Here is a 112,807-nt window from a genome sequence, read left to right as displayed (position 1 = left end):
GAGCACGCGGACCCGGGCCTCCACCCCGGCGGCGGCCAGCGCCGCCACGACCTCGCGGCTGCGTCGGGGCAGGACGTCGGTCATGGCGGCGAGTCTAGGGGTGGGCGGTGCGGTGGACGACGCCCTACGGTGGGGCGATGAGCTCCAACGCAGAGGACGGGGACGCGGCGGCCGGTGCGACGGCGGACGGGCCGCAGGGCGAGGGCGTCCGCAGCGAGGCGGAGATGGAGGAGCTGGTCCGGCTGGCCTCCCGCTGCCTGGACATGGCCCGGAGCGGCGACACCGCGACGCTGGCCGCCTACGTCGACGCCGGTGTGCCGGTCGACCTCACCGACGGCGACGGCAGCAGCCTGCTGCTGCTCGCCGGCGCCGCCGGGCACGCCGACACCGTGGTGGCCCTGGCCGAGCGCGGTGCCGACGTGGACCGCCTGGACGACCGCGGGCTCTCTCCGCTGGCCGCGGCGGTGCTGCAGGGCCGGCAGGAGGTGGTGGCCGTGCTGCTGCTGCGCGGGGCCGATCCCGACCGGGGCACCCCGACCGCGCGCGAGGCGGCCGAGGTCTCCGGCCACCAGGACCTGCTGCAGGGGGTGCGTCGTGACGGCTGAACCGCCGGTCGTGCCGGTCGCGGGGGAGGGCATCAGGCTCGGGCAGTTCCTCAAGCTCGCCGACCTCATCGACTCCGGCTCCGAGGCCAAGGCCGTGGTCGCCGAGGGGTTCGTGCTGGTCAACGGCGAGATCGAGACCCGTCGCGGCCGCCAGCTGGTGGCCGGGGACCTGGTCGAGCTGACCGGGGTCGGTCCGCAGCGCCGGGCGGCCCGCGTCGGCTGAGCCCAGCTGTGCCAGAGTGCGGGCCATGGAACCCAAGGGATACGTGCTGGTCCGCCGCAAGGTGGTCGACCCCGAGCTGGCGGCGGAGTACCTCCAGCTGTCCGCCGCCGCGCTGGCCGAGGCGGGAGGCCGCTTCCTCGTCCGCGGCGCGGTCGCGGAGGTGAAGGAGGGCGACCCCGACCCGGAGGGTGCGGCCTGGGTGGTCATCGAGTTCGACACCGTGCAGGCCGCCCGCGACTACTACGACTCCGCGGCCTACGCCCGTCCCCGCGAGCTGGCCGCCGAGGCCTTCGAGCGCAGCTACCTGGTGGTGGAGGGCGTTCCCGTATCCTGACCCCCGGGCCGGGCGGCCGACCGCCCGGGCCGAGCCCTCGTAGCTCAGTGGATCAGAGCAGGAGCCTTCTAATCTCTTGGTCGCAGGTTCGAATCCTGCCGGGGGCGCCAGCCGCATCGGTTCCGGATCCCGACGTGTTCTGCCCGGATCTCCGGCAGAACCGCGAGCCCCCCTTCACCGTTATGTCATCGTTATGTAACGTGTCGAGTCGGCCGTTGCCGCTTCGGGGTGACGCTGCGTGGGTCCTGCCCCCGATCGGGGGATGGGGGGCAGGACCCTCCCCGCGACCCGGTTAGACCCGCCTCTCCTCAACCGCTACCTTGTGCCGCGGGCGCTCCACTCCTATCCCCCGAGGGAGTGGGGCGCCCCCTGCTTCCCGCCGCCCCGGCGTCCCCCGGGCCCGCCTCCGGCTGCTTGTACGCTGGCGCACATGTCGGTGGAGGCCCAGGAACGTCGTGAGCGTCGCCGCTCGGGGATCCCCGTCGTCCGCACCGGCGACCCGGCGAGGCGCGTGCTCACCAACCCGATGGTGTGGCTGACCGTGGCCATGCTGATCCTCTCGCTGCTGTGCGCCGTGGCGCTGTGGTTCCAGGTCGTGCCGGACCAGGAGGTGCCGGGCGGCACGCTGATCGGGCTGGGCACCGACGCCATCCCGAAGGTGTCGCTCTACGCGGCCTACAGCCTGGTGCCGATCTCGCTGCTGTACTTCTGGGCCGACCGGTGGCGTCCGGTGCACCTGTGGACCCGGGTGGCGCTGTGGCTGGCCGCGCTGTGCTGGGGCGGGTTCGTCAGCACGTTCATCTCCGCCCAGGTCAACACCTGGGCCGCCGGCCACCTCGCCATCCAGGGCGACGGCGACCCCGCGTCGGGGGCCCGGGCCGCGGTCTTCGTGGCGCCGTTCGTCGAGGAGTCGACGAAGGCCACGATCCTGTTCTTCATCGCGATCCTGATGCGCTACGGCTGGGTGAACCGGCTCTCCGGCATCGTGCTGGCCGGCCTGTCGGGGGCCGGCTTCGCCTTCACCGAGAACATCCTCTACTACGGCCGCGCCTACCGGTACGCCGCGCAGACCTTCGGCCAGGCGGACCCCGACGAGGTCCTGCAGCAGATCTTCCTGCTCCGGGGCGTGATGACCCCCTTCGCCCACCCGCTGTTCACCATGTGCGCCGGCGTCGGCCTGGCGGTGGCGCTGCGCGCCAAGTCCAAGCTGTTCCGCGTGCTGGCGCCGCTGGTCGGGTTCCTGGCCGCCGCGCTGCTGCACATGATGTTCAACGCCTCCTCCACCCTGGTCCAGGGCACCCCGCTGCTGCTGCTGTGGGGGGTGGCGCTGCTGCTGGTCGGCACCGCGATCGGGTTCATCATCCGCCAGCTGCTGCGCGAGGGCCGCAGCGTCCGGGCCCGGCTGGAGGACTACGTCCGCGCCGGCTGGCTGGAGCCCGACGACGCCCTGGCCGCGAGCCGGCTACGGACCCGGGCCCGTGCCCTGTGGCACGCGCTGTGGCGCGGGCCTCGCACCCTGTGGTCCACGATGGTGTACCAGGTGGCGCTCACCGAGCTCGCCTACCTGCGCGACAGCCTGACCCGCGGGCTGGTCGACGCGGTGGGCACCCGCCGCGAGAACGAGCTGCTGCGCACGGTCGCCGAGCGGCGCCCGCTGGCCGTCGTGCTGCCGCAGGGACGCGCCCCCTACCCGAGCCTGCGTCGTCGCCGTGCCGTGGAGCAGTGGGCACCGCCGGCCTACCCCGGCCCGGCCGGGCTGGGCGGCAGCTGGCCCGCGGTGCCGGCCGGCCGCGGCTCGCAGCCGCTGGGGCAGACCGCGACCCAGTACTCGGAGGTGGACCCGAGCTGGGCCCCGCCCCGCAGCTGAGCGGGACGCCCCTGGCAGGATCGTCGTCACGCACCGGGGTACGCCGGCGCGGGAGCGAGGAGACGTGATGACGGGCACCCTGCCGGCCGCGCTGGTGCAGCTGCGGGACGCCCTGGCCCCCGTGCGGCTGCCGCTGCCGCTGCCCGGCGCGGAGGGGCACCGCCGCACCGCCCGCGAGCTGGCCACGCAGCTGGACGACTACGTGCTGCCCCGGCTGGCCGCCCTGGACGCGCCGCTGCTGGCGGTGGTCGGCGGATCCACCGGCGCCGGCAAGTCGACCCTGGTCAACTCCCTCGTCGGGCGGGTGGTCAGCGCCCCCGGCGTCATCCGCCCCACCACCCGGGCGCCGGTCCTGGTGCACCACCCCGAGGACGCCGGCTGGTTCACCTCCGACCGGATCCTGCCCGGGCTGGCCCGCACCACCGGGACCAGCAGCGGTCCGAGCAGCCTGCGGCTGGTCGCCGAGCCGTCGCTGCCCCGTGGGCTGGCGCTGCTGGACGCCCCCGACATCGACTCCGTGGTGGAGGCGAACCGGCTGCTGGCCGCCCAGCTGCTGGCCGCGGCGGACCTGTGGCTGTTCGCGACCTCCGCCGCCCGCTACGCCGACGCCGTCCCGTGGGACTTCCTGCACTCCGCCGCCCGGCGTGGCGCCGCGGTGGCCGTGGTGCTGGGACGGGTGCCGCCGGCCGCCATGCGTCACGTCCCCGCCCACCTCGGGCAGCTGATGAGCCAGCGCGGGCTGGGCGGCTCCCCGCTGTTCGCCGTGCCCGAGACGACCACCGACGCCGACGGGCTGCTGCCGGACTCCGCCGTGTCGCCGGTGCGGCGCTGGCTGGCCGAGCTGGCCGCCGACGGGCAGCGGCGGGCCGCGGTGGTGCGGCAGACGCTGGCCGGGGCGATCGGGGAGCTGGTGGCCTCGGCGCCGGCGGTGGCCGGGGCGGTCGAGGAGCAGGTGGACACCGTGCTGCAGCTGCGGGCCGAGGCCGACCACGCCTGGTCGGAGGCGGTGCGGTCGGTGTCGGTGCAGTCCGCCGACGGCACGCTGCTGCGCGGGGAGGTGCTGGCCCGCTGGCAGGACTTCGTGGGCACCGGGGAGTTCTTCCGGGCGATGGACCGCCGGATCGGCTGGTTGCGGGACAAGGTGACCGCCGCGCTGACCGGCCGCCCGCAGGCCGCCGACACCGTCAAGGTGGCCGTCGAGTCCGGGCTGGAGGCGCTGCTGCGGGAGGAGGGCGAGGCGGCCGCGGAGCGCGCCGAGGCGTCCTGGCGGGCGCACAGCGTGGGCCGGGTGCTGCTGGAGCGCTCCGGCGCCGACCTGCGCCACCCGTCCCCGGACTTCCCGGCCGCGGTGGCGCGCGCCATCCGCGACTGGCAGGGCGACGTGCTGGAGCTGGTGGCCGACGAGGGCATGCACAAGCGGTCCCGGGCCCGGTTCCTGGCCTTCGGCGTCAACGGCGTGGGGGTGGCGCTGATGATCGTGGTCTTCTCCCAGACCGGCGGTCTGGTGGGTGCGGAGCTGGGGGTGGCCGGCGGCACGGCGCTGCTCGCGCAGCGGGTGCTGGAGGGGGTCTTCGGCGACGACGCCATCCGGCGGCTCTCCCGGCAGGCCAAGACGCTGCTGGACGACCGGGTCGAGGTGGTGATGTCGGCCGAGCTGTCCCGCTACCACCGGGTGCTGGCCGAGCAGCAGGTCGAGCCCGAGCAGGCCCAGCGGATCCGGGCCGCGGTCGAGGCCGTCCACGCGCAGGCTCCCGACGTGCTGGAGCGGCGGGGCCTGGAGTCCGCCCCGCGCAGCGCGCTCGTCGTGCCCCCCGCACCGCGGGACCGGGAGGCGCTGGAGGCCGCACCGGCGCAGCCGGCGGGCGAGGCCGGCGAGGCCGCCGAGGGGCGGTCGTGATGGCGCGCGCCGGAACCGGGGCCCGCACCGCCAAGGGGCTGGCCGGCCGGCTCAGCCAGCTGGCCGAGGGTGCCGAGCTCAGCGAGGGGCGCGTCAGGTCCGAGGTGGTGGGACGGGCCCGGTCGGTGGTCGAGAAGGCCGAGCGCCGGCTCGCCGTCTCGGGTGACTGGACCGTGGTGGCCCTGGCCGGCTCCACCGGTTCGGGCAAGTCGAGCCTGTTCAACGCGCTGGCCGGCCGCGAGCTCGCCACCCCGGGCGTCCGTCGCCCCACCACCTCCGAGGCGATGGCGCTCAGCTGGGGAGACGCCCCCGACGACCTGCTGGACTTCCTGCAGGTCCGCCGCCGCTACACCCTGGCGGCCGAGCCCAGCCGGCAGAACCTGGTGCTGCTCGACCTGCCCGACCACGACTCCACCGAGGTGGCCCACCGGCTGGAGGTCGACCGGCTGGTGCAGCTGGTCGACCTGCTGGTGTGGGTGGTGGACCCGCAGAAGTACGCCGACGCGGTGCTGCACGAGCAGTACCTGCAGCCCATGGCCGAGCACTCCGGGGTCACCGTGGTGGTGCTCAACCAGATCGACCGGCTGCCCCGCGCGGAGGCCGACGCCTGCGTCCGCGACCTCGAGCGGCTGCTGGCCTCCGAGGGGCTCGGCGACGTCCCGGTGCTGGCCGTCTCTGCCGTCACCGGGCTGGGCCTGCCGCACCTGCAGAAGCTGCTGGCCGAGCGGGTGAGGGACAAGACGACCGCCGCGCAGCGGCTGGCGGTGGACGTCCGCGCCGCCGCGCAGGCGCTGCTCGCCGAGACCGGTCCGGGCGGCTCCGGGGTCGGCCCGGCCGACCGGCAGCGGCTGGTGACGGCGCTGTCGGCCGCCGCCGGCGTGCCCGAGGTCGCCTCGGCGGTGGACCGGGCCTGGCGGCAGCGCGGGGCCCTGGCCACCGGGTGGCCGGTGCTCTCCTGGCTGGGCCGCTTCCGCCCGGACCCGCTGCGTCGGCTGCACCTGGACCGGTCCCTCGCCGCGGGCCGGGGCGGCACCGCCGAGGTCGAGCCGGCCCGGGTCGGCCGCACCTCGCTGGCGCCCGTCGCCGGCGCCGGACGGGCCCGCGTCGACGGCGCCCTGCGACAGGTGGCCGAGGCGGCCTCGGCGGGGATGCCGCCGGGCTGGTCGGACCGGGTGCGGGCCGCCAGCCTGGAACGTCGTGCCGACCTGCCCGACCACCTGGACCGCGCCGTGTCCACCACCGACCTGCAGATGGAGCGCCGGCGCCGGTGGTGGTCGGTCGTCCGCGTGCTGCAGTGGCTGCTGCTCGCCGCCGCGCTGGCCGGCGTGCTCTGGCTCGGGCTGGACCTGCTGCTGCTCTACCTGCAGCTGCCGCCGCTGCCGGACGTCCGCTGGTGGCGGCTGCCGGCCCCGACGGTGCTGCTCGGCGGCGGTGTGCTGGCCGGGCTGCTGGTGGCCGGGGCGAGCCGGGTCGGGGTGGTGCTCGGCGCCGGACGGGCCGCCGCGCGGGCCCGCCGCGCCCTGGAGCGGGCGGTCGAGCAGGTGGCCCAGCAGGACGTGCTGGAGCCGCTGGGCCAGGAGCTGGACCGTCACGCCGGGGCCCGCCGGGCGCTGGAGCAGGCGGCCGGCTGACTCCGGGCACGACGCCTCAGGGCCCGTTCAGGCGGGCGCCGGAGCGCTCGCCTGGTCGGCCTCGACCGACAGGATCAGGTCCCGCAAGGTCTCGTCGGGCTCCTCCTCGGCCACCGTCCGCTCGGTGCGGGAGAAGACCGCGGTACCGCGGGTCAGGTCGTGGCCGACCGCGGTCGCCTCCAGCACCTGCCGGTCCTGGCGCTGGCCGTCGGCGTCCACCCACGCCTGCGTCCGCAGCCGGCCCACGACCACCACCGGATCGCCCTTGGCCACCGAGGCGCGGACGTTGTCGGCCAGCGAGCGGTAGCAGGTGACGGTGAGCCAGCTGGTCTCCAGGTCGCCCCACTCGCCGCCGGCACGCCGCGCCCTGGGGGTGCAGGCCAGCCGGAAGCTGGCGGTCGTCTGCCCGGCCCTGGTGACGCGCGTCTCGACCTCGGTGCCGACCCAGCCGGTCATGTTCAGGTGTGCCTCCATGGCAGCGTCCTCCCTCGTGACCGCGGCACCCCGCCGCGGTGGTTGCCCCCACCGTGTGGAGCGGGAGGAGGAGCGCACCCCGGGCAGGGGCGGGCTGTGGACGGCGGACCGGCGGCCCCCGGGGCTGTGGACGACGTCGTGCGGCTGTGTCGTGCCGGCGGTCGCTGGCATACTCGTACGCGGCCCGCGCCCACCCGAGAGCGCACATCCACTCGCAAAGGTTGAAGCACCTCGATGGCTGAGTTCATCTACACCCTGCACAACGTCCGCAAGAAGCTGGGCGAGAAGGTCGTCCTCGACAACGTCACCCAGGCGTTCCTGCCGGGGGCGAAGATCGGCGTCGTCGGCCCCAACGGCGCCGGCAAGTCGACCCTGCTGAAGCTGATGGCCGGGCTGGTGCAGCCCGACAACGGCGACGGCATGCTGGCCAAGGACGCCAGCGTCGGGATCCTGCTGCAGGAGCCGCCGCTGACCGAGGGCAGGACCGTGCTCGAGAACGTCGAGGAGGCGGTCGCCGACATCAAGGACCTGCAGCGGCGGATGGACGAGCTCGGTGTCGCCATGGGCGAGCCCGACGCCGACTTCGACGCCCTGATGGCCGAGATGGGCGACGTCCAGTCCGAGCTCGACCGCCGCAACGCCTGGGACATCGACGCCCAGCTCGAGCAGGCGATGGACGCGCTGCGCTGCCCGCCGCCGGACGCCGTCGTCGACGTCCTCTCCGGAGGTGAGCGCCGCCGGGTCGCGCTGTGCAAGCTGCTGCTGCAGCAGCCCGACCTGCTGCTCCTCGACGAGCCCACCAACCACCTCGACGCCGAGTCGGTGAACTGGCTCGAGGGCCACCTGAAGACCTACCCGGGCGCCGTGCTGGCCGTCACCCACGACCGGTACTTCCTCGACAACGTGGCCGAGTGGATCTGCGAGGTCGACCGCGGCCGGCTGCACGGCTACGAGGGCAACTACTCCAAGTACCTGACCACCAAGCGCGAGCGGCTGCAGGTCGAGGGCAAGAAGGACGCCAAGCGGGCCAAGATCCTGGAGAAGGAGCTGGAGTGGGTCCGCTCCAGCCCCAAGGCCCGCCAGGCCAAGAACCGCGCCCGCCTCGCCCGCTACGAGGAGATGGCCGCGGCCGCCGAGCGCGACCGCAAGATCGACACCTCCGAGATCAACATCCCGCCGGGCCCGCGGCTGGGTACCGACGTGCTGCAGGTCACCGACCTGGTCAAGGGCTTCGGCGACCGGGTGCTGATCGACGGCCTGACCTTCGACCTGCCGCGCTCGGGCATCGTCGGCATCATCGGGCCCAACGGCGTCGGCAAGTCGACGCTGTTCAAGATGATCGTCGGCCAGGAGCAGCCGGACTCGGGCTCGCTCCAGCTCGGCAAGACGGTCTCGATCTCCTACGTCGACCAGGGCCGTGGCGGCCTGGACCCGAAGAAGAACGTCTGGGAGGTCGTCTCCGACGGCCTGGACTACCTCAAGGTCGGCACCTTCGAGATGCCCTCGCGGGCCTACGTGGCCTCCTTCGGCTTCAAGGGCCCCGACCAGCAGAAGCCCACCGGCGTGCTCTCCGGCGGTGAGCGCAACCGGCTGAACCTCGCCCTGACCCTGAAGATGGGCGGGAACCTGCTGCTGCTCGACGAGCCGACCAACGACCTGGACGTCGAGACCCTGCAGGGCCTGGAGGACGCGCTGCTGGAGTTCCCCGGCTGCGCCGTGGTGATCTCCCACGACCGCTGGTTCCTCGACCGGGTGGCCACCCACATCATGGCCTGGGAGGGCGACGAGGAGAACCAGGCCAAGTGGTTCTGGTTCGAGGGCAACTTCGCCGACTACGAGGCCAACAAGGTCGAGCGGCTCGGGCCCGACGCGGCCCGTCCGCACCGGGCCACGCACCGGCGCCTGACCCGCAGCTGAGCATGGCGCAGGTGGTCGTCACCGGTCTCGCCGGCACCCTGGAACCCAGGGTGCCGGCGTTGTCGGAGGCGATCCACGCCGCGGCCCAGGAGGCCTTCGGACTGCCGGCGGAGAAGCGGTTCCACCGCTTCGTCCCGCTGCCCCGGGAGCTGTTCCTGCACCCGCGCGGCGAGGACTACACGATCATCGAGGTGTCGATGTTCACCGGCCGCACCACGCAGGCCAAGAAGGCCTTCGTGGCCGCGGTCTACCGGCGCACCGCCGCGCTCGGGCTGGCCGCCGAGGACGTCGAGATCACCATCACCGAGACGCCCCGGGAGAACTGGGGCATCCGCGGCGTGCCCGGCGACGAGCTGGAACTGGGCTACCGCGTCGACGTGTGACCTAGTCCGGGCGCACCCTCCCGCGCAGGGCCTTGGTGCGACCGCGATGCACCTTCGCCTCGACGCGGCGGCGTCGCGACGCCTTGGACGGCTTGGTCGGCACCCGTCGCGGCGGCGGGGGAGCGCAGGCCTCGCGGATGCGCTCGGCCAGCCGCTCCCGCGCCGCGGCCCGGTTCCGCAGCTGGCTGCGCTGCTCGGAGGCGACGATCCGCACCACGCCCAGCCGGGCGGCCGCACGGGCGGGCAGCACGGCGCTGGCCGGGGCGTCGAAGACCAGCTCGACCCGGGTGTCGGTGGTGTTCACCGACTGCCCGCCCGGTCCAGACGAGCGGCTGAACCGCTCCACCAGCTCACCCTCCGGGACCACCAGGCCGTCCGGGAGGCCGGGGCCGGGGGGCACGAAGAGGTCAGCCACGGCGCCCGGCCCCGTCTGCTGCCTCCCTGGTGCCTGCCTCCCTGCTGCGCACCGGACCACCCTACGAGGCGGGCGGCACCGCCGAGCCGCGACCGTGGTGGCTCACCGACGTCCGCGACGGGTGAGCGCGGTGCCGACCTCGCGGGGCCGGGACGCCGGCGCCTGCACCGTCGGGTCCGGACGCCGCCGGGCCCGGGTCGGAGGCTGCTGCCGGGCGGGCTGCGGCGCCCCGCCCGAGGTCGGGGTTTTCCCCGCCGCGGACAGCGCGGCGGCCGCGGCGTGGGGTCCGGCCTGCAGGGCGGTCAGCGCCAGGCTGAGCTCGTCGGCGAGCCGTGGGTCGTCGGCCAGGGCGGCGAACAGGTCCGGGGCGCCCTGCAGCACCGGCCGGGGGTCGCAGCCGCCGGCCAGCACCAGCTCCCGCAGCTCCTCGGCCCGGACGTCGGACACCTCGTAGCGGGAGCCGCTGTGGTCGACGCCGTGCAGGTAGCGCAGCCAGGCGGCCACGGCCAGCACGACGTGGGCCCGGGGCCGGTCCTGCTCCAGCGCCTGCTGCAGGGTCGGGAACACGTAGGACGGCAGCTTGGTGGAGCCACGACGGCACAGCCTGCTCAGCTGGTCGCCGACCCGCGGGTTGGCGAAGCGCCGCAGCAGGGTCTGGCAGTAGGCGTCGAGGTCGATGCCGGGCACCGTCATCGGCAGCACCGCCGACGCCTCCCGCAGGTAGCCGGCGACGAACTGCCGCACCACCGGGTCGGCCATCGCCTCGTGGCTGGTGGTGTAGCCGGCCAGCGCGCCCAGGCAGCCGAGCGCGGAGTGGGCGCCGTTGAGCAGCCGCGCCTTCATGACCTCGTAGGGCAGCACGTCGTCGACGAAGCGGGCGCCCACCGCGTCCAGCGGCGGCCGCCCGGCGCTGAAGGAGTCCTCGATGATCCACTGCGAGAAGGGCTCGGTCACCACCGGCCAGCGGTCCTCGACGTGGTACTCCTCGGCCAGCAGCTCGCGGGTGGTGGCGGTCGTCTCGGGGGTGATCCGGTCGACCATGCTGCTGGGGAAGGCGGCGTGCCGTTCGATCCAGTCCGCCAGTTCGGGGTCGCGCAGCCGCGCCGTCGACACCACCGCCGCCCGCGTGACCGCCCCGTTGCCCTGGATGTTGTCGCAGGAGAGCACCGTGAACGCCGGCAGCCCGGCCCGGCGGCGCAGGTCCAGGGCCTGCACCAGGTAGCCGAAGGCGGTCCCGGGCGTGTCCGGGGTCTCCACGTCGGCCCGCACCGCCGGGTCGGCCGGATCGACCTCCTGGGAGGGGTACGCGGAGCCGGTGATGGTGAGGGTCACCAGCCGGGTGCGCTCGTCGGCCAGGGTCCGCAGCACCTCCGCCGGGTCCTCGGGTGCGAAGAGGTAGCGGGTGAGTGCGCCCACGACCCTCACCCGGTCCTCGGTCTCGTCGCGCACCAGCACGGTGTAGAGGTTGTCCTGCTGGGTGAGCACCTCACCCATCTCGGGGCTGTGCAGACCGACCCCGGTCACGCCCCAGGCGGTCTCCCCGCGGCGGGCGAGGTCGTCGAAGTAGAGCTCCTGGTGGGCGCGGTGGAAGCAGCCCACCCCGATGTGGACCACGGCGGGGACCAGGGCGGCGCGGTCGTAGCAGGGCACCGACACCCTGCCGTCGTCCAGGCCGGCCAGCCGGTCCGCGCAGACCGGCACGGTCGGGACGGGCACGGTCCGGGCGGGCAGCCCCGGGTGGTCGTCGCCGCCGGCGACGCCGGAGGTGGGGATCGTGGTGGTCACGAGGGTCTCCTCGGAGGTCAGGCGGCCGGCCCGGCGGGAGGCGCCGGTCGGCGCGCACGGCCGGGTCGAAGCCGCTGTTTGACCTCGAGGTGCTGTGTCCCTACCCGGTCCGGCAGGGGCCAACCGGACCCCGGTCGCCGGTTTGGGCGGCGCCGTCCGGGCTAAGTCGGCGCTGTGACCCTGACGAGCGACCCCGCGCGTGCCGGCCGGACCCCGGCGCCGCTGGTCGCGCCCGGAGGCGTCGACCGGCCGTCCCCGGCGGCCCGGGACGTCCCCGCCGCCGGCCGGGCCGCCCCGCCCGCGGGTGGGCGGACGATGGCCGGCTACCTGCTGGTGCCGCGGCCCGGGGACGCCTTCAAGGCGCTGCTCATCCCCTGCGCCTTCCTGCTCGGGGTGCTGGGTGCCGGCGGTACCGACCCCCGGACGGTGCTGCGCGCCGCCGTCGTGCTGCTCGCGGTGGAGCTGCTGATCTACCCGGCCCGCTACCAGTGGAACGACGTGCGCGGCTTCGCAGCCGACCAGCGTCACCCCTCGGCGAAGGACCGCGGCCGGCTGCCGGGGCCCCTCGAGCGCGGCCGGGAGCACATCCTGGCCAGCTGCGCCGTCGCCGCCGCACGGCTGGCGCTGGTGGCAGGCCTGGTCCTCGCGCTGCCGCAGCTGCACCTGGGCCCGCTGCTGGCCCTCGCCGCCGTGGCGGTGTTCGGCGTGGCGGCGGTCTACGAGTGGCTCCGCTCGGCGGGCACCGGGCGCAGCGAGCAGGTGCCCGCGCCGCTGCGTCCCGCCGTCGTGGCGATCTGGCTGGCCGTGGGAGCGGGGTACGCCGTGCGCGGGCTGATCGGCCTGGGTCTGGCCCTCGGCCTCGCGGACCGCCCCGTCCTGGCCGTCGCCGCGACCGTCGCGCTGTGGGCGTACGGGATCGGCTTCGTCACCAGCCGCTGGGCGGTCGAGGCCACCGCCTTCTGCGTCCTGCGCGGTGGTGAGCCGGTGTGGACGGTGCAGGCCCAGCACGCCCGCGAGCACCTGACGGCGCTCGTCCGCTGGCTGCCCGCCCGCGCCGAGCACGTGGCCGACGGCACGCCGGGTGCGGACTGGGCGCCGTTGCGCGGCCGGACCTCGCCGCTGGCGCCGTGGAACCTGGCCTTCGTCGTGGCCGGCGGAGCGGCCGCCCTGACCGGGTGGGAGTTCTCACCGCCCGGTGCCGCGTGGCCGCCGGCCGCGGCCGTGGCCGTGGGCGGCGCCCTGCTCACCCTCGCGGTGGTGGTGGCGCCCCCGCGCGCACGCCGGGTCGTCACGGGTGCCGGCGCCCTGCTCCTGCTGGTCGGAGTGGTGCTGCTGGGATCGGCGACGCCGTCGGCCGCGTCGGTGGTCGCCGTGCTCCCGTGGCTGGTCGTGATGCTCGCCTACGTCACCGCCACCCGGAACTCGCTCAGCACCATGGGCTCCTGGGCACGGCCGCTCACCCGCCCGGTCGGTGCCGCGCTGGGCGCGCTCGCGCGCTGGGTCGTCGGCTCCTCGGCCTGGGAGCTGGTGCACCCGCCGGCGCCCGTGGCCGGCGACGCCCCCGACGCGGGACCTCGTGGACCCCGCTGAGCTGTCGGCGGTGGCGGTGGCCGCCGCCCGGGCGGGCGCGGCCGTCGCCATGGACTGGCGGCGCCGGGCCGGCTCGCTGCAGGTGCGGCACAAGGCGGGTCCGTCCGACCTGGTCAGCCAGGCCGACACCGACACCGAGGAGACCATCCGCTCGGTGATCCTCGGGCGCCGCCCCCACGACGGGATCCTCGGCGAGGAGGGCGGCAGCGTGGCCGGGACGGGCGAGGTGACGTGGGTCGTCGACCCCGTCGACGGCACCACCAACTACGTCTACGGCCGACCCGACTGGGCGGTGAGCGTCGCCGCCGTGAGGGCCGACGACCAGGCCCTGCTGGCCGGCGCGGTGGCCGAACCGGCGGTCGGACGGCTCAGCTGGGCCCACCTCGGCGGCGGCGCCTGGGCCGACGGCGAGCGGCTCCACGTCCCCGACCGGACGGACCTGGCGCACACCCTGGTGGAGGTCAACTGGGGCCGCGGTCGGCAGAAGGACGACGCGGCCCAGATGGTCGCCGCGCTGCTGCCCCGGGTCCGCGACGTGCGTCGTGGCGGCAGCGCGGCCGCGGCCCTGGCCCAGCTGGCCACCGGCCGCGCGGACGCGGTGTGGACCCCCGGGCTCTCGCCGTGGGACTGCGCCGCCGGGGCGCTGCTGGTGCACGAGGCCGGCGGCACGGTGGGCGACCTGGACGGTCCGTGCCCGGGCCGCTTCCCCGCCAGCGGGGACGTCCTCGCGGCGCCGCCGGCCCTGTGGGGACCGCTGCGCGAGCTGCTCCTCCCCGTCTACACCGCCCGCCGGGCGGAGGCGACCGGGTCGCGCCCGCCTGCCTAGAGTGGCCACCATGTCCACCCTCGCGATCACCGACGCCCACGTCGTCCCCGTCACCGCCGAGCCCTTCCGGGGCACCGTGCTGGTGACGGACGGCACCATCACCGCGCTCGGCCCCGACGTCGAGGTGCCCGCGGGGGCGGAGGTGGTCGACGCCGGCGGCGGCTGGCTGCTGCCCGGCTTCGTCGACGCCCACACCCACCTGGGGGTGCACGAGGAGGGCGAGGGCTGGTCGGGCGACGACACCAACGAGATGACCGACCCGGTGACGGCCCACGTCCGCGCCCTCGACGCCATCTACCCCGGCGACCTCGGCTTCACCGACGCCCTCGGCGGCGGCGTCACCACGGTGTGCGTCAACCCGGGCTCGGGCAACGTCGTCGGCGGCCTCTGCGTCGCGCTGCACACCTCCGGGCGCACCGTCGAGGAGATGGTGCTGCGCTCGCCGGCCGGCCTCAAGGCGGCGCTGGGGGAGAACCCCAAGCGGATCTACGGGGAGCAGAAGCGGACGCCGTCGACCCGGCTCGGGGTCGCCGCGGTGATGCGCAGCGCGTTCGTCGAGGCCGAGAACTACCGGGCGAGGCGGGACCGGGCCGCCGCGGAGGGCAAGCCGTTCGACGGCCGCGACCTCAAGCTGGAGGCGCTGCTGTCGGTGCTCGACCGCGAGATCCCCTGGCGCCAGCACTCCCACCGGGCCGACGACATCGCCACCGCGGTGCGGATCGCCGACGAGTTCGGCTACCAGCTGGTGCTCGACCACGGCACCGAGGCGCACCTGGTGGCCGACCTGCTGGCCGAGCGGGGCATCCCCGTGCTGATCGGCCCGCTGCTGACCAGCCGGTCCAAGGTCGAGCTGCGCAACCGCTCCACCGCCAACCCGGGCCGGCTGGCGCGCGCCGGGGTCGAGATCTCGATCATCACCGACCACCCGGTGATCCCGATCCACTTCCTGGTCCACCAGGCCACCTTCGCCGTCAAGGCGGGGCTCGACCGCGAGACGGCGCTGCGCTCGATCACCATCAACCCCGCCCGGGCCCTCGGCCTGGAGGACCAGATCGGCTCGCTCGAGGTGGGCAAGCTCGGCGACGTGGTGCTGTGGAGCGGGGACCCGCTCGACGTCATGCAGCGGGCGCTGCGGGTGTTCGTCGCCGGCCGCGAGGTCCACACCTGGCAGCCCGAGGACTGAGCCCCGGCCCGGGACGGGCCGGGCCGCGCCTCAGGACGAGCGCGGCCCGCCCCGCAGCAGCAGCTCGGGCAGCGTGATGGCCTGGCGGTCGGCCAGCTCGGCCAGCTGGGTCCGGCAGGAGAACCCGTCGGCCAGCACCACCGCGTCGTCCCCGGCCTCGCGCACGGCAGGCAGCAGGTCGTGCTCGGCCACCTGCACCGACACCTCGTAGTGGCCCTTCTCGACGCCGAAGTTCCCGGCCAGCCCGCAGCAGCCGCCGACCGTGGTGACGTCGGCGCCGGTGGAGGCCAGCAGGGCCGCGTCGGCCTTCCAGCCCAGCACCGAGGCGTGGTGGCAGTGCGGCTGGGCCACCACCGTGGTGCCCGACAGGTCCGGCGGCGTCCAGCCCGGGGTGCGCGCCAGCAGCTCGGCCAGGGTCAGCACGCCGGCCGACACCTCGGGCACCCGCGGGTCGTCGGGCAGCAGCTCGCCCGCGTCGCTGCGCCACACCGCCAGGCAGGACGGCTCGATGCCCACGACCGGGGTGCCGGCGCTGACCACGGGGTGCAGCACGTCGAGGGCGGCACGCAGCTGGCGCCGGGCGCCGTCGAGCTGGCCGGTGCTGATCCAGGTCAGCCCGCAGCAGGCGTCGCGCTCCAGGAAGCGGGGCTCGTAGCCGGCCTGCTCCAGCAGCTCCACCATCGGACCCGCGCCGCTGCCGGCGAACTTGTCGGAGAAGGAGTCCACCCACAGCACCACCGGCCCGTGGGGCGCGCTGCCGCCCGTCCGGGCGACCCGGGCCCGGCCGGCCCGGGTGGCCGAGGTGCGCGCGAAGCGGGGCAGCTGGCGCCGCTGGTCGACGCCCGCGCCCCACTTCAGCAGCGAGCGCAGCCCGGGGGTGGCCATCACGGCGTTGGTGAGCACGGCCAGCCCGGGCACGGTGGTGATCAGCCGTCCCCAGCGGGGCAGCCAGCCCAGCGCGTAGTGGATCCGCGGCCGCAGCCCGCCGCGGTAGGTCTCGTCCAGCACCCTCGCCTTGTAGGCCGCCATGTCGATGCCGGTGGGGCAGTCGCGCCGGCAGCCCTTGCAGGACAGGCACAGGTCGAGGGCCTCGTGGACCTCGGGCGAGCGGAAGCCGCGCTTCACGGTGCTGCCGTTGATCATCTCCTGCAGCACCCGGGCACGGCCGCGGGTCGAGTCCTTCTCCTGCCGCGTGGCCTGGAAGGAGGGGCACATCACCCCGCCGGCCCCGGTGGTGTCGGCGATGCACTTGCCCACGCCGGAGCAGCGGTGCACCTCCGCCGACAGGTGCAGCTCGCGCCCGCGCATCGGCGCGGTCCGCACCAGCGCTGCCCGGACGTCGGCCTCCACCGGGCGGGGGTCGACCAGCACGCCGGGGTTGAGCAGGCCGTCGGGGTCGAAGACCGCCTTGACCTTCCCGAACAGGGCGATCGCCTCGGCGGAGTACATGCTCGGCAGCAGCGCCGAGCGGGCCCGGCCGTCGCCGTGCTCGCCCGACATCGAGCCGCCGAAGGAGGCCACCAGCTCCGCCGCCTCGGTGACGAAGCCGTGGTAGTGCTCGGCCCCGCCCTCGTCGGTCAGCGGGAAGTCGATGCGGACGTGCACGCAGCCGTCGCCGAAGTGGCCGTACGGCATGCCGCGCAGGCCGTGGCGGGTGAGCAGCGCGTCGAAGGCGCGCAGGTAGTCGCCCAGGTGCTCGGGCGGCACGGCGGCGTCCTCCCAGCCGGGGTAGGCGGGACGGCCGAGGCTCACCCCGGCCAGCCCGGCGCCGTCCTCACGGATCTTCCACAGCGCGCCGGCCCGCACCGGGTCGTCGACGACGAGCCCGTCGGTGCAGTGGCTGGCGTCGAGCAGCAGCGCGGCGCGCACGGCCAGGGCCTCGGGGTCGGAGTCGGACAGCTCCACCAGCATCCAGCCCTCGCCCGCCGGCATCGGCGGGACGGCGCTGTCGCCCAGCCGTTGGCGGACGACGTCGACGATGCGGGCGTCCAGCCCCTCGCAGGCGGTCGGGCGGTGCTGCAGGACGGTGGGGGCGTCGTCGGCGGCGTCGGCCATCGAGGGGTAGCCCAGGGCCACCATGGTGCGGTACGGCGGGTCGGCGACCAGGCGGACCGTGGCCTGGGTGATGGTGACCAGCGTGCCCTCGGTGCCGGTGAGGAAGCGGGCCACGTCGAAGCCGTTCTCCGGCAGCAGGTGCTCCAGGCTGTAGCCGGACACCTGGCGGGCGAAGCGGCCGAACTCGGTGCGGATCAGGGCCAGGTTCTGCGCCACCAGGTCGCGCAGCGCGGTGAGGGTGGGGGACTGCTCCACCGGGGTCGCGTCGGGGCCGCCGAGGACCAGCCGCTCGCCGCCGCCGGTGACCACCTCGAGCCCGAGCACGTTGTCGGCGGTCTTGCCGTAGCCCAGCGCACGGGGGCCGCAGGCGTTGTTGCCGATCATCCCGCCCAGGGTGCAGCGGTTGTGGGTGGAGGGGTCGGGTCCGAAGCGCAGCCCGTGGGGGGCCGCGGCCTTCTGCAGCTCCGACTGCACCACCCCGGGCTGCACCACGGCGGTGCGCTGCTCGGGGTCGATGCTCAGCACCTGGTTGAGGTGGCGGGCCACGTCGACGACCAGACCCGGACCCACCGCGTTGCCGGCGCACGAGGTGCCGGCACCGCGCAGGGTGACCGCGACCTTCTTGTCCCGGGCGGCGTCCAGGACCGAGCGCAGCTCGGCCACGGTGCGCGGCCAGGCCACGCCCTGGGGCACCACGCGGTACAGCGAGGCGTCGCTGGAGTAGAGGGAGCGGGACAGCGTGGAGGTGTCGACCACGCCGGTGACGCCCTCCCGGTCCAGCTGCCAGGCGAGACCGCCCAGCTCCCGGTTGACCAGGGCCGAATTCGTCATGGGCTCAGTCTGCCGACTCCCGGCCGACGGACAGGACACGGCCAAAAGCGCGGCCGAGGGCCGCGAAGTCGTCGGGGTCGACCGCCTCGACGAACACCTCCCGCACCGACTCCACGTGGCTGGGTGCGGCAGAGCGGAGCAGCTCGAAACCGGCGTCGGTCAGCTGGGCCCAGACCCCGCGCCGGTCCTCGGGGCAGGACACCCGGGCCACCAGGCCGCGGCGCTCCATCCGCGACACCGTGTGGGTGAGCCGCGAGCGGGACTGGTGCACCGCCTCGGCCAGCTCCGACATCCGCAGCCGCCGGCCCTCGCTCTCCTCGAGGCAGACGAGGATCTCGTACTCGGCCAGGTCGAGCCCGTGCCGGCGCAGGTCCGCGTCCAGGTGCTCCTGGATCCGCGCGACCCCGAGCAGGAAGGTGCGCCAGATCTGCTGCTGCTCGGTGGTCAGCCACCGGGCCTGGACTCGTTCGGACACGCTGATCAGCCTACCCCGAGAAGTTGACAGTTCAACTTCATTGGGTACAGTGGGGTTTGTTGAAACTTCAACCACTCTTCCGAGGAGCTCGACATGACCACCACCCCTGACACCACCAGCCTCGCCACCGGCACCTGGCAGATCGACCCGGCGCACTCCGAGGTCGCCTTCACGGTCCGCCACCTGATGAGCAAGGTCCGCGGCACCTTCGACGAGTTCTCCGGCACCGTCACCACCCAGGGCGAGGACCCCACCGCCGCCAGCGTCACCGCCACGGTGCAGATGGCCTCGGTCAACACCCGCAACGCCCAGCGTGACGGGCACCTGCGCTCGGCCGACCTGTTCGACGCCGACACCAACGCCACCATGACCTTCACCTCGACCTCGATCACCGGCTCCGGCGACCGCTACCAGATCGCCGGCGACCTGACGATCCACGGGGTGACCAAGAGCGTCGTGCTGGACGCGGAGTTCCTCGGGGTCGACGTCGACGCCTACGGCGCCACCCGGCTCGGTGCGGAGGCCACCACGAGCATCTCCCGCAAGGAGTTCGGCATCGACTTCAACGTCCCGCTGGAGGGCGAGAAGCTCCTCATCGGCGACAAGGTCGACATCACCCTGACCATCCAGGCCGTCCGGGCCTGAGTCCGCCCGTCCGACGCCACCCCGCCGGCCCGCGGCCGGCGGGGTAGCGTCGGGGCATGCCCGAAGCCGTCGTCGTCGCCGCCGCCCGCACCCCCATCGGCCGGGCCTTCCGGGGCTCGCTGGCCTCCGTGCGGCCCGACGACCTGGCCGCCGGGGTGGTCCGGGACGCGCTGGCCCAGGTGCCGGCGCTCGACCCCGCCACCCTCGACGACCTCTACCTGGGGTGCGCCGACCCGCGCGACGAGCAGGGCGGCAACATGGCCCGCCGGGTGGCGGTGCTGCTCGGGCTGGACGGCGTGCCGGCCAGCACGGTCAACCGGTTCTGCGCCTCCAGCGTGCAGACCGCGCGGATGGCCTTCCACGCCATCAAGGCCGGTGAGGGGCACGCCTTCGTCTCAGCCGGTGTCGAGAGCGTCTCGCGCTACCGGAACTTCGACGGGGCCGGGATGGACCCCGCTGAGAGCCAGCACCCCGGCTTCGCCGACGCCCAGCGCCGCACCGCGGCCGCCGCGGCCGAGAACCGTCCCTGGACCGACCCCCGGCTGCGCGGGGAGCTGCCCGACGTCTACATCTCGATGGGGCAGACGGCGGAGAACGTCGCCGCCACCTGGGGGGTCAGCCGCGCCGACCAGGACGCCTTCGCCGTCGCCTCCCAGAACCGCGCCGAGGCGGCGGTCGCGAGCGGCTTCTTCGCCCGCGAGATCGCCCCGGTCACCCTCGCCGACGGCACCGTGGTCAGCACCGACGACGGCCCGCGCGCCGGGGTCACGCTGAAGCGGGTCGCCGCCCTGCGTCCCGTCTTCCGCGAGGACGGGACGGTGACGGCCGCCAACTGCTGCCCGCTAAACGACGGGGCGGCGGCCTGCGTGATCATGAGCGACGTCCGCGCCCGCGAGCTCGGGCTCACCCCGCTGGCCCGCATCCTGGCCACCGGGGTGAGCGCCCTGAGCCCGGAGGTGATGGGCATGGGGCCGGTCGAGGCCACCCGGCAGGTGCTGCGGCGGGCGGGGATGACGATCGACGACGTCGACCTGGTCGAGATCAACGAGGCCTTCGCCGCCCAGGTGGTGGCCTCGGCCCGCGAGCTGGGCATCGACCCCGACCGGCTCAACGTGCACGGCGGGGCGATCGCGCTGGGCCACCCCTTCGGCTCCACCGGCGCCCGCATCATGACCACCCTGATCAACGGGCTGCGCGAGCGCGACGCCGAGATCGGGCTGGAGACGATGTGCGTCGGTGGCGGGCAGGGGATGGCCGTCCTGCTGCAGCGGCTCTGAGCGCGCCGGGAGCGGGCGTCCGTGCGGCTCCACCCGCGCGTCCGCGGCCATCACCAGCGCCGACGGGCGCAGCCTGCGTAGAATCTGCTCACACCGCGACGGGGCCGTGGGTCCCGGCGCCACGCAGCCGGCGTGCCGCGCACGGCCCGCGCCCGAGGACAGGACGGACGATGAGCACTCCCCAGAAGGTCGACCTGGAGAACGCGAAGCCCTCGGTGGGGGCGATGTTCCTGGCCCAGGTGGCCCGCAGCGGACCGCGGGAGGCCTTCCGGTTCCGCGACGCCCAGCTCGGCTGGGAGTCGATGACCTGGGCCGAGACCAAGGTGGTCGTCGACGAGCTGGCCGCCGGTCTGCTCGCCCTCGGGCTGCAGCCCGAGGACCGCGTGGCCATCGCCAGCGACACCCGGATCGAGTGGATCCTGGCCGACCTGGCGGTGATGTGCGCCGGCGGCGCCACCACGACCATCTACCCGACCGGCACCGCGCCGGTGGTGGACTACATCATCAACGACTCCGGCTCGCGGATCGTCGTGGTCGAGAACGCCGAGCAGCTGGCCAAGGTGTCCGGGCACGCCGACGACTCGGTCCGGATCGTGCTGATCGAGGGGGAGAGCGACGTCGAGGGCGTCATCACCTGGGAGTCCCTGCGTGAGCGGGGCCGCGCCCTGCTCGCCGAGCGTCCCGAGGCCGTCGAGCAGGCTGTCGCGGCCACCCGCCCGGACTCGCTGGCCACCCTGATCTACACCTCGGGCACCACCGGCCAGCCCAAGGGCGTGCGGCTCAACCACTCGTCCTGGTCCTACATCGGCCGCGGGGTGGTGGCGATCGACCTGCTCCGCGAGGACGACCTGCAGTTCCTCTGGCTGCCGCTGTCCCACGTCTTCGGCAAGTGCCTCATCGCGCTGCAGCTCGAGATCGGCTTCGCCACCGCGGTCGACGGGGTCATCGAGCGGATCGTCGAGGGCCTGGGTGAGGTCAGGCCGACCTTCATGGCCGGCGCCCCGCGCATCTTCGAGAAGGTCCGCGCGCGTGTCCGGCTGGGGGCCTCGCACGGGCTCAAGGCCAAGATCGCCGACTGGGCCTTCGCGGTGGGGGAGCGCTCCATCGAGCCGCGGCTGCGCGGCGAGTCGCTGCGCGGACCGCTCAAGGTGCAGTACGCGCTGGCCGACCGGCTGGTGTTCAGCAAGCTCAAGGAGCGCCTCGGCGGGCGGATGCGCTTCATGGTGTCGGGCTCCAACAAGCTCAACGCCCAGGTGCAGCGCTGGTTCTACGCCGCCGGCCTGGTGGTGATCGAGGGCTACGGCCTCACCGAGACCAGCGCGGTCGCCGCGGTCAACGACCCGCGCACCCCGCGGCTGGGCACGGTCGGCCCGGCGCTGCCCGGCACCACCATCCGCATCGCCGAGGACGGCGAGGTGCTGATCCAGGGCCCAGGCGTGGCCGAGGGCTACCACAACGACCCCGAGCGCAACCGCGAGGCCTTCGTCGACGGCTGGTTCCACACCGGTGACATCGGCGAGCTCGACGCGGACGGCTACCTCAAGATCACCGACCGCAAGAAGGACCTGATCAAGACCTCCGGCGGCAAGTACGTGGCCCCGCAGAAGGTCGAGGGCGCCGTCGTCGCCGCCTGCCCCTACGCCAGCCAGGTCGTGGTCAGCGGCGAGGGCCGCAAGTACATCACCGCGCTGATCGCCCTCGACCCCGACTCGATCACCGGCTGGGCCAGGAGCAACGGCGTCCCCGCCGACGACTACGCGCAGCTGGTCACCTCCGAGCAGGTGCACGCGATGATCCAGACCCACGTCGACCAGGCCAACGCCCAGCTGGAGCGCCACGAGACCATCAAGCGGTTCGCGGTGCTGCCCTCGGAGCTGAGCATCGACGAGGGCGAGGTGACGCCGAGCATGAAGATCCGCCGCCGCGCGATCGCCGAGAAGTACGACGACCTGGTCGCCCGCCTGTACGACGACGAGGACTGAGCCGGCCGCCTGCGGCCGACCGGAGAAGACGTCTTGACCCACCTGTTCCGCTGCCCCCTGCGCTGGGGCGACATGGACGCCCAGGCCCACCTCAACAACGGCGTCTACGTCGACTACCTGCAGGAGGCCCGGGTCGACTTCCTGACCCGCTCCGAGGTCGGTGAGATGCTCGGCGGCGCCGGGCCGGCCGGCCCCGCCGGACGCGGGGTGCTGGTGGTCGGGCACCAGGTCGAGTACCTGCGACCGCTGGCCTGGAGCGCGGAGCCGCTCCAGGTGCGCCTCGACGTGCACGAGGTCGGCGGCGCCCGGTTCAGCATCGGCTACCTGGTCGGGGACCCCGACGAGCCGGCGGTGCGGGCCCGGACCGTCCTCGCCCCCTTCGACCTGCGGGCCGGGCGGGTGCTGCGGCTGACCCCGGAGCAGCGGGCCTTCTTCGCCGCCCGCTGCGTCCCCGCCGAGCCGCTGCGGGCCCTTCCCCGGGTGCGCTTCGCCGACGAGGAGGGGATGGCGGTGCCGCTGCGGGTGCGCTGGTCCGACCTCGACTCCTACGGCCACGTCAACAACGTCCGCTTCTACGACTACGTGCAGGAGGGCCGGCTGCGGCTGCTGTCCGGGCTGGGGGAGCAGGCGGCCGTCCGCGGGCGGACCTGGCTGGTCGTCCGCCAGGACGTCGACTACCGCGCCCAGCTCGGCTACCGGACCGAGCCCTACGAGGTGCGCACCGCCGTGGCCGAGCTCGGCCGCTCGTCGATGACGCTGGCCGCGCGGGTGCAGGACCCGCTGGACGGCACCGTGTTCGCCGAGTCCCGCACCGTGGCGGTGTGCGCGGACGCGCAGGGGCGTCCGGTGCCCGTCCCCGACAGCCTGCGGGCGGCCCTGGAGCCCTGGCGGGTGCACCAGCCGCAGGAGGCGGGACGGTGAGCAGCTGGCAGCAGCGGGTGGACGAGCTGTGGCGCACCGCCGACCTCGCCGACGCCGGGAGCAGCGTGGCGGCGATGCGGAGCCTGGTCGACGAGCTCGACGCCGACGACGCCCGGGGCCCCTTCGAGCTGGGCGGCATGCACGACTCGGTGGGTCAGGAGGCCGAGGCGGCCGTGCAGTACGAGCGGGCGCTCGCCCTCGGGCTCGACGAGGAGCGGACCGCGCAGCTGACCATCCAGTACGCCTCCACGCTGCGCAACCTCGGCCGCGCGGAGGAGGCGGTCGCCCTGCTGCAGCAGATGGCGCCGCACCCGTCGGTCGGTCCGGCCCGGGAGGCGTTCCTGGCCCTCGCGCTGCTGAGCGCCGACCGCGGCGCCGAGGCCGTGCGGGTCGCCCTCGAGGCCCTGGTGCCCCACCTGCCGCGCTACCAGCGCTCCGTCGCCGGCTACGTCGCCGAGCTGGGCTGAGCCGGCGGCGTCAGACCTGCAGCCAGACCGCGGTGTCGGCGGCCAGGGCACCGCTGCTGACGTCGGCGGAGGCGACCAGCACCTGCGCACCGGCGGGCAGCTCGACCGGGGCAGGACCGAAGTTGACCCAGCACTCGAAGCCCTCGCCGCGGCTGAACCGCAGCACCTGGGCGTCGCTGTCCAGCCAGCGCAGCTCGCCGTCGCCGAGTGCCGGGTGGCTGCGGCGGACCGCCAGCGCGGTGCGGTACAGCTCGAGGTGGCTGCCCTCGCTGCCGTCCTGGGCCTCGGCGGTCAGCGGGCCCCAGCCCTCGGGCTGCGGCAGCCACGGACGACCCGTGCCGAACCCGTAGGGCGGGGTGTCGCCACGCCAGGGCATCGGCACCCGGCAGCCGTCGCGGCCGCGGACGGTGTGGCCGGAGCGCAGCCAGGTGGGGTCCTGCAGGGCCTCCTCGGGCAGGTCCTCCACCTCCTCCAGGCCCAGCTCGTCGCCCTGGTAGACGTAGGCACCGCCGGGCAGCGCCAGCTCGAGCAGGGCGGCGGCCCGGGCGCGGCGACGGCCGAGCTCCAGGTCGACGGGCAGGCCCACGTAGTCGTTCCAGGTGATGCCCACGTCGTCGGGGTGGACGCCGTCGCGGGTGAAGCGCATCCCGGTGCGCGGCTTGCCGTAGCGGGTGGCCACCCGGGGCACGTCGTGGTTGGCCAGCACCCAGGTGGGCGGGGCACCCACCTCGGCGTGCGCGGCGATGGTGAGGTCGATGACGTTGCGCTGCGACTCCGCGCTCCACTCGCACAGCAGCGCGTCGAAGTTGAAGGTGGTCTGCAGGTTGCCCGGCCGCACGTACTGCACCAGCCGGGTCGCCGGGGTCAGGTAGGCCTCGGAGACGAAGATCCGGGTGCCCTGCCCGCGGGCGGCGTACTCGTCGGCGACCGCCCGCCAGGCGGCGTGGATCTCACCGATGTCGGGCCGGTCGAAGATCGGCGAGCCGACGTACTTCTGCCTGGTCACCTCGCCGGTGCGCGGGTCGATCGGCATGTCGGGGAAGGACTGGTCGACCTTCATGGAGTCGGCCACGTCGACGCGGAAGCCGTCCACCCCGCGGTCGAACCAGAACCGGATGACGCCCTCGAAGAAGTCGAGCACGGCCCGGTTGTCCCAGTTCCAGTCCGGCTGCTCGGGGGCGAACAGGTGCAGGTACCACTGCCCGGGCGTGCCGTCCGGCTCGGTCACGCGCTCCCAGGCGCTGCCGCCGAACATGGCCACCCAGTTGGTCGGCGGCTCCGAGCCGTCGGGGCCGCGGCCGTCGCGGAAGACGAACAGGTCGCGCTCCGGCGAGCCGGGACCGGCGGCCAGCGCGGCCTGGAACATCGGGTGCTGGTCGGAGCAGTGGTTGGGCACCAGGTCGATCAGCACCCGCATGCCGCGGCGGTGCGCCTCGGCGAGGAAGGCGTCGGCCTCGGCCAGCGTGCCGAAGTCGGGGTGGATGTCGGTGTAGTCGGCGACGTCGTAGCCGCCGTCGGCCAGCGGCGAGGGGTACCAGGGGGAGACCCAGATCGCGTCCACGCCCAGCCGCTGCAGGTAGGGCAGCCGCTCGATCATGCCGGCCACGTCACCGGTGCCGTCGGAGTTCGCGTCGGCGAAGGAGCGGGGGTACACCTGGTACACCACGGCGCTGCGCCACCACGTGGGGTCGTCGACGAGGGCGTCGGAGGTGGCGGTGGTCGGCTGGTCGGTCGTCACGGGAGACCAGTCTGCGTCGCCGCTTCTGAATCGGTCAAGAAAGCAGGTTGGGGCGGTGCGGGGCGTCCTCGTCGAAGGTGTTCACCATGAAGCTCGCCGCCCGCTCCAGGTACTCCCACAGCGGCTGCTCCAGCTCGGGGGAGAGCTGCAGCGAGTCCACCGCCACCCGCATGTGGGCCACCCAGTGGTCGCGCATCCGGGGGGTGACGGCGAAGGGCGCGTGCCGCATCCGCAGCCTCGGGTGCCCGCGCTGCTCGTGGTAGGTGGTGGGCCCGCCCCAGTACTGCTCGAGGAACATCCGCAGCCGCTCCTCGGCCGGGCCGAGGTCGGCCTCGGGGTACATCGGGCGCATCAGCTCGTCCTGGGCCACCTGCTGGTAGAAGACCCGGGCCAGCTGCGCGAACGCCTCGTGCCCGCCGATGGCCTCGTAGTAGCTCGTCTCGTCACTCATCGCCGTCCATTGTGCCCCGCACCCGGTAGCGCACGTGGTCGGAGACGACTCCGGCGGAGGCCTGCGCAGGCCGTCCCGTCGTCGTCTCCGACCACTCTCCCTGCGGGGCCACCCTCAGGCGAAGGCGGCCCAGTCGATCTCGGGGCCGTCGCCGTGGTCGGGGACGGGGAGCCGGGTGCCGCCCTGGCGCGCCGACTCCATCGCCACGATCCCCGGCAGGTTGAACCGGGCGGCCAGCCAGGCGTTCACCGGCGGCTGGGTGCGGCGGGTGACGGCGCGGACGAAGTCGTCGGCCAGGAAGTGGTGGGCGCCCTCGTGGCCGTTGTGGGCGCCGTCGAACTCCCGCGGCAGCCGGCTGCGGTCCTGCACCTTGGCGGTGCCGGAGGAGAAGCTGTGCAGCAGGTCGGGGTCGATGCCCTCCCGCAGCTCCTCCGGGACGTGCTCGGTGCGGGTGTGGAACAGGTCGGAGATGTCGAGCAGCTCCTTGCGGTTGCTCCACGTGGCCGAGGCCGAGTGCTGCTCGAGCACGCCGTCGGTGCCGTAGAAGCGGAAGCGGGACTCGTGGACGTGGGAGGGGTGGCCCACCCGGCGGAACTCGTTGATGCGCATCACGCCGCCGTCGGCCAGCTGCATGTGTGCGCTCATGTTGGACCACTCGTTGTCGAACATCGACACCTCACGGTCGAAGACGCCGTCGCCGCGGTCGTCGACCACGCCGATGCAGCTGACGCTGGTGGCGTGGGTCGGCCAGGCGCCCAGCACGCCGCCCACGGAGTGGGTCGGGTACTGCATCGGCGGGTAGCTGGCGGTCGGCTTCCAGTTCTCGCCGCCGCTGAACTGGTAGGCGGCGTAGAAGCCGTTGTCCATGTCGTGCACGTAGTCGCCCTCGGCGTAGAAGAGCCGGCCGAAGTCGCCCTCGGCCAGCCGCTGCCGGGCGTGCACCACGGCCGGGTTGTAGTAGGACGTCTCGCCGAGCATGTACACCTGCCCGCTGCGCTCCACCTGGGCGACGACCGCCGCGACCTCTTCGGCGGTGTAGGCCATCGGCACCGCGGAGTAGACGTGCTTGCCGGCGGCCAGCGCCTGCAGCACCAGCGGGGCGTGCAGCCAGCGCTGGGTGAACACGGCGATGGCGTCGACGTCGGAGGCCAGCGCGGCGTCGGCGTCGGGCAGCGTGCCGGCCAGCCCGTACCGCTCGGCCATGGCCTCCGCCCGCTCGGGCAGCAGGTCGGTGATGTGGACCGAGGTGACGTCGGGGTGGAGCTGCCAGAGGCCGGCGAAGCTGCCGGCGAACTGACCAGCACCGATGATGGCGATCTTCACGGGGGATCCGTCCTGGGAAGGGGTCTAGGGGCGCCACCACGCTAGTGGAGGTGCCCCGGAGCGACCAGCGCCCGGGTGCTTGGATGGGCAGTGGCCGGTCGAGGGTCGACCGGAGGAACGAGGATCAGCATGGCAACCACACGCACCGCGCAGACCGTCTGGCAGGGCTCGTTGATGGAGGGCTCGGGCACCGTCGAGCTGCAGTCGTCCGGGGTCGGCACCTTCGACGTGAGCTGGCCGTCGCGGGCCGAGCAGCCCGGCGGCAAGACCAGCCCCGAGGAGCTCATCGCCGCCGCCCACTCCTCCTGCTTCTCGATGGCGCTGTCCAACGGGCTGGCCAAGGCCGGCAACCCGCCCACCACGCTGAACACCACCGCCGAGGTCACCTTCAAGCCCGGCACCGGCATCACCCAGATCGCGATCACCGTCGTCGGCACCGTCGACGGCCTGAGCGAGGAGCAGTTCGTCGCCGCGGCCGAGGACGCCAAGGCCAACTGCCCTGTGTCCCAGGCGCTGCAGGCCGTGCCGATCTCGCTCGAGGCCCGGCTGGGCTGACGCCCCGCAGCACCCCGGAGGTGCCCGGTCGGCCGCGTGCGCGCGCCGACCGGGCGGGCCCAGACGGCCGGGAGGTCAGCGTGCCGGGCTGGCGGTCAGCGCCGCGGTCTCGGTCCACTCGCCCTCCGGCAGCCAGCTCGGCTCCCGGCCGGGGAGGTGGAGCCGGGCCCGCGACCCGGGCGGGACGGTCACCGTCACGGTGAGCACGTCGTCGCTGCGCCGCCACGCCGCTCCGAGCCGGCCGTGCGGGCCCTGGTAGTGGAAGGCGGCGGAGTCCACGGGCACCTGACCCGGCTCGACCGCGAACTCGCGCCAGCCGGGGGCGAGCAGCCGCACCCCGGCGACGGAGTCGTAGAGCCAGGCCGCCATGGCGCCCATGAAGTAGTGGTCCAGCGAGCGCGACTCGTCGCCCCACATCTCCAGCATGGTGGTGTGGCCGGCGAGCATCCAGGCTCCCCAGCCCGGTGCGGTCCGCTGCGTCGCCACCTCCAGCGCCAGGTCGGCGTGGCCGTGGGCGGTCAGCACGCCGAACAGCTCCGACAGCCCCAGGCAGCCGGCGTCGTGGTGGGCGCCCCGCTCACGCAGGTCGGCGGCCAGCCGGTCGACCACGCGCTGCACCTGGTCGGTCGGGGTGATCCCCATGGCCACCGGCAGCACGTTGGTGGTCTGCCGGTAGGCCGGTTCCCGCTCGCTGGTGTAGCAGCCCCGCTCGCGGTCCAGGAAGACCTCGTCGACCGCACGGGCCAGCGACGCCGCGGCGCGCCGGAGCCGGGTCACCTGGTCCGACCCGTCGGGGTCGCTCCAGCCGACGCGCTCGATCAGGTCGGCGGTCAGCGTCAGGGCCCGGTACAGGTAGCAGCTCGCGGCCATCCGTAGGTCGTCGCGGCTCGGTGTGCCCCGTTCGCCGGGGGCCAGGTAGTCGCCGAGGACGCCGCTGCTCAGCCCCTCGGAGGAGAGCCGGCCGAGCTCGTGGTCGAGGTAGCGCAGCACGTGCGGCAGGTGCCGGCCGGCCAGCTCGGGCAGGTCGTACCAGTGGACCAGGCGCTCGAGCAGGTACGGGTAGAGGGTCGTCCACTCCGGTGCGGGGCCAGCTCCTGGTAGCCCCAGCCGGGGCTGGGCACGACCACGGGGATGAGGCCGTCGGCGCGCTGGCTGTCGGCCATGTCGTCCAGCCACTTGGCGAGCAGCCGTGACAGGTCGAACTGGCTCATCATCGCCCTGGCGGCCACGTGGGCGTCGCCGGTCCAGCCGTTCTTCTCGTAGACGGGGGTGTCGGTGGGGACGTGGTGCAGGTTGTTGCGGACCGTGAGCCGCATGGCGGAGTCGATCCAGCTCAGCACCGGGTCGCTGCAGGAGAAGGTGCTGGCCACCGCGACGTCGTTGTGGGCGTGGCGGGCGCGCAACGACACCGTGGTGGGGTCGTCGACCCCGTCCAGCTGCAGGTAGCGGAACCCCTTGTAGGAGAACCGCGGCTCCCAGCTGAGCGGCTCGCCGCTGGTGATCAGCTGGTCGACGTTGAACCGCTCGGAGTGGACCAGGTCGCTCTCGGCCACCACCGTGCCGTCGCCGGCGAGCTTCTCCCCGAAGCGCAACGAGACGGTCGTCCCGGCGGGCAGCCCGGCGCCGACGCCGAGCTCGGCCCAGCCGGCCAGCATGGTGTCGAACTCCGCGACCAGCGGACGTCCCGAGCCACGCCCGCCGTGCCACCGCGCGACGTCGTGGCTGGCGACCACCCGCACCGGTTCGTGACGCTGCGGCACCAGCCGTCCGGCCGGGGGTGCCACCAGCTGCACGGCCGCCCAGTCCGCGTCGTCGAAGCCCGGTTCGTCCCAACCGGCCGGGACGGCGCGCGCGTCGAAGGTCTCGCCCTCGTAGTAGGAGTCGAAGAGCGTCGGGCCGGCCCGCCAGCGCCACTGCGGTCCGGAGGACACCACGTCGACCAGCTCACCGGCGGAGTCCAGCAGCTCCAGCTGCAGCAGCAGCTTGCGGGGCCCGCGCCAGGGCGCCTGCTCCCAGCGCCACACGTTCGGCGTGGTCATGGCGTAGAAGCCACGGCCCAGCTCCACGCCCAGGGCGTGCCGCCCGGCCGTCAGCTCCAGCTGGTAGGTGGAGTAGAGGACCCGTCTGTCGTAGGCGGTCAGCCCGGACTCCAGCCGGGCGTCGGTGACGGGACGGCCGTCGAGGCTGGTGCGGTGCAGGCCGAGTCCGGCGACGTGCAGCCGCGCCGAGCGGACCCGCTCGTCGCACGTGAGCTCGCAGCGCAGCAGCGGGGCCGCGGGGTCGTCGGTGCCGTCGCTGATCCAGTCGCCCTGCCACCCGACCTCGGCGACCGGCGGCGGCGCGGCGGTCTCGGGCGGGCGGGTCGGTCCGGGGTGCATGGCTGTTCCTCCTGGGGCGGTGGGGCAGGGGGTCTGCGGGTCGGCGGGCGGCCCGGCTCAGCCCTTGACCCCGGTGAGGGTGATGCCCTCGATGAAGGTGCGCTGGGCGAAGAAGAACAGCACGACGACCGGGACGACGGTCAGCGTGCTGACCGCCATCAGGGGCCCGAACTCGCTGCTGTACTCGCCCTTGAAGAAGTTGAGGCCGAGGGAGATGGTGTAGAGCCGGGAGTCGGAGAGGTAGATGAGCGGGCCCAGGAAGTCGTTCCAGGAGGCGAGGAACTGGAACAGGCCCACGGCGACCAGCGCCGGCTTCACCAGCGGCAGGATGACCCGGACGAAGATCTGCCACTCGTTGGCGCCGTCGATCCGCGCGCTCTCCGACAGCTCCTTGGGCAGCGACATCAGGAACTGGCGGAGCAGGAAGATGTAGATCGGCACGCCGAGGAACTGCGGCAGCACCAGCGGCACCCAGGTGTTGGTGAGCCCGAGCGTCCGGTAGATCTCGAAGACCGGCAGCATGGTCACGTAGAAGGGGATCATGGTGGTGGCCAGGATGATGACGAACAGCACCGTCCGCCCCCGCCACTCGATCCGGGCCAGGCCGTAGCCCACCATCGCCGAGGAGGCGACCGCACCGACCACGGACAGCAGGCAGATGACGGCGGTGTTGAGGAAGTAGCGGGCCAGCGGGAACAGCTGCGCCGCCTGGGTGAAGTTGTCGAAGGTGATCTGGTCCGGCCACCACACCGTGGGCGTCGCGTTGAGGTCCGCGGCGGTCTTGAACGCACCGGTGACCATCCACGCCAGCGGGATGAGGAAGACGACCGAGAGCCCGATCAGCACGGCGTGCTTGGCCAGCGCGGTGAGCAGCCAGGTCCAGGGCCGGGGCCGGCGCACCGACGCCGGCGGGTCGGTGGCGAGGGTGCGCTCGTCGCGCGGGGGCTCGACGGTGGCGCCCGCCAGCGCCGTCTCGGTGCCGGCCATCAGCTGCCTCCGTAGTAGACGCGCCGGCCGACGGTGCGGAAGAGGACCAGCGCCACCGCCGCGGCCACCAGGAACAGCACCCACGCCATCGCGCTGGCGTAGCCGGTCTTGAAGAAGTAGAAGATGTTCTGGTACAGGTACAGGCCCGCCACCATGGTCGAGCCGGCGGGACCACCGGTGCCGTCGGTCAGCACGAACACCTCGGTGAAGTACTGGAACCCCGCGATGACCCCCGTGACCAGCGCGAAGAGCAGGTGCGGGGACATGAACGGCAGCGTCACGTTGCGGAAGCGGGAGAAGGCGTCGGCGCCGTCGATCCGGGCCTGCTCGTACAGCTGGGCGGGGACGTCCTGCACCCCCGCGAGCAGGATCACCATCAGGCTGCCGACCCCCCACACCGCCACGACGACGAGCGCCGGCTTGGCCCAGTCCGGGTCGGAGAGCCAGGAGGGACCGGTGATGCCGACGGTCCCCAGCAGGGAGTTGAGCACCCCGTGCTGGGGGTTGAAGACGTAGGACCACACCACCGCGCTGGCCACCAGGGGCACGATGGAGGGCAGGAAGAAGAGCACCCGGTAGACCGAGCGGCCGCGCACCCGCATGTTGAGCAGCAGGGCCAGCACGAGGGCGAAGGCGATGCTCAGCGGCAGCGACCAGCCGAGGATGAACACGGTGTTGCCGAGGGCCTGCCAGAACGCCCCGTCGGTGAGGAGGTCGCGGTAGTTCTGCAGCCCGACGAAGCGCCCGTCGGTCATCATCGTCGACGTCGTCAGGCTCTGCTGGAAGGAGCGGGCGACCGGGTAGACGGTCAGCAGCAGGATGCCCAGGATGGCCGGGGAGCAGAAGAGCAGCCCCCACCGCTGGTTGGAGCGCTGCAGCCGGCTGCGTCCGGGGCGCGGGCGGGGCCTCGCGGCGGCCGGAGGGCTGCTCGGTGCGGTCTTCTCCACGCTGCTCACCTGTCGTCTCACCCCACCCGCTCGAACCGGTCGGCCTCACGGTTCGTGAGGTCCTTCACCTGCCTCATCGCCGCCTCCGGGCTGGCCCGGCCGTAGACGGCGAGCTCGACCTTCTCCTCCAGCCGCTGGTTGTAGAAGTTGTTCACCGTGATCAGCGGCCGGGTGTGGACCATCGACGTCAGGCTCTGGTGGTAGATGCCGGCGACGGGGTCGTCGGCGATGGTCTGGTTGACCGCGGCGGCGGCGTAGCCCACCGGGAAGCCGATGTTCTCCCACTGCGCCCTGGTGCCCTCGTCGCTGACGGCCAGCCACCGCAGGAACTGCCACGCCGCCTCGGGGTGGGCGGCCGACTGCGGGATGAACCCGGACCAGCCACCCAGCCACGCCCCCTCGCCGGGCTGGGAGGCACCGGGTCCCTGGTAGGGCAGCAGCGTCGCGCCGACCTCCATGTCCGGGTTGAGCTGCAGGATCTCCAGCAGGTTGGGCGTCACCAGGCAGGACATCCCGATGTTGCCGGTGGAGAAGGGGTGGGCAGACAGCGACGGCGGGGCGACCGAGACCGCGTCCGGGCCGCCGACCCGCTCCGCCGAGCGGGTCATCCAGGACAGCGCGGCCACGACGTGCTCGTCGTCGGGGGTGACCTGGTTCGTGCCCGGCTGCCAGAACGAGCCGCCGAAGGAGTAGCCCCAGGTGAGCAGGGAGTTCGCCCCGCCGTACTGCTCCCAGGGCAGGATCCCGACCCGGGTGGCCCGCCCGCCCTCGATCCGGTCGATCTCGCCGGCGCAGGCGTCCACCTCCTCGATGGTGCGGGGCGGCCTCTCGGGATCGAGCCCGCACTCCTCGAACAGCGTCTTGTTCCAGAAGAAGGGGAAGTTCGCGTCCGCGTCCCAGGTCATCGACCACACCCGGTCCTGGTACACCATGCTCGCCGCGCACGCGGGGAAGAAGTCCTCCAGCGACAGCCCGTCCGCCTCGAAGTACGGCGTCAGGTCGGTCATCATCCCCAGCCGGGTCCAGGCCGGCGCCACCGACGCGTCGCAGAAGGCCACGTCGGGGGCCTGGCCCCCGGCGAGGGCCGTCAGCAGCTTCTGGGGCACGCCGGTGCCCTCGCCCGAGGAGGGCGCGAAGGTCACCCGGACGGCGATCTCGTCCTGCTGCTCCTCGAAGGCCGTCGCGCACTGCACGATGCCGGCCCCGACGTCGGCACCGAAGTTGTTGTAGATCTCGATCTCGGTCCGGCGCCCGGTGGCCGGCTCCTTGTTCGGACGCAGCTCCACCGCGTCGCGGCCCGACGGCACCACCGCGCAGCCACCTGCCAGGCCCGCCAGTCCCAGCCCGCCGGTGAGCGCGAGCAGCGTGCGGCGTGGCAGCGGACGGGTCGTCAGCGGGCTGCGCGGAACCGGCGTCATCGGATCCTTCCTGCCCGTCGTCGTCGACGGGCGGACGCGTCGCACGCTCCCGACCCGTGGGGGGAGAGCGTCGCGCCGGGGGTGGGCGGTGCTCCCAACCTGCCGCAGCCCGGGTCGGCTGCGCGAGGGGAGATCCTGTGGGAAAAGTCGAGGATCCTGCTGCCGGGCTAGGCGTCCGCGCCGCCGCGCGCCGGGTCCAGCCGGTCCTGGCGGTAGCGGACGGGGGTCGTCCCGACCAGCTGGCGGAAGCGGGTGGAGAAGTAGGGCGGCTCGCTGAAGCCCACCGCGCGGGCTATCTCGGCGACCGGTCGGCGGGTGTGCTCCAGCAGCATCCGGCCGCGGGCGATCCGCTGCTGCTCCAGGTAGCGGGCCGGTGAGGTCCCCACCTGGGCGGCGAACAGGTGCGCGAAGCGCGAGGGGGAGAGGTGGGCGACCTCGGCCAGGGCCGGTACCGACAGCGGCTCGGCGAGGTGCTGGTCCAGGTGCTCCAGCACCCGCAGGATCCGCGGGTCCAGGGGGGCGGAGCGGCTGTTGGCGGTGTCGCACAGCAGCAGCACGAGCTCCAGGGCGTTCATCGCGAAGAGGTCGGCCCGCGGCTGGGAGGAGCGGTACCAGAAGGCGGCCGCCGACCAGCTGGGCAGCATCCGCTGCTCGACCTCCTCGTCGAGCACCAGCCGGCCCACCCCGGGCGCCGCCTCCGGCCAGTCCAGCAGCACCGCCCACTCCGGCCGCGGGTGGAAGTGGGAGAACTCGATCTGCCAGTGCTGCAGCTGCTCCTCCACGCCGTAGTCGTGCGGGGTGCCGGGGCTGATCAGGGTGGCCGTGCCGGGCTCTGCGAACAGCTCCACCCCGCCGGGCAGCCGGAGCCGGCCGCGGCCGGCCCGGGTGTGCAGCAGCAGCCAGTCGGAGGTGCCCCGCGGGCGGAGCACCCGGTAGCCCGTCGACTCCGTCAGGCTGCCCACGGTGAGCCGGTGGACCTGCGGGGTCATGGTCAACGGTGCACGCACAGCAGGATCTTGAACGAGGTGAGGGCTCCTGTCCATGGTGGTCGGGGTCGACGCCGCCCAGCATGGAGACATGACCACCCCCATCGAGACCACCACCATCGAGACCACCACCATCGAGGCCACCACCATCGAGGCCAGCACCATCGAGACCAGCGCAACCACGGCCCCCGACCGCTACGAGGAGCTCGGCGTCGTCCACGTGCGGGGCCTGCTCCCCGCCGAGGAGGTCGCCGCCATCCGCACCGCCTTCATGCGCCAGGTCGAGGCCGACCGCTCACTCGCCCACGACGACCACGTGGCTGCCGACGACGTCCTCAGCCGCTACCCGCGCTTCGTCCACCCCCACCGGCTCACCGGCACCGAGATCGGCCGGATCTCGCGCCGGCTGATGCTCGACCGTCGCATCTGGGACGTGGTCGAGTCGCTGATCGGCCCGGCCCTGGCCGCGCAGTCCATGTTCTACTTCAAGCCGCCGACCGCCCGGGGTCAGGCGCTGCACCAGGACAACGCCTTCCTGCAGGCCCACCCCGAGACCTGCCTGGCGGCCTGGATCGCGGTGGACGACTGCGACGCCGGCAACGGTGCGCTGCGGGTCGTGCCGGGTTCGCACCGGATCCAGCTGCTGTGCCTGGAGCCGGCAGACGAGACGCTGTCCTTCACCAGCGCCCAGGTCCCCGTCCCCGGGGACGTGGAGATCCTGCAGACCGAGATGCGCGCCGGAGACGTGCTGTTCTTCCACGGCAGCCTGGTCCACGGCTCGCACCCCAACACCAGCACCGACCGGTTCCGCCGCTCGCTCATCTTCCACTACGTCCCCCGGGCCTCCCAGGAGATCGCGGCCTTCTACGACCCGCTGCTCACCGCCGACGGCCAGGAGGTCAGCATCGCCGCCGCCGCCGACGGCGGGGCCTGCGGGGACGGCTGGGTGGGCGGGCCCCACTGAGCCGTCAGCGGCGGAAGGTGGGCCGCCCCTGCCAGAAGGTGGCCTCGACCGGGTCGGGGAGCTCGCGACCGGCGTAGGGGTTGTTGCGGGACAGCGAGAACGAGTCCGCCGGGTCGACGATCGTCCGCCGGGTCGGGTCGACCAGCACCAGGTTCGCGGGCTCGCCCACGGCCAGCGGACGTCCCTGCTCGGCCAGCCCCGCGATCCGCGCCGGCGTGGCCGACATCCGCTCCACCAGGTCCGACCAGGACAGCAGCCCCGGCTCCACCATGGTCTCCACCAGCACCCCGAGGGCCGTCTCCAGCCCGAGCATGCCGAAGGCGGCGTCGGCGAAGGCGTGCTCCTTGTCGTGGCGGGCGTGCGGGGCGTGGTCGGTGCCCACCGCGTCGATCGTGCCGTCGGCCAGCCCCTGACGCAGCGCCTGCACGTGCTCGTCGGGACGCAGCGGCGGGTTCACCTTGAACACCGGGTCGTAGCCGAGGACGGCATCGGTGGTCAGCAGCAGGTGGTGCGGGGTGACCTCCGCGGTGACGGCGATGCCCTGGGCCTTGGCCCACCGCAGCACCTCCACCGTCTCGGCGGTGGAGACGTGGCAGACGTGCAGCCGGGACCGGGTCAGCCGGGCCAGCTGGACGTCGCGGGCCACGACCGTCGACTCGGCCACCGCCGGCCAGCCGCCGAGCCCCAGCCGACCCGACACCTCGCCCTCGTGGCAGCAGGCGTCCGGTCCGGCGAGCCGGGGGTCCTGGGCGTGCTGGGCGACGACGCCGTCGAAGGCGCGGACGTACTCCAGCGCCCGGCGCATCAGCCGCGAGTCGTGGACGCAGCTGCCGTCGTCGGAGAACACCCGGACGGCCGCCGACGAGCGCGCCATCAGCCCCAGCTCGGCCAGCTGCTCCCCGGCCAGGCCCTTGGTGACCGCACCCACCGGGACGACCTGCGCGGCACCGTCGCGTCGGCCCAGCGCGGCGACGTGCTCGGCGGCCTCCGCGGTGTCGGTGACCGGGTTGGTGTTGGCCATCGCCAGCACCGCGGTGTAGCCGCCGCGGGCCGCGGCCAGGGTGCCGGTGCGGACGGTCTCGGCGTCCTCGCGGCCCGGCTCGCGCAGGTGGGTGTGCAGGTCGACCAGACCGGGCAGCGCCAGCAGCCCGTCGGCGTCCAGGGTCTCCACCCCGGCCGGCGCCGAGGCCGGGTCGGCCAGCCGTCCGCCGGCCAGCAGCAGGTCCGTGCGGCGACCGTCGGCCAGCCGGGCCCCGGTGATCAGCAGGGTCGGGTGGGTCACGCGGTCGTTCCCTTCGACGGGCCCGCGGCAGCGTCCTCGTCGCTGCCGCCGAGCAGGTGGTACAGCACGCTCATCCGCACCGCCACCCCGGAGGCCACCTGGTCCAGCACCAGCGAGGCCGCGCTGTCGGCGGCGTCGGCGGAGATCTCCAGACCCCGGTTCATCGGCCCCGGGTGGGCGATGGCAGCCCCCGGCTTCATCCGGGCCAGCCGGTCGCGGGTCAGGCCGTAGCCGACGGTGTACTCGCGCGGGGTGGGGAAGTAGCCGCCCGACATCCGCTCGCGCTGCACCCGCAGCATCATCAGCACGTCGGCGGACTCCACCACCGGGTCCAGGTCGGTGCAGACCTCGGCCGGCCAGCTGTCCACCCCCGAGGGCAGCAGCGTCGGCGGCGCCACCAGCACCACCCGGGCGCCCAGGGTGCGCAGCAGCAGCACGTTGCTGCGCGCCACCCGGGAGTGGGTGAGGTCGCCGACGACGGCGACGGTCTTGTCGGCCCAGCTGAACCCGGGGTCGGCGGCGCGGAAGTGGCGGCGCATCGCGTAGGCGTCCAGCAGCGCCTGGGTGGGGTGCTCGTGGGTGCCGTCGCCGGCGTTGACGACGTGGGCGTCGACCCACTGGGAGGCCTGCAGCGGCGCACCGGAGGCCATGTGGCGGATGACCAGGGCGTCCACGCCCATCGCGGCCACGGTCAGCACCGTGTCGCGCAGCGACTCGCCCTTGGACACCGAGGAGCCTTTGGCGGAGATGTTGATGACGTCGGCCGAGAGCCACTTGCCGGCCAGCTCGAAGGAGGAGCGGGTGCGGGTGGAGTCCTCGAAGAAGAGGTTGACCACCGTCCGCCCGCGCAGCGCCGGCAGCTTCTTGACCGGCCGGCTCTGCACCGCCGACATCTCCTCGGCCAGGTCCAGGATGCTGGCGACCTCGTCCACCGAGAGGTCGGCGGCCGACAGCAGGTGCCGCTTCACCGCGAGCCCTCCGCCTGCGAGTCCTCCGCCCGCGAGCCCTCCAGGACCCGCGAGATGGTGACGTCGTCCACGCCGTCGATCTCCTCCAGTCGCACCTGCACCCTCTCGTGGCTCGCCGTCGGCAGGTTCTTGCCCACGTGGTCGGCCCGCACCGGCACCTGCCGGTGCCCCCGGTCGACCAGCACCGCCAGCCGGACGGCGGCCGGGCGGCCCAGGTCCGACAGCGCGTCCAGGGCGGCCACCACCGTCCGCCCGGAGTACAGCACGTCGTCGACCAGCACCACCACGGCGCCGTCGATCTCGGCCGGCAGCACCGTGCGGCCGACCGGCCGGGTGGGCTGGGTGCGCAGGTCGTCGCGGTACATCGTCACGTCCAGCTGCCCGACCGGCACCGGGTGCCCCTCGACGTCGGCCATCAGGCCCGCCAGCCGCCGGGCCAGCGGGACGCCGCGGGTCGGGATGCCCAGCACCACCAGGTCGCGGGCGCCGTGGTTGGCCTCCAGCACCTGGTGGGCCATGCGGGTCAGCGTCCGGCTCATCTCGGCGGCGTCGATCACCACCCGGCCCGTCGCCGGGTCTGGGGTTCGCGGCACTGTGCTCCCTGGCTCGTCGTGGTCGGTCGGTGTCTGGGGCGTGCCGCGGAGGTGCACTAGTCTGAGCGCCGTGAGCGGACTGACCAGCATGCTAGTACCCCTGCGGACCCTGCCGGGCTTCCCGACGGTGGAGAACCCGTCGCTGCTGTCGGAGCTGGTGCTCTTCCTCGGCCTGCCGCTGGTCGTGGTGGCGGTCATCTACCTGCTCGGCTACCTGAGCCGGCTGATCCGCCGCGGGCGCGGCGAGACCGGCCCGGAGATCCAGCACCCGCTCAGCATCTACGGCCTGGAGACCCCCGAGCAGTACGAGCAGCTGGTCACCGGCCGCAGCGGCGCCCGGGCGCTGGAGCGCTGAGGCGGCCTGCGCCCGCGTCCCGGCCGGCAGCCGGGACCGCTCAGCCCCGCCCGGCCACGGCCGTCCACGGGTCCGTCCGCACCCGTGAGACGACGACCTCCGGGCCGTCGGCGCCCAGCTCGTCGCGCAGCACCCCGGCGAGCACCGGCAGCCAGGTGGCCTCGGCCGCGGAGTGCGCCACGTCGACCAGCACCGGCGCGCCCTCGTGCTGCAGCAGCTCGCTCGTGGGGTGGTGGCGCAGGTCGGAGGTGAGGTAGGCGTCCACGCCGGCCGCCCGGGCGGCGTCGAGGTAGGAGTCGCCCGCCCCGCCGACGAGCGCCACCCGCCGCACCGCCCGCTGCGGGTCCCCGGCCAGCCGCACCCCGGCCACGGTGGGCGGCAGCGCGGCCGCCACCTGCTCCAGCCACTCCCCGGCGGGGACGGCCACCGGCAGCCGTCCCACCCGTCCCACCCCGGTGGTGGGGGAGCCCGGCGCGGGCACCAGTGGCTCGCAGTCCAGCAGGCCCAGCGCGTCGGCCAGGGCCTGGGAGACGCCGTCGACCGCGACGTCGGCGTTGGTGTGGGCGGTGAAGACCGCCACCTGCGCCCGGACCGCCTCGACCACCAGCCGTCCCTTCGGGTGCTCGACGACCACCGACTGCAGGCCCCGCAGCAGCAGCGGGTGGTGGGCCACCACCAGCTCCGCGCCCAGCGACCGCGCCTCGGCCAGCACCTCGTCGACCACGTCGACGGTGAGCAGCACCCGGCGGACCGGCGCGGACCGGTCGCCGACCACCAGCCCGACCGCGTCCCAGGACTCCGCGGTGGCCGGCGGGTAGCGCCGCTCCAGCACCGCCACGACGTCGGCCACCGTGCAGCTCACGCCGCCGGCTCCCGGTCGCGCTGCTGGCAGCGCAGCGCCCGGCGGGCGTCGTCCAGGCGCTCGCTGAGGATGCGCCGCACCGGCTCGCTCAGCTGGCGCTCCGACATCCAGGCGGTGATCCGCTGCACCAGCTGCTCGTCGGCCAGCGGGGTGGGGAAGAGGTGCTCGACGACGTTGTTCTGCAGCGACAGCCCCTTGGTCGCCCACACCCCGCGGGCGGCGGAGATGTCGGCGCAGGCGTCGAGGTAGCGGTCGACCCAGGGGGCGGTCAGCTCCTCCTGGCCGAACTGCCAGAAGCGGATGCAGATCTGGTACTGGGTCTCGTTGGGCACCTCGGGGTCGTCGACGGCGTGCGCCCAGGCGGCGGCCTTCGCCTCGGCCGAGGGACGGGCCGCCCGGGCACCCGCCGCCCGCTCGGCCCCGGCGATGGTGTTGTCGCGCTGCAGCTCGGCGCTGATCTCCGCCTCGTCCGCCCGTCCCAGCCGGGCCAGGTGGGTGGTCAGCAGCCAGCGCAGCTCGGTGTCCACGGCCAGTCCGGCAGGCACCTCCTCGCCGTCCAGCCAGCCCCGCAGCAGGTCGGCGCCGGCGTCGGTGGTGACCGAGCGGGCCAGCGCCTGGGCCAGCGCCAGCTGGTGGTCCGAGGCCGGCTCGGCCGAGGCCAGCAGCGCGGCCAGACCCGAGGTGAAGCGGCGCGCCAGCGTGTCGCGGTGCTCCGGCGCGGTGTAGAGGTTCACCGCGGTCTGTGCCTGGCCGAGGGTGCGCTGCACCGCGGACAGGTCCGACTCCACGCCGACCCCGCGCAGCACCAGCTCGACGTAGTCGGCGGCCGGCAGCTCGGCGTCGCGGCACATGTCCCAGGCCGCACCCCAGCAGATGGCGCGGGCCAGCGGGCTGTCGAGGTGGTGGACGTGCTCCACCAGGGTCTGCTGGGACCGCTCGTCCAGACGCACCTTGGCGTAGGTGAGGTCGTCGTCGTTGAGGAGCACCAGGTCGGGGCGCACCCGCCCGACCAGCTCGGCGACCTCGGTGCGGGGGCCGCTGACGTCGACCTCCACCCGGTCGGTGCGGGTCAGCACGTCGCCCTGCAGCCGGTACAGGCCGACCGCCAGCCGGTGGTCGCGCAGCGTCGGGAACTGCTCGGTCGCCTCCTGCACCACGGTGAAGGAGGTGAAGCGTCCCTCCTCGTCGGTGTCGAACTCCGCCCGCAGCGTGTTGACCCCCGAGGTCTCCAGCCACTGCCGCGACCAGTCGCCGAGGTCGCGCCCCGAGGCCTCGGTCAGCTCCGAGAGCAGGTCGCCCAACTGGGTGCTGCCGAAGGCGTGCTCGGCGAAGTAGGCCCGCACCCCGGTCAGGAACTGCTCCAGGCCGACGAAGGCCACCAGCTGCCGCAGCGCGGAGGCACCCTTGGCGTAGGTGATGCCGTCGAAGTTCAGCTCGACCGCCTCGAGGTCGACCATGTCGGCGGCGACCGGGTGGGTGGAGGGCAGCTGGTCCTGGCGGTAGGCCCAGATCTTGCGGCTGTTGCAGAAGGTGGCCCACGGCGTCACCGGGTCGCGGATCTCGGCCAGCGCGAAGTGGCTGGCCCACTCGGCGAAGGACTCGTTGAGCCACAGGTCGTCCCACCACCGCATGGTCACCAGGTCGCCGAACCACATGTGGGCCAGCTCGTGCAGGATCGTGTTGTCGCGGGAGTCGTGGGCGGCCTGGGTGACCCGGGAGCGGAACAGGTACTCGTCGCGCAGGGTCACGCAGCCCGCGTTCTCCATCGCGCCCATGTTGTACTCGGGGACGAAGGCCTGGTCGTAGGTGCCGAAGGGGTAGGGGGTGCCGAAGTTCTCCTCGAACACCGCGAACCCGGCCCGGGTGATCTCCAGGATCCGCTCGGTGTCCAGGTGGGGGACCACCGAGCGGCGGCACAGCAGCGACAGCGGGACGTCCCCGTGCGGACCGGTGTAGCGGTCGGTGACGCGGTGGTAGTGCCCGGCCACCAGGGCGGTGATGTAGGTCGAGATCCGCAGCGTCGGCGTGAAGTCCCAGCGGGCGAGCCCGTCGGGCAGCGGCTCGGGCTCCGCGGCCGGCGCGTTGGAGACCACGGTCCAGTCGCCGGGGGCGATCACCGACAGCTCGAAGGTGGCCTTGAGGTCGGGCTGCTCGAAGCAGGCGTACATCCGCCGCGCCTCGGCCACCTCGAACTGGGTGTAGAGGTAGACCGCCTGGTCGGCCGGGTCGACGAAGCGGTGCAGGCCCAGCCCCGAGCGGCTGTAGCGGTGCAGGGCCACCACGGTCAGCTCGTGGTCGCCCTCGGTGAGCTCCAGGGGCAGCCGCGAGGCGGCGAACGTGCTGGTGTCCAGTCTCGCGCCGTCGAGCGTGGCCGAGTACAGGTGGTCGGCGATGGCGTCGACGTGGGTGCTGCCCGCGCCGGAGGTGAACCGCACCGTGGACGTCGTCACGAACCCCTGCTCGGGTGCGGCGAGCGGGTTGCCCGCGGGGTCCCGCCCCGACAGGTCGACCAGGACCTGGTAGGCGTCGGTGCTGAGCAGCGCCGAGCGCTGGGCCGCCTCGTCGCGGGTGAGGTTGTCGGGAAACACGCAGCGTCCACCTTCGGCCGGATTCACGGGCGCGGCGGTACCGGCCGCCGCGTCCGCGTGACGTTACACGAAGGTCACCGCGCCGCCCCCGCCGAAGCCCGTGGGCGCCCGGGGCCCGGCTGGAGCCGGCCGGGGCCGACACTAGGCTGCGGCCATGGCTGACACCGACGTGAAGACGGTCGACCTCTGGTTCGACCCGCAGTGCCCCTGGGCGTGGATGACCTCGCGCTGGATGCTCGAGGTCGAGAAGGTGCGCGACGTGCGCACCGTCTTCCACGTGATGAGCCTCGCCGTGCTCAACGAGGACAAGGACGTCCCGGAGGGCTACCGCACGATGCTGGCCGGCGCCTGGGCCGCGGTCCGGGTCTGCATCGGGGTGGAGGAGCAGTACGGCTCGGAGAAGCTGCGCGACTTCTACACCGCCATCGGGACGCTGATCCACCCCGGCGGGCGCCCCAACGACCGCGAGACCATCGAGCAGGCGCTGCGCGACGTCGACCTGCCCGTCGAGCTGGCCGACCTGGGCGACACCGACGCCAACGACGACAAGCTGCGGGCCTCCCACCACGAGGGCATGGACCCGGTCGGCTCGGAGGTGGGCACCCCGGTGGTGCGGATCAACGGCAGGTCGCTGTTCGGCCCGGTGATCTCGCCGGCGCCCAAGGGCGAGGAGGCCGGTCTGCTGTTCGACGGCGTCGAGAAGGTGACGGCCTACCCGGGCTTCTTCGAGCTCAAGCGGACCCGCGACGTGGGGCCGATCTTCGACTGACATCCCCGGGCCGGGCAGCGGACCGGACGCACGGACGGGCGGGTCAGCCGGCCCGCCCGACCGAGGCGGTGACGAACGCCTGCCAGGTCGGCTCGTCGCCGACCAGGTCGCCGTCGCCGCCGAGCCGGGCCAGCGTCGGCGCCACCTCGTCGAGGGCCAGCACCTGCTCGACGCTCGCGCGGGTGGCGCCGTCCCACCGGCCGCTGAGTGCGGTCGGGACACCCCACACCTCGGCGCACACCGCCTGGACCGTGCGGGTCTGCACCGGTGAGCGCCCGGTGAAGCGGGCCTGCGCCGACCCCGAGCGGCCGTTGTCGACGTGGACGTGGTTGCGGTGGGCGTCGTCGAAGAGCGCGGTCAGCACGTCGGCGAAGTGCAGGCTGAGCCCGGCCGCCAGCTGCCAGTAGCGGCGCCGGGCGGGCGGCTGCTGCTCCGGCGGCAGCCGGTCGATCCGGTCCATCCGGGCGTGCACCTGGACGGCGCCGTCGCGGCGCAGCGCGGTGACGTCGAAGGCGCGGCCGGCGTGGTGCCAGGAGCTGCAGTCCCCGGAGCCGTCGATCCAGGTGCCGAAGGTGACGAGCTCGTCGGGAGCGGGCAGCCCGCTGTGCTCGACCCACCACGCCAGCCAGGTGTCCAGCCGCGCGGCGAAGCCCGGCTCGAGCCAGAACGCCTGCCGGCGCCCGTTCTCCTCGTAGGCCAGCGGGACGCCGCCGACCTCGTCGCGGCGTGACAGCTGGCTGCGGGCCACGCAGGTGGGGCGCTCCCGCGACGTGGTCCCCGGAGCAGCCACCCCGCACCCGGCCACGACCGGGCCGGCGGCCAGCGAGCCGAGGGTGATCGCCGTGGTGGTGAGCAGGGTCCGCCGGGTGGGCACGGTCCGCCACGCTACCGAGTCGATCCGAACCGCAGCGGCCTGCCAGACTGCAGCCATGCGCGTCCACATCGCCACCGACCACGCCGCCTTCGACGTCAAGCAGGACCTGCTCGCCCGGCTCGCCGGAGCCGGCTACGAGGTCGTCGACCACGGGGCCGCCGAGCTGGACCCGGCCGACGACTACCCGGAGTTCATCATCCCCTGCGCCGAGGCCGTGGTGGCCGACGCCGGCTCGCTGGGCATCGTGCTGGGCGGCTCCGGGAACGGCGAGCAGATCGCGGCCAACAAGGTGACCGGGGTGCGGGCCGCGCTGGCCTGGAACCCCGAGCTGGCCCGGCTGGCCCGCCAGCACAACAACGCCAACGTGGTCTCGGTCGGCGGTCGGATGCACACGCCGGAGGAGACCTGGGAGATCGTGCGCACCTTCCTCGACACCGCCTTCCCGGGCGAGGAGCGCCACGCCCGCCGGATCGCGATGATCGACGCCTACGAGGCCAGCGGCAAGATCGCGCCGTCGGCCTGAACCGGCGGCCCTGACGGGAGGCCGCAGCGTGAGCGCCCCGACGACCTGGGGACGGTTCGCCGTCGTCGTCGACGACGGCGCCGTGGTGCTGCTCGACGGCGGCCGCGAGCTGCTGCGCTGCACCCTGCGGCCGCAGCTGGACGGCGTGCTGCTGCCGGTGCAGGACGTCAGCACGGCGCCGGACGAGGTCGAGCTGGGCGGGGCCGGGCAGGGGCTGCGCTGGCGGGTCCGGCACGCCTTCTCCGACGCCTGGCACACCCGGGTGCTGCTGCAGGGCGAGCGGCCGGGGGTGGCGGTGGAGTCGCTGGTGTGGCGGCTGGGGACCGACCGGGCGGCCTGGTGCTGGGGCTCGGGGGTGCACGGGCTGCTGGCGGTGCTCGGCCCGGAGCCGGAGCTGCTGGTGACCCGCCCGCTGCGTGCCACCCTGCGGACCGGCGGCGAGCTCGGCCCGCTGCAGCCCGGCCCCGACGGCACCACCGTCACCCTGCGGACGCGGTGGGAGACCCGGGCGGAGGTGGCCGGCGCCCTGCCGGCGTGGCTGCCCGTGCTGGAGCGCCGGCTCGAGGACCCGCTGGAGCTGGAGCACCCCGACGCCGGCATCGTGCACCCCGAGGAGCTGGAGGTCTCCTCGACGGGACCGCTGACCCAGCTGGTGGCCAGCCGTCCCGGCTGCTGGCCGGTGAGCCTGCACGGCCCCGAGGGGGAGACCGTGCTCGAGCCGTGCTGGGCCTCCGACGTGGAGGAGGTGGTGGCCGCCCGCGCGGCCGAGCTGGTCCGCGAGGCGCCCCGGCGGCAGGGCGTGCCGGTGCTGACCGATCCCGCCTCGGTGCTGGTGCTGGCCCGCGGTGGGGTGGGGGCCGAGCGGGACGAGGCGGTCGCCCGCGCGCTGGCCGAGCCGGCCGGCGCCGGCTCGCCGTGGTCGGTGCTGCTGGCGGTCGAGGAGCACCAGCGCTCGGGCGCCGCGGAGCACCTGGCCCGGGCGGTGCAGCTGCTGCCGGAGCTCACCCGAGGGGCGGGCGCACCCACGGCCGCGATGGCGGTGCTGGTCGCCCTGGCCACCTCCGGCGCGGACCCGTCGCCGGCCGCGGCCGCGCTGGCCCGGACGGCCGGGTCGGCGGACACGGAGCTGCTGCTGGAGCTGGAGCTGCTGGGTGGCCGGCTCGGGCCGGCGTCGACCCGGACGGCCGCCGCGCTGGTCGACCGCCTCGGGGCGGGGCTGCCCGGCGGCCCGCTCGCGGTCGACCCGCGCACGACGGCCCGCGAGGTCACGCTGCTGCGCTGGCTGCCCGACGAGGCGGCGCGCGCCCTGGATGGGCGGCTGCTGGGCGGGTCCTCGCTGTCGGAGCTGGTGCAGCGCACCGAGCGCCGGCTGCTGGCCGGCGACCCCTCGACGGAGGCGCTGGCCTGGCTGGGCACCACCGTGCTGGACCGGTGACCCGCCGCTCGTCGTCGCGGGGGTGCGATGCTGGGGCGGTGCCGCCCACCTCCACGTCCCCCGTCCTCGCGGGCCACGCCGTGCACCTGCTCGAGTCGCCCGGCGAGGGGCCGCTGGTGCTGTTCACCGGCGGTGCCGGGATCGTCGCCGACTACTGGACGGCCGTCACCGAGCTGCTGCCCGGCGTGCACTGGGCCGCGCTGGACCGGCCGGGCCTGGGCGGCACCCCCTGGCCGGGGACGCTGCCCACGCTGGCCGAGAGCGTGACGCTGCTGGCGGAGGTCGTCCGCACCCTGGGAGCGCCGGCGGTGCTGGTCGCCCAGTCGATGGCGGGCTACCACGTCGAGGCCCTGGCCCGCCGGCACCCCGAGCTGGTCGCCGGGCTGGTGCTGGTCGACTCCAGCGTCAGCTTCTACACCTCGCCGCCGCGGGAGCTCCCGGTGGCGCTGCCGAGGACGGTGCACCGGCTCGCCCGGCGGCGGGCGCTGCGGGCGCTCGGCGGGCTGCTGCACCAGGTGGGGGCCTCGACCCTGGTCCGCGACCCCGCGCAGGTGCTGCGGACCCCCGCCCTGCGCCACCCCTACACCGACGCGGACGCGCTGGCGGCGGTGGTGGCCGAGTACTGCAGCTGGAGCGGTCAGGGCTGGGACCTGCTCGGCGTCCGCTCCGCCCACCCGTTCCCCGACGTGCCCGTCGTGGTGCTCAGCGCCAGCTCGACCGGCGGGCGGGACTGGCTGGCCAAGCAGCACCGGCTGGCCCGGATGCTGCATGCCCGCCAGGTGGTCACCGACGAGGGCAAGCACCTGCTGATGATCGACCAGCCCGAGATGGTCGCCGAGGCGGTCGAGTCGGTGCGCCGGCAGGTGGCACGGGGCTGAGTCCCGCCCGGGGGCAGCAGCGCCACCGCCGGGGGAGCAGCGGGGCCAGGGGGAGCTGCGCGGGCGGGTTGTGGCCGGCGCGCGACGGCGTGCCAGAGTGTCCTCGAACCACGTCCACCGAGGAGGACCATGCCCCAGGCAGCTGCCTACGCCACCCCGTCCGCCGGCGCCCCCTTCGCCGCCACCACCATCACCCGCCGCGAGCCCGGTCCCACCGAGGTGCTGGTCGACATCGCCTGGGCCGGCATCTGCCACTCCGACATCCACACCGCGCGCGAGGAGTGGGGGAAGGCGCACTTCCCGCTGGTGCCCGGGCACGAGATCGCCGGCACCGTCGCCCAGGTGGGCCCGGAGGTGACCAAGTTCGCCGTGGGAGACCGCATCGGCGTGGGCGTCTTCGTGGACTCCTGCCGCGAGTGCCCCGAGTGCCGCAGCGGGAACGAGCAGTACTGCAGCGGCGGCGGCATGGTCGGCACCTACAACGCGAAGGGCCGCGACGGTCGCTGGAACGACGGCGGCTACTCCACCGCCATCACCGTCGAGCAGGACTACGCCCTGCGGATCCCCGAGGGCATCGACCTGGCCGAGGCCGCGCCGCTGCTGTGCGCCGGGATCACCCTGTACTCCCCGCTGCGGCACTGGGGCGCCGGCCCGGGCAAGAAGGTCGCGATCGTCGGCATGGGCGGCCTGGGCCACATGGGCGTCAAGCTCGCCGCCGCCATGGGGGCCGAGGTCACCGTGCTGAGCCAGACGCTGTCCAAGAAGGAGGACGGCGAGCGCTTCGGGGCCACCCACTACCACGCCACCAGCGACCCCGAGACGTTCCGCGCCCTGGCCCGGTCCTTCGACCTCATCATCAGCACCGTCTCCGCCGACCTCGACATGAACGCCTTCCTGGGACTGCTCAAGGTCGACGGCACCCTGGTCAACGTCGGGCTGCCGGAGAACCCGCTCAGCGTCCGGGCCGGCGCGCTGGCCGGGGCCCGGCGCAGCCTCGCGGGATCCAACATCGGCGGGATCGCCGAGACCCAGGAGATGCTCGACTTCTGCGCCGAGCACGGCCTGGGCGCCACGGTCGAGAAGATCAGCGGCGACGAGATCACCGCGGCCTACGACCGGGTCGTGGCCAGCGACGTCCGCTACCGGTTCGTGATCGACACCAGCACCTTCCCCGCGGTGTCCTGAGACCGGCGCACACCCACGTCCTGGTGCTGCCCGGCGGCGGCTGGGCGCACCTGGCCCCGCACGAGACCGAGCCCGTGGCCGCCCTGGCTGCACGGGCTCGGTCTGGGCGCGGGCGTGCTCCGCTACCCGGTCAGGACCCGGCACCCCGGGCGGGACGACAGACCACCCTCCTCCGCACCCGGGTACGCCGCCAGCCACCGCGACCACCGCTCCGAGCTCACCGGCTCCGCACAGACGTCGCAGGCTCTTCGCCGTGTGACGGAACCTCCTCACCCGAGCCAGGCGCCAGCCCGGCACGCGGGACGACCAGCGTCAGCCGACCCGGTCCACGTCGCCGCCCTGCGCCCGTCCCGCCGCCAGCTGGTGCAGCAGCGCCGCCGCACCCGGGTGCCGCTCGGCGATCTCCGCGGCGATCTGCACCCACTCCTCGGCCGGTGCCACGCTGAGCAGCTGCTGCTGCAGGGCCGCGGGCTCGGTCGTCGGCGCGGTGGTCGCCCAGGAGTCCTGCGAGGCGGCGATCCGCGCGACCTCCTCCGCGGCCTGCGCGGGCGACGTCCGGCCCGCGGCGACGTCGGCGGCGAGCCGGCGCAGCTGGACCAGGCGGGCGTGGGCGAGCGGGCTGCCGATCTTGACCCGTCGTCCGGCGACCAGGTGGGACAGCATCGGGGTGGACAGACCGAGCACCCGGGCGACCGCCGTCTGGTTGATCCCCAGCGTGTCGCAGATCCCGGCGACCAGGCTGGCCAGCGGCTCGCCGTACAGCTCCTCCTGGCGTCGGCGGTTGGCCGCCTGCTCCGACATGCTGTCCCCGTCCCCGACCAGTATTGACAATCGGAAACAATGGCTGTTTCCTATCGGACAGTAGCCCATTCGACCCGAGGATGACCACCGTGCGACGTCCCGCTGCTGCCGCCCTCTCGCTGATCGTCACCACCGCCGTGCTGCTGCTCCCGGCGGCACCCGCGCACGCCGACGAGCCCGGCCGGCTGCTGCTGGTGATGGACTCCTCGGGCTCCATGGCCGAGCCCGCCGGCGACGGCCGCACCAAGATCGAAGCCGCCAAGACCGCCCTCGGCGAGGTGATCGACACCCTCCCCGACGACGCCGAGGTGGGGATGCGGGTGTACGGCTCGGAGGTCTTCGACCGCTCCGACCCCGGGGCCTGCGAGGACAGCCGGCTGGCGGTGGAGATCGGCACCGACAACCGCGAGGAGCTGCGGGCGGAGGTCGAGCGCTACCAGCCCTACGGCGAGACGCCGATCGCCTACGCCCTGGAGCGGGCGGCCGAGGACGTCGGCGACAGCGGTCAGCGCTCCATCCTGCTGGTCTCCGACGGCGAGGAGACCTGCGTCCCCGACCCCTGCCCGGTGGCCGAGCGGATCGCCGCCGCGGGGATCGACCTGCGGATCGACGTGGTCGGCCTGCGGGTCGGCGGCAAGGCCCGTGAACAGCTGACCTGCATCGCCGACCGCGGCCGCGGCACCTACTACGACGCCGAGGACACCGACGAGCTCACCCAGACCCTCCGCCAGGTGCAGGAACGGGCGGTGGACGAGCTGGAGGTCAACGGCCGGCCGGTGCAGGGCACGGTGCAGGCGGCCGACGCCCCGGCGATCGGGCCGGGCAGCTGGGTGGACGAGGCGGGCGAGGGTGAGGAGCCGCGGCACTACCGGATCGAGCGGCGGATCCCCGGTTCGACGCTGTGGGCGGGGGTGTTCATGCGCCCGGAGACGGGGACGACCCAGCTCGACGTCGACCTGCTGACCACCGCCGGTGAGCGCTGCGGGTCGGGCACCGCCCAGGTGCTCACCAGGTACGGCGGCGAGCGGGGGTGGCTGCTTGCCGACGCCCTGGCGTCCGAGGACGACGAGGAGTGCGCCGAGGGGGACCTGCTGCTGCGCGTGGCCCACTCCGGGTTCGGTGACCCGGTGTCCGGCCAGCCCTACCAGCTGGTCGTGGTCGAGGAGCCGCCGGCGGAGCAGACCGGCGCCCGGGCCGACGACCGGCCGGCCTGGCGGGACCTCGGCGAGGGCCCGCGGCAGCAGGTGCAGGGCGGCAGCTCGATGGACGACGCCCCCGAGGTGGGCGAGGGCACCGTCACCGCGGACATCGTCCCCGGGGAGATCCAGTTCTTCCGGGTGCCGTTGGACTTCGGCCAGCGCCTGCAGGCCCGGGCCGTGCTGCCCGAGGCGACCGACTACGCCCCTGGGCACCGCTTCCTCCACGTCCAGGTGCTCAGCCCGGTGGCCGGGGACGCCGACGAGGGCGGTCCCACCGACCCGCCGGACGGCCAGACCGGCGCGGTGAGCGGCGGCGGAGCAGCTCAGGCGTCGGCCGGCACGCCGACCGTGCTCTGGGCCAACCGCAGCAGCGTCCTCACCGAGAACGCCGCGCTCGCGGGGGACTACCTGGTGGCGGTGTCCTACACCGACGACGACAACCGGCCCACCAGGGAGCAACGACCCCTCGAGCTGCAGCTGGGGGTGTTCGGCGAGGCCGGGGACGGCGCGCCGACCTACCGCTCCAGCGACCCGACGCCCACGCCCTCGGCCTCGGCCACACCGTCCACCCCGTCGGCGCCCGCACCGTCCGAGCCGGCGCCGAGCAGCACCACGGCGGCCGACCAGGACCAGCCCGACGAGCCGGACCAGGACGGACCGGGGCGTGGCTGGCTGCTCGGCGGCGCCGCTGCGGGAGTCGTGCTCTTCGGCGGTCTCGGGGTGCTGACCTGGCGGTTGCTCCGGCGCGGCTGACCGTGCCGTCCGGCGCACCGGGCGGTCAGCGCAGCAGGGCGAGGAGCAGCAGCACCGCGGACAGCCCGGCCAGCACGAAGCTCACCACCATCACCCCGCGCAGCAGCTGCCGCCGGACCGCCGGTCGGCCCTGGTCGGGTGGGGTCGGCCCGGCCGGTCGCTGGTCGACCACGCCCGGCTGCGTCGCGTCGGGGTGCTGGGTCGGGCCCGGGTCGTCGGGCTCCTCCAGCTCGGCGACCTGGTCGAACACCTCGGGTGGATCGGGCCACTGCTGCCAGACCGGGCCGGCCGGCAGCAGACGTCGCCGCCGCAGCTCCTCCCGGGCGTCCGCGGCCGAGGACGGCCGCCGGGCCGGGTCGTCGCTGCTGAGCCACTGCAGGAAGGGCCAGAGCCCACCGGCACCCGGTGCCGCTCCGGGCTGGTCGCCCGGCAGCTGGCCGGGCGGCAGCCCGGTGAGCAGGCAGCGCCCCAGGACGCCGACGGCGAACAGGTCCTGCCGCGGGTCGGGCTCGGCACCGCGCGCCTGCTCGGGTGCCATGAACCCCAAGGTGCCCAGCGACTGCCCGACGACGGTGCACCGAGGTTCTCCCACCACGGCGGCGATGCCGAAGTCGCCGATCCGCACGCAGGGCCAACCGGTGCCGGTCGGCTCGAGCAGCACGTTGGCCGGCTTGAGGTCGCGGTGCACCACCCCGTGCCGGTGGATCTCGGCCAGGCCGTCGAGCAGCTGGTCCACCAGCACCGCCACGTACGGCTCCGGCAGCGGCCCGTGGTCGCGGGACAGCGTCTGCAGCGAGCCACCCCGGACCAGCGGCATCGACATCACCACGTGGTCGTCGTCGGCGGACCATCCCTGCGGGCTGACGACGTGGCGGTGGTGCACCCGCAGGCCCTGCTCGCGGACGAACCGCAGCACCGCCGACGCCTCGGACCCGCGCAGGACCTTCGCGGCCACGTCCACCCCGAGCTTGTGGTCGCGGGCCAGCCACACCGTGCCCATCCCGCCCTCGGCGATCACCCGCCGCAGCTCGTAGCGCGACGGTACGGCCTCGACCATGGCAGCAGACTAGTGTCCCCGTCCCGGCACCGGCCGTCGTCGCGCGCCGGTCACGTCCTGGCCGCAAGGCTGCCCGGCGTCGTCGTCATGCACGTCGCGCAGCGGCAGGCACTCGAGGAGCCAGCGACGTCCGTCACCCGCCCCGTCATCGACACCAGCACCTTCCGCGTGGTCTCCTCATCCGGTGGAGACCCATGTCCTGGTGCTGCCCGGCGGCGGCTACGCCCACCTGGCCCCGCACGAGGCCGAGCCCGTCGCCGGGTGGCTGCACACGCTCGGGCTGGCCGCCAGCGTGCTGCGCTACCCGGTCAGGACCCGGCACCCCGGGCCGTTGCAGGCGGTCCGCCGGGCCGTCGCCGACGCCCGTCGGGCGGGCGCGACCCGGGTGGGGGTGCTGGGGTTCTCCGCCGGCGGGCACGCCGCCGGCATGGCGGCCTACGCGCCGGGAGCAGCGGCCGGGGAGCGTCCCGACTTCGCGCTGCTCTGCTACCCGGTGGTCTCGATGGTCACCGACACCCACGCCGGCTCGCGGCAGGAGCTGCTCGGCGCCGACGCCGACGAGGAGCTGCGGGCGGCGACCAGCCTGGAGCGGCTGGTCACCGCCGACGCCCCGCCGACGTTCGTCTGGCACACCGCCGCCGACGAGCTCGTCCCGGTGGAGCACAGCTACCGGCTGGCCGGGGCACTGGCCGCGGCCGGCGTGCCGCACGAGCTGCACGTCTTCCCCGACGGCGTCCACGGCTTCGGCCTGGCCGGGGGCGAGCCGGGCGCCGGGAGCTGGACCGCGCTGGCCGCCGACTGGCTGACGCGCCTGCACTGAGCGGGACTGCCCTCCTCAGCGGCGGCCGGCTCCCCGGGGCAGTGCGTCGTGCAGCCGCTCGGGCGCGTGGCGGCGGAGGGCATGAACGATCTCGTCGGGCTCGAGGCTCAGGTTCCACAGCGGTACCTGGTGGGACTCCGGCCTGCTCCCGGCGCGTCGGGCGAACCCGGCCTGGGCGCCGTCGACCACGACCAGCCGCGGCCGGGGCGCCGGCCACAGCCGTGGACCCGGCCGGAGCCGGAGGCTGTGCACGTCGTCCCAGGGGAGCCGTCGTCCGGAGGCCGTGCTGATCCCGTGCCCGTCGATGCGCAGCACGAGGGCCCGTCCCCGGTTCCGTGCTCGTTCGTCCAGCGCCGTCCAGACCCCGTAGCCGCCCAGGGTGATGGCCCACACCAGCCCCATCGGCCGTACCTCCCCCCAGAGGGAGGCCACGACGAGCGCGAGGGCGAAGAGAGAGGTCGCCGTCAGGCTGACGACCCACCCCCGCGTCGGGCGGGTGCGGATCTCGACGACGTCCTCCACGTGGTCAGGCTAGGGGGCCGTCAGGGCACGGTGGTGGAGAACGGCTCGACCGTCCGCGCGGACGCCGGCGGGAGCCGGCCGATCACGTCAGTGCTGGACCGCCTTCTCCGCGCCGGCGCCGGTGAGGGAGCGGACCTGGAGCTCGGTGTAGCGGTCCTCACCCGCCTCGCGACCACCGAGCAGGGTGCCGAGGTAGCCGCAGAGGAACCCGATCGGGATGGAGACCAGACCGGGGTTGTTCAGCGGGAACCAGGCGAAGTCGACCGAGGGGATCAGCGAGCGCGGGCCACCGGAGACCACGGGGGAGAACAGCACCAGCCCGACCGAGGCGATCAGCCCGCCGTAGATGCTCCAGCAGGCGCCCCGGGTGTTGAAGCGGCGCCAGAACAGGTTGTAGATCAGCGTCGGCAGGTTCGCCGAGGCCGCCGTGGCGAAGGCGAGGGCGACCAGGAAGGCGATGTTGAGGCTCTGCGCGGGGATGGCCAGCGCGATGGCCACGACCCCGATGACGATCGCGGCCACGCGGGCGGTGCGGACCTCCTGCTTCTCCGTCACCTGGCCCTTCTTCCAGACGGTGGCGTACAGGTCGTGGGCCACCGACGTGGCCGAGGTCAGCGTCAGCCCGGCCACCACCGCGAGGATGGTGGCGAAGGCCACCGCGGAGATCAGCGCCAGCAGCACCGACCCGCCCAGGCTGCCCTCCCCGCCGCCGACCGCCTCGGCGAGCAGCGGCGAGGCCACGTTGCCGGCCGAGGTCGCCACCGGCGAGCCCTGACCGGTCTCCACCAGCGCCGCGGCGCCGAAGCCCAGCACCAGGGTCATCAGGTAGAAGCTGCCGATCAGCCCGATGGCCCACAGCACCGACTTGCGGGCCGCCTTCGCCGTCGGGGTGGTGTAGAAGCGGATCAGGATGTGCGGCAGCCCGGCGGTGCCGAGCACGAGGGCCAGCCCGAGGGAGAGGAAGTCGAACTGGCCGACGAGGTCGCGGCCGTACAGCTGGCCGGGCTGCAGGAAGGCCTCGCCCTTGCCCGAGCGCTCCGCCGCCGCACCCAGCAGCGCGGACAGGTTGAAGCCGAACTTCGCCAGCACCAGCAGGCTGATCAGCAGCGAGCCGACCATCAGCAGCACGGCCTTGACGATCTGCACCCAGGTGGTGCCCTTCATGCCGCCGAAGGTGACGTAGATGATCATCAGCAGACCGACGACGGCGATCACGGTGTTCTTCAGGGCCGGCGAGTCCACGCCCAGCAGCAGCGACACCAGGCTGCCCGCGCCGACCATCTGGGCCAGCAGGTAGAAGATCGACACCACGATGGTCGACAGCGCGGCGGCGCTGCGCACCGGCACCTGCTTCATCCGGTAGGCGAGCTGGTCGGCCATGGTGTAGCGCCCGGAGTTGCGCAGCAGCTCGGCCACCAGCAGCAGGGCGACCAGCCAGGCGACCAGGAAGCCGATGGAGTAGAGGAAGCCGTCGTAGCCGTAGAGCGCGATCGAGCCCGAGATCCCCAGGAACGAGGCGGCCGACATGTAGTCCCCGCCGATGGCCAGCCCGTTCTGGAACCCCGAGAAGCTGCGTCCGCCGGCGTAGTAGTCGGCGGCGGAGCGGTTCTGCCGCGAGGCCCAGATGGTGATGCCCAGCGTCAGCGCCACCACCGCCAGGAAGAGGACGACGATCAGGACCTGGTTGTTCACCGCCGGACCTCCCTGCCGGTGCCGCCGTCGGACTCGAACTCCTGGTTGAGCTGCTCGGCCAGCGGGTCGAGCCGGCGGGTGGAGTAGCGGGCGTAGAGCACCGCGATGCCGAAGGTCGAGACGAACTGCAGCAGGCCGAACACCACCGCCACGTTGACGTGGCCGACCACCTGCTGGTTCATGAACCCGCGGGCCCAGTTGTTGCAGGCCACGTACAGCACGTACCAGGCCATGAAGGTGATGGTGGCCGGGACCACGAAGCGCAGGTAGCGCCGTCGCAGCTCGGTGAACTCGGGGCGGGCGGCCAGCGCGGCGTAGCGCTCGCCGGTCCCGGGCAGGGGATCGCTCATGGTGCCTCCAGATCGTCGTCGACCGAATCAGCACGGAGACCGCGGGGGTCCGTGATCACAGTAGTGCGACGTGAGTCACACCGGCAGCACCGCCCCGCCCTGGTGGCGCGCGTCGGACCCTCCTACGGTCGGAGCATGCGAGCAGCTCCCAGCGCGACGACCCGCGGACCGCGTCGGCCCCGCCGGGGTGGTCGCTGATGGGCGCCGGGCACACGCACGGCCCGCCCGGCCACGCCGGCGGCCGGCACCGGGGTCGGCTGGCGCTCGCGCTCGTGCTGGCGGCCGGGTTCTGGGTGGTGGAGGCGGTGACCGGCGTGCTGACCGGCTCGCTCGCGCTGCTCTCCGACGCCGGTCACATGGCCGGGGACGTGCTGGTGCTGGCCGTCGCGCTGGTGGCCACCCGCATCGCCACGCGGACCGACCGCAGCGGTCGGCGCAGCTTCGGCTCCTACCGGGTGGAGGTCTTCGCCTCCGGCCTGGCCGTGCTGGTGATGCTCGGCGTCGCGGTCGCCATCGCGGTGGAGGCGGTGGGCCGGATCGGCCACCCGCCCCCGCTCGCCGCGTCGCCCGTGCTGGCCGTGGGCGTGCTCGTGCTGGCGGTCAACGTGGTCGCCCTGCTGCTGCTGCGCGCCGGCGCGCGGGAGAGCCTCAACGTCAAGGGCGCCTACCTGGAGGTGGCCGCGGACGCCGTCGGCTCCGTCGGGGTGGTGGTGGCCGGCGCGCTGGTGCTGCTGACCGGCGACCCCCGCTGGGACGTCGGCATCGGGCTCGCCCTGGCGGTCTTCGTCGCCGTGCGGGCGGTGCTGCTGGCCCGGGAGGTGCTGTCGGTGCTGGCCCAGCACACGCCCGCCGGCCTCGACCCCGAGGAGGTGCGCACCGCGCTGGCCGCGCTGCCGGGCGTGGTCGACGTGCACGACCTGCACCTGTGGACGCTGACCTCGGGGATGGACGTCGCCACCGTGCACCTGGTGGCCGCCGCCGGCGCCGACACCCACGCCGTGCTGGACGCCGCCGGCGAGCTGATGCGTGACCGCTTCGGCGTCGAGCACGCGACCGTGCAGATCGACCCGGTGGACCACTCGGGCTGCCAGCAGCTGCGCTGGTGAGCCCTCAGGAGCGGCCCAGGCTCTCCCGGCGGTCGGCGTCGTCGCTCTCGCGGTAGTCGAACTCGGCCGGGTCGACGTCGATCTCCATCAGCAGCCGGTCCACCTTGGCCTCGAGCCGGTCGTCGCCCTCGCGGGACTGCGACGAGCCCCAGAAGTAGAACAGCGCGAGCCCGGCGGCCTGCCAGACCAGCTGCAGGAACTCCGACTGCCAGTTCTCCATCGTCGAGGCGCCGAACTGCACGGCGAACTCCGACCAGGAGAAGGGCCGGCCGTGCTGCTCGGCCTCGTTGCGCACCACCAGCATCTGGAAGACGAACTGCCCGACCCAGGAGAAGAGGAACAGGGCGGCCGTCACGAGGCCGAAGGAGTAGGCCTTGTGCCACGGCGGGCGGGCCTTGCGGTGGGTGCGGCGCTGGTCGGTCACCATGGCGTCCTCGTCCTCCTCCCTCCGGTGGGCACCGTGCCGCACCGGCTCGATGACGTCAGAAGGTACTCGCGGCCACCGGAGGGGAGAATCGGGGTGTGCCGCCTCCCGATCCGTCCCGCCCCGGTGTGCTGCACCTGGACCTGGACGCCTTCTTCGCCGCGGTCGAGCAGCGGGACAAGCCGTCGCTGCGGGGCAAGCCGGTGGTGGTGGGTGGCGTCGGCGGACGCGGGGTGGTGGCCACCGCCTCCTACGAGGCCCGGGTCTTCGGGATCGGCTCGGCCATGCCGACCGGGCAGGCCCGGCGGCTGTGCCCGAACGCCGCCTACCTCGCCGGGCGGTTCGAGGCCTACCGGCGGGTGTCGTCGCAGGTGATGGGGCTGGCGCGCGAGCTGTCCCCGCTGGTGGAGCCGGTGTCCCTGGACGAGGCCTACGTCGACCTGTCGGGGCGGGGTGACGGGCGGGTGTGGGACGTGGCCGCGGTCACCGAGGTGGCCGAGCGGTTCCGCGCCGACGTCAAGGCCCTCACCGGGCTCACCGTCTCGGTGGGCGCGGGCGGCAGCAAGCTGGTGGCCAAGATCGCCTCCGACCTGCGCAAGCCGGACGCGCTGGTGGTGGTGCCGCCCGCCGAGCAGGCCGAGCTGCTGGCCCCGCTGCCGGTGCAGCGCATCCCCGGGGTCGGCTCGGTCAGCGCGGAGCGGCTGCGGCGCCACGGCTTCACCACCATCGGCGAGCTGGCCCGGGCGGGGGAGTCGGAGCTGGTGCGGCTGCTGGGTCGGGCGCACGGCAGCGGGCTGTGGGCGCTGTCGCGGGGGATCGACCCCCGTCCGGTGGTGAGCGAGCGGGAGGCCAAGTCGGTCTCGGCGGAGGAGACCTTCGGGGTCGACCTCACCGACCGGCGCGACCTGGAGCACCGGGCCGCGCGGCTGGCCGAGCGCGTCACCTCGCGGCTGCGGGCCCAGGGCCTGGCCGGGCGGACGGTGACGATCAAGGTCCGCCGCTACGACTTCCAGACCGCCAACCGCTCCCGCACCCTGCAGCACGCCACCTCCACCTCCCGCGAGGTGGCCCGCCACGCCCGCGAGCTGCTGTCCGGCATCGACGTGTCCGACGGCATCCGGCTGCTCGGCGTCGGGGTGTCGGGGCTGACCGGGTACGCCCAGGCGGACCTGCTCTCCGACGCCGACGAGCCGGAGGTGGCCGAGCTGGTGGAGGAGGAGCCTGAGGAGGAGGCGCCGGAGCCCTCCGCCGGCTGGCGGCCCGGCCAGGACGTCGAGCACGACGACCACGGGCCGGGCTGGGTGCAGGGCAGCGGCACCGGACGGGTCACCGTCCGCTTCGAGGGCCCGCACACCCCGCCCGGGCGGATCCGCACCTTCGCCGACGACGACCCGGCGCTGCGCCCGGCCGACCCGCCGGTCTACGACCCGCGGGCCTGACCGGGCGCGGGCGCCTCAGGAGCGGACCAGGCGCGCGATGGCGTCGGAGGCCTCGGTGATCTTGGTCTCGGCCTCCTCGCCGCCGGCGCGGGCGGCGTCGACCACGCAGTGGCGCAGGTGGTCCTCCAGCAGCCCGAGGGCGACGCCCTCCAGGGCCCGGGTCATCGCCGAGATCTGGGTCAGCACGTCGATGCAGTACTGCTCCTCGTCCACCATCCGGTGGATGCCGCGGGCCTGGCCCTCGATCCGCTTGAGCCGGGCGAGGTAGCGGGCCTTGTCGCTGATGTAGCCGTGGTGGGTCCCGTGGTCGTGCCCGGCGTGCTCGGTGCTGGGCACGGCGGGCTCGCCGCTGGCGGGGCTGGCGGTGTCGGTCATGGTCTCCTCCTGGTCGGTGCCGGGTGGGGTCGTGGGCGTGGTGGTCACTGCTGGGCCCGCGAGCGGAAGGTGCGCAGCCGCAGGCTGTTGGTGACCACCAGCACGCTGGACAGGGCCATCGCGGCACCGGCCAGCATGGGGTTGAGCAGGCCGAGGGCGGCCAGCGGGATCGCGGCCACGTTGTAGCCGAAGGCCCAGAACAGGTTGCTGCGGATGGTGGCCAGGGTCCGCCGCGACAGCCGGACGGCGTCGGCCACGGAGCGCAGGTCGCCGCGGACGACGGTGATGTCGGCGGCCTCGATGGCGACGTCGGTGCCGGTGCCCATGGCCAGGCCCAGGTCGGCCTGGGCCAGGGCGGGCGCGTCGTTGACCCCGTCGCCGACCATGGCCACCACCCGGCCCTGGGCCTGCAGCCGGCGCACGGTCTCGACCTTGTCGGCGGGCATCACCTCGGCGACCACCTCTGCGATGCCGACCTCGGCCGCCACCCGGCGGGCGACGGCGCTGTGGTCGCCGGTCAGCAGCACCGGGGTGAGCCCGAGGCCGACGAGCTGGCGGACGGCCTCGGCGCTGGTGGGCTTCACCGTGTCGGCCACGGTCAGCAGCCCGCGGACGGCCCCGTCCCAGGCGACCAGGACGGCGGTCCGGCCGGCCTCCTCGGCCTCGCGCCGGGCGACGTCGAGCGCCGGCTCGGCCGGGACGCCGGCCTGGTCGAGCAGCCCGCTGCGCCCGACCAGCACGGTGCGGCCCCCGACGCGGCCGCGGACCCCGAGCCCGCCCACCTCGTCGACGTCCTGCACCGGGGGCAGGACGCCCAGCCGGTCGCGGGCCCCGGCGGCGACGGCCCGCCCGATGGGGTGCGTGGTGGCGTCCTCCACCGCGCCGGCGAGCCGCAGCAGCTCCTCGGCGGTGGTGCTGCCGAGCGGGACGACGTCGACCAGGCTCATCCGGCCGGTGGTCACGGTTCCGGTCTTGTCCAGCACCACGGTGTCCACCCGGCGGCTGGACTCGAGCACCTCCGGGCCCTTGATCAGCACGCCGAGCTGCGCCCCGCGGCCGGTGCCCACCAGCAGCGCGGTGGGGGTGGCGAGGCCGAGCGCGCAGGGGCAGGCGATGATCAGCACCGCCACGGCGGCGGTGAAGGCCGCCTCCAGCGGGTACCCGGCGCCGATCCAGGCGCCGAGGGTGGCCACGGCGACGGCCACCACCACGGGCACGAAGACGGCCGAGACCCGGTCGGCCAGCCGCTGCACCTGCGCCTTGCCGGACTGGGCGTCCTCCACCAGCCGGGCCATCTGGGCCAGCTGGGTGTCCGCGCCGACACGGGTGGCCCGCACGACGAGCCGGCCGCCGACGTTGACGCAGGCGCCGACCACGGCGTCGCCCTCGCCGACCTCGACGGGCACGGACTCCCCGGTCAGCAGGCTCACGTCGAGCGCGGAGCGTCCGGAGACGACGACGCCGTCGGTGGCGACCTTCTCGCCGGGACGGACCACGAACTCCTCGCCCACGCCCAGCTGCTCCACCGGCACGGAGGTCTCGACCCCGTCCCGCAGCACGGCGACGTCCTTGGCCCCGAGGTCGAGCAGGGCCCGCAGGGCGTCCCCGGCGCGGCGGCGGGAGCGCTTCTCCAGGTAGCGGCCCAGCAGCACGAAGGCGGTCACCCCGGCCGCGACCTCGAGGTAGAGGTTGGCGGTGCCGTCGGTGCGGCTGATGGTCAGCTCGAAGCCGTGCCGCATCCCCGGCATCCCGGCCTCGCCGAGGAACAGCGCGTAGAGCGACCAGAGCAGGGCCGCCCCGGTGCCGATCGAGATCAGCGTGTCCATGGTGGCGCTGCCGTGACGCAGGTTGAGCCAGGCGGCGCGGTGGAACGGCCAGGCGCCCCAGACCACGACCGGGGCGGCGAGGGCCAGCGAGGCCCACTGCCAGTAGGTGAACTGCCAGGCCGGGACCATGGCCAGCGCGATCACCGGGACGGCGAGCACGAGCGAGCCGAGGGTGCGCTGCCGCAGCGTCGCCAGCTCGCGGTCGGCGGCGGTCTCCGGCGGCGCGGCGTCCTCGCGCGGCCGGGGGAGGCTGGCGGTGTAGCCGGTGCGGGCCACCTCCTCGACCAGCAGCTGGGGGTCCAGCGGGCTGTCGGCGGTGACGGTGGCGCGCTCGGTGGCGTAGTTGACGGTGGCGGTCACGCCGTCCAGGCGGTTGAGCCGCTTCTCGATGCGGGAGGCGCAGGAGGCGCAGGTCATCCCGCCGATCTCCAGCTCCACCCGGGTGGTCGTCGTGCTCATCGGGCCTCCACCACCAGCGGGGCGGTGACCACCCGGTCGTCGACGCGGAGGTCGAGGTAGAGCAGGTAGCGGCCCGGGGTCGGCGCCTCCGCGGCGAAGACGACCTCGGGGCCGGAGGTGGCCTCCGCCGAGCTCGGCCCGGCACCGAGGGGGTGGACGTGCAGGTAGGCCAGGTCGCCCTCGCGGAGCGCCACCAGGTGCCCGAAGGCCCCGAGGTGCGGCTGCAGCGTGGTGACCGGGCGGCCGTCGCGCTCGACGGTGAAGGTGAGCTCGGAGCTGCGGGCGGCCCGCAGCTCGCCGGCGACGGTGACGGTGAGGCCGTCCACCTCGACGCTGCGCGTCTGGGGGCGGTCGGTGACCGGCTCCAGCTCGCCGGCGACCTCCACGGTGCTGGTCAGCGTGACCTGCTCTCCGCCGGCGGGGACGAAGTCGGCGTAGACCCGGTGGCTGCCGGCCTGCTGCCAGCGCCAGGGCAGCGACCAGGTGCCCTCGCCGTCGTGGCGGGGGTGGACGTGGCGGAAGCCCTCGCCGTCGGAGCGGACCACCACCAGGTGCAGCTCCTTCTCGTGGGAGACCTCGTAGTCGGTGACCGGGTGGCCCTGGCCGTCGACCAGCCGCAGGCTCAGCTGGCCGTCGACGCCGACCTCGGCGGGCGCGTCGAGGGCGGTCAGCCGGTAGCCGTCCTGGCTGACGGTGACGCCGGGGACGTGCCCGGCGCCGGCGCCGTGGCCGTCCTGCTCCCCGGTGTGGTCGTCCCCGGCGTGGTCCTCACCGGCGGTCTCGGTGTGGTCCTCGGTGCCGCCGTGGCCGGGCTCCGCGGCCGGCGGCCGCTCGGCGGCGCGCGACGGCGCGACCACCCGGGCCACGCCGAGGGCGGCGCCGAACACGGCGAGCAGCACCAGCGCGTAGAGCCCGAGCCGCAGCGGCGCCCGCATCAGACCCGGACCGCCTGGTAGCCGGCCTCGTCCACGGCGGCGAGCACGGCGGCGTCGTCGACGTCACCGGCGGCGGCGGAGACCACCAGCACGCCGCTGCCGGAGTCCACCGAGACGACCTCGAGGCCGTCGAGGGCGGTGACCTCCTGGCGGATGGCCTGCTCGCAGTGGCCGCAGCTCATGCCGGTGACCTGGTAGGTGGCGGTGCTCATGGCGTCCTCTCGTCAATACCGGTAGGGGGTACACCCATGTATACCCCCTACCGGTACCGGAGACAACTCGGTCCGCCTCCGCAGGTGCGCTCAGCCCGTCTCCGGGTCCTCGGCCGCGGTCACGGCGCGCCGCCGGGTCGTGAGGTAGAGCCGGTGGGCCGTGACGACGACGGCGAGCCAGCCCACGCCGAGGATCCAGGCCGCCAGCACGTCGGTGAACCAGTGGTGGCCCAGGAACACCCGGCTGAGCCCGATGGTCAGGGCGAACAGCGCGGCCGCCGTCACGGTGAGCACGCGGGCGCGGCGGGTGCGCTGGCGCAGCACCAGCAGGTAGGCGACGACGCCGGCGACCACCAGCGCGTTGAGGGAGTGCCCGGAGGGGAACGAGGGGGAGTGCTCGAAGGGGGGTACCGCGTCGGCCAGCGGCGGCCGGGCCCGGCCCACGAGGTCCTTGCCCGCGACCGTCATCAGCAGGGACCCGGCCGCGGCGGCGGTGATCAGGATGACCGGCGTCCACGACCGGCGCCGGACGGCGAGCGCCACCATGGTCGTGGTGGCCAGCACCGGCATGCCGACCACGCCCCCGACGTCGGTGTAGGCGGTGGCTGCGGCGTCCAGCCAGGGCGAGCGCAGGCCGAGGGCCAGGTCGAGCAGGGGCTGGTCCAGCACGGCCACCCCGTCGGCGGCGGCGACCGCCTCGTAGGTCTCCGAGGCCAGCCACGTGGTGGTCGCGGCGACCGCCGCCCCCACCGCCAGCACCAGCAGCAGGGTCTGGTGCGAGCCCAGCGCCAGGCTGATCCGGTGCACGAGCGCGACCAGCCGCCGTCCCAGCGGGGACTCCCAGCGGGTGAGGTCGCGGCCGCCGAGGTGGCGGTCCTCGTGCACCTCGACGACGTCGCCCTCCGCCGCGGAGCGGGGCGGCTCGGCAGCGGGATCGGACACGGTCGTCGTCCTCCCTCGCCGGGTTCGTCCGACCGGCGCCCGGACCCCGGGTGCGCCCGGGTGAGGTCGTGTACCCAGCCGGTGGCCGCCCAGTCGCTCAGAACCAGGTGGCCACCAGGTCGACCACGCGGTCGCCGCGCAGCACCGGCAGCACCCGCCACTTGTCGAACAGGGTGCAGGGGTGGGAGACGCCCAGCACCACCAGCTCGCCCACGGCCACCTCGGCCTCGTCCCGGAGGTAGAGGTGCTGGTCGTTGAGGGCGAAGCAGGTGCCGCTCGCCGGCCGCTCCCCGCGCGGACCGAGGACGCGCTGCGGGATGGGCAGGTCCAGGTCGAAGGGGACGTCCCGCTTGCCCGCCCCGAGCAGGGCCAGCCCCGGCTCGGGCACCGACAGCGCCTGCGCCCTGACGTCCAGCGCCGGCCGCAGCGACGGCCCACCCGTCATCCGCGCCCACGGGTCGGTGCGGGCGTACATGCCGTGGTCGTGGGTGAGGTAGGCCCCCGAGCGGACGACGCCCTGCACCGGGTGGGCGACGCCGTCCACCTCCAGCGGCTGGGCGAGCACGGCCAGCACCACGTCGAGGTAGGAGCTGCCGCCGACCGAGACCACCGGTGCGACCCCGGCGGGCAGCAGGTCCTCGGCCACCAGCCGGGCGGCGAGGTCGCGCAGGCCGGTGACGAAGCCCGCGATCGCGGCGAGGTCGGACTCCGTGGTGGTGCGGGTCAGGCTGGCCTCGTAGCCCGACGTGCCGCGCAGCGGCAGCCCCTGCTCGGCCGCGGCCCGGGCCAGCGCCACCGCGTCGTCCACCCGCCGCACACCGGTGCGGCCCTGCAGGTGCCCCAGCTCGACCAGCACGCCGAACCGCTCCCGGGCCGCCGGGACGGCGGCCAGCGCCTCGGCCAGCACCGCGACGCCGGCAGGCGAGTCGACGTAGCACCACAGGGTCGAGGAGCCGGCGGCGGTGCGCCGCAGCAGGTCCACCGCGTCGGCGGGGTCGACGAGCTCGTTGGCCAGCAGCACGCCGGGCGAGCCCCAGCCCAGCGCCACCCGGGCCTGCGCCGGGGTGGCGACGGTGGCGCCCCAGGCTCCGGCGTCGAGCTGGGCCTGCAGCAGCGGCGGCGACATGTGGGTCTTCAGGTGCGGGGCCAGCAGCACCCCGGCCTGCTCGCAGGCGGTGGCCATGGTGGCCAGGTTGTGGTCCAGGGCGTCGGCGTCGAGGCAGGCCAGCGGCCAGGACACCGGCAGGTCGTCGAGCCGGGGTGCGGTGGCGCGCACCTGGGCGGCGGTCAGCGGTGCGTCGACCCGCCAGCCCTTGGTGGTGCTCTCCACCACGGCCTCGGGGTGCTGCAGCCGGGTAGGGGTCATCGTGCTGCCTCCTGCGCTGGTCGCCCGGTGGTGGCGGACGGGCTGGTGGGGGACGGGCTGGTGGCGGACGGGCTGGTGGGCCGGATGGCCCGTCCGGGGGTGGCGCCGGTCAGCCGGCCGTCGCGGAGCACCGGGACGCCGCCCACCCAGACGTCGTCCACTCCCTCGGCGAGCTGGCGGGGTGACCGGTAGGTGGCCAGGTCGCGGACCCGCTCGGGGTCGAGCAGCACGACGTCGGCGACCGCCCCCGGCTCGAGGTGGCCACGGGGACCGAGCCGGAAGAGCCGCGCGGCGCGGGCGGAGAGGTGCTCGACCACGTCGCGGGCGTCCCAGCCGCCCAGCTCGTGCAGCCCGAGCGCCACCATGCGGGCGAAGGCGCCCCAGCCGCGGGGGTGCGGCGAGCTGCCGAGGTAGATGGCGTCGGAGCCGCCCAGGTGGCGGGGGCTGTCCAGCAGCGCACGGACGGCCTCGGGGGTGTTGGTGGGCGGCTGCCGGAAGACCACGGTGGCGCGCAGCCGGCTGCTCACCAGCAGCCGCAGCACGGCCTCGGCGGTCGAGCAGCCCAGCCGGTCGGCGACCTCCACCGGCGACAGCCCCTCGGTCCAGGACAGCTCGCCGGGCACGGCCGCCAGCCGGACCCGGGGCCACAGCTCGGTCGAGGCCTCGAGGTGGGCCAGCAGCTCGTCCCGCCGGGCGGTCCCCCCGGCGGCGGGCGCCAGCACCGCCAGGGCGTGGTCCGGGTCGGCGGTGGGGACCCAGCGCGGCAGCGCCACCATGGACAGGATGGAGCAGCCGCTGAGGTAGGGGTAGGAGTCGAAGCTGAGCTCGACCCCGGCCGCGGCCGCGTGGGCCAGAGCCGCCTCGACCTGGCGACGGGGCCCGTGCAGGTGGGAGACGTGGGTGGTCACCCCGGAGGCCAGCGTCAGCTCGACCAGCTCCTGCAGCCCGGCGGTGGCCTGCGCCTCGTAGCCGCGCATGTGGCTGACGTGGGGCAGCCCGGCCGCCGCGACCACCCGGCACAGCGCCAGCAGCTCCTCGCGGGTGGCGGCGGAGGCCGGCGCGTACTCCAGCCCGGTGGAGAGCCCGCAGGCGCCGTCGGCCAGGGCCTGCTCGAGCAGGGCGGCCATCGCGGCCACCTCGCCGGGCGCGGCCTCGCGCTGCTCGGTCCCCATCACCGCCACCCGGATGGTGCCGTGCGGCGCGAGGTAGGCGGTGTTGAGGGCGGTGCGGCCGTCCCAGCTGGCCAGCAGCTCACCGACGCCGCCGCCGGTGAAGGTCGGGTGGGCGCCGTTGATGGCGGCGAAGTACTGCTGCGCCCAGGCCGTGGCGTCGTGCGGGGCGTAGGTCGGGCTGGGGGCCAGCGACACCCCGTCCTGGCCGAGCACCACCGTGGTCACCCCCTGGCGCAGCATGGCCAGCTGCACCTCGGGGTCGAGCACCGCCGCCTCGCCGTGCACGTGCGCGTCGACGAAGCCCGGCAGCGCCCAGCGTCCGCCGCCGTCGACCACCTCCACCGGGCCGGGGTCCTCGCCGGAGGCCAGCACCGCCGCGACCCGGCCCTCGCGGAGCAGCAGGTCACGGGTGGTCGCGGCTCCGGGGAGCAGCACGTCTCGCAGCAGGGTGGGTGGGGGCGTGGCGGGGTGCGCGGAGGTGGTCATCGGGGACCATCCTGGCCGATCCGGGACCAGCGGGGTCGAGGCGCGTGCTCGTCGAGCACGGCGGCGCCGTCCTCCGGCAGACTGGGCCCCGCTCCGTGTCCCGGTCCTGCTCCCGGACGCGGTCACCCGCACACGTCACCACGAGGAGCCCCTGTGTCCGAGACCACCAAGCACGCCGTCCGCACCGAGGACGCCCCGGCGCCCGCGTTCACCTTCTCCCAGGGGGTGCGCCGCGGTGGCCTGCTGCAGGTGTCGGGGCAGGGACCGCAGGACCCGGCCACCGGCGAGTACCTGCACCCGGGCGACGTGGCGGCGCAGACCACCCGCACGTTGCAGAACGTGCGGGCGGTGCTGCTGGCCGGCGGCGCGGACGTCGAGGACCTGGTCTCGCTGCGGGTCTACCTGGCCAGCCGCGACGACTTCGCCGCCATGAACGAGGCCTACGGCGCCTTCCTCGCCGAGCACTGCCCGTCGGGGGTGCTGCCCTGCCGCACCACGGTGGTCGTCGGTCTGCCGCGGGAGGAGATGCTGGTCGAGATCGACGGCCTCGCGGTCCTCGGCTGACGCCTCCGTCGCCTGGTCGGCCCGTTCTCGCCGTCGACGAGGCGCAGGCCTGCCACACTGGCGGTGGACGAGGGGGTCGACGTGGAACCACCGCACGACGTGCACCTGACCACGGGCGAGCACGGCGAGACGGCGTCGGTGGAGGGCAGGCGGACGCCGCGCTGGCTGGTGGCCGCCCTGGCGGTCCTCTTCCTGCTGCAGGCGGCTCTGTGGCTCAGCCGCCCCGACGGGGTCCTCGAGCAGGTCCTGGGAGTCGGCATGCTCGCGTCGTCGGTGGTCTACCTCGGCCAGCTGCTGCTGGAGCGGGCACCCTGTCTGGTCGCCGACGACGAGGGGCTGCGGATGAGGGACGCCCTGGGTCGCTGGACCGAGGTGCGCTGGAGCGACGTCACCGACCTCGACCTCAGCGGGAGCGGACGGGGGCTGCTCGTCACGGCACCGGGCGCCGTGCGTCGCTCGGGGCGCCTCCTCCGGCGCGACGTCTACCGGTTCCAGGGTCACGCGGCGCTGCCCAGCCTCAAGGGGGCTACCCTGGACTACCTGCGGCACCGTCACGCGGAGGCGCTGGGCCGGCCGACGTGAGGCACTGGGACGTGAGGCTCTGGAGCGGGTGACGGGAATCGAACCCGCGTAGCCAGTTTGGAAGACTGGGGCTCTACCATTGAGCTACACCCGCGTGCTGCCGGAGCAGCGCACGTCACTCTAGACGACGCGGGCGCCTGCGTGCCAAGACCGGGAGGCATGCCAGACCGGGAAGCCGTGCCAGACCCAGGAAGCGTGCCAGACCCAGAGACGTGTGGGTCGGGGCGACAGGACTCGAACCTGCGGTCTCCTGCTCCCAAAGCAGGCGCGCTAGCCACTACGCCACGCCCCGATTCCGCGAGGGAACGGGCTGCAGTCTAGCCCACGGGGCTCCGCGCGGATTGGCCGCGCTCCGGACCCGGCAGTACGCTGGCCGGGCACCAGCGGTGTGCGCTCCGGCGTGCCCGCACACCGATAACGAGGAGTTCTGCTGTGCCCAGCACTGTTGAGGAGCTGAGCCCCAACCGGGTCAAGCTCACCGTCGAGGTCCCCTTTGCCGAGCTGAAGCCGAGCCTGGACAAGGCCTACAAGTCGATCGCCGACCAGGTCACCATCCCCGGGTTCCGCAAGGGCAAGGTCCCGGCGATGGTCATCGACCAGCGCTTCGGCCGCGGCATGGTGCTGCAGGAGGCCATCAACGACGCCCTGCCGGGTCTGTACAGCAAGGCGGTCCAGGAGACCGAGATCACCCCCCTCGGCCAGCCCGAGGTCGAGGTGACCAAGCTCGAGGACGGCGACGTCATCGAGTTCACCGCCGAGGTGGACGTCCGCCCGCAGTTCGACCTGCCCGACTTCTCCACCGTCGCGGTCGAGGTCGACGCGGTCGAGGTCTCCGAGGAGCTGGTCGAGCGGCAGCTGCAGAGCCTGCGGGAGCGCTTCGGCACCCTGACCGACGTCGACCGCCCGGCTGCCGAGGGCGACGTGGTGAGCATCGACCTGACCGCCACCCGCGACGGCGAGCCGCTGCAGGACGCCCAGGCCGAGGGCGTCAGCTACAAGATCGGCGCCGGCGGCATGCTCGACGGTCTGGACGAGGCCCTCACCGGCATGTCGGCGGGGGAGTCGAAGGACTTCACCTCCACGCTGGTCGGCGGGCCCGCCCGCGGCACCGAGGCCGACGTCCACGTCACCGTGGTCAAGGTCCAGGAGCAGGAGCTGCCCGAGCTGGACGACGACTTCGCCCAGATGGTGTCGGAGTTCGACACCGCCGACGAGCTCCGCGCCGACGTGGTCGGGCGGCTGGCCAACATGGCCCGCCAGGAGCAGGCCGCCAAGGCCCGCGACGCCGTGCTCGAGGCGCTGGTGGCCGAGATCGACATCGCGCTGCCCGAGGGGCTGCGCACCGGTGAGCTCGAAGCCCGCAAGCAGCAGATCCAGAACCAGCTCAACCAGGCCGGCATGACGCTCGAGCAGTACCTGGCCGAGTCCGAGGAGTCGGAGGAGGCCGAGACCCCCGAGGAGTTCTGGGCCGAGGTCGAGCAGCGCGCCACCCAGGCGCTCAAGGCCCAGCTGCTGCTGGACAAGGTCGCCGACGACCACGAGATCGGCGTCGAGCAGGACGACCTGACCCAGCACATCTTCCGCCGTGCCCAGCAGAGCGGCTCGTCTCCGGAGCAGGAGATGCAGCACATGATGGAGCACAACCACCTGCCGGAGTGGATGACCGAGATCCGTCGCGGCAAGGCGCTGGCGCTGGTCGTGCAGCAGGCCACGGTCACCGACAGCAACGGCGACCCCGTCGACCTGGTGAACCTGGCCGAGGACGGCTCGCTGCGCGACCCGTCGGCCGAGGCGGCGTCGGTGGAGTCCCCGGACTCGCCCGACTCCCCGGACTCGCCCGACTCCCCGGACTCGCCCGACAGCCCCGACTCCCCGGCCTCGCCCGCCTCGCCGGCGGAGACCGAGAGCCGCTGAGCGGCGCAGGACAGCACTCCCCGAGGGGTGGCCGGAGCGATCCGGCCACCCCTCGTCGGCTGCTGGGGCGGCGTCCGCACCCAGGAGGCGGGGCTGGTGCGCCGTGAGCGAACAGCGGTCCCGGCTGCTCCGGTCTGTCCGCCCCGGACGGTAGCGTCGCACCCGTGAACGAGAGACTGCACGACACCATCCGTGCCGCTGGCGGGAGTGGCGCCAACTTCGGCATGACCGACAACGTCTACCAGTCGCTGCTGGCCAACCGGATCATCTTCCTGGGCTCCGAGGTCCGCGACGAGAACGCCAACGCCATCTGCGCGCAGATGCTCCTGCTGAACGCGGAGGACCCGCACAAGGACATCTGGCTCTACATCAACTCCCCCGGTGGCTCGGTCGACTCCGGCATGGCCATCTTCGACACCATGCAGTGGATCTCCAACGACGTCGCCACCGTGGCCATGGGCCTGGCGGCCTCGATGGGGCAGTTCCTGCTCAGCGCCGGCACCCGCGGCAAGCGCTTCGCGCTCCCGCACAGCCGCATCATGATGCACCAGCCGTCCGGCGGTCTGGGCGGCACCGCCTCCGACATCCGGATCCAGGCCGAGCAGTCGCTGCACATCAAGAACGTGATGGCTCGCCTCATCGCCGAGCACACCGGTCAGACGGTGGAGCAGATCGAGGCCGACTCCGACCGCGACCGCTGGTTCACCGCGGAGCAGGCCCTGGAGTACGGGTTCATCGACCAGGTCTACGAGCGCGCCGCCCAGGTCCGCTCCGAGGGCCCGAACCAGTGAGGACCCCCGACGTCATGAGGAACGAGACCGTGAACCCGACCGCCGCCGCGCCGGCGCTCTCGCCGAGCATGAACTACTACATCCCGCAGTGGGAGGAGCGCACCTCCTACGGCATCCGCCGGGTCGACCCGTACACGAAGCTGTTCGAGGACCGCATCATCTTCCTCGGCACGCCGATCATGGACGACGTCGCGAACGCGGTGATGGCCCAGCTGCTGTGCCTGCAGTCGATGGACGCCGACCGGCAGATCCAGATGTACATCAACTCCCCGGGTGGCTCCTTCACCGCGCTGACGGCCATCTACGACACGATGCAGTACATCAAGCCGCCGGTGCAGACCGTGTGCCTCGGCCAGGCCGCCTCCGCCGCCGCCGTGCTCCTCGCCGCCGGCGCCAAGGGTCAGCGGCTGGCGCTGCCCAACAGCCGGATCCTGATCCACCAGCCGGCCACCGAGGGCAGCTACGGCCAGTCCTCGGACCTGGAGATCCAGGCCCGCGAGATCCTGCGCATCCGCTCGCAGATGGAGGGCATGCTGGCCCGTGACACCGGTCAGCCGATCGAGCAGATCACCCGCGACATCGAGCGCGACAAGTTCCTGACCGCCGAAGAGGCCAAGGAGTACGGGATCATCGACGACATCCTGACGTCGATGAAGGACCTCGAGAACTGATCCACCCCTCCTCCCGAACCCGGGGTCCGAAACGCGCTGGTTGCGGACGGGCCCCGGGTTAGGGTGGGGGACCATCGCACGGGAGGGACGTCGTGGCACGCATCGGAGAGAGCGGGGACCTGCTCAAGTGCTCCTTCTGCGGGAAGAGCCAGAAGCAGGTCAAGAAGCTGATCGCCGGTCCCGGCGTCTACATCTGCGACGAGTGCATCGACCTGTGCAACGAGATCATCGAGGAGGAGTTCGCCGAGGGCGGTGACGCCGGCCTGCTCGAGGAGCTCCCCAAGCCCGAGGCGATCCGCGACTTCCTCAACGCCTACGTGATCGGCCAGGACAGCGCCAAGAAGGCGCTCGCGGTCGCGGTGTACAACCACTACAAGCGGGTGCAGGCCCAGTCGACCACCCCGCCGCGGCGCGCCGCCGGCAACGACGAGGGCGTGGAGCTCAGCAAGTCGAACATCCTGCTGATCGGTCCCACCGGCTGCGGCAAGACCTACCTGGCCCAGACCCTGGCCAAGATGCTCAACGTCCCCTTCGCGATGGCCGACGCCACCGCGCTGACCGAGGCCGGTTACGTCGGCGAGGACGTCGAGAACATCCTGCTCAAGCTCATCCAGGCCGCCGACTTCGACGTCAAGAAGGCCGAGACGGGCATCATCTACATCGACGAGATCGACAAGGTGGCCCGCAAGAGCGAGAACCCGTCGATCACCCGTGACGTCTCGGGCGAGGGCGTGCAGCAGGCGCTGCTGAAGATCCTGGAGGGCACCACCGCCTCGGTGCCCCCGCAGGGCGGGCGCAAGCACCCCCACCAGGACTTCATCCAGATCGACACCACCAACGTGCTGTTCATCGTCGGCGGCGCCTTCGCCGGCCTGGAGCAGATCATCAACGGTCGGATCGGCAAGCGCCCGCTCGGCTTCAACAACGACGACGCCGCCCGCGCCCCCCGCGACGTCGACCCCTACTCCGCGGTGCGCCCCGAGGACCTGCACAAGTACGGCCTGATCCCCGAGTTCATCGGCCGGCTGCCGATGATCGCCTCGGTGAGCCCGCTCGACCGCGAGGCGCTGATCCGGATCCTCACCGAGCCGCGCAACGCGCTGATCAAGCAGTTCCGCAAGCTCTTCGAGCTCGACGGGGTCGACCTCGAGTTCACCCCCGAGGCCATCGACGCGGTGGCCGAGCTGGCGCTGGAGCGCGGCACGGGCGCCCGCGGGCTGCGGGCCATCCTCGAGGAGACGCTGCTCAACGTCATGTACGAGGTGCCCAGCAACAGCGAGGTCGCCCAGGTGGTCATCACCGCCGCCGCGGTCACCGACGGCGCCGAGCCGACGCTGGTCACCCGCAGCGAGCTGGCCAAGCGCGAGAAGAGCGCCTGAGCCGACCGGCCCCGCACGGGGCCCGGCCGCGCGGCGGCGTCCTGCGGGTCAGCCGGTCGGCTCGGTCTCGGTGTCGCCGTCCAGCAGCAGGACGGTGAACACCAGGTCCAGCCAGCGGTCGAACTTGCGGCCCACCTGCGGCAGCCGCCCCACCTCGACGAAGCCGAGCCGGCGGTGGAAGGCCAGGCTGCCCGCGTTGCTGGCGTCCAGACCGCCCACCATGGCGTGCACGCCTCGCCGGCGGCACTCCTCGATCAGCGGCTCGAGCAGGGCGCGGCCGACCCCGCGGCCGCGCTGGCCGTCGGCCACGTAGACGCTGTGCTCGACGGTGTGGCGGTACCCGTCCTTCGGCCGGAACGGGCCCATCGAGCTCCAGCCGACGACCTCCCCGTCCACCTCGGCGACCAGCACCGGCCAGCCCCCGTCCTGCTTCTCGGCCAGCCAGGCGGCGCGCGAGGCGGGCGTCACCGGCTCCAGGTCCCAGCTGGCGGTGGAGTGCTCGACGGCGTCGTTGTAGATCGCGGTGATGGCCTCGACGTCCGAGCCGCCGGCCGACCGCACGGTCACCGGGCTCACCGCACAGCCTGCCTGACCGCGACCGCCGCACCGAGCAGCACCAGCCCCAGGCCCAGCGCCAGCGGTCCCCACGAGGGTGCGTCCGGCAGCAGCGTCTCGCCGGTGGCCGTGCGCACCGGGCCGGCGGGCGTGGCCGGGGCGGGCTGGGTGTTCACCTCGCGCTCACGCGGGCGGGGCGAGGGCGGGAGGCTGGGGGAGGGGCTGGGCGGCACGACCACCTCCACCGAACGGTCCGTGATGGCGCCGCTGAACGTGCTGCTGCCGGGGTAGCTGACGAAGAGCAGGTAGCTGCCCTCGGCGTCTCGGGGGAGCGTCACGCTGGTGCGGAACCCGCCATCCTCGTGGGGGTCGGCGACCGCGAGGCGGGTGCCGCGGGCATCCAGCACGTCGACCCGGCTGTCCTGCGGCAGCCGGTAGCTGCCGCCGCCCAGGCTGACCCGGCCGCTGACCGTGACGCCGGCTCCCGGGGCGGCCTGCGCCGGACCCAGCTCGGCCTCGATGCTCGCCGGCACCTGGCCCACGGCGAAGACGGCGTCGGTCGAGCTCGACCCCGCCACCGACTCCTGGCTGGAGCGGAAGCGGGCGTGCAGCCGGTGCTCGCCGACGGGGAGCTGGCCCGGCGCGGTCTCCAGCACGGCCTGGCCGCCGCGGAGCGTGACGGGGTCGCCGAACTCGGCACCGTCGACGCTGAACTGCACCTCGCCCTCGGCGTCGCGGGGACGGATCTCGGCCCGGAAGGTCCCGGGCAGGTCGTAGCGCTGGCTGCTGGCGCTGGCCCGGGTGGTGGAGCGCTGCTCGACCGCGGTGACCGTGAAGGTCGAGCGCTGCGAGGCGGAGCCGGCGGGCCCGCCGGTGCCGGGAACGTACTCGGCCTCCACGGTGTGGCCGCCGGCTGCGATCCGACCGGCCCCCAGCTCCAGAGCAGCCACGCCGCCGTCGCGGACCCCGGCGGTGCCGACCAAGCGGCCGTCCACCCGGAACTCGACCTGGCCGGGGAACTCGTCCCAGGCGCTGCGGACGGTGGCCGAGAGCCGCGACCGCTCGCCGAGACGGTGGTCGGCGGCGGTGACGTCGGTGGTGCTGGGCACCCGCTCGGCCGTGACGCCGGTGGCCCGCCACTGCAGCGTGCCCTGGCAGTCGGCCGAGCGGCGCCAGGTCACCACGTCGTCGCCCTGCTGGGCCCGGGTGCCGCCGGGCACGACGAGCGGGAGCTGGCCCCGGTCCTCGCGGCCCGTCTGGGCCACCGGGCAGGCCGCCGGGTTGCCGAAGTCGCCGGCCACGGAGGTGACCACGACGGGGAAGTGGTTCTCGTTGGCCAGGGCGTAGCGCACGAAGAAGGGACGGTCCAGCTGCGCCCGCTGGATCTCGGCCCCGGTGGCCGCGTCGACGTAGGCGACGGCCTCGGCCGTGACCGGGACCCGGTCGTCACCGCTGGCGCTGCCCACGGCACCCCATCCCAGCACCAGCGCGAGCGCCGAGAGCACGCCGACGCGGCGGGCACGGTGCCGGGCGACGGGCGTCCTGGCTGAGGACATGGCTGGAGCTCCGGGGGACGGGGACTGCTGAGCCCGATCCTATCCACGGCTCCCGCCGCACCCAACGACGCGACGCTGCGGGCTTCGGTCCCCAGATCAGCTGGCGGCGGCGAGCTGCTGCACCAGCGCCGGCAGCTGCTCGGGGCTGCTGAGCTGGCTCAGCTCGAGCCGCTGGCCGTCGACGGTGATGGTGGGCGTGCCGGTGACCCCGGCCCCACCAGCGGCGGCGTCGGTGCCGCGGACGAAGGAGGCGGTGTCCTCGCCGCGGTAGCAGGCCTTGAAGGTGCTGAGCGCGTCACCGGTGATGCCGGCCTGCTCGGGGAACTCGGTGAGCAGCTGGTGGTCGCTGTAGCCGGTGCCCTCCTGGGCGGGCTGGTTGGCGTAGACCACGTCGTGGTACGCCGAGTAGTGCCCGGCCACGTCGGCGCAGGCGGCGGCCACCCCGGCGCGGAAGGAGGCGTCGTTGCGCAGGTTGGTGTCGAGGAAGGTCATGGTGCGGTACTCGAGCTGGATCTCGCCGGCCTCGGCCATCTGGGCCACCGTGGGCCCGAAGTTGTCCTCGAAGCTCTTGCAGGCCGGGCACTGGTAGTCCTGGTACAGCGCGAAGACCGGGGCCCCCTCGGCCGCGACACCCGGGTTCACCACGATCCCGGAGCGCTCGGCGTTGGCGTTGGGCGGCACCACGCCGGCGACCTCGCTGGCGCGTCCCCGCAGACCCTGCACCAGCACGACGACCCCCACCACCAGCACGGCGGCCACGACGATGCTGACCGCGGTCACCAGGATCCGGTTGCGACGGCGCCTCGCCGCCGCGGCGGCCGCCTGCTGGCGCAGCTGCTCCCGCCGGCCTCCGGCCTTGGGTACCTGCGTCCGCTTCGTCATACCCGTGTCTCCTCGTGGTCGGGACCGCGGGAACGTGCGGTCTCGGGTGGGGGGTGCCCGTCGGTCGGGCAGCAGCATAGTTGCTCCTTCAACGATGGGCTTCCGGGCGGAGTTCCTTCACTAGAGTGGGCTGCGCCATGGCCGAGAACCCTCCCGCGTCCCCGACGCCCGCGTCCGCCACCCACGACGAGATCGTCAGCCGGCTGATGTCGCGCTGGCCCGAGCAGCGGGTCGCGCCCTCCCTGTCGCGCATCTCGGCCCTGATGGGGCTGCTCGGCGACCCGCACCGGGCCGCCCCGGTCATCCAGCTGACGGGCACCAACGGCAAGGGCAGCACCGCCATCGTGGTCGAGTCGCTGCTGCGGGCCCAGGGGCTGCGCACCGGCCGGTTCTCCAGCCCCCACCTGAGCCGCGTCAACGAGCGGATCAGCATCGACGGCGAGCCGATCAGCGACGAGCGCTTCGACGAGGTGTGGCGCGAGATCGAGCCCTTCGTGGCCATGGTCGACGACCGCCAGCTCGACGGGGTCTCGATGACCTTCTTCGAGATCATCACCGCGATGGCCTTCGCCGCCTTCGCCGACGCCCCCGTCGACGTGGTGGTGCTCGAGGTGGGCCTGGGCGGCACCTGGGACGCCACGAACGTCGCCGACGCGGCGGTGGCGGTGATCACGCCCATCGACCTGGACCACACCCACCTGCTGGGCTCCACCGTGGCCGAGATCGCCGCCGAGAAGGCCGGCATCATCAAGCCGGGTGCCATCGCCGTGCTGGCCGGGCAGCCCGTCGAGGCCGCCACCGTGCTGCTGGAGCGGGCCGTGGAGGTCGGCGCCCTGGTGCAGCGCGAGGGCGTCGACTTCGGGCTGCTGGAGCGGGTCCCCGGCGTCGGCGGCCAGGTGCTGCGCATCAACGCCGCCGAGGGGCCGGTGCCCGACCTGCACCTGCCCGCCTTCGGTGCCCACCTGGCGCAGAACGCCGCCCTGGCGGTCGCCGCGGTCGAGGCCTTCCAGGGCATGAAGGGGCTCGACCCCGCCGTCATCCAGGAGGGCTTCGACGCCGTCCGGCTGCCGGGCCGGATGGAGGTGGTGCGCCGCTCGCCGACCATCGTGCTCGACGCCGCCCACAACCCGCACGGCGCCCGCGCCACCGCCGCCGCCGTCCGGGAGGCCTTCGACTTCTCCCCGCTGGTGGCCGTGCTGGCGGTGATGGGGGACAAGGACGTGGCCGGCATCCTCGAGGCCTGGGCCGAGCTGGTGGACCAGGTGGTCGTCACCCAGGTCGCCTCGACCAGCCGCGGGATGCCCGCCGAGGAGCTCGGCGAGGTCGCCGCCGGGGTGCTGGGACGCGAGCGGGTCCACGTCGTGGCGCGGATGGACGACGCCATCGAGCGCGCCGTCGCGCTGGCCGAGTCCGAGGGGGCGGCCGTGCCCGGGGTGGTGGTCACCGGGTCGGTGATCGCCGTCGGCGAGGCGCGCACCCTGCTCGTGCGCCCCGAGGACGACCGTCCGGCGCCCGCCGAGCCGGTGCTGGAGGTGGGGGAGCGGCGCCCGCACCCCGACGACGACCCGCAGCCCGGCCCCGACGGGTTCGGCTGGTGAGCGCGCCCGCCCCGCTGCTGCTCGCGCCCGGCAACCCGATGACCAAGGTGCTGGTCGCGGTCGTCGCCTTCGAGGTGGTCGTGTTCGGGCTGGCCGTCTTCGTCATGCTGCAGGTCTCCTCGGTCCCCGTGCAGGTGGCGGTCCCCGTCTGCGCCGCGGCCGCACTGCTGGCCGTCGTCTCCGCGGGCACCATGCGGCGCCCGCTCGGCCAGTGGCTGGGGTGGCTGTGCCAGCTGGTCGGGCTCGCCATGGGGCTGCTCACCCCGGCGATGTTCATCATGGGCGGGCTCTTCGCCCTGCTGTGGGTGGCCACCTTCGTGCTGGGCCGGCGCCTCGACGCGCAGGCCGACGGCCGCGCGGGCGCCTGACCGGGCGTCCCGGAGCTCGGCCGGGACCCCGATAGGGTGCCGCACATGACTGAACTGCCGCGCACCTTCGTCCTGATCAAGCCCGACGCCGTCCGGCGCGGTCTGGTCGGTGAGGTGCTCAGCCGCTTCGAGCGCAAGGGCCTGCGGATCGTCGCCCTCAAGCAGGTGCAGGTCACCCCGGAGCTGGCCGACCAGCACTACGCCGAGCACGTCGAGCGCGACTTCTACCCGCCGCTGCGGACCTTCATCACCTCGGGACCCTCGGTGGCCCTGGTGCTCGCCGGCGACGAGGTCGTCGAGACGGTCCGGCTGATGAACGGGGCGACCGACGGCCGCAAGGCGGCCCCGGGCACCATCCGCGGCGACCTGTCGCTGTCGAACCGAGAGAACCTGGTGCACGGCTCGGACTCGGCCGAGTCCGCGGCCCGCGAGATCGCCCTCTGGTTCCCCGAGCTGGGGGCCTGAGCCGATGAGCACGCCGCCTCCTCCCGGCCCGCCTGCCCAGGGGAACGGCGGCACGCCACAGCCCCCGGTGCCCGGCGCCGTCCCACCGTCCGGACAGCAGCCGTGGGGGCAGCCGGCCCAGCAGCAGGGCCCGCAGCAGTGGGGACAGCAGACCCAGCCGGGCCAGCAGCCCCAGTGGGGCCAGCAGCCCCAGCCGGGAGCGCCCGCGCCCTGGCCGCAGCAGAACCCGCCCCAGTGGACGCCCCAGCCCAAGCCGGAGCCGCTGCCGGTGGAGTTGCGGGCCTACCACCACTTCTACCGGACGCCCGCCCACCGCTGGTGGAAGCCGCTCGCCCTGGTGGCGCTGGTCGGAGCCGCGTGGATCGCCATCTCCGTCGTGCTGGTGACGGTCGCCGGCGTCGTCGACCTCGCGCTCGGCCAGGCCACCGCCGAGGAGCTCGTCTCGGGCGCCATCCCCTCCACCCCGACCTTCTTCCTGGCCAACAACCTCACCCTGGCCGCGCTGATCCCGATCTCGATGCTGGGCCAGTGGCTGGTCTACCGGCAGCGTCCGCGCTGGCTGTCCTCGGTGGAGGGTGGCCTGCGCTGGCGCTGGGTGTGGCTGTGCACCGCGATCATCCTCCCGGTCTGGCTGATCTACGTCGGCATCGAGCTCGCCCTCACCGGGTTCCAGTACGCCGGCAGCCAGGTGGCGCTCTGGCTCACCGTCATCCTGCTGACCACGCCGTTCCAGGCCGCCGGTGAGGAGTACGGGCTGCGGGGGACGCTGACCCGGGCCACCGCCGCCTACTTCCGCGACCCCCGGCTCGCGCTGGCGGTCGGCACCCTGGTCGCGTCGGTGGTGTTCATGCTGCTGCACGCCGCCGAGGACCCGTGGCTCAACGTCTACTACTTCGGGTTCGCGCTGGTGGCCTCGCTGCTCACCTGGCGCACCGGGGGGCTGGAGGCGGCGATCACCTTCCACGTGGTCAACAACCTGATCTCCCTGGTGGCCACCGTGCTGGCCGGGCAGATGGACAGCGTCTTCGACCGCGCGGTGGGGGCCGGCTCCCCGCTGGTGCTGCTGCCGCTGGTGGTGGCGGTGGCGGTCTCGCTGGTGCTCGACCGGCTCTTCGCCCGCTCGCGCATGCGCCGGGTGACGGCACCCGGTGCGCCGGCGACCCGGCCCGAGCCCACCCCGCCGGTGCTGCCGCAGGGCTGAACCGGCCCCGTCCCGGGCTCAGTCACGCGCGCGGAGCTCGGCCTCCAACGTCCCGGGACGGCAGACCAGCAGCCCGAGCACCGTCAGCGGGACGACCATGGCCAGCATGGCCAGCACCGGCAGCGTCCAGCCGGCGCTGTGCTCGTGGAGGAAGCCGATGGCCAGCGGTCCGGTGGCCGAGATCAGGTAGCCGACGCCCTGGCTGAAGGCCGACAGCGACGCCGTGCCCGCGGGGGTCTCGGTGCGCAGCCCGACCAGGGCCAGGAAGATCGGGAAGGCCGAGGTGCCCACGGCCAGCAGCACCGCCCACAGCCACGGCACGGTGGCGGGAGCCACCAGCAGCCCCACCAGGCCGGCCACGGCGCAGCCCACCACCAGCAGCATCGCCGAGTAGGGGCTGGGGTGGCGGGCGGTCCAGGCGGGCAGCAGGAAGGAGAAGGGGATGGCCACGCCGGTGCAGATCCCCAGCAGCAGCCCGCTGGTCACCTCGCTGAACCCGGCGCCGGTGTAGATGGCGGCCAGCCAGCCGAACAGCGAGTACGACAGCATGGACTGCACCCCGAAGAAGGTGCCCATCAGCCAGCCCTTGCGGGTCCGCGCCACCTGCGCCAGCCCGACCGGTGCCGCCCGGACGTCCACGAGGACCGGCTCGCTCGGGCCGCGCCGGTCGTGACCCAGCAGGGCCAGCCACGGCGGCAGCGCCAGCACCGCCAGCAGGGACCACACGGCCAGCCCCGGACGCCAGCCGCCGAGCAGCTGCGCCGCCGGCACCGACGCGATGCTGGCCAGCGTCAGCCCGGTCACCAGGGCGGTGGCGTACACCGCCGTCACCACCCCGATCCGGCGCGGGAAGTGCCACTTCACCAGGGACGGCAGCAGCACGTTCGACACCGCCATCCCCGCCAGCGACAGGGCCGAGGCGGCCAGGAAGGGGGTCGGGGTGTCCACCGTCACGCGGACGAGCTGACCCGCCCCCACGGCCACCAGTGCGCCCACCACGGTGCGGTGCAGCCCCAGCCGGGCAGCCAGCCACGGGGCCACCAGCCCGAACACCGCGAAGCAGAGCCCAGGCAGCGCGGTCAGCAGCCCGGCCTGGCTGCCGTCGAGTCCCAGGGCGTCCTGCAGGGTGGTCAGCAGGGGTCCCACCGACACCGCGGTGGCCCGAAGGTTCAGGGCCAGCACCACCAGCGCGAGCAGGATCAGCCAGGGCCGCTCGGACAGCGGCGGGCGTGCAGGGACGGGCACGGGAGGCCAGCCTAGGCGCTGCCGACCGGCGTCCCGGCGACCTGTGTCGATGCGTCCGCGGCTGGAACGGTGTGCAAAGATGGCGACCGGGTCGGGGCACCGCCGGTGCCCCCGTGGTTCTCCGCCGCGCCGCGAGGTGACAGCTCGTGGCGGTCGCAGACCCCCACCGCGACGCCAGCTCGCCACTTGCGAGGACGACCGCGGGAGGGTCACCGGGCGGCGCGACGCCACACGCCGAACAGCTTTTCTGCGCCGAGGGCCGCGGTCCCGGTGCAGCGTACGCGGACCGCCTCGCGGTGGTCCGAGCAAGGAGTCCGGATGTCCGATCACGAGCCCACATCCACCCCCGCCGAGGAGCAGGCGGCCGCGCCGGCCAGGCCCGCACGACGCCGCCGCAGCGCCAGCCGCCCCGCGGGACCGCCCGAGGGGGCCGCCGCCCAGGCGGCCGAGGCCGCGCCTGCCGAGCCGGCACCCGCCGAGGCCGCGCCGGCCGAGCCGGCACCCGTCGAGGCAGCGCCGGCCGAACCTGCACCCGCCGAAGCAGCGCCGGCAGCCGCCGAGCCCGCCGCGGAGGCCCCGGCGAAGCCGGCCCGTCGCCGCCGCGCCGCCAGCCGCCCCGCCGGTCGTCCCGCCGCCGAGACCCCCGCCGCCGAGACCCCCGCGCCCGAGAGCGCCCCCACCACCCCCGACCCCGAGACCCAGCTCGGCGCCGACGCGCCGCTGGTCGTCGAGGAGGTCGTGCCGCCCCGGCGCCGCGGCACCCGCAAGCGCGCCGCCGCGAAGCCCGAGCCCTCCCCGCAGGAGACCGCCCCGCTGACGCCCGAGACCACCCAGGTCGTCGGCAACCCGGAGGCCGCCGCGGCCGAGCAGGCCCCGACCGAGCAGGCTGCGACCGAGCAGGCTGGGACGGAGCAGGTTGCGACGGGGCAGGCCCCGACCGACGCCGTCGCGGCCGAGCCGGAGCTGGCGGCGGGCAGCCGTCGTCGCGGCCGCCGCTCGCGCCCGACCGGCACCGTGGCCGCGCCCTTCGACGTCCCCCAGGAGACCCCCAGCGCGCAGTCCGGGGACGACATCAGCGCCGCGGTCCGCGCCGTCTTCGACCAGGCCGCCGCCACCACCCGCTCGGCCCCCGAGGACGCCGAGCAGGACCCCGAGGACGAGCTCACGACCGAGGAGGAGTCCGCCGAGCCGCGCGCCTCGGAGGACGAGTCCGACGTGGCCCCCGGCGACGACGACACCACCGACGACGCCACCGAGGAGCCGGCCGCGGCCGAGCAGACCGAGGACTCCGAGGACTCCGAGGACGAGCAGGACGAGGACTCCGAGGACGGCGACAACGGCGGCCGCAGCAGCAGCCGGCGCCGCCGCCGTCGCGGCGGCCGGCGTCGTCGTCGCGGCGGCGGTGCCGACGACAACGGCGAGGACGACTCCGACGGCACCGCCGAGACCGAGGACGCCGCGGGCGCCGAGGGCGAGCCGGAGCAGGGCCAGGACGGCGAGGACGAGGACGCCGCCTCCGCCGAGGACGAGCAGAACGGCTCCGAGTCCGGCACGCGCCGCCGCCGGCGCCGCCGCCGTCGTCGCGGCGAGGAGACCTCGGTCTCCGAGGACGACCCCAGCGACACCGTGGTCCGCGTCCGCGAACCCCGGCGCAGCAGCCGCGAGAAGGCCAGCGACCAGATCACCGGCATCGACGGCTCCACCCGGCTGGAGGCCAAGCGCCAGCGCCGGCGCGAGGGGCGCCAGAACAGCCGTCGCCGCACCCCGATCCTCAGCGAGGCGGAGTTCCTGGCCCGCCGCGAGGCCGTCGAGCGGACCATGATCATCCGCCAGCGCGACGACCTGTCGCAGCTGGCGGTGCTGGAGGACGGCATCCTGGTCGAGCACTACGTCGACCGCGAGTCCGCCACCTCCCTGATCGGCAACGTCTACCTGGGCCGGGTGCAGAACGTGCTGCCGTCGATGGAGGCCGCCTTCGTCGACATCGGCCGGGGCCGCAACGCCGTGCTCTACGCCGGCGAGGTGGACTGGGACGCCCACGGCGCCGACAAGCAGGGCCGCCAGATCGAGAAGGTGCTGAAGTCCGGCCAGACCGTGCTGGTGCAGGTCACCAAGGACCCGGTCGGGGCCAAGGGCGCGCGGCTCACCAACCACGTCTCCATCCCGGGCCGCTACATCGTCTACTCGCCCGGTGGCCACCTGTCCGGCATCTCGCGCAAGCTGCCCGAGAACGAGCGCAAGCGTCTCAAGACCATCCTCTCCGACCTCGTCCCCGACGAGGCGAGCGTGATCGTGCGGACGGCCGCCGAGGGCGCCAGCGAGGAGGAGCTGGTCCGCGACGTCAACCGGCTCAAGGCGCAGTGGGAGGCGATCGAGAAGAAGATCAAGTCCGGCTCCGCCCCGCAGCTGCTGCACGCCGAGCCCGACCTGACGCTGCGGATCGTGCGCGACCTCTTCACCGAGGACTTCCAGCGGCTGGTGGTGGACGGCAACGGCCTCGGCGGCGACGCCTTCGAGACGGTGCAGAGCTACGTCAGCCACGTCGCCCCGCACCTGGCCGACCGGCTGGAGCGCTGGGACCGCGAGGCCAACGGCGACGTCTTCGCCGCCCACCGCCTCGACGAGCAGATCGCCAAGGCGCTGGACCGCAAGGTCTTCCTGCCCTCCGGCGGCTCGCTCATCATCGACCGCACCGAGGCCATGACGGTGATCGACGTCAACACCGGCAAGTTCACCGGCTCCGGCGGCAACCTCGAGACCACGGTCACCAGCAACAACCTGGAGGCCGCGGAGGAGATCGTCCGCCAGCTCCGGCTGCGCGACATCGGCGGCATCATCGTCATCGACTTCATCGACATGGTGCTGCCCAGCAACCGCGAGCTGCTGCTGCGCCGGCTGGTGGAGTGCCTGGGCCGCGACCGCACCCGCCACCAGGTCGCCGAGGTGACCAGCCTGGGTCTGGTGCAGATGACGCGCAAGAAGATCGGCACCGGGCTGGCGGAGGCCTTCACCGAGACCTGCGAGCACTGCGACGGCCTCGGCTACCACGTGCACGACATGCCGGTCGACACCCAGAGCCAGGCCGACGGCGGCGAGCGCCAGGGCCGCCGCGGCCGCAGCGCCCGCAACAAGGGCGGCGGCGGTCGCAACGCCGGCCGCAAGGAGGGTGCCAAGGAGGCGGCCCGCGAGCCGGAGGAGCCGGTCAAGCGGCACGGCGGTCCCCAGGACGTCATCGCGGCCATGCTGGCCAAGGGCGACGACGCGGGCCCGGGCGAGGCGGCCGACCAGCCGGCCGCCGCCGAGCAGTCCGCCGAGCAGCAGCCGGTCGAGCAGGCACCCGCCGAGCAGGCACCGGTCGAGCAGCAGCCGGTCGAGCTGCCCGTCCCGGCCGAGCCCGCACCCGCCGACGAGCAGGCGGCCGAGCCGGCCGAGCAGGCACCCGCCGACGAGCAGGGCGTCGAGTCCGCGCCGGTGGAGGACCAGGCGGTGGAGACCGCGCCGCTGCAGCAGCAGCCGGTCGAGCCCGCCCCGCCGGCGCAGCCGGAGGAGCCGTCAGCCCCCGTGCAGGAGCAGGACGAGGCCGAGGAGGCCCGCACGCCGCGGTGACGGACGTGCCGCGGTGAGGGACCGTGCCGCGGTGGGAGAGGGGCGCCGTCACCTGGTGCACGCCTGGCGTTCACCGTCCGGACGTGTGGCCTCCCTAGCCTCCGGCGCGTGCTGAGCCTCATCATCCCCGGCAAGGACGTGGCTGCCTGGGTGGGGGACACGCTCACCAGCCTGGTGGGCCAGCTGCCTCAGGGCGAGCTGCAGGTGGTGGTCGTCGACGACGGCTCCACCGACGCGACCTCCGAGGTGGTGGCCGGTTTCGCCGACCGGCTGCCGGGGCTGGTGCTGCACCGCAACGAGTCCCCCGTGGGGCTGGCGAGCGCGCGCAACCAGGGGCTGGAGCTGGCCACCGGCTCCGTGCTGGGCTTCCTCGACGGCGACGACTGGCTGGCCCGCGGCCACCTCGCCCGGGCGGTGGCGGCGCTGGAGACGCTCGACGTCGACTTCGTGCGCTTCGACCACGTCCGCGTCACCGAGGGGCGTCGCGAGCAGGTGCGGGCCCCGCAGGCGCGCCGCGGCGTGCCGCTCAACCCGCGGGAGTCGATCCTGCCCACCACCGACTCCACCATGGTCGACTACCCCTACGCCTGGGCCGGGCTGTACCGGCGCCGGCTGCACGAGCAGGGGCTGCTCGCCTTCGACGACGGCCTGCACACCGCCGAGGACCGCCCCTGGGTGTGGCGGCTGCACCTGCGGACCCAGAGCTACGCGGTGGTGAACACCCCCGGGGTGATGTACCGACGGGGGGTGACCACCTCGCTCACCCAGGTGCTCGACCGCCGCCAGCTGGACTTCCTGACCAGCTACGCCTCCTGCTTCGCGCTGCTGGCCGAGGACCCCGAGCAGGACCGCTTCCTGCCCAAGCTGGTGCGTCAGCTGCTGGCCGTGCTCGCCCACCAGCTCGGACGCTCGGCGCAGATGGCCCGGCCGCTGCGCCGCGAGCTGCGGGAGCGGGCGGCGGCCCTGCTCGAGACCGTCCCCGGCGACCTGCTGGAGGAGACGGTGGTGCAGCTGGGCCACCAGCGCGAGCGGCTGCTCACCCCGGTGCTGCGTCGCAGGGGCCGGGCGGCATGAAGCACCTCGTCGTCGCCTCGACCTCCTACCAGCTGCTGTGCCTGGCCGCCGCGGCCGACGCCGGCGTGTTCGAGGGCGGCGAGACCGTGCTCGTGCTGGCCGACGGGTCCCAGCTGCCCGAGCTGACCACCCCGCTGGGCGAGGTCGCCGGCTTCGACCGGCTGGTCGAGCGCTTCGACCGGGTGGTCGACCTCGGGGCGCTGCTGCTGCCGCGCCGGCCGGTGCAGTTCTCGCCCCGGCAGGAGGAGCTCAGCACCTGGGAGGCGCTGCTGCGCAGCCACTGGGGGCTGGGGGAGGAGCGCATCACCCTCTGGCTGGACGCGATCCAGGTCAACCCCGGGACGGCGCTGGCGCGCATCTTCTTCGACGCGGTGCTCAACGCCCACGCCGACGGCCTGATGGCCTACGGGCCCACCCGCACCGTGCTCCCGCTGGCGCTGCAGCAGCGCGTGGACACGGTGCTGCACCTGGACCTCGTGCCGGGGCTGCGGCCGCTGATGCTGGCCGAGTGCTCGCCCCGGCTGCTGCCGCTCGACCCCGCCCGGCTCGCCGCCGTGGTGGCCGAGCGCGACCCGGCCGAGACCGCCGCCGAGGTGGCGACGGTGCAGCGGTTCGTCGCAGGCCACCCCGCGCCGCGGGTGGCCCTGCTGCTGGGGCAGTACCTGTCCCGGCTGGGTCTGCTCGACCTGGAGGAGGAGGCCGCTCTGCACCGGGAGATGGTGGCCGAGGCGGGCCGCCAGGGCGTCACCCACTGCCTGTTCAAGCCGCACCCGGCCGCAGGACCGGCGCAGGCCGAGGCGCTGGCCGCCCACGCCCGGGAGCTGGGGCTGCGGCTCCTCGTGCTGGACTCACCGGTGCAGGCCGAGCTGCTCTTCCCGGTGCTGCGGCCGGCGCTGGTGGTGAGCGCCTTCTCCACCGGGCTGGCCACCGCCGACGCCGTCTTCGGGCTGCAGGTGCGCGCCGTCGGGACCGAGCTGCTGCTGGACCGGCTGACGCCCTACCAGAACAGCAACCGGGTGCCGCTGACCCTGGTCGACGCCCGCTACGGCCAGGGCCTGCCCGCACCCGACGACGCGCCGGCGGACCTGCCGCTGGCGCAGCAGCTGCAGCCGCTGCTGGTTGCCGTGGCCTACTGCATGCAGTCGCAGAACCTCGCCGGACGCCGTGCCGAGGCCGAGGCCTACCTGGCGGCGGCGGTCGGCACCGAGCAGATGCGCTACTTCAAGCGGCGGCGGCTGCTGTCCCTCGGCCTGCCCGGCGCGCCCGCCGGTGCGGGGCACCCCCGGGTGCGGGCGCTGCGGCGGGCCGTGGCGCGCCGCTGGCCCCGGCTGCACCAGGGCGCCCGGCGCGTGCGCAGGCGGCTCGCGCGGGTTTGACCCTCCTGGGGCCAGCACGTACTGTTGCTCCTCGGTGCGCTCTCCTCCCCCGTCCTGCACGGGCGGTGCGGTGAGATCCGAGGTCGCACCACACAGAGACACCGAAGAGAGAAGGTCAGGCGTGTACGCGATCGTGCGCAGTGGCGGGCGGCAGCACAAGGTGGCCGTCGGCGACGTCCTCGAGATCGACAAGGTGGCCGCCGAGGTCGGCTCCGAGGTGGCGCTGCAGCCGCTGCTCCTGGTCGACGGCGAGTCCGTCACCTCCGACCGGGCCGCGCTCGACGGCGCCTCGGTGCGGGCCGAGGTGCTGGCCGAGACCAAGGGTCCGAAGATCCGGATCCTCAAGTACAAGAACAAGACCGGGTACCGCAAGCGCCAGGGCCACCGCCAGCGCCACACCCAGGTCAAGGTCACCGGGATCGAGAGCTGAGGAGAGCCAGATGGCACACAAGAAGGGCGCATCGTCCACCCGCAACGGTCGTGACTCGAACTCCCAGCGCCTCGGCGTGAAGCGGTTCGGCGGCCAGCAGGTCAACGCCGGCGAGATCATCGTCCGCCAGCGTGGCACCCACTTCCACCCCGGCGACAACGTCGGCCGTGGTGGCGACGACACCCTGTTCGCGCTGCGCGAGGGCGTCGTGGAGTTCGGCACCCGCCGCGGTCGCCGCGTCGTCAACATCCTGCAGACGGAGTCGGTCGCCGCGAGCTGACCTCGACGTCCACCACAGCCCCGTCCCGCCCGGGACGGGGCTGTTGTGCGTCCCGCCGACCCCAAAGACCTAAAACCGTGGCCGTTTTGGGAGGTTGAGGTAGGGTCGGCGCATGCGCGGCCCCTTCTTCCCCGGCGCGGGGACCAGCCCGTTCCGGCTCGAGGGCCGTGACGCGGAGCTGCGCACCTGGGAGCGGATGCTCACCGACCTCGCCGTCTTCGGCCAGACGAGCGCCCGCCACCTCGTGGTGCAGGGCGTGCGCGGGGTGGGCAAGACCTCGCTGCTCAAGCAGCTGGCCGAGGACGCCCTGACGCAGGGCTGCCTGGCCGTCCGGGTCCGCTGCCAGACCACCGGACGCGAGACGCTGATGGAGCGGGTCCGCCACGCCCTCGACGCCGCCCTGCAGCACCGCGACCTCTCGGCCGAGCACGGCCGGCTGGTGCGGGCCGCGGTGAGCACCCCCGTCGGCGGGCTGGAGGTCGAGCGCGAGCTCGGCCCCGGCGACCCGCTGACGGACACCGCCTTCATGCAACGGCTGGTGGACGCCACCGAGGAGGTCCGCAGCCGCGGCGGCACCGGTCTCGCGCTGCTGGTCGACGAGACCCAGTACGCCGACCGCGCCAGCCTGGTGAACCTGTCCGAGCTGGCCTCGCTGATCGGGGAGCGGGACGGCGACAAGCCGCCGCTGCTGCTCTGCTTCGCCGGGCTGCCCACCGACACCGCCGAGAAGGTGGCCCGTTCCTCCAGCCACGCCGAGCGGGTCTACCGCACCATCACGCTGGGCTACCTCGACGAGGCCAGCACCCGCGACGCCCTGCTGCTGCCCGTCCAGCACGCCGGCGGGCGGTGGGAGGCCGACGCGCTGGCCCGGGCGGTCGCCCTGACCGGCGGCTACCCGGCCTTCATCCAGGAGTACGGCCAGGCCATCTGGGAGCTCCGCCGGGGCGACCGGATCGACACCGAGGTGGTGGCCGAGGGCGCGGCGGCGGCCCGGCCGCAGATCGAGGCCTACTACGAGGGCGCCTGGAGCGCCGCCCCGCCGCTCGGCCGCTCCGCCCTGGTGGCGCTGGCCCGCGCCGGCGGGCGGGCCCGGATGGGTGAGCTCGCCCGGGCGCTGGGTAGGTCCTCCAGCAGCGAGATCTCCTGGGCCGTCGAGGAGCTCCGCCAGCGGGGCACCGTGCTCAAGCCCGAACGCGGGGTGGTCGTCTTCGGCCGCACCGGGATGGCGGAGTGGGTGCTCGACCACCACGAGGACGAGACGTCCTGACCCGCACCGGACGCCCTGAGCCCCACCACCGGACCGCACACGAACAGACTTCACACATGATCCAGACCAGGAGAACCTGATGGCCATCCCCAGCTTCGTCGACCGGGTCACCCTGCGCGTGCAGGGCGGCAACGGCGGCCACGGGTGCGCCTCGGTGCACCGCGAGAAGTTCAAGCCGCTCGGCGGCCCCGACGGCGGCAACGGCGGTGACGGCGGGTCCGTGGTGCTGCGGGTGGAGCCCGGGCTGACGACCCTGGTGGAGTACCACCGCCAGTCCGTGCGCAGGGCCACCAACGGCCAGCCCGGCCGCGGCGACCACCAGAACGGCGCCCGCGGCGACGACGTCGTGCTCGCCGTCCCCGACGGCACCGTGGTCAGCGACGCCGACACCGGGGCCGTGCTGGCCGACCTCACCGGCGCCGGCAGCGAGGTCGTGGTGGCCGGCGGCGGCCGCGGCGGGCTCGGCAACGCCGCGCTGGCCTCCTCCTCGCGCAAGGCCCCCGGCTTCGCCCTGCTCGGCGAGGAGGGGGAGGCCCGCACCATCACCCTGGAGCTCAAGGTGGTGGCCGACATCGGCCTGGTCGGGTTCCCCAGCGCGGGCAAGTCCTCGCTGGTGGCCGCCATCTCCCGGGCCCGGCCGAAGATCGCCGACTACCCGTTCACCACCCTGGTGCCGAACCTCGGCGTGGTCGTGGCCGGCGACACCACCTTCACCGTGGCCGACGTCCCGGGGCTCATCGAGGGCGCCAGCGAGGGCCGCGGGCTCGGCTTCGACTTCCTGCGCCACATCGAGCGCTGCGCCGCCCTGGTGCACGTCGTGGACACCGCCACCTACCTGCCCGGCCGGGACCCGGTCAGCGACCTCGACGTCATCGAGCAGGAGCTGGCGCGCCACGGCGGGCTGGAGGACCGGCCCCGGCTGGTCGCGCTGAACAAGGCCGACGTCCCGGACGCCGCCGAGCTGGCCGAGCTGGTCCGCGACGACGTCGCCGCCCGCGGCTGGCCGGTGTTCACCATCTCCACCAAGGACGGCCAGGGGCTGACCGAGCTGACCTTCGCGATGGCCGAGATCGTCCGCGCCCGACGCGCCGCCCAGCCCGCGGCCCAGCCCGCCCGCATCGTCATCCGGCCCGAGCCGGCGCGGCGCACCGGTCCGGAGTTCACCGTCGTCCGCCAGGGCGACGGCGAGGGCGGCGAGCTGTGGCGGGTGCGGGGCCACAAGCCCGAGCGGTGGGTCCGCCAGACCGACTTCGGCAACCCCGAGGCGGTCGGCTACCTGGCCGACCGGCTCAACCGGATCGGCATCGAGGACCGGCTGCTGGAGCTCGGCGCGCGGGCCGGGGACGCGGTCGCCATCGGCGGCGACGACGCGGTGGTGTTCGACTTCGCCCCGCAGGTCGACGTCGGCGCCGAGATCCTCAGCCGGCGCGGCGAGGACCAGCGGCTGGAGAGCGAGCGCCCGGCGGCGCAGCGCCGTCGGGAGAAGGACGCGGCCTACCACGCCCGCCGCGACGGCGAGGGCGAGTGGGGAGAGGACGACGATGAGTGAAGCGGCCTCCGCCGGGGTGGGGAGCGGCGGGTCCCCGACCCGGGCGCAGGTGGCCACCGCCCGCCGGGTGGTGGTGAAGGTGGGCTCCTCCTCGCTGACCACCCCGCAGGGCGGGCTCGACCCGCAGCGGGTCGCGGCGCTGGTGGACGCCCTGGCCGCGGTCCGGCTGGCCGGGCGGGAGGTGGTGCTGGTCTCCTCCGGCGCGATCGCCGCCGGGCTGGCGCCGCTGGGGCTGCGCGGGCGTCCCCGCGACCTGGCCACCCAGCAGGCGGCGGCCTCGGTGGGCCAGGGGCTGCTCGTCGAGCAGTACATGCAGCGCTTCGCCCGCCACGGCATCACCGTCGGGCAGGTGCTGCTCACGGTGGAGGACGTCACCGTGCAGAGCAAGTACCGCAACGCCTACCGCACCGCGGCCAAGCTGCTCGAGCTCGGGGTGCTGCCGATCGTCAACGAGAACGACACGGTGGCCACCAAGGAGATCCGCTTCGGCGACAACGACCGGCTGGCCGCCCTGGTCGCGCACCTGGTGCACGCCGACGCGCTGGTCCTGCTCAGCGACGTCCCCGCCCTGTTCACCGCCCACCCCGACACCCCCGGGGCCCGCCGGATCGCCGACGTCGCCGACGCGGACGAGCTGCTCGGGGTCGACATCTCCCGCCGCGGCTCCGCGGTGGGGACCGGCGGCATGGTCACCAAGCTGGAGGCCGCCCGGATCGCCACCTCGGCCGGCATCCCCACGCTGCTCACCGACGCGGGCAGCGCGGCGCAGGCGCTGGCCGGCGGGGACGTCGGCACGGCCTTCGCCGCCACCGGCAAGCGCCGCCCCACCCGGCTGCTCTGGCTGGCGCACGTCTCCGACGCCCAGGGCAGCCTGGTGCTCGACGCCGGCGCGGTCCGCGCGGTCACCGAGCGCAAGGCCAGCCTGCTGCCCGCCGGGATCACCGGGGTGCGGGGCAGCTTCAGCGCCGGCGAGCCGGTGGACCTGGTCGACGTCGACGGCCGGGTCGTCGCCCGCGGTCTGGTCAGCTACGACGCCGCCGACCTCCCCGGCATGATCGGCCAGCGCACCGGCACGCTCGGCTCCGAGCTGGGCGCGGAGTACGCCCGGGTGGTGGTGCACCGCGACGCGCTCGTGGTGCTCCGGTGACCGGCGAGGAGCCGCGCGACCCCGCCGCCGAGGAGGTGCTGGGGATCTCGGCCGGCGTCGAGCGCCACGTCCGCGCCCCGGGCACCGAGGCCGCCCGCTTCGACCCCGACGCCGCCCGGGCGGCGGGGGAGCCGGAGGAGGTGCTGCGGGCCGGCGAGGTGTTCAACGCCTGGCTGGACGGGCGGGCCCGGCCCGGACCGGCGGAGGCCGCCGGAGCCCTCGGCCTGCGGGTCTGGGGACGCTGGTGCGGTCCCGGCCACGGCGGCTCCGGGACGCCCGTGGACACCCTCGACGCCATCTGCATGCGCCACGACCGCTGCTACGCCTCGCAGGGCTACCTCGACTGCGGCTGCGACGCCCAGCTGGTGGCCGAGATCACCGCCAGCGCCTCCCAGATGACCCCGGCCGAGCGGTTCGTGGCCGCCGCCATCAAGGCGGTGTTCAGCGTCGGCCTCTGCATCCCCTCCGAGCAGTCCTGAGACCCGCCCCCGACCCCGCCCGGTCCGGCTGACCAGCCGCGCCCGGACGTCCCCGGGTACCCGCGGTGGCCGCGCGGTGAACGTCCGCCGAAGGGCTGCTGACATCTCGGTGGAGGGGGCTCCGGGGGCCGTCCACGCCCGTCCGGCTGGTCTAGCGTCGGGAACCGCCCACCCGGTGGGCGGAGACCAGGACGGGAGGACGCCATGCCTGCACAGGACCGGCTCGGTCTGCGGATCGCCGCCATCGTCCCGTGCCACGACGAGGAGATCACGGTCGCCAAGGTCGTCCGCGACCTCCGGGCCGCCGTCCCCGGCATGGTCGTCTACGTCTACGACAACAACAGCACCGACCGCACCGCCGAGCGGGCCCTGGAGGCCGGTGCCGTGGTACGCCGGGAGTCCCTGCCCGGCAAGGGCAACGTGATCCGCCGGGCCTTCGCCGACATCGACGCCGACGTCTACGTCACCATCGACGGCGACGACACCTACGAGGCGGGCGACCTGCCCGCCATGATCGACAAGCTGCTGGACGGCCCCTACGACCACGTGCTCGGCGTGCGCCGCGACACCCGGCAGACGTCGTCGTACCGGCCCGGCCACGAGACCGGGAACAAGATCTTCAACCGGCTGACGAGCGCCCTGTTCCGTGCGCCGGTCAGCGACATGCTGTCGGGCTACCGGGTGTTCTCGCGCCGGTTCGTGAAGTCGTTCCCGGCCATCAGCAGGCGCTTCGAGACCGAGACCGAGCTCACCGTCCACATGATGTCGCTGCGGCTGCCCTGCGCGGAGCACCCGGTGGGCTTCCGCGAGCGTCCCGAGGGCAGCGAGTCCAAGCTGTCCACCGTCGGCGACGGGCTGCGCATCCTCGGCCTGCTGGCCCAGCTGGTGCGCCACGAGCGTCCCACCCTGTTCTACGGCGTGCTGTCGCTCGGGCTGGCCGCGCTCTCGCTCCTCCTCGGCGTCCCCGTGGTGGCCGAGTACGCCGAGACCGGTCTGGTGCCGCGGCTGCCCACCGCCGTGCTGGCCGCGGCGCTGATGGGGCTGGCCTTCCTGATGGGCAGCGTCGGGCTGATCCTCGACGGGCTGCTCCGCGCCCGCCGCGAGTCGGCCCGGCTCACCTACCTCAGGCTGGCCCCGACGCTGGAGCACCGCAGCGCCGACGAGCTCCACCCCGACCCGGTCGCGGGCCGGGCGCCGCTGACCCGGACCGCATGACCCGGGCGTCCTCGCTGGGTCGGGAGGTCGTCCGCTTCGCGGTGGTGGGAGGGCTCACCTACCTGGTCGACGTGGGCCTGTCCAACCTGCTGCTGTACGGCGCCGGCCCGGTGCCCGCGCCGCTGGCGGAGGCCCCGCTGCCGGCCCGCGCCACCGCCTTCCTGGTGGCCATGGCGCTGGCCTGGCTGGGCAACCTGCTGTGGACCTACGGCGAGCGCCGCACCGGCTCGCCGGTGGGCAGCGCCGCGCGCTACCTGGTGGTCAACCTCGTCTCGATGCTGGTCGTGCTGCTGCCCACCGGCGTCACCTGGTACCTGCTCGGCCTGCGGGACCCGCTGTCGTACAACATCGCCACCAACGTCGTCGGGTTCGCGCTGGCCACCGCCTTCCGCTTCTGGGCCTACCGCAGCTGGGTGTTCCGCCCGGTCGCGGAGCCGGTCGCGCCCCAGCCGGGGAGCGACGCACGGTGAGCACCCTGCTGGCCCGCCTCGACGCGCTGGCCCGGACCCGGGTGGGCTGGGCGGTGCTCTCGCTGCTGGTGCTCGTCCCCCAGGCGTGGTTCGTGCTGAGGCTGAGCTACCCCGGTCGCGCCAACGTCGACGTCGCCTACCAGGCCAGGCAGGCGCTGGGGGAGATCCCCTACACCGACTGGCACCCGCCGGTGATGAGCGCGCTGTGGGAGCTGCTGATCGAGACGACCGGGGACGTCGGGTCGCTGTTCGTGCTGCAGACCGGGGTCCTCTTCGGGGCCGTGTGGCTGCTGTCGCTGGTCGTGCACCGGCGCACCGGACGGCGCCGCTGGACCTGGTGGGCGCTGCTGCTGCCGATGACGCCGTGGGTGCTGGGGCAGAGCGCGGTGCTGTTCAAGGACACCCAGATGGCCGTCGCCCTGCTCGCCGGCGTGGCGCTGGTGCTGCTGGTGGACCACCGGCGCCCGGTCAGCCTGCTGCTGCTCGTGCCCGCGCTGGTGCTGCTGGTCTACGCCACCGACGTCCGCAAGAACGCCGTCCTCGCGCTGGTGCCGCTCGCGGGGCTGATCGGCTGGACGGTGCTGCGCACGCTGCGTCCGCGGCGTCGCCCGCGCTGGAGCGGGGTCGCCGCGGCCGGGTTGGCCGCCCTGCTCGTGCTCGGTGTCGCCTCGGTGGCCCTGGACCGGGCCGTCGGCTCGGCCAAGCAGGTGCAGAGCACCGGCTCGGTCACCCAGATCATGCTCGACGACGTCATGTTCAGCGTCCCCGACGCCGAGCTGCAGGCCAGCGACGCCCCGGCGGCGCTCAAGCAGCGCATCGCGGAGTCGCGGGCCCGCTGCTACGAGATGGGCGAGATCTGGGACTCCTACTTCAACTGCTACGGCCGCGGGGTGGGTGGGGAGATCTTCTCCCCGCTGGAGCACCAGGAGGAGATCCGCCGGCTCTGGTCCGACCACGTCGTCACCCACCCGCTGCGCTACCTCGGCTACCGGGCGGCCGTCTTCAGCTACTACTTCTTCAGCTCCGAGCTGGAGTGGTGGGCCTACGACTGGCGCGGGGACGCCGAGGACGTGGGGCTGGGCCCGCAGAGCCGCATCGCCGACGTCACCGCCCGCTACTACGTGCAGGACTTCGCCGCGGAGTCGCTGCCGTGGCTGTTCAAGCCCTGGTTCTGGTCCGTCCTGGGGGTGGTCTGCGTGGTCCTCAGCCGCCGCGCCGGGCCCTTCCGGCCGGCCGTGCTGGCCCTCGCCCTCTCCGCGCTGTGCTACGTCGCTGGCTACCTGCCGACCGTGCCGGCCAACCACTTCCGCTACACCTTCTGGCCGGCCGTCGCGGTCACGGTCGCGCTCGGTCTGCTGCTGGCGGGCCGGCGGACGGCGGCCGGCGAGGACCCGCGCAGCTGACCCGGTCAGGTGCCCGGACGCTCTCGCGGCACCGGCCGGGGGACACGCCCCGGCGGCCGTTCTGGATCGTTACTGCACGGGAGGCGTCGTACCCCCTAGGCTGTGCCCGCTGCACGGACGACGGCGTACCGGCAGGTCCCCTTACCTCCCGCGACCGGCCAAGGAGTCGTCGTGCTCGTCCTCGTGCTCGGGTGGGTGGCTGCCGCCATCGGCATGCTCTCCGCCACCCCCCAGCTCCTCCGTCTGCTCCGCAGCCGCTCCAGCGACGGCTGCTCCCTCGTGCTGTGGCAGCTGAGCGTCGGCGGCGCCGTCAGCTGGACCGGCCACGGCGTCCTCGTCGGCAGCGCCAACATGGCCTTCCCCAACGTGGTGCTGGGCGCGCTGGCGCTGGCCATCGTGCTGATGATCTGCGCCGACCGCGGGCTGCGCCGGCTGCCGGTGCTCGCGGTCTCGGCCGGCATCGCCGCGGTCGGGCTGACCACGGACCTCGTGCTCGGACCGGTGGCCTTCGCGGTCGTCGCCTTCGCCTCCGGCGTGGTCGGGGTGGGAGCGCAGCTGCGCGAGATCGCCACCGGCACCGCGCTGGAGGGGATCTCGGCCCCCTACCTGGTGATCGCCGTGGCCATGCAGCTGCTGTGGGGGAGCTGGGCGCTGCTCGCCCAGGAGGTCTCCACCCTGCTGGTGGCCAGCGCCATGGGGGTGTTCTGCCTGCTCAACCTGATCTGGTTCCTGCTGCGCCGGGCCGGGGTGCCGGCGCTGGGCCGCCCGCGCCCGGACGACCTCACGCTGGCCGCCTGAGCCGCGGCTGTCCCGGGCCGGTGCCGGCTCGTTAGGCTCGCCCCGAGCGGCGTCGGACGACCGCGCCGCCGTGGAGGAGGAGGACCAGTGCCGACACAGGTGCAGGGCGTCATCGCCCGCAGCAAGGACGCCCCGGTGGAGCTGACCACGATCGTGGTCCCCGACCCCGGCCCGGGGGAGGTGGTGGTCGACGTGCAGGCCTGCGGCGTCTGCCACACCGACATGCACTACCGCGACGGCGGCATCAACGACGAGTTCCCCTTCCTGCTCGGCCACGAGGCCGCCGGCGTGGTCAGCCAGGTGGGTGAGGGCGTCACCGACGTCGCGGTGGGCGACTACGTGGTCCTGAACTGGCGCGCCGTCTGCGGCGACTGCCGGGCCTGCCGACGCGGACGTCCCTGGTACTGCTTCGCCACCCACAACGCCACCCAGAAGATGACGCTGCTCGACGGCACCGAGCTCACCGCCGCGCTGGGCATCGGCGCCTTCGCCGAGAAGACGCTGGTCGCGGCCGGGCAGTGCACCAAGGTCGACCCCGCCGCCCCGCCCGAGGTCGCCGGGCTGCTCGGCTGCGGGGTGATGGCCGGGGTGGGTGCCGCCATCAACACCGGCGGCGTCACCCGCGGCGACAGCGTGGCGGTGTTCGGCTGCGGCGGCGTCGGCGACGCGGCCGTGCTCGGCTCGCGGCTGGCCGGCGCGGCCCGGATCATCGCCGTCGACATCGACGACCGCAAGCTCGCCCTGGCCACCGAGATGGGCGCCACCCACACCATCAACTCGCGCGAGACCGACCCGGTGGAGGCGATCCGCGAGCTGACCGGGGGCTTCGGCGTGGACGTCGCCATCGAGGCGGTCGGCCGCCCGGAGACCTACCGGCAGGCCTTCTACGCCCGCGACCTCGCCGGCACCGTCGTGCTGGTCGGCGTGCCCAACCCGACCATGGAGATCACGCTGCCGATGATCGACGTGTTCGGCCGCGGCGGGGCGCTCAAGTCCTCCTGGTACGGCGACTGCCTGCCCAGCCGCGACTTCCCGATGCTCATCGACCTGCACACCCAGGGCCGGATCGACCTGTCGCGGTTCGTCACCGAGCGGATCGGGATCGGCGACGTGGAGGCGGCCTTCGCCAAGATGCACGCCGGCGACGTGCTGCGCTCGGTGGTCATGATCGGGGAGGCCTCGTGAGCGCCGTCGCGCCCGGCGGCGGCGTGCGGATCGACCGGACGATCACCTCCGGCACCTTCTCCCTCGACGGCGGCACCTGGGACGTCGACAACAACGTCTGGGTCGTCGGCGACGACACCGAGTGCGTGGTCGTCGACGCCCCCCACGACGCCCGCGCCATCCTCGAGCTCGTCGGCGGCCGGCGGGTGCTGGCGGTGCTGCTCACCCACGCCCACGACGACCACGTCGACGCCGCCCGCGAGCTGGCCGACGCCGTCGACGCCCCGGTCCACCTGCACCCCGACGACCGGATGCTGTGGGACGCCGTGCACGCCGACACCGGCCCCGACGCCGACCTGGCCGACGGCCAGCAGCTGTCGGTGGCGGGGACCACGCTGACCGTGCTGCACACCCCCGGCCACAGCCCCGGCAGCTGCTGCTTCCTGCTGCCGGAGCAGGGCGTGGTGTTCACCGGCGACACCCTCTTCGCCGGCGGGCCGGGCGCCACGGGCCGCTCCTGGTCCAGCTTCGAGACGATCATCGACTCGATCACCGGTCGGCTGCTCACCCTCCCGCCGGAGACGGTGGTGCACACCGGGCACGGCGACTCCACCACCATCGGCGCCGAGGCGCCGCACCGCCAGGAGTGGATCGACCGGGGGCACTGAGCGCCGGCTACCGGGTTGGCCCGACGGGCCGGTTCGGATAGCGTCAGCCGGTGGCTCGAACGATTCAGTCCGGGCCGGTACGAGGGTGACGGAGCAAGCAGGTGGGTGGCGTGGGGTCGGTCGGCGAGCACGGTCTGGGCACGGGAGTACGGGCCTACGCCCGGTTGCTGGGTCACGGCCCCGCGGCCAAGCCCTTCTTCGCCGCGCTGGTCGCCCGCCTGCCGATCGCCATGGCCCCGCTGGGGATGCTGCTGCTGATCGAGCGTGAGCGCGGCGCCTACAGCCTGGCCGGCTTCGTCACCGGGGCCTTCGCCCTCGGCTCGGCGGTCGGGATGCCGCTGTGGGGTCGGCTGATGGACCGCCTCGGCCAGCCGCGGGTGCTCGCCCCCACCGCGGTCGTCAGCGCGCTGACGATGGTGGCGCTGGGGGTGGCCACCGTGGGCGGAGCCCCCTCCTCGGTGCTGCTCGCGCTGGCTCTGGTGGCTGGGCTCAGCTTCCCGCCGATGAGCCCGGCGATCCGCTCGGCGTGGCGGGTGATCTTCCCCGACCGGGCCTCCCGCCGGGTCGCCTTCGCCCTCGACGGCACCTCGGTGGAGCTGATCTTCGTCGGCGGGCCGCTGCTGCTCTCGCTGCTGCTGGTGCTCACCCCCTCCGGGGTCCCGCTCTACATCACCGCCGCGCTGCTGGCCGGCGGGGCGCTGGCCTACTGCCGCACCGACGCCGCCCGGCACAGCGGCGGCACCCGGGACGAGCCCGAGGCGCCGTCGCGCGGGTACGACGAGCACGGTCAGCAGGAGCTGCTGGCCCCGCGCCGGCGGGTGCCGGTGGTGCTGATCGGCGGGGTGTCGAGCGTGCTGGCGGTGATGCTGATGCTGAGCATCGGCTTCGGCCAGCTCGACACCTCGATGGCCGCCACCGCCGGGCTGCTGCTGGGCAGCACCGACCAGGTCGGCATCTTCTTCGCCGCCATCGCCGGCGGCAGCACCATCGGCGGCCTGGCCTACGGCGCCCGGACCTGGCGGTTCCAGGAGCGGCACGCCGTGCTGGTGCTGCTGGCGGCCTTCTCGGCGCTGCTGGCCTGCATGGCCCTGCTGATGCGCTGGCCGGACGCCGGGCTGGCTGCCGTGCTGCCGCTGCTGTTCGTCACCGGCATCACCATCGCCCCCACGCTGATCATGCAGCAGCACCTGGTGGACGAGCTGGCCCCGGTCGACCGGCTGAACGAGGCCCAGTCCTTCCTCTCCGCGGCCAACACCACCGGGGCGGCCGCCGGCACCGCGCTCGCGGGGGTGCTGATCGACTACCACGGCGTCGACTGGTCCTACGCCGGTGCCTCGGCCGCGCTCGCGCTGGCCGCCGTGGTCGCGCTGGCCAGCCAGCGCCGCTGGAAGGCCGTGGCCCACCAGGTCCAGCCCGTGCCGCTCGCCGAGCCCGACCCGGCCGGCGCCGAGCGGCGCTGAGCCCGCGCGCGCCCGGATCGCACCTGCGGTCGTCACGCCGGTCGAACTAGAGTTCCCCCATGCAGTTCAGCGACCAGGCCCGTGCCGCCAAGGACGCCTCCCGCAGCCTCGCCACCGCGTCCAGGGCGGTCAAGGACGCGGCCCTGCACGCCATGGCCGACGCCCTGGCGGCGGCGGAGGAGGACGTCCTCGCCGCCAACGCCCGTGACGTGTCCGCCGCCGAGGAGTCCGGGGCCGCGCCCGCGCTGGTGGACCGGCTGCGGCTGACCCCGGCCCGGGTGACGGCCATGGTGGACGGCCTGCGCCAGCTCGCCGGGCTGCCCGACCCGGTGGGTGACGTGGTCCGCGGCTGGACCAACCCCAACGGCGTCCAGGTCCGCCAGCTGCGGGTCCCGCTCGGGGTGGTGGGGATCATCTACGAAGCCCGCCCCAACGTCACCGCCGACGCGGCCGGGATCTGCCTGAAGTCGGGCAACGCCGCCCTGCTGCGCGGCTCGTCCTCGGCGCTGCAGTCCAACACCGCCGTCACCGCCGCGCTGCGCCGCGGGCTGCAGGCGGTGGGCGTCGACCCCGACGTGGTGCAGCTGGTCGCCGGCGGACGCGAGGTGACCAAGGAGATGATGGCCGCGCGGGGGCTGGTCGACGTGCTGATCCCGCGCGGCGGCGCCGGGCTGATCAACGCGGTCGTCACCGGGTCGCAGGTGCCGGTGATCGAGACCGGCACCGGCAACTGCCACCTGGTGGTCGACGCCACCGCCGACCAGGACGTCGCGCTGGGCATCATGGTCGACGCCAAGGTCCGCCGGCCGTCGGTGTGCAACTCCCTGGAGACGATGCTGGTGCACCGCGACATCGCCGCGGAGTTCCTGCCCCGGGCGCTGGCGGTGCTGGCCCAGCACGAGGTCACCGTGCACGGGGACGCCGACGTGGTCGCCCTCGACGACCGGGTGGTGCCCGCCACCGAGGAGGACTTCACCGAGGAGGCGCTCTCGCTGGACCTGTCGGTGGCCGTGGTCGACGACCTCGACGCGGCGCTGGCCCACGTCCGCCGCTACTCCAGCGGGCACTCCGAGACCATCGTCACCGGCTCGGTGCGGGCCGCGGACCGCTTCACCGCCGAGGTGGACGCCGCCGCGGTGCTGGTCAACACGTCCAGCCGCTTCGTCGACGGCGGCGAGTTCGGCTTCGGTGCCGAGATCGGCATCTCCACGCAGAAGCTGCACGCCCGCGGCCCCATGGGGCTGGCCGAGATGACCTCGACGAAGTACGTGGTGGTGGGCGACGGCCAGGTCCGTGGCTGAGGTCGTCGTCCCGCCGCTGGTCACCGGGCGGCTGCGGCTGGGCGGCTGGGGACCGGCCGAGCGGGAGGCCCTGGCCGCGCTCAACGCCGACCCGGAGGTGATGCGCTACTTCCCCTCCACCCAGGACCGGGCCCGCACCGACCAGCTGCTGCAGCGGATCGAGCAGAGCTTCGCCGAGCGCGGCTGGGGGCTGTGGGCCGTCACCCCGGTGGCCACCGGGGTGTGCATCGGCTTTGTCGGGCTGCTGGCCATGCCCGACGGCGTGCCCGGTGCCGGTGGGGTGGAGGTGGGCTGGCGGCTGGCCCGCTCCGGCTGGGGCCAGGGCTACGCCACCGAGGCCGCGACCGCGGTGCTCGACCACGCCTTCGGCCCGGTCGGGCTCGCCGAGGTGTGGTCCATGACCGCGGTCCTCAACCTGCCCTCCCAGGCCGTGATGCGACGGCTGGGGATGGAGCTGCACACCCGTTTCGAGCACCCGGCGCTGGAGGTGGGCAGCCCGCTGCGGCCCCACGTGGTGTTCCGCACCACCGCCCAGGCGTGGCGGGGCCGCCGGGCGCCAGGCGGTAGGGTGCCCGCATGACTGCTGCCCTGGTCCTCCTCGAGGCCGCGCACCGCGAGCTGCCCATGCCTGCCTGGGTGTTCGGTGTGGTGGCCTTCGCCCTGCTCGCCATCGCGCTCCTCGTGCTGCACGGCTACTCGACCCGCCGCCCCCACAGCTGAGGCGCCCGGAGTGAGTGAGACGGGCCTCGCCCGCAAGCCCGGCACCCCGCACGGGCAGCGCTACCGGCTGGGGGTCATGGGTGGCACCTTCGACCCCATCCACCACGGCCACCTGGTGGCCGCCAGCGAGGTGGCCAGCAAGTTCTACCTCGACGAGGTGGTGTTCGTCCCCACCGGGCGGCCCTGGCAGAAGAAGGCCCGGCGGGTCTCCTCGGCCGAGGACCGGTACCTGATGACGACCATCGCCACCGCCTCCAACCCGCGCTTCACCGTCAGCCGGGTCGACATCGAGCGCGGCGGCGACACCTACACCGTCGACACCCTCAAGGACCTGCGGGCCGAGCGCGGCGACGACGTCGACCTGTTCTTCATCACCGGCGCCGACGCCCTGGCCCAGATCCTCACCTGGCGCGGCGCCGACCAGCTCTTCGACCTGGCCCACTTCGTCGGGGTGACCCGGCCCGGGGTGGAGCTCGAGTCGCCCGCCGTCGCGCACCTGCCGCCGGACAAGATCACCCTGCTGGAGGTGCCGGCGCTGGCCATCTCCTCCACGGCCTGCCGGGCCCGCGCCCTTGCCGGCGAGCCGATCTGGTACCTCGTCCCCGACGGCATCGTGCAGTACATCCAGAAGCGCGGCCTGTACCAGCTCGGCGACGACGCGCCGCACCCAGCCTGACCCAGACGTCCACGAAGGGAACCACATGGCGGCCACCGACCGCGCCATCGAGCTCACCACCGCCGCCGCGCACGCCGCGGCCGACAAGCTCGGCACCAACATCGTCGCCTACGACGTCTCCGAGCAGCTCGCCATCACCGACACCTTCCTGCTGGTCACCGCCGCCAACGAGCGCCAGGTCGGCGCCGTGGTGGACGGGATCGAGGAGAAGCTGCGCGAGCTCGGCGCCAAGCCCACCCGGCGCGAGGGCAACCGCGAGCAGCGCTGGGTGCTGCTGGACTACCTCGACCTGGTCGTCCACGTCCAGCACACCGAGGAACGGACGCTGTACGCCCTGGAGCGGCTGTGGGGCGACTGCCCCCGCATCGAGCTGGGCGTGCAGGAGGACCGGTGACGGCTCGCCGGCTGCTGCTGCTCCGCCACGGCCAGACCAGCTGGAACGCCGAGGGGCGGTTCCAGGGGCAGGCCGACATCGAGCTCGACGAGGTCGGCACCGCCCAGGCCGAGCAGGCGGCCCTGCAGCTGCGTCACGAGGGCATCACCCGGCTGCACAGCTCCGACCTGCTCCGCACCCGCCAGACCGTGGCGGCGGTGGAGGCCGTCACCGGGCTCACCGCCACCCTGGACAAGCGGTTCCGCGAGATCTCGGTGGGCTCCTGGGAGGGTCTGACGCTGGCCGAGGTGATGGCGGAGGACCCGACCTACCTGGAGCGGGAGAACGCCGGTGAGGACGTCCGGCGCTCGGCCACGGGGGAGTCGCTGGGCGAGGTCGCCGACCGCTTCCGCGAGGCCCTCACCGAGGTGGCCGAGGACGCCGACGACCACGACGTCGTGCTGGTGGCCACCCACGGCCTCGCCGCCCGCGTCGGGTTCGCCGCCTTCCTGGGGCTGGACCTGGTCGCGGCCCGGATGTTCACCGGCATCCGCAACTGCCACTGGATCTCCCTCACCCGGGTCGGCGCCCGCTGGCGCGTCGACGGCTACAACGTCGGTGCCGGGCAGCAGAACCTGTCGGGGCTGGTGGGCTGAGGCGCCGATTTGTGCGCGGCCGCGGCGCCGCGCTATTGTCTCCGGGTCCCCGCGAGGGGGCTCTCGCACGGGGCTATGGCGCAGTTGGTAGCGCGCTTCCATGGCATGGAAGAGGTCAGGGGTTCGAATCCCCTTAGCTCCACAACCATCTGGACCCCCGGTCGCAGCAGCGGCCGGGGGTCCGTCGCGTTCTGCCCGGCCCTCCTCGTGGCGCCGCTAGCATGAGCGCGCCCGTTCGCGAGGAGGTGCCCGGTGGGAGCCACGGAGACCGGCGCGGCCACCCCGGTGGGTGGGCCGGGCCCGGGGCGCCCCAGACGCGCCGACGCCCGCCGCAACATCGAGGCCCTCGTCGAGGCGGCCACCCGGCTGCTCGCCGTCGACCCCGACGCCAGCATGAACGAGGTCGCCCGCGCCGCGGGCGTCGGGCGGGTGACCCTCTACGGCCACTTCGGCTCCCGGACGGCCCTCGTCGCCGAGGTGGTCGACCGGGCCATCGCGCAGACCGACGAGGCGCTGGCCCAGCTGGACCTCGACGGCGACCCGCGTGAGGCGCTGGGCCGGCTGCTGGAGGCCACCTGGCAGCTGACCCACCGGTTCGGGGCGGTCGTGGTCGCCGCCTCCCGGGCGCTGCCGCCGGAGCAGATGCGTCGCGCCCACGAGGGGCTCGCGGTCCGGGTCCGCGGCCTGCTCGAGCGCGGCCGGGAGGCGGGCAGGTTCCGCGGCGACATGCCCCTGGAGTGGCAGCTGGGGGTGGTCCAGGCCGTCCTGCACGGCGCCTCGGCCGCCGTGCACCGCGGCGAGGTGGCCGCCGAGGACGCCCCCTGGCTGGTCCGCGAGACGGTGCTCGCCGCGCTGGCCGCCTGAGCACCGTCGGGCGGGTCCGCCACCACCCTGGTCCGGGTCGCGCCGGACGCCGGTCAGCGAGCCGGGCGGCGGGCGAGCAGCGTGAGCGTGGTGAGCGGCAGGAAGACCAGCACGGCGGAGACCGTCCCCACCACGGCGGGGGCGGTCGCGCCCAGGCCCGACTCCAGGGCGGCGCTGGTGATGCCGGTGCCGACCGCGGTACCCAGGTTGAAGATCGAGGTCGGCATCGCCGCCGCCAGGGTGGGGGCGTCGCCGCCCGAGCGGACCGCGAGGGCGACCAGCACCGGGTTGGCCGACAGTCCCACCAGACCCAGCAGGGTGAACAGCCCGAGCAGCGCCGGCGGTGACGCCGAGAAGGCCCAGATCCCGGCCGAGGCGAGCACGCTCGCGGCCGCGGTGACCAGGCAGGTCGCGTACGGGTGGTTGTCGCCGAGACGACCGCCGACCACGCTGCCGACGAGGGCCGCGACGCCGAAGGCCATCAGCGCGAACGGGATCACCACCGGCGACAGCCCGGCCCGGTCGGTGACCAGCGGGGCGACGTAGCTGTAGACGGACAGCACCCCACCGGTGATCCCCGCGCAGGTCGCCAGCGTGAGCCACAGCCGTCCGCTGCGCAGCACCCGTAGCTCGGCCCGCACCGACGGCACCACCCGGCCCGGACCGTCGGCGGGGACGAGGCGGACGACCGCCACCGCGGCCACCAGCGCCAGCACGGCCAGCGCCCAGAAGGTGCCGCGCCAGCCGACGAGCTGCCCGCTCAGCGAGCCCGCCGGGACACCGAGGACGTTGGCCAGCATCCCGCCCCCGAGCACCAGGCCGAGTGCGCGCGAGCTCGCGGCCGGCCCGGCGGCGTGGGCGGCCACCACCGAGCCGACCGCCCAGAACGCCCCCGTCGCCACCGCGGTCAGGAACCGGGCTGCCAGCAGCAGCTCGAAGCTGGCGGTGGAGCCGACCACCACGTGCCCGACGGCGTACACCGCCAGGGCGAGGGTGAGGGTGAGGCGTCGTGGCAGCCGCAGGGTCAGCAGCGCCGTCGAGGGGGCACCGACGATCATGCCGACGGCGAAGACCGTGATGCTCAGCCCCGCCTGGGCGACCGTGGTGCCGAAGTCGGCGGCGACCTGCGGCAGCAGCCCGGCGACGACGAACTCGGTCGTGCCCATCAGGAACGTGCCTGCCGTCAGCACGTAGGCGACCAACGGCAGGCGCGTCCGCCGGGCGGCTGCGGTGGTGGGCACGGCGCTCAGGAGAGCGTTGCGGTGTCGATGACGAAGCGGTAGCGGACGTCGGAGGCGAGCACCCGCTCGTAGGCCTCGTTCACCCGCTCGGCGGGGATCACCTCGACCTCGGCCCCGATGCCGTGCTCGGCGCAGAAGTCGAGCATCTCCTGGGTCAGCGCGATGCCGCCGATCATGGAGCCGGCGAAGGAGCGGCGGGCGCCGATCAGCGAGAAGACGTCGAGGCTCAGCGGCTCCGCCGGAGCGCCGACGTTGACCAGCGTGCCGTCCACGGCGAGCAGCGACAGGTAGGCGTCGACGTCGATGGCGGCGCTGACGGTGTTGAGGACCAGGTCGAAGCGGCCCGCGAGCTCGGTGAAGGTGGCCGGGTCCGACGTCGCGAAGTAGTGCTGCGCGCCGAGCCGCAGCCCGTCCTCCTGCTTCTTCAGCGACTGCGACAGCACGGTGACCTCGGCGCCCAGCGCGGCGGCGATCTTGACCGCCAGGTGGCCCAGGCCGCCCAGCCCGACGACCGCCACCCGGGTGCCCGGCCCGACCCCCCAGCGGCGCAGCGGCGCGTAGGTGGTGATGCCGGCGCACAGCAGCGGGGCCGCGGCGGCCGGGTCGAGGCTCTCGGGGACGGACAGCACGTAGTCGGCATCGACGACGACGTGGCTGGAGTAGCCGCCCTGGGTGGTGGTGCCGTCGCGGTCGGTGCCCGCGTAGGTCGGGACCATGCCCTGCAGGCAGTACTGCTCGTCACCGTCGAGGCAGCTGCGGCACTCGCGGCAGGAGGCCACCATGCAGCCGACCCCGACCCGGTCGCCGACGCGGTGGCGGGTCACGGCAGCTCCGACCTCGGCCACGACGCCGACGATCTCGTGGCCCGGCACCACCGGGAAGGGCTGCGGACCCCAGTCGCCGTTCACGGTGTGGATGTCGGAGTGGCAGATGCCGGCGTACTGGATCTGGATCAGGACGTCGCGGGCGCCGACCTGGCGACGCTCGACGACGGTGGGGGCCAGCGGCTGGCCGGCGGCGGGGGCGGCGTAGGCGGGGACGCGCATGGGGGAGCTCCTTCGTGGTGGGTTCCCGGGCGCGCGGGTGCGCGCCCGGTCGACGGTCGTCCGGGCGGGGCCGGCCCGGTCGGGTGGTCCGGGCGTGGTGGCCAGGAGGTGGGTGGTTCGAGGTGGCCGGAGGGGGTCAGCTGGTGGCCGGGGCGGCCGCGTACTCCTCGTCGGTGACGGGGGAGAGCCAGTGCACGACGTCGTGGTCGGCGTCGCCCTCGTTGATGGCCAGGTGGACCATCAGCCGGTCGGGGGCGGCGCCGTGCCAGTGCTCCTCGTCGGCCTCGAAGAGCACGCGGTCTCCGGGACGGATGACCTCGACCGGACCACCGCGCCGCTGGCAGAGACCGACGCCCTCGGTGACGAAGACGGTCTGGCTCAGCGGATGGCGGTGCCAGTGGGTGCGGGCGCCGGGCGTGAAGTGCACCAGGTTGGCGCTGACCCGTGACGGCGGCGGTGCGGCGGCCACGGCGTCGATCCAGACGTCGCCGGTGAACCAGTCGCGGGGGCCCTTGACGGTGGTGAGGGTGCTGCGGGTGATCTGCATGGTCCTTCTCGGGTGCGGGTGCGGGTGCGGGGTGCGGGGTGCGGGAACGGGTGGCGGGGTCGCCGGCCGGCTCAGAGGGAGGCGCGCGAGGCGGCCCAGCTGGCCAGCAGCTGCAGCCGGTCGGCGGAGTCGGTGCCGGGCTCGGCGGTGTAGACGGTCATCACCAGCGTGCGGCTGCCGTCGGCCGAGACGTCCATGGAGTGGTAGACGAGGTCGAGCGGCCCGACGTCGGGGTGGACGAACTGCTTGTGGCCCGCGTGGTGCAGCCGGACGTCGTGCGCGGCCCACCGGGTCCGGAAGTCCTCGCTCAGCGTCGAGAGCTCGCCGACCAGCTGGCGCAGGTCCCGGTTGCCCGGGTCGCGCCCGGCCTCGGTGCGCAGCAGGGCCGCCGTGACGCCCGTGGCCCCCTCCCAGTCCGGGATGAGCTCGCGGGCGGCTGGGTCCAGGAACTGGAAGCGGGCGATGTTGGCCGGCCGGTCCTCGCCGGGCGCCGTCCCCGCGAACATCGGGGCGTAGAGGGCGCGGGCGAGGTCGTTGGCGGCCAGCACGTCCATCCGGCCGTTCGCCACGAAGGCGGCCGACCCCGACATGGAGTCGAGCATCCACTGGATGCGCTCGGGCAGCACGGTCGATCGACGCCGTCGGGGGGCCCGGCTCGCCCGGCGGCCGGCCCGGGCCAGGTCGAACAGGTACACCCGCTCGGCCTCGTCGAGCTGCAGCGCCCGGGCCACCGCGTCCAAGACCTCGTCGGAGACGCCGCTGACGTGACCCTTCTCCAGCCGGGTGTACCAGTCGGTGCTGACGCCGGCGAGCACCGCCACCTCCTCCCGGCGCAGCCCGGCGACCCGACGGCGTCCTCCGCCCGGCTGCAGCCCCACCTGCGCGGGCGTCAGCCTCGCCCGTCGGGTGGTGAGGAAGTCGCGGATGGCCGCGCGGCCGGGATCGTCGTTCACGTCTCCCACGGTAGGTCCCGCCCGGCGGTGTGGGAGGGCGAGCCTGTACCCCCCATGAGCAGGCCCCCTCAGCGCACCGCCACCCGCACGGCGGGCCCGTCCCGGTCGGGCGGTGGGACGCCGGCAGCGTGCCGGTGGCGGCCGGTAGCGTGACCGCCGAGCCGCGGACCGCGCCGCCGGTGACCCGGCTCGCCCACCGACCACCCGGGAGGGGAGCCGCGGCATGACCACGCAGACCACGACGGCGCCGAGCCTGCTCCGACCCGTCTCCGCAGGGGTGGTCTCGGGCCTGGTCGGCTTCACCAGCGCCTTCGTCGTCGTGCTGGCCGGGCTCGCCGGCGTCGGCGCCGACCCGGCCCAGGCCGCCAGCGGGCTGCTGGCCGTGAGCGTCACCATGGGGCTCGGCTCGATCGTGCTGGCCTGGTCCACCCGGGTGCCGATCACGGTCGCCTGGTCCACCCCCGGAGCGGCGCTGCTGGCCACCACCGCACCGGTCGAGGGCGGCTGGCCCGCGGCCGTCGGTGCCTTCCTGCTGACCGGCGTGCTGATCGTCCTCACCGGGCTGGTGCCGCCGCTCGGGGCCCTGATCGGGCGCATCCCCGCCCCGGTGGCCCAGGCGATGCTCGCCGGCGTGCTGCTCCAGCTGTGCCTGGGACCGGTCACCGGGCTGGCGACCAACCCGCTGGCCGTGGGGCCGGTCGTGCTCGTGTGGCTGCTGGCCCTGCGGCTCGCGCCCCGCTGGGCCTCGCCGCTGGCCTTCCTCGCCGCCGCGGTGGTGATCGCCGTGCACGTCGGCGCCGCCGGCTCCAGGGTCGACCCGGCGACGCTGCTGCCGCGGGTCGAGCTGACCGCCCCCGAGCTGTCGCTCGCCGCGGTGGTCGGCATCACGCTGCCGCTCTACCTGGTGACGATGGCCTCCCAGAACGTGCCGGGGGTCGCGGTGATGAAGGGTCTGGGCTACCCGGTGCCGTGGCGCCGGTCGATGGTCGTGACCGGCGTCGGCACGCTGCTCGGAGCGCCGGCCGGAGGGCACGCCATCAACCTCGCCGCGATCAGCGCCGCGCTGGCGGCGGGGCCGGAGGCGGGGGAGGACCGCTCCCGGCGCTGGATCGCCAGCGTGACCAGCGGCACCGTGCTGCTGCTGCTCGGCGCCGCCTCCGCCGCGTTCGGGGCGCTGGTGCTGCTCGCCCCGGCCGGGGTGATCGCCGCGGTGGCCGGACTGGCCCTGCTGGGCACGCTCGCCTCCTCGCTGCGGGCCGCGCTGGCCGAGCCCGGTGGGCACGTCCCGGTCGTCATCACCTTCGCCACCGCCGCGTCCGGGATCGCCGTCGCCGGGGTCAGCGCCGCCTTCTGGGCCCTGCTGGCCGGGCTGCTGGCCCGCGCCGTGCTCGGTGGCGGTCCGCCTCCCAGCCCGCCCGCGCCGTCCGCGGGGCCGGCCGGCGTCGAGGACCCGGCACCGGCGGACGCCCGCACCGCGGCGAGCCCTCGCCGCACCGGCTGACCCGGCGCCAGACTGGGACCATGACCACGCTCACCGTCTCGGCCGACGCCCTCACCCGGGCCCGGCAGGTCGTCGCCCCGCACGTCCTGCGCACCGCGACCCGTCGCTGGCCGCTGCTGGAGCGGCTCACCGGCACCGAGACCTGGCTCAAGCACGAGAACCACAACCCGACCGCCGCCTTCAAGGTCCGCGGCGGGCTTACCTACCTCTCCCGGCTCCGCGAGGAGCAGCCCGGGCGCGGGGTGATCTCGGCCAGCCGCGGCAACCACGCGCAGTCGCTGGCCTACGCCGGCGGGGTCTTCGGGGTGCCGGTGACCATCGTGGTGCCGGTCGGCAACTCCCCGGACAAGGACGCCGCCACCCGCGCCTACGGGGCCGAGGTGGTCGTCCACGGCTCCGACTTCCAGGAGTCGGTCGAGCACGCCCGCACGCTGGCCGAGGAGAGGGGTCTGCACATGGTGCCGGCCATCCACCCGTGGCTGGTCGAGGGGGTGGCCACCTACCCGGCGGAGATGCACGAGGACGCCCCGGGCCTGGACCGGGTCTACGTGCCGGTGGGGATGGGGTCGGGGATCAGCGCCCACCTGGCCGTCCGCGACCTGCTGGGGCTGTCGACCGAGGTGGTCGGGGTGGTGGCCGAGGGGGCACCGGCCTACGCGCTGTCGGTGGCGGCCGGCCGCCCGGTGGCGACCGAGCGCGCTGACACGTTCGTCGACGGGGTGGCCTGCCGCGTGCCGGACCCCTCGGCGGTGGCGACCATGGTCGCCGGCGGCGTGCGCGTCGTCGTGGTCAGCGACCAGCAGGCCAAGCAGGCGATGGTCGAGCTGTACCGCGCCACCCACAACCTGGTCGAGCCGGCTGGCGCCCTCGGCCTCGCCGCCGCGACGGCGGAGCGGGAGGCCAACGCCGGGCGGCGGATCGGGCTGGTGCTCACCGGCGGCAACGCCGACCACGACGTGCTGGAGGCCGCGTTCGCCGCGAGCGCCGGCTGATCGCCCCGGCGGGGTGCGCCAGAATGCCTGCGGGCGCCACCGCGGGCGCACGGACGAGAGGTGGACCGATGCGCGTACTGGTGGCGCCGGACAAGTTCAAGGGCTCGCTCACCGCCCGGCAGGCCGGTGAGGCGATGGCCGCCGGCGTGCGCTCGGTGCTGCCGGAGGCCGAGGTCACCGTGCTCCCCATCGCCGACGGCGGCGAGGGCACCTGCGAGGTCGCGCTGGCCGCCGGCGCCCGACCGGAGAGCACGGTGGTCCGCGGCCCGCTGGACGAGCACGTCACCGCGGACTGGGCCCTGTTCGACGACGGCCGCGCCGTGCTGGAGACCGCCCGGGCCAGCGGCCTGGCGCTGGTCACCCCGACGCCGGAGACGGCGGCCGCCGCGCACTGCTTCGGCTCCGGCGAGCTGGTGCGCGCCGCCCTGGACGCCGGCGCGCACGAGGTGGTGGTGGGCATCGGCGGCTCGGCGATGACCGACGGCGGCTCCGGTGCGCTGCGGGCCCTCGGCGCCCGGGTGCTCGACGCCGACGGCCGCGACCTGCCGCTGGGTGGGCTGGCGCTGCGCGACGCCGCCGCCGTGGACCTGTCGGGGCTCGAGCCGCGGCTGGCCCACGCCAGCATCTCCTTCGCCTGCGACGTGGACAGCCCGCTGACCGGTCCGCACGGCGCCGCGGTGGTGTTCGCGCCGCAGAAGGGCGCCGACCCGGCCCTCGTCGCCGCCCTCGACGCGGCGCTGCGGCGGTGGGCCGAGGTGCTGCGCGAGGCCACCGGGGTCGACGTCGACGTGCCGGGAGCCGGGGCGGCCGGCGGGCTGCCCGCCGCCTTCCTGGCCTGCGCCCCGCTGCTGGGCGCCCCCGTCCGGCTCCGCAACGGCTTCGACCTGGTGGCCGACCTGCTGGGGCTGGCCGAGGCGGTGGCCGGGGCCGACCTGGTGCTGACCGGCGAGGGCTCCCTGGACGCCCAGTCGCTGCGCGGCAAGGGCCCGATCGGCGTGGCCGACCTCGCCGCCGGCTCCGGTATCGACGTGCTCGCCGTGGCCGGTGTGGTGACCGCCGACCGGGCCGCGCTGGCCGGCCACGGCGTGGTGGGCGCGGCCGCCTGCGCGGACCTGGCCCCCGACGTGGCCTCGGCCATCGGCGAGGCCGCCCGCTGGACCCGGCTGGCCGCGGAGCGGGCGGTCGCCGACTGGGTCGCGGCCCGGCCGGCCCTCAGGCAGCGCTGAGCACCACCAGCTGCCTCGTGGCCCGGGTCATCGCGACGTAGCGGTCGACCGTCCCCGCCACACCCGTCCCGAACCGCTCGGGGGCGACCAGCACGACCAGGTCGAACTCCAGACCCTTGACCTGCTCGGGCGACAGCGAGCGGACCCGGGGGCGGGGCGGGAAGCTGGGGTCGCCGACGACGCAGACGGTCCCCTCGTGGTGCGCGGCCAGCCAGCCGTCGACGATCCCCGCCAGGTCGGCCGTGCCGGCGTGCACCACGGGCAGCCCGCTGCTGCGCACCGACCGGGGCACGGCGGCCTGCGGGAGCACGCTGCGGATCACCGGCTCGGCCTCGGCCATGACCTCCTGCGGCGTGCGGTAGTTGATGCTGAGCGAGGTCAGCTCGACCCGGTCCAGCCCCACCCGCGCCAGCCGGTCCGACCACGAGCCCGGGAAGCCGTGGCGGGCCTGCGCCCGGTCCCCGACGACGGTGAAGCTGCGCGACGGGCACCGCCGCACCAGCATCTGCCACTCCGCGTCGGTCAGCTCCTGCGCCTCGTCCACCACCACGTGGCTGAAGGGACCGGCGAGCAGGTCCGGGTCCGCGGGCGGCAGCGCCCCCTCGTCCACCAGGGCGTCGCGCAGGTCCCGCTGCCGCAGCGCCGTCACCAGCCCCTCCCCGTCGTCGTCGGCCGCGATCAGGTCGTCCACGACCCGGTCCATGTACTCGCGCTGGGCCGCGACCTCGGCCTCGCGGCGCCGCCGGCGCCGGGACGCCTGCGGGTCGCCCAGCCGCTGCCGGGCGGCGTCCAGCAGCGGCAGGTCGGAGACCGTCCAGGGCGAGGTCTCCTCGCGCTGCAGCCTCCGCACGTCGTCGGGGTCCAGCCACGGGGCGCAGCGGCGCAGGTAGGCCGGCACTGACCACAGGTCGGCCACCAGCTCGGGCGCCTCCAGCACCGGCCAGGCCCGGTCGAGTGCGCGGGCGAGCCCGACGTCGCGGGCCAGCGTGCGGCGCAGCAGCTCGGCCGGGACCTCCTCGTCGTTGAGCTGGTCGACCAGCAGGTCCAGCAGCGCCTCCCAGACCTGGTCGCGGGCCTCGTTGTGCGGGGTCCCGGGCTCCACCGACCCGAAGGCCTCCGCCCAGTCCGCGGGGCTGACCCACAGGTCGGCCCACGGCGTCTCGACCGTCATCCCCTCGGTGGGCGGCTCCTCGTAGAGGGCGACGGCCGGCTCGACGGCGCGCACCATCTCCGCCGACGCCTTGAGCCGCGCCACCTCGGGGTCGGCCTCGGGCTGCGCGGCCGCCCCCTCCGGGACGAGGTCGCGCACCGTGCAGGTCAGCACGCCCTCCTCGCCCAGACCGGGGAGCACGTCGGCGACGTAGGACAGGTAGGGCTGGTGCGGGCCGACGAAGAGCACCCCGCCCCGCCCGGGACCCAGCCGCGGGTCGGAGTAGAGCAGGTAGGCGGCGCGGTGCAGCGCGACCACCGTCTTGCCGGTGCCGGGACCGCCCTCGACGACCAGGGTGCCGCGGGAGCCGGCGCGGATGATGGCGTCCTGGTCCGCCTGGATGGTGCTGAGCACGTCGCGCATCCGGGCCGAGCGGGTGCTGCCCAGGCTGGCGATGAAGGCCGACTGGTCGTCGAGCGCGGCGTGGCCCTGCAGCCCGTCGGCGGTGAAGACCTCGTCCCAGTAGTCGCTCACCCGGCCCCGCGTCCAGCGGTAGCGGCGCCGGCTGAGCAGGCCCATCGGCGAGGCGTGGGTGGCGGCGAAGAACGGCTCGGCGGCGGGGGAGCGCCAGTCGACCAGCAGCCGGCGGCCCGAGCCGTCGCTGAGGCCGAGCCGGCCGACGTACACCGGCTCGGAGCCCGCCGCGAGGACCATCCGGCCCAGGCACACGTCGAGGCCGAAGCGCCGCAGCACCCGGAGCCGACCGCTCAGCCGGTGGATCTCCAGGTCGCGGTCGAGGGCCCCGCGGCCCTTGCCGCCGGGGGAGCGGCGCAGCACGTCGAGGCGGTCGGAGAGGTCGGCGACCTGCTCCGCCAGCGCGCGGGCGACGGCGGCCAGGTGCTGCTCGTCGGCGGCGACCAGGGCCGGGTCCGCCTTGTCGGCGAGGTGGTCGGGGAGGTCGAAGACAGGGGTCGTCACAGGGGTCATCGGGTGCTCCGGGGGTCGGTGAGGGGCCGTGGCGGCGCGCGGCAGGAGCGCGGCGGCCACGGTGGNGGCGGTGCTGGGGCGGTGCTGGGGCGGTGCTGGGGCGGTCGCGCTGTGCGATTGTGCTGCCCACCGGGGGTCTTGCCGCAAGACCGGGGGTCCGCTATACGTTGGTAACGGCGGGGGATGAGCCGACGTCTTCCGGGTGGGCGCGCAAGCCCCCGGAGCCCGCCTCCCCACCTCCCGGCCCCTGGCCGCCGGAACCCTTCCCGAACCTGCCGGCGGACTGGCAGGCGCCGTGACGACCACGTCCTGACCACCACGCCCTGACCGCTACACCGTGACGCCATGGACAGGTACCGGACCGCCCGTTAATCTACGTAAGTACGTAGATGCGAAACTCTGTGAGTTCGCCGGAACGGGAGGGACGATGTCCGACCACGACGAGCTGGCCGCGCTGAGCGAGCGCGTCCGGGCCATCGAGGAGAGGCTGGAGGCCGGCACGCCGCCGGCGCCGCCGCCGCCCACGGGGGACTTCTGGGTGCTGGAGGGCCTGCGGGCCCGCGCCGAGGGGCCGGGAGCTGTGGTCTACGCCGGCACCACCCAGACCGCCGACGGCCCGGTGGAGTGGCAGTACGGCCT

Annotated in this window: 108 protein-coding genes and 4 tRNA genes (1 of these 112 cut by a window edge); 67 read left to right on the top strand and 45 right to left on the bottom strand. The window is 74.4% G+C overall.

Features of this window, described 5'->3' with window-relative positions; all coding sequences use genetic code 11:
• Positions 1-84: the start of a YbaK/EbsC family protein gene (locus GC722_RS16985; RefSeq protein WP_156611924.1), read on the bottom strand. It extends 399 nt beyond the left edge of the window; only the first 84 of its 483 coding nucleotides appear in the window; its start codon is at positions 82-84; its stop codon lies beyond the left edge, outside the window.
• 53 nt (positions 85-137) lie between these two features.
• On the opposite strand from GC722_RS16985, the gene GC722_RS16980 reads away from it, so the two are divergent.
• The 7 genes from GC722_RS16980 (at position 138) to GC722_RS19055 (ending at position 6,557) form a co-directional block, all read left to right on the top strand.
• Positions 138-605, top strand: a complete 468-nt coding sequence (locus GC722_RS16980; protein ID WP_231747897.1) for an ankyrin repeat domain-containing protein — start codon at positions 138-140, stop codon at positions 603-605.
• Complete coding sequence (locus GC722_RS16975; RefSeq protein WP_331715003.1) at positions 595-828, top strand: RNA-binding S4 domain-containing protein; 234 nt, start codon at positions 595-597, stop codon at positions 826-828. The genes GC722_RS16980 and GC722_RS16975 overlap by 11 nt, the downstream gene beginning before the upstream one ends.
• A 25-nt stretch (positions 829-853) precedes the next feature.
• On the top strand, positions 854-1,162 hold the full coding sequence (locus GC722_RS16970) for a DUF1330 domain-containing protein (RefSeq protein ID WP_156611923.1): 309 nt from the start codon (positions 854-856) through the stop codon (positions 1,160-1,162).
• Between the two features lie 33 nt (positions 1,163-1,195).
• Positions 1,196-1,272 (top strand) — tRNA-Arg (locus GC722_RS16965).
• Positions 1,273-1,592: 320 nt separating this feature from the next.
• On the top strand, positions 1,593-3,029 hold the full coding sequence (locus GC722_RS16960; protein WP_197430243.1) for a PrsW family intramembrane metalloprotease: 1,437 nt from the start codon (positions 1,593-1,595) through the stop codon (positions 3,027-3,029).
• Positions 3,030-3,096: 67 nt separating this feature from the next.
• Positions 3,097-4,926, top strand: coding sequence for a GTPase domain-containing protein (locus GC722_RS16955; RefSeq protein ID WP_156611921.1), 1,830 nt, complete (start codon positions 3,097-3,099; stop codon positions 4,924-4,926).
• Entirely contained in the window at positions 4,926-6,557 is a 1,632-nt protein-coding gene (locus GC722_RS19055; RefSeq protein WP_156611920.1) for a GTP-binding protein, read from the top strand. The genes GC722_RS16955 and GC722_RS19055 overlap by 1 nt, the downstream gene beginning before the upstream one ends.
• A 27-nt stretch (positions 6,558-6,584) precedes the next feature.
• Here the strand turns inward: GC722_RS19055 and GC722_RS16945 are convergent, their stop codons facing one another.
• Complete coding sequence (locus GC722_RS16945; protein ID WP_197430242.1) at positions 6,585-7,031, bottom strand: single-stranded DNA-binding protein; 447 nt, start codon at positions 7,029-7,031, stop codon at positions 6,585-6,587.
• A gap of 234 nt (positions 7,032-7,265) precedes the next feature.
• Between GC722_RS16945 and ettA the strand changes: the two genes are divergently transcribed.
• Positions 7,266-8,948, top strand: a complete 1,683-nt coding sequence (ettA, locus tag GC722_RS16940; RefSeq protein WP_156611918.1) for an energy-dependent translational throttle protein EttA — start codon at positions 7,266-7,268, stop codon at positions 8,946-8,948.
• Positions 8,949-8,959: 11 nt separating this feature from the next.
• Entirely contained in the window at positions 8,960-9,331 is a 372-nt protein-coding gene (locus tag GC722_RS16935; protein ID WP_331715002.1) for a tautomerase family protein, read from the top strand.
• A gap of 1 nt (position 9,332) precedes the next feature.
• On the opposite strand, the gene arfB is transcribed toward GC722_RS16935, so the two are convergent.
• Together arfB and GC722_RS16925 are read right to left on the bottom strand one after the other, a co-directional pair.
• Positions 9,333-9,746 carry an alternative ribosome rescue aminoacyl-tRNA hydrolase ArfB gene (arfB, locus tag GC722_RS16930; protein WP_331715001.1) on the bottom strand — a complete coding sequence of 138 codons (414 nt, stop codon included), beginning with the start codon at positions 9,744-9,746 and terminating at the stop codon, positions 9,333-9,335.
• 102 nt (positions 9,747-9,848) lie between these two features.
• Complete coding sequence (locus GC722_RS16925; protein ID WP_156611916.1) at positions 9,849-11,531, bottom strand: mannitol dehydrogenase family protein; 1,683 nt, start codon at positions 11,529-11,531, stop codon at positions 9,849-9,851.
• 174 nt (positions 11,532-11,705) lie between these two features.
• Here GC722_RS16925 and GC722_RS16920 point away from each other — a divergent pair, with 174 nt between their 5' ends.
• From GC722_RS16920 to GC722_RS16910, 3 genes are read left to right on the top strand one after another with little or no spacing between them, the layout of a single operon-like run.
• Entirely contained in the window at positions 11,706-13,121 is a 1,416-nt protein-coding gene (locus GC722_RS16920) for a hypothetical protein (protein WP_156611915.1), read from the top strand.
• On the top strand, positions 13,108-13,947 hold the full coding sequence (locus tag GC722_RS16915; protein WP_156611914.1) for an inositol monophosphatase family protein: 840 nt from the start codon (positions 13,108-13,110) through the stop codon (positions 13,945-13,947). The genes GC722_RS16920 and GC722_RS16915 overlap by 14 nt, the downstream gene beginning before the upstream one ends.
• A 10-nt stretch (positions 13,948-13,957) precedes the next feature.
• On the top strand, positions 13,958-15,130 hold the full coding sequence (locus GC722_RS16910; protein ID WP_156611913.1) for an amidohydrolase: 1,173 nt from the start codon (positions 13,958-13,960) through the stop codon (positions 15,128-15,130).
• Positions 15,131-15,160: 30 nt separating this feature from the next.
• On the opposite strand, the gene GC722_RS16905 is transcribed toward GC722_RS16910, so the two are convergent.
• Both GC722_RS16905 and GC722_RS16900 read right to left on the bottom strand, forming a co-directional pair.
• Complete coding sequence (locus GC722_RS16905) at positions 15,161-18,016, bottom strand: FAD-binding and (Fe-S)-binding domain-containing protein (protein WP_156611912.1); 2,856 nt, start codon at positions 18,014-18,016, stop codon at positions 15,161-15,163.
• A gap of 4 nt (positions 18,017-18,020) precedes the next feature.
• Positions 18,021-18,491, bottom strand: coding sequence for a MarR family winged helix-turn-helix transcriptional regulator (locus GC722_RS16900; protein ID WP_331715000.1), 471 nt, complete (start codon positions 18,489-18,491; stop codon positions 18,021-18,023).
• Between the two features lie 93 nt (positions 18,492-18,584).
• Between GC722_RS16900 and GC722_RS16895 the strand changes: the two genes are divergently transcribed.
• The 5 genes from GC722_RS16895 to GC722_RS16875 all read left to right on the top strand — a co-directional run bounded on the left by GC722_RS16895 (position 18,585) and on the right by GC722_RS16875 (position 23,783).
• On the top strand, positions 18,585-19,136 hold the full coding sequence (locus GC722_RS16895; RefSeq protein WP_156611911.1) for a YceI family protein: 552 nt from the start codon (positions 18,585-18,587) through the stop codon (positions 19,134-19,136).
• Positions 19,137-19,192: 56 nt separating this feature from the next.
• Positions 19,193-20,413 carry an acetyl-CoA C-acetyltransferase gene (locus GC722_RS16890; protein WP_156611910.1) on the top strand — a complete coding sequence of 407 codons (1,221 nt, stop codon included), beginning with the start codon at positions 19,193-19,195 and terminating at the stop codon, positions 20,411-20,413.
• A 170-nt stretch (positions 20,414-20,583) separates the two neighbouring features.
• Complete coding sequence (locus GC722_RS16885; protein ID WP_156611909.1) at positions 20,584-22,395, top strand: AMP-dependent synthetase/ligase; 1,812 nt, start codon at positions 20,584-20,586, stop codon at positions 22,393-22,395.
• 33 nt (positions 22,396-22,428) lie between these two features.
• Positions 22,429-23,316 carry an acyl-CoA thioesterase gene (locus GC722_RS16880; RefSeq protein WP_156611908.1) on the top strand — a complete coding sequence of 296 codons (888 nt, stop codon included), beginning with the start codon at positions 22,429-22,431 and terminating at the stop codon, positions 23,314-23,316.
• Positions 23,313-23,783, top strand: a complete 471-nt coding sequence (locus GC722_RS16875) for a tetratricopeptide repeat protein (RefSeq protein WP_197430241.1) — start codon at positions 23,313-23,315, stop codon at positions 23,781-23,783. The genes GC722_RS16880 and GC722_RS16875 overlap by 4 nt, the downstream gene beginning before the upstream one ends.
• A gap of 10 nt (positions 23,784-23,793) precedes the next feature.
• On the opposite strand, the gene GC722_RS16870 is transcribed toward GC722_RS16875, so the two are convergent.
• From GC722_RS16870 to GC722_RS16860, 3 genes are all read right to left on the bottom strand, one after another.
• Complete coding sequence (locus GC722_RS16870; RefSeq protein WP_331714999.1) at positions 23,794-25,521, bottom strand: glycoside hydrolase family 13 protein; 1,728 nt, start codon at positions 25,519-25,521, stop codon at positions 23,794-23,796.
• Positions 25,522-25,555: 34 nt separating this feature from the next.
• Entirely contained in the window at positions 25,556-25,972 is a 417-nt protein-coding gene (locus GC722_RS16865) for a globin (RefSeq protein ID WP_156611907.1), read from the bottom strand.
• A 114-nt stretch (positions 25,973-26,086) separates the two neighbouring features.
• Complete coding sequence (locus tag GC722_RS16860; RefSeq protein WP_331714998.1) at positions 26,087-27,295, bottom strand: Gfo/Idh/MocA family protein; 1,209 nt, start codon at positions 27,293-27,295, stop codon at positions 26,087-26,089.
• Positions 27,296-27,424: 129 nt separating this feature from the next.
• On the opposite strand from GC722_RS16860, the gene GC722_RS16855 reads away from it, so the two are divergent.
• Complete coding sequence (locus GC722_RS16855) at positions 27,425-27,850, top strand: OsmC family protein (protein WP_156611906.1); 426 nt, start codon at positions 27,425-27,427, stop codon at positions 27,848-27,850.
• A gap of 75 nt (positions 27,851-27,925) precedes the next feature.
• On the opposite strand, the gene GC722_RS19050 is transcribed toward GC722_RS16855, so the two are convergent.
• From GC722_RS19050 to GC722_RS16825, 6 genes are all read right to left on the bottom strand, one after another.
• On the bottom strand, positions 27,926-28,891 hold the full coding sequence (locus tag GC722_RS19050; RefSeq protein ID WP_269449957.1) for an alpha-L-rhamnosidase-related protein: 966 nt from the start codon (positions 28,889-28,891) through the stop codon (positions 27,926-27,928).
• Entirely contained in the window at positions 28,789-30,228 is a 1,440-nt protein-coding gene (locus tag GC722_RS18725) for a family 78 glycoside hydrolase catalytic domain (RefSeq protein WP_156611904.1), read from the bottom strand. Before GC722_RS18725 ends, GC722_RS19050 begins: the two co-directional genes overlap by 103 nt.
• Positions 30,229-30,285: 57 nt before the next feature.
• The gene (locus GC722_RS16840; protein WP_156611903.1) at positions 30,286-31,215 is read right to left on the bottom strand and encodes a carbohydrate ABC transporter permease; all 930 of its coding nucleotides are present in this window, start codon (positions 31,213-31,215) and stop codon (positions 30,286-30,288) included.
• Complete coding sequence (locus GC722_RS16835; protein WP_331714997.1) at positions 31,215-32,162, bottom strand: carbohydrate ABC transporter permease; 948 nt, start codon at positions 32,160-32,162, stop codon at positions 31,215-31,217. The genes GC722_RS16840 and GC722_RS16835 overlap by 1 nt, the downstream gene beginning before the upstream one ends.
• Before the next feature lie 17 nt (positions 32,163-32,179).
• Complete coding sequence (locus GC722_RS16830; RefSeq protein WP_156611902.1) at positions 32,180-33,580, bottom strand: ABC transporter substrate-binding protein; 1,401 nt, start codon at positions 33,578-33,580, stop codon at positions 32,180-32,182.
• 167 nt (positions 33,581-33,747) lie between these two features.
• Positions 33,748-34,569, bottom strand: a complete 822-nt coding sequence (locus GC722_RS16825) for a helix-turn-helix domain-containing protein (protein ID WP_197430240.1) — start codon at positions 34,567-34,569, stop codon at positions 33,748-33,750.
• 88 nt (positions 34,570-34,657) lie between these two features.
• Here GC722_RS16825 and GC722_RS16820 point away from each other — a divergent pair, with 88 nt between their 5' ends.
• Positions 34,658-35,530, top strand: a complete 873-nt coding sequence (locus GC722_RS16820) for a phytanoyl-CoA dioxygenase family protein (protein WP_156611900.1) — start codon at positions 34,658-34,660, stop codon at positions 35,528-35,530.
• Between the two features lie 4 nt (positions 35,531-35,534).
• Here GC722_RS16820 and GC722_RS16815 read toward each other — a convergent pair whose 3' ends face one another.
• The 3 genes from GC722_RS16815 to pyrR are packed head-to-tail and all read right to left on the bottom strand — an operon-like array spanning position 35,535 to position 38,373.
• The gene (locus GC722_RS16815) at positions 35,535-36,812 is read right to left on the bottom strand and encodes a dihydroorotase (protein WP_331714996.1); all 1,278 of its coding nucleotides are present in this window, start codon (positions 36,810-36,812) and stop codon (positions 35,535-35,537) included.
• Positions 36,809-37,780: an aspartate carbamoyltransferase catalytic subunit gene (locus tag GC722_RS16810; RefSeq protein WP_331714995.1), complete on the bottom strand. Its 972-nt coding sequence runs from the start codon at positions 37,778-37,780 to the stop codon at positions 36,809-36,811. Before GC722_RS16810 ends, GC722_RS16815 begins: the two co-directional genes overlap by 4 nt.
• Positions 37,777-38,373: a bifunctional pyr operon transcriptional regulator/uracil phosphoribosyltransferase PyrR gene (gene pyrR, locus GC722_RS16805; RefSeq protein ID WP_331714994.1), complete on the bottom strand. Its 597-nt coding sequence runs from the start codon at positions 38,371-38,373 to the stop codon at positions 37,777-37,779. Before pyrR ends, GC722_RS16810 begins: the two co-directional genes overlap by 4 nt.
• Before the next feature lie 70 nt (positions 38,374-38,443).
• Here pyrR and GC722_RS16800 point away from each other — a divergent pair, with 70 nt between their 5' ends.
• Positions 38,444-38,728 (top strand): hypothetical protein, encoded by a 285-nt coding sequence (locus tag GC722_RS16800; RefSeq protein WP_156611898.1) that lies wholly within the window; start codon positions 38,444-38,446, stop codon positions 38,726-38,728.
• Positions 38,729-38,768: 40 nt separating this feature from the next.
• Here GC722_RS16800 and GC722_RS16795 read toward each other — a convergent pair whose 3' ends face one another.
• Positions 38,769-39,590, bottom strand: coding sequence for a Nif3-like dinuclear metal center hexameric protein (locus tag GC722_RS16795; protein WP_331714993.1), 822 nt, complete (start codon positions 39,588-39,590; stop codon positions 38,769-38,771).
• A complete protein-coding gene (gene pepN, locus GC722_RS16790) occupies positions 39,587-42,178 on the bottom strand; it encodes an aminopeptidase N (protein WP_331714992.1) in 2,592 nt (863 codons plus the stop codon). The genes GC722_RS16795 and pepN overlap by 4 nt, the downstream gene beginning before the upstream one ends.
• Before the next feature lie 154 nt (positions 42,179-42,332).
• Between pepN and GC722_RS16785 the strand changes: the two genes are divergently transcribed.
• Positions 42,333-42,947 carry a mycothiol-dependent nitroreductase Rv2466c family protein gene (locus GC722_RS16785; protein WP_156611897.1) on the top strand — a complete coding sequence of 205 codons (615 nt, stop codon included), beginning with the start codon at positions 42,333-42,335 and terminating at the stop codon, positions 42,945-42,947.
• A gap of 43 nt (positions 42,948-42,990) precedes the next feature.
• Here the strand turns inward: GC722_RS16785 and GC722_RS16780 are convergent, their stop codons facing one another.
• Complete coding sequence (locus GC722_RS16780; RefSeq protein ID WP_156611896.1) at positions 42,991-43,821, bottom strand: hypothetical protein; 831 nt, start codon at positions 43,819-43,821, stop codon at positions 42,991-42,993.
• Positions 43,822-43,876: 55 nt separating this feature from the next.
• On the opposite strand from GC722_RS16780, the gene GC722_RS16775 reads away from it, so the two are divergent.
• The 4 genes from GC722_RS16775 (at position 43,877) to GC722_RS16765 (ending at position 47,842) form a co-directional block, all read left to right on the top strand.
• Positions 43,877-44,344: a ribose-5-phosphate isomerase gene (locus GC722_RS16775; RefSeq protein ID WP_156611895.1), complete on the top strand. Its 468-nt coding sequence runs from the start codon at positions 43,877-43,879 to the stop codon at positions 44,342-44,344.
• A gap of 28 nt (positions 44,345-44,372) precedes the next feature.
• Positions 44,373-45,779, top strand: a complete 1,407-nt coding sequence (locus tag GC722_RS17930) for a hypothetical protein (RefSeq protein WP_197430239.1) — start codon at positions 44,373-44,375, stop codon at positions 45,777-45,779.
• Between the two features lie 38 nt (positions 45,780-45,817).
• Positions 45,818-46,657, top strand: coding sequence for an alpha/beta fold hydrolase (locus GC722_RS17925; RefSeq protein WP_197430238.1), 840 nt, complete (start codon positions 45,818-45,820; stop codon positions 46,655-46,657).
• A 129-nt stretch (positions 46,658-46,786) separates the two neighbouring features.
• Positions 46,787-47,842 (top strand): NAD(P)-dependent alcohol dehydrogenase, encoded by a 1,056-nt coding sequence (locus GC722_RS16765; protein WP_156611893.1) that lies wholly within the window; start codon positions 46,787-46,789, stop codon positions 47,840-47,842.
• Positions 47,843-48,154: 312 nt separating this feature from the next.
• Here the strand turns inward: GC722_RS16765 and GC722_RS16760 are convergent, their stop codons facing one another.
• A complete protein-coding gene (locus GC722_RS16760; RefSeq protein WP_156611892.1) occupies positions 48,155-48,643 on the bottom strand; it encodes a DNA-binding protein in 489 nt (162 codons plus the stop codon).
• Positions 48,644-48,732: 89 nt separating this feature from the next.
• On the opposite strand from GC722_RS16760, the gene GC722_RS16755 reads away from it, so the two are divergent.
• The gene (locus GC722_RS16755; RefSeq protein WP_197430237.1) at positions 48,733-50,595 is read left to right on the top strand and encodes a vWA domain-containing protein; all 1,863 of its coding nucleotides are present in this window, start codon (positions 48,733-48,735) and stop codon (positions 50,593-50,595) included.
• 25 nt (positions 50,596-50,620) lie between these two features.
• Here the strand turns inward: GC722_RS16755 and GC722_RS16750 are convergent, their stop codons facing one another.
• A complete protein-coding gene (locus tag GC722_RS16750; RefSeq protein ID WP_156611890.1) occupies positions 50,621-51,652 on the bottom strand; it encodes a serine/threonine-protein kinase in 1,032 nt (343 codons plus the stop codon).
• Between the two features lie 184 nt (positions 51,653-51,836).
• On the opposite strand from GC722_RS16750, the gene GC722_RS16745 reads away from it, so the two are divergent.
• Positions 51,837-52,472 (top strand): alpha/beta hydrolase, encoded by a 636-nt coding sequence (locus GC722_RS16745; protein ID WP_197430236.1) that lies wholly within the window; start codon positions 51,837-51,839, stop codon positions 52,470-52,472.
• Positions 52,473-52,487: 15 nt separating this feature from the next.
• Here GC722_RS16745 and GC722_RS16740 read toward each other — a convergent pair whose 3' ends face one another.
• The 3 genes from GC722_RS16740 to GC722_RS16730 all read right to left on the bottom strand — a co-directional run bounded on the left by GC722_RS16740 (position 52,488) and on the right by GC722_RS16730 (position 55,036).
• A complete protein-coding gene (locus GC722_RS16740) occupies positions 52,488-52,994 on the bottom strand; it encodes a hypothetical protein (protein ID WP_156611889.1) in 507 nt (168 codons plus the stop codon).
• An 87-nt stretch (positions 52,995-53,081) separates the two neighbouring features.
• The gene (locus GC722_RS16735; protein WP_331714991.1) at positions 53,082-54,686 is read right to left on the bottom strand and encodes a solute symporter family protein; all 1,605 of its coding nucleotides are present in this window, start codon (positions 54,684-54,686) and stop codon (positions 53,082-53,084) included.
• Complete coding sequence (locus GC722_RS16730) at positions 54,683-55,036, bottom strand: DUF485 domain-containing protein (protein ID WP_197430235.1); 354 nt, start codon at positions 55,034-55,036, stop codon at positions 54,683-54,685. The genes GC722_RS16735 and GC722_RS16730 overlap by 4 nt, the downstream gene beginning before the upstream one ends.
• Before the next feature lie 197 nt (positions 55,037-55,233).
• Here GC722_RS16730 and GC722_RS16725 point away from each other — a divergent pair, with 197 nt between their 5' ends.
• Positions 55,234-56,142, top strand: coding sequence for a cation diffusion facilitator family transporter (locus tag GC722_RS16725; protein ID WP_156611888.1), 909 nt, complete (start codon positions 55,234-55,236; stop codon positions 56,140-56,142).
• A gap of 4 nt (positions 56,143-56,146) precedes the next feature.
• Here the strand turns inward: GC722_RS16725 and GC722_RS16720 are convergent, their stop codons facing one another.
• Entirely contained in the window at positions 56,147-56,569 is a 423-nt protein-coding gene (locus tag GC722_RS16720; RefSeq protein ID WP_156611887.1) for a DUF6766 family protein, read from the bottom strand.
• A gap of 95 nt (positions 56,570-56,664) precedes the next feature.
• Between GC722_RS16720 and GC722_RS16715 the strand changes: the two genes are divergently transcribed.
• The gene (locus GC722_RS16715; RefSeq protein ID WP_331714990.1) at positions 56,665-58,005 is read left to right on the top strand and encodes a DNA polymerase IV; all 1,341 of its coding nucleotides are present in this window, start codon (positions 56,665-56,667) and stop codon (positions 58,003-58,005) included.
• Positions 58,006-58,020: 15 nt separating this feature from the next.
• Here the strand turns inward: GC722_RS16715 and GC722_RS16710 are convergent, their stop codons facing one another.
• The 7 genes from GC722_RS16710 to GC722_RS16680 all read right to left on the bottom strand — a co-directional run bounded on the left by GC722_RS16710 (position 58,021) and on the right by GC722_RS16680 (position 65,778).
• The gene (locus GC722_RS16710) at positions 58,021-58,380 is read right to left on the bottom strand and encodes a metal-sensitive transcriptional regulator (RefSeq protein WP_156611886.1); all 360 of its coding nucleotides are present in this window, start codon (positions 58,378-58,380) and stop codon (positions 58,021-58,023) included.
• Positions 58,381-58,424: 44 nt separating this feature from the next.
• The gene (locus tag GC722_RS16705; RefSeq protein WP_156611885.1) at positions 58,425-60,665 is read right to left on the bottom strand and encodes a heavy metal translocating P-type ATPase; all 2,241 of its coding nucleotides are present in this window, start codon (positions 60,663-60,665) and stop codon (positions 58,425-58,427) included.
• Positions 60,662-61,600, bottom strand: coding sequence for a heavy-metal-associated domain-containing protein (locus GC722_RS16700; protein ID WP_156611884.1), 939 nt, complete (start codon positions 61,598-61,600; stop codon positions 60,662-60,664). Before GC722_RS16700 ends, GC722_RS16705 begins: the two co-directional genes overlap by 4 nt.
• Entirely contained in the window at positions 61,600-61,812 is a 213-nt protein-coding gene (locus GC722_RS16695) for a heavy-metal-associated domain-containing protein (RefSeq protein ID WP_156611883.1), read from the bottom strand. The genes GC722_RS16700 and GC722_RS16695 overlap by 1 nt, the downstream gene beginning before the upstream one ends.
• A gap of 90 nt (positions 61,813-61,902) precedes the next feature.
• Positions 61,903-62,754 carry a phosphatase PAP2 family protein gene (locus GC722_RS19420; protein ID WP_197430234.1) on the bottom strand — a complete coding sequence of 284 codons (852 nt, stop codon included), beginning with the start codon at positions 62,752-62,754 and terminating at the stop codon, positions 61,903-61,905.
• A 97-nt stretch (positions 62,755-62,851) separates the two neighbouring features.
• On the bottom strand, positions 62,852-64,120 hold the full coding sequence (locus GC722_RS16685) for an alanine racemase (RefSeq protein ID WP_156611882.1): 1,269 nt from the start codon (positions 64,118-64,120) through the stop codon (positions 62,852-62,854).
• A complete protein-coding gene (locus GC722_RS16680; protein WP_156611881.1) occupies positions 64,117-65,778 on the bottom strand; it encodes an N-acyl-D-amino-acid deacylase family protein in 1,662 nt (553 codons plus the stop codon). The genes GC722_RS16685 and GC722_RS16680 overlap by 4 nt, the downstream gene beginning before the upstream one ends.
• Positions 65,779-65,931: 153 nt before the next feature.
• Here GC722_RS16680 and GC722_RS16675 point away from each other — a divergent pair, with 153 nt between their 5' ends.
• Positions 65,932-66,342, top strand: coding sequence for a RidA family protein (locus GC722_RS16675; protein WP_331714989.1), 411 nt, complete (start codon positions 65,932-65,934; stop codon positions 66,340-66,342).
• Between the two features lie 81 nt (positions 66,343-66,423).
• Complete coding sequence (locus GC722_RS19415) at positions 66,424-66,924, top strand: PH domain-containing protein (RefSeq protein WP_156611880.1); 501 nt, start codon at positions 66,424-66,426, stop codon at positions 66,922-66,924.
• Positions 66,925-66,944: 20 nt separating this feature from the next.
• Here the strand turns inward: GC722_RS19415 and GC722_RS16665 are convergent.
• Positions 66,945-67,018: transfer RNA gene (locus GC722_RS16665), tRNA-Gly, on the bottom strand.
• A gap of 125 nt (positions 67,019-67,143) precedes the next feature.
• Positions 67,144-67,216: transfer RNA gene (locus GC722_RS16660), tRNA-Pro, on the bottom strand.
• Between the two features lie 140 nt (positions 67,217-67,356).
• Here GC722_RS16660 and tig point away from each other — a divergent pair.
• The 4 genes from tig to clpX all read left to right on the top strand — a co-directional run bounded on the left by tig (position 67,357) and on the right by clpX (position 71,679).
• Positions 67,357-68,838, top strand: a complete 1,482-nt coding sequence (gene tig, locus GC722_RS16655; RefSeq protein ID WP_331714988.1) for a trigger factor — start codon at positions 67,357-67,359, stop codon at positions 68,836-68,838.
• 224 nt (positions 68,839-69,062) lie between these two features.
• Positions 69,063-69,629, top strand: coding sequence for a ClpP family protease (locus GC722_RS16650; protein ID WP_156612161.1), 567 nt, complete (start codon positions 69,063-69,065; stop codon positions 69,627-69,629).
• A gap of 14 nt (positions 69,630-69,643) precedes the next feature.
• Positions 69,644-70,300: an ATP-dependent Clp protease proteolytic subunit gene (locus GC722_RS16645; RefSeq protein WP_269449895.1), complete on the top strand. Its 657-nt coding sequence runs from the start codon at positions 69,644-69,646 to the stop codon at positions 70,298-70,300.
• A gap of 92 nt (positions 70,301-70,392) precedes the next feature.
• On the top strand, positions 70,393-71,679 hold the full coding sequence (gene clpX / locus GC722_RS16640; protein WP_331714987.1) for an ATP-dependent Clp protease ATP-binding subunit ClpX: 1,287 nt from the start codon (positions 70,393-70,395) through the stop codon (positions 71,677-71,679).
• Between the two features lie 48 nt (positions 71,680-71,727).
• Here clpX and GC722_RS16635 read toward each other — a convergent pair whose 3' ends face one another.
• The 3 genes from GC722_RS16635 to GC722_RS16625 all read right to left on the bottom strand — a co-directional run bounded on the left by GC722_RS16635 (position 71,728) and on the right by GC722_RS16625 (position 74,672).
• Positions 71,728-72,255, bottom strand: a complete 528-nt coding sequence (locus tag GC722_RS16635) for a GNAT family N-acetyltransferase (RefSeq protein ID WP_331714986.1) — start codon at positions 72,253-72,255, stop codon at positions 71,728-71,730.
• Positions 72,252-73,790, bottom strand: coding sequence for an Ig-like domain-containing protein (locus GC722_RS16630; protein ID WP_156611878.1), 1,539 nt, complete (start codon positions 73,788-73,790; stop codon positions 72,252-72,254). The genes GC722_RS16635 and GC722_RS16630 overlap by 4 nt, the downstream gene beginning before the upstream one ends.
• Positions 73,791-73,886: 96 nt before the next feature.
• Positions 73,887-74,672, bottom strand: a complete 786-nt coding sequence (locus GC722_RS16625) for a DsbA family protein (RefSeq protein ID WP_197430233.1) — start codon at positions 74,670-74,672, stop codon at positions 73,887-73,889.
• 137 nt (positions 74,673-74,809) lie between these two features.
• Between GC722_RS16625 and GC722_RS16620 the strand changes: the two genes are divergently transcribed.
• The 4 genes from GC722_RS16620 (at position 74,810) to GC722_RS19410 (ending at position 78,304) form a co-directional block, all read left to right on the top strand.
• Positions 74,810-76,270, top strand: a complete 1,461-nt coding sequence (locus tag GC722_RS16620) for a bifunctional folylpolyglutamate synthase/dihydrofolate synthase (RefSeq protein ID WP_156611876.1) — start codon at positions 74,810-74,812, stop codon at positions 76,268-76,270.
• Positions 76,267-76,638 carry a DUF4233 domain-containing protein gene (locus tag GC722_RS16615; protein ID WP_331714985.1) on the top strand — a complete coding sequence of 124 codons (372 nt, stop codon included), beginning with the start codon at positions 76,267-76,269 and terminating at the stop codon, positions 76,636-76,638. The genes GC722_RS16620 and GC722_RS16615 overlap by 4 nt, the downstream gene beginning before the upstream one ends.
• A 45-nt stretch (positions 76,639-76,683) precedes the next feature.
• Positions 76,684-77,103, top strand: a complete 420-nt coding sequence (ndk, locus tag GC722_RS16610; protein WP_156611875.1) for a nucleoside-diphosphate kinase — start codon at positions 76,684-76,686, stop codon at positions 77,101-77,103.
• 67 nt (positions 77,104-77,170) lie between these two features.
• Positions 77,171-78,304 (top strand): CPBP family intramembrane glutamic endopeptidase, encoded by a 1,134-nt coding sequence (locus GC722_RS19410; RefSeq protein ID WP_156611874.1) that lies wholly within the window; start codon positions 77,171-77,173, stop codon positions 78,302-78,304.
• Between the two features lie 18 nt (positions 78,305-78,322).
• Here GC722_RS19410 and GC722_RS16600 read toward each other — a convergent pair whose 3' ends face one another.
• A complete protein-coding gene (locus GC722_RS16600; RefSeq protein ID WP_197430232.1) occupies positions 78,323-79,549 on the bottom strand; it encodes an MFS transporter in 1,227 nt (408 codons plus the stop codon).
• A gap of 318 nt (positions 79,550-79,867) precedes the next feature.
• Between GC722_RS16600 and GC722_RS16595 the strand changes: the two genes are divergently transcribed.
• The 24 genes from GC722_RS16595 (at position 79,868) to GC722_RS16485 (ending at position 102,525) form a co-directional block, all read left to right on the top strand.
• Entirely contained in the window at positions 79,868-83,155 is a 3,288-nt protein-coding gene (locus tag GC722_RS16595) for an Rne/Rng family ribonuclease (protein ID WP_197430231.1), read from the top strand.
• 108 nt (positions 83,156-83,263) lie between these two features.
• Positions 83,264-84,229, top strand: a complete 966-nt coding sequence (locus GC722_RS16590; RefSeq protein ID WP_197430230.1) for a glycosyltransferase family 2 protein — start codon at positions 83,264-83,266, stop codon at positions 84,227-84,229.
• Positions 84,226-85,605, top strand: coding sequence for a polysialyltransferase family glycosyltransferase (locus GC722_RS16585; RefSeq protein ID WP_156611872.1), 1,380 nt, complete (start codon positions 84,226-84,228; stop codon positions 85,603-85,605). Before GC722_RS16590 ends, GC722_RS16585 begins: the two co-directional genes overlap by 4 nt.
• 121 nt (positions 85,606-85,726) lie before the next feature.
• Entirely contained in the window at positions 85,727-86,035 is a 309-nt protein-coding gene (gene rplU, locus GC722_RS16580; protein ID WP_331714984.1) for a 50S ribosomal protein L21, read from the top strand.
• A 10-nt stretch (positions 86,036-86,045) separates the two neighbouring features.
• Entirely contained in the window at positions 86,046-86,315 is a 270-nt protein-coding gene (gene rpmA / locus GC722_RS16575) for a 50S ribosomal protein L27 (protein WP_156611871.1), read from the top strand.
• A gap of 112 nt (positions 86,316-86,427) precedes the next feature.
• A complete protein-coding gene (locus GC722_RS16570; protein ID WP_156611870.1) occupies positions 86,428-87,582 on the top strand; it encodes an ATP-binding protein in 1,155 nt (384 codons plus the stop codon).
• A gap of 79 nt (positions 87,583-87,661) precedes the next feature.
• Positions 87,662-89,131 carry a GTPase ObgE gene (obgE, locus tag GC722_RS16565; protein WP_156611869.1) on the top strand — a complete coding sequence of 490 codons (1,470 nt, stop codon included), beginning with the start codon at positions 87,662-87,664 and terminating at the stop codon, positions 89,129-89,131.
• Entirely contained in the window at positions 89,124-90,278 is a 1,155-nt protein-coding gene (gene proB / locus GC722_RS16560) for a glutamate 5-kinase (RefSeq protein WP_156611868.1), read from the top strand. The genes obgE and proB overlap by 8 nt, the downstream gene beginning before the upstream one ends.
• Entirely contained in the window at positions 90,275-90,757 is a 483-nt protein-coding gene (locus GC722_RS16555; RefSeq protein WP_156611867.1) for a phospholipase A2 family protein, read from the top strand. Before proB ends, GC722_RS16555 begins: the two co-directional genes overlap by 4 nt.
• A 204-nt stretch (positions 90,758-90,961) precedes the next feature.
• Positions 90,962-91,972: a glycosyltransferase gene (locus GC722_RS16550; protein WP_156611866.1), complete on the top strand. Its 1,011-nt coding sequence runs from the start codon at positions 90,962-90,964 to the stop codon at positions 91,970-91,972.
• Complete coding sequence (locus GC722_RS16545; protein WP_156611865.1) at positions 91,969-92,442, top strand: GtrA family protein; 474 nt, start codon at positions 91,969-91,971, stop codon at positions 92,440-92,442. Before GC722_RS16550 ends, GC722_RS16545 begins: the two co-directional genes overlap by 4 nt.
• Positions 92,439-93,845 (top strand): hypothetical protein, encoded by a 1,407-nt coding sequence (locus GC722_RS16540; protein WP_156611864.1) that lies wholly within the window; start codon positions 92,439-92,441, stop codon positions 93,843-93,845. Before GC722_RS16545 ends, GC722_RS16540 begins: the two co-directional genes overlap by 4 nt.
• A 171-nt stretch (positions 93,846-94,016) precedes the next feature.
• Positions 94,017-94,643 (top strand): PQ-loop domain-containing transporter, encoded by a 627-nt coding sequence (locus tag GC722_RS16535; RefSeq protein ID WP_156611863.1) that lies wholly within the window; start codon positions 94,017-94,019, stop codon positions 94,641-94,643.
• Between the two features lie 87 nt (positions 94,644-94,730).
• Entirely contained in the window at positions 94,731-95,828 is a 1,098-nt protein-coding gene (locus tag GC722_RS16530) for an S-(hydroxymethyl)mycothiol dehydrogenase (protein ID WP_331714983.1), read from the top strand.
• Entirely contained in the window at positions 95,825-96,475 is a 651-nt protein-coding gene (locus GC722_RS16525; RefSeq protein WP_331714982.1) for an MBL fold metallo-hydrolase, read from the top strand. The genes GC722_RS16530 and GC722_RS16525 overlap by 4 nt, the downstream gene beginning before the upstream one ends.
• A gap of 110 nt (positions 96,476-96,585) precedes the next feature.
• Positions 96,586-97,935 carry an MFS transporter gene (locus GC722_RS16520; protein WP_156611862.1) on the top strand — a complete coding sequence of 450 codons (1,350 nt, stop codon included), beginning with the start codon at positions 96,586-96,588 and terminating at the stop codon, positions 97,933-97,935.
• A gap of 59 nt (positions 97,936-97,994) precedes the next feature.
• The gene (locus tag GC722_RS16515; protein WP_156611861.1) at positions 97,995-99,236 is read left to right on the top strand and encodes a glutamate-5-semialdehyde dehydrogenase; all 1,242 of its coding nucleotides are present in this window, start codon (positions 97,995-97,997) and stop codon (positions 99,234-99,236) included.
• The gene (locus GC722_RS16510; RefSeq protein ID WP_331714981.1) at positions 99,229-99,816 is read left to right on the top strand and encodes a GNAT family N-acetyltransferase; all 588 of its coding nucleotides are present in this window, start codon (positions 99,229-99,231) and stop codon (positions 99,814-99,816) included. The genes GC722_RS16515 and GC722_RS16510 overlap by 8 nt, the downstream gene beginning before the upstream one ends.
• Positions 99,813-99,956 (top strand): hypothetical protein, encoded by a 144-nt coding sequence (locus tag GC722_RS18705; RefSeq protein WP_231747895.1) that lies wholly within the window; start codon positions 99,813-99,815, stop codon positions 99,954-99,956. The genes GC722_RS16510 and GC722_RS18705 overlap by 4 nt, the downstream gene beginning before the upstream one ends.
• Before the next feature lie 10 nt (positions 99,957-99,966).
• The gene (nadD, locus tag GC722_RS16505; protein ID WP_331714980.1) at positions 99,967-100,632 is read left to right on the top strand and encodes a nicotinate-nucleotide adenylyltransferase; all 666 of its coding nucleotides are present in this window, start codon (positions 99,967-99,969) and stop codon (positions 100,630-100,632) included.
• Positions 100,633-100,657: 25 nt separating this feature from the next.
• Positions 100,658-101,026 (top strand): ribosome silencing factor, encoded by a 369-nt coding sequence (rsfS, locus tag GC722_RS16500; RefSeq protein ID WP_156611859.1) that lies wholly within the window; start codon positions 100,658-100,660, stop codon positions 101,024-101,026.
• Positions 101,023-101,661: a histidine phosphatase family protein gene (locus GC722_RS16495; RefSeq protein ID WP_197430229.1), complete on the top strand. Its 639-nt coding sequence runs from the start codon at positions 101,023-101,025 to the stop codon at positions 101,659-101,661. The genes rsfS and GC722_RS16495 overlap by 4 nt, the downstream gene beginning before the upstream one ends.
• Positions 101,662-101,730: 69 nt before the next feature.
• Positions 101,731-101,803, top strand: a tRNA-Ala gene (locus GC722_RS16490).
• Between the two features lie 110 nt (positions 101,804-101,913).
• Entirely contained in the window at positions 101,914-102,525 is a 612-nt protein-coding gene (locus GC722_RS16485; protein WP_331714979.1) for a TetR/AcrR family transcriptional regulator, read from the top strand.
• A 53-nt stretch (positions 102,526-102,578) separates the two neighbouring features.
• On the opposite strand, the gene GC722_RS16480 is transcribed toward GC722_RS16485, so the two are convergent.
• From GC722_RS16480 to GC722_RS16465, 4 genes are all read right to left on the bottom strand, one after another.
• Positions 102,579-103,766, bottom strand: a complete 1,188-nt coding sequence (locus tag GC722_RS16480) for an MFS transporter (protein WP_197430228.1) — start codon at positions 103,764-103,766, stop codon at positions 102,579-102,581.
• A 5-nt stretch (positions 103,767-103,771) separates the two neighbouring features.
• Positions 103,772-104,812, bottom strand: coding sequence for an NAD(P)-dependent alcohol dehydrogenase (locus GC722_RS16475; RefSeq protein WP_156611857.1), 1,041 nt, complete (start codon positions 104,810-104,812; stop codon positions 103,772-103,774).
• A 136-nt stretch (positions 104,813-104,948) separates the two neighbouring features.
• A complete protein-coding gene (locus tag GC722_RS16470) occupies positions 104,949-105,359 on the bottom strand; it encodes a (R)-mandelonitrile lyase (RefSeq protein ID WP_156611856.1) in 411 nt (136 codons plus the stop codon).
• 71 nt (positions 105,360-105,430) lie between these two features.
• The gene (locus tag GC722_RS16465; protein ID WP_331714978.1) at positions 105,431-106,312 is read right to left on the bottom strand and encodes a helix-turn-helix transcriptional regulator; all 882 of its coding nucleotides are present in this window, start codon (positions 106,310-106,312) and stop codon (positions 105,431-105,433) included.
• A 223-nt stretch (positions 106,313-106,535) separates the two neighbouring features.
• Between GC722_RS16465 and GC722_RS16460 the strand changes: the two genes are divergently transcribed.
• The 3 genes from GC722_RS16460 to GC722_RS16450 all read left to right on the top strand — a co-directional run bounded on the left by GC722_RS16460 (position 106,536) and on the right by GC722_RS16450 (position 110,031).
• On the top strand, positions 106,536-107,813 hold the full coding sequence (locus tag GC722_RS16460; RefSeq protein ID WP_156611855.1) for a benzoate/H(+) symporter BenE family transporter: 1,278 nt from the start codon (positions 106,536-106,538) through the stop codon (positions 107,811-107,813).
• 20 nt (positions 107,814-107,833) lie between these two features.
• Positions 107,834-108,805: a threonine dehydratase gene (locus GC722_RS16455; RefSeq protein ID WP_156611854.1), complete on the top strand. Its 972-nt coding sequence runs from the start codon at positions 107,834-107,836 to the stop codon at positions 108,803-108,805.
• Between the two features lie 68 nt (positions 108,806-108,873).
• Positions 108,874-110,031: a glycerate kinase gene (locus tag GC722_RS16450; protein ID WP_156611853.1), complete on the top strand. Its 1,158-nt coding sequence runs from the start codon at positions 108,874-108,876 to the stop codon at positions 110,029-110,031.
• Here GC722_RS16450 and helR read toward each other — a convergent pair.
• Positions 110,018-112,168: an RNA polymerase recycling motor ATPase HelR gene (gene helR / locus GC722_RS16445; protein WP_156611852.1), complete on the bottom strand. Its 2,151-nt coding sequence runs from the start codon at positions 112,166-112,168 to the stop codon at positions 110,018-110,020. The two genes, GC722_RS16450 and helR, sit on opposite strands and share 14 nt — an antisense overlap.
• Before the next feature lie 427 nt (positions 112,169-112,595).
• Here helR and GC722_RS17920 point away from each other — a divergent pair.
• Positions 112,596-112,807: hypothetical protein (locus tag GC722_RS17920; protein WP_197430227.1), on the top strand; the 212-nt coding region annotated here is incomplete at its 3' end.

Origin of the sequence: Auraticoccus cholistanensis, assembly GCF_009742705.1 — a bacterium.
GTDB classification, from domain to species: Bacteria; Actinomycetota; Actinomycetes; order Propionibacteriales; family Propionibacteriaceae; genus Auraticoccus; species Auraticoccus cholistanensis.
Note: the sequence above shows the minus strand (reverse complement) of the source record. Positions and strands in the feature narration are given on the sequence as shown.

What these genes read in the sequence shown, in the direction of transcription:
- GC722_RS16980 (WP_231747897.1), top strand. Translation starts at nt 138, where the DNA reads ATGAGCTCCAACGCAGAGGACGGGGACGCGGCGGCCGGTGCGACGGCG.
- GC722_RS16970 (WP_156611923.1), top strand. Translation starts at nt 854, where the DNA reads ATGGAACCCAAGGGATACGTGCTGGTCCGCCGCAAGGTGGTCGACCCC.
- GC722_RS16960 (WP_197430243.1), top strand. Translation starts at nt 1,593, where the DNA reads ATGTCGGTGGAGGCCCAGGAACGTCGTGAGCGTCGCCGCTCGGGGATC.
- GC722_RS16955 (WP_156611921.1), top strand. Translation starts at nt 3,097, where the DNA reads ATGACGGGCACCCTGCCGGCCGCGCTGGTGCAGCTGCGGGACGCCCTG.
- GC722_RS19055 (WP_156611920.1), top strand. Translation starts at nt 4,926, where the DNA reads ATGGCGCGCGCCGGAACCGGGGCCCGCACCGCCAAGGGGCTGGCCGGC.
- GC722_RS16945 (WP_197430242.1), bottom strand. Translation starts at nt 7,031, where the DNA reads ATGGAGGCACACCTGAACATGACCGGCTGGGTCGGCACCGAGGTCGAG.
- ettA (WP_156611918.1), top strand. Translation starts at nt 7,266, where the DNA reads ATGGCTGAGTTCATCTACACCCTGCACAACGTCCGCAAGAAGCTGGGC.
- GC722_RS16910 (WP_156611913.1), top strand. Translation starts at nt 13,958, where the DNA reads ATGTCCACCCTCGCGATCACCGACGCCCACGTCGTCCCCGTCACCGCC.
- GC722_RS16905 (WP_156611912.1), bottom strand. Translation starts at nt 18,016, where the DNA reads ATGACGAATTCGGCCCTGGTCAACCGGGAGCTGGGCGGTCTCGCCTGG.
- GC722_RS16895 (WP_156611911.1), top strand. Translation starts at nt 18,585, where the DNA reads ATGACCACCACCCCTGACACCACCAGCCTCGCCACCGGCACCTGGCAG.
- GC722_RS16890 (WP_156611910.1), top strand. Translation starts at nt 19,193, where the DNA reads ATGCCCGAAGCCGTCGTCGTCGCCGCCGCCCGCACCCCCATCGGCCGG.
- GC722_RS16885 (WP_156611909.1), top strand. Translation starts at nt 20,584, where the DNA reads ATGAGCACTCCCCAGAAGGTCGACCTGGAGAACGCGAAGCCCTCGGTG.
- GC722_RS16865 (WP_156611907.1), bottom strand. Translation starts at nt 25,972, where the DNA reads ATGAGTGACGAGACGAGCTACTACGAGGCCATCGGCGGGCACGAGGCG.
- GC722_RS16855 (WP_156611906.1), top strand. Translation starts at nt 27,425, where the DNA reads ATGGCAACCACACGCACCGCGCAGACCGTCTGGCAGGGCTCGTTGATG.
- GC722_RS18725 (WP_156611904.1), bottom strand. Translation starts at nt 30,228, where the DNA reads ATGCACCCCGGACCGACCCGCCCGCCCGAGACCGCCGCGCCGCCGCCG.
- GC722_RS16840 (WP_156611903.1), bottom strand. Translation starts at nt 31,215, where the DNA reads ATGGCCGGCACCGAGACGGCGCTGGCGGGCGCCACCGTCGAGCCCCCG.
- GC722_RS16830 (WP_156611902.1), bottom strand. Translation starts at nt 33,580, where the DNA reads ATGACGCCGGTTCCGCGCAGCCCGCTGACGACCCGTCCGCTGCCACGC.
- GC722_RS16825 (WP_197430240.1), bottom strand. Translation starts at nt 34,569, where the DNA reads ATGACCCCGCAGGTCCACCGGCTCACCGTGGGCAGCCTGACGGAGTCG.
- GC722_RS16820 (WP_156611900.1), top strand. Translation starts at nt 34,658, where the DNA reads ATGACCACCCCCATCGAGACCACCACCATCGAGACCACCACCATCGAG.
- GC722_RS16785 (WP_156611897.1), top strand. Translation starts at nt 42,333, where the DNA reads ATGGCTGACACCGACGTGAAGACGGTCGACCTCTGGTTCGACCCGCAG.
- GC722_RS16775 (WP_156611895.1), top strand. Translation starts at nt 43,877, where the DNA reads ATGCGCGTCCACATCGCCACCGACCACGCCGCCTTCGACGTCAAGCAG.
- GC722_RS16765 (WP_156611893.1), top strand. Translation starts at nt 46,787, where the DNA reads ATGCCCCAGGCAGCTGCCTACGCCACCCCGTCCGCCGGCGCCCCCTTC.
- GC722_RS16760 (WP_156611892.1), bottom strand. Translation starts at nt 48,643, where the DNA reads ATGTCGGAGCAGGCGGCCAACCGCCGACGCCAGGAGGAGCTGTACGGC.
- GC722_RS16750 (WP_156611890.1), bottom strand. Translation starts at nt 51,652, where the DNA reads ATGGTCGAGGCCGTACCGTCGCGCTACGAGCTGCGGCGGGTGATCGCC.
- GC722_RS16730 (WP_197430235.1), bottom strand. Translation starts at nt 55,036, where the DNA reads ATGAGCGATCCCCTGCCCGGGACCGGCGAGCGCTACGCCGCGCTGGCC.
- GC722_RS16725 (WP_156611888.1), top strand. Translation starts at nt 55,234, where the DNA reads ATGGGCGCCGGGCACACGCACGGCCCGCCCGGCCACGCCGGCGGCCGG.
- GC722_RS16720 (WP_156611887.1), bottom strand. Translation starts at nt 56,569, where the DNA reads ATGGTGACCGACCAGCGCCGCACCCACCGCAAGGCCCGCCCGCCGTGG.
- GC722_RS16710 (WP_156611886.1), bottom strand. Translation starts at nt 58,380, where the DNA reads ATGACCGACACCGCCAGCCCCGCCAGCGGCGAGCCCGCCGTGCCCAGC.
- GC722_RS16705 (WP_156611885.1), bottom strand. Translation starts at nt 60,665, where the DNA reads ATGAGCACGACGACCACCCGGGTGGAGCTGGAGATCGGCGGGATGACC.
- GC722_RS16700 (WP_156611884.1), bottom strand. Translation starts at nt 61,600, where the DNA reads ATGCGGGCGCCGCTGCGGCTCGGGCTCTACGCGCTGGTGCTGCTCGCC.
- GC722_RS16695 (WP_156611883.1), bottom strand. Translation starts at nt 61,812, where the DNA reads ATGAGCACCGCCACCTACCAGGTCACCGGCATGAGCTGCGGCCACTGC.
- GC722_RS16685 (WP_156611882.1), bottom strand. Translation starts at nt 64,120, where the DNA reads ATGACCCCTACCCGGCTGCAGCACCCCGAGGCCGTGGTGGAGAGCACC.
- GC722_RS16680 (WP_156611881.1), bottom strand. Translation starts at nt 65,778, where the DNA reads ATGACCACCTCCGCGCACCCCGCCACGCCCCCACCCACCCTGCTGCGA.
- GC722_RS16650 (WP_156612161.1), top strand. Translation starts at nt 69,063, where the DNA reads ATGACCGACAACGTCTACCAGTCGCTGCTGGCCAACCGGATCATCTTC.
- GC722_RS16645 (WP_269449895.1), top strand. Translation starts at nt 69,644, where the DNA reads ATGAGGAACGAGACCGTGAACCCGACCGCCGCCGCGCCGGCGCTCTCG.
- GC722_RS16630 (WP_156611878.1), bottom strand. Translation starts at nt 73,790, where the DNA reads ATGTCCTCAGCCAGGACGCCCGTCGCCCGGCACCGTGCCCGCCGCGTC.
- GC722_RS16625 (WP_197430233.1), bottom strand. Translation starts at nt 74,672, where the DNA reads ATGACGAAGCGGACGCAGGTACCCAAGGCCGGAGGCCGGCGGGAGCAG.
- GC722_RS16620 (WP_156611876.1), top strand. Translation starts at nt 74,810, where the DNA reads ATGGCCGAGAACCCTCCCGCGTCCCCGACGCCCGCGTCCGCCACCCAC.
- ndk (WP_156611875.1), top strand. Translation starts at nt 76,684, where the DNA reads ATGACTGAACTGCCGCGCACCTTCGTCCTGATCAAGCCCGACGCCGTC.
- GC722_RS16595 (WP_197430231.1), top strand. Translation starts at nt 79,868, where the DNA reads ATGTCCGATCACGAGCCCACATCCACCCCCGCCGAGGAGCAGGCGGCC.
- GC722_RS16585 (WP_156611872.1), top strand. Translation starts at nt 84,226, where the DNA reads ATGAAGCACCTCGTCGTCGCCTCGACCTCCTACCAGCTGCTGTGCCTG.
- rpmA (WP_156611871.1), top strand. Translation starts at nt 86,046, where the DNA reads ATGGCACACAAGAAGGGCGCATCGTCCACCCGCAACGGTCGTGACTCG.
- GC722_RS16570 (WP_156611870.1), top strand. Translation starts at nt 86,428, where the DNA reads ATGCGCGGCCCCTTCTTCCCCGGCGCGGGGACCAGCCCGTTCCGGCTC.
- obgE (WP_156611869.1), top strand. Translation starts at nt 87,662, where the DNA reads ATGGCCATCCCCAGCTTCGTCGACCGGGTCACCCTGCGCGTGCAGGGC.
- proB (WP_156611868.1), top strand. Translation starts at nt 89,124, where the DNA reads ATGAGTGAAGCGGCCTCCGCCGGGGTGGGGAGCGGCGGGTCCCCGACC.
- GC722_RS16550 (WP_156611866.1), top strand. Translation starts at nt 90,962, where the DNA reads ATGCCTGCACAGGACCGGCTCGGTCTGCGGATCGCCGCCATCGTCCCG.
- GC722_RS16545 (WP_156611865.1), top strand. Translation starts at nt 91,969, where the DNA reads ATGACCCGGGCGTCCTCGCTGGGTCGGGAGGTCGTCCGCTTCGCGGTG.
- GC722_RS16515 (WP_156611861.1), top strand. Translation starts at nt 97,995, where the DNA reads ATGCAGTTCAGCGACCAGGCCCGTGCCGCCAAGGACGCCTCCCGCAGC.
- GC722_RS18705 (WP_231747895.1), top strand. Translation starts at nt 99,813, where the DNA reads ATGACTGCTGCCCTGGTCCTCCTCGAGGCCGCGCACCGCGAGCTGCCC.
- rsfS (WP_156611859.1), top strand. Translation starts at nt 100,658, where the DNA reads ATGGCGGCCACCGACCGCGCCATCGAGCTCACCACCGCCGCCGCGCAC.
- GC722_RS16475 (WP_156611857.1), bottom strand. Translation starts at nt 104,812, where the DNA reads ATGCGCGTCCCCGCCTACGCCGCCCCCGCCGCCGGCCAGCCGCTGGCC.
- GC722_RS16470 (WP_156611856.1), bottom strand. Translation starts at nt 105,359, where the DNA reads ATGCAGATCACCCGCAGCACCCTCACCACCGTCAAGGGCCCCCGCGAC.
- GC722_RS16460 (WP_156611855.1), top strand. Translation starts at nt 106,536, where the DNA reads ATGACCACGCAGACCACGACGGCGCCGAGCCTGCTCCGACCCGTCTCC.
- GC722_RS16455 (WP_156611854.1), top strand. Translation starts at nt 107,834, where the DNA reads ATGACCACGCTCACCGTCTCGGCCGACGCCCTCACCCGGGCCCGGCAG.
- GC722_RS16450 (WP_156611853.1), top strand. Translation starts at nt 108,874, where the DNA reads ATGCGCGTACTGGTGGCGCCGGACAAGTTCAAGGGCTCGCTCACCGCC.
- helR (WP_156611852.1), bottom strand. Translation starts at nt 112,168, where the DNA reads ATGACCCCTGTGACGACCCCTGTCTTCGACCTCCCCGACCACCTCGCC.